Source organism: Oricola nitratireducens, from assembly GCF_014904745.1.
GTDB lineage: Bacteria > Pseudomonadota > Alphaproteobacteria > Rhizobiales > Rhizobiaceae > Oricola > Oricola nitratireducens.
Genome location: NZ_JACZCS010000032.1, coordinates 1 through 97,995, shown reverse-complemented (window position 1 = coordinate 97,995; position 97,995 = coordinate 1). Strand labels below are relative to the sequence as shown.

Below are 97,995 nucleotides of genomic sequence, written 5' to 3'. Positions count from 1 at the left end.
GCGCGGCCAGGGCACCGGCTATTCCGGCATCGAGAACCCGCTCTTCTACAAGGAGAACACCCGCATGTTCTTCGGCGACGCCAAGAACTCGGTCAACACCTTGTTGCCGATGGTCAACTGACGCGGTGCCGCGCTGTATTTGAACGGACCGGGGGCTTCGCGCCCCCGGTTTTCGTTTGTGCTACTGCGCCGTCCAGCCGCCGTCGATCGGGATCGAGGTGCCGGTGATGTTGTGCGCGACCGGGGAACACAGCCACAGTGCCAGCGCACCGATTTCCGACGGATCGGAGGTGCGCCGTGATGGCTGCTTTTCCGCAAGCAGGTCCGCGATGCCGGCATCCCTGTCGCCGCCATGTTCGGCGGCGCGCGCGCGGATCTGCGGCTCGATGATCGCGGTCTCGGTCCAGCCCGGGCAGATGCAATTGACCGTCACGCCGCCCTTCGCCTTGTCGCCGGACGCCGCATATTCCAGCGCCGCGACTTTCGACAGGCCAACCAGGCCGTGCTTGGCGGCGACATAGGGCGCCTTGTCCTTCGAGGCGACGAGGCCGTGCACGGATGCAATATTGACGACGCGGCCGTAGCCGCGTTCCGCCATCACCGGCATCGCCGCCTGCATCGTGTGAAAGGCGGCCGACAGGTTCACCGCCAGGATCGCGTCCCACTTTTCGCGCGGCATGTCCTTCAGCGGCGAGGTGTGCTGAATGCCGGCATTGTTGACGAGGATGTCGGCCCCGCCCCAGGCGGCGACCGCATCCATCATCCGGTCGATCTGGTCCGCACCGCGCAGGTCGCCGTCGAAGAACTCCGCCTCCGGCGCGCCGAGATCCTTCAGCCGGGTGCAGACCTCGTGGATTTGCGCGTCCCCCGCCAGCCCGTGCACCGCGATGCGCGCGCCGGCGCCTGCCAGCGCCTCCGCGATCGAGAGCCCGATGCCCTGCACCGAACCGGTAACAAGCGCGGTCTTTCCGCTCAGGTCGCTCATGTCGTTTCCTCCAGTCTCTTGCGCAGCTCGGTCTTGAGAACCTTGCCGTAATTGTTCTTCGGCAGTTCGGCGATCTCGAAATAGGCCTTCGGCCGCTTGAACCGGGCGATCTCCGAGAGGCAGTGCGCGTCGAGCGCCACCGGATCGAATGATTTGCCCGGCGCGGCAACGACAAAGGCGACGACGTCCTCGCCCCACTCCGCCGACGGCCGTCCGACGACCGAGACCTCGTGCACGCTGGCATGCGTCAGCAGCGCTTCCTCGACTTCGCGCGGATAGATATTGGTGCCGCCCGAGATGATGACGTCCTTGGAGCGGTCCTGCAATGTGAGATAACCGTCATCATCCAGCACGCCGACATCGCCGGTCATCAGCCAGCCGTCGCGCAACGCCTTCGCCGACGCCTCCGGGTTCTCCCAATATCCCGGCATGACCGGCAGGCCCCGGACCATGATCTCGCCGATCTCTCCGGGACCGAGCGGCTGCCCGTCGGCGTCGCCGATCCGGACTTCGACAACCGATTGCGCCCGGCCGACCGAGACAAGGCGTTCGCGCCAACGCGGATGCGTGCGGTCGGCGACGTCGTCACGCGACAGCGCCGAGATCGCCATCGGGCATTCGCCCTGGCCGTAGATCTGCACGAATTTCGGTCCGAACCAGTCGACTGCTTCCTCGATGTCGGCGCGGTACATCGGTCCGCCGCCATAGACGATCGTCTTGATGCCGTCGCCGTGCCGGCCTGCCGCCTTCGCCCGGTCGGTCAGGCGGCGCACCATGGTCGGCGCCATGAACATCGAGATCGGCCCGTATTGTTGCGAAAGGTCGAGCACCTCGTCGGCGTCGAAGCCGCCGGATGCCGGGCAGATATGCCGCGCGCCCTTCAGCACGTGGATCGGCGCGTAGATACCCGCGCCATGGCTCATCGGCGCCGCGTAGAGCGCCGCGTCTTCGCGCGAGACGGCATCGACATCGACCGGATAGGCGAGCGACGTCGCCATCAGCATGCCGTGCGTGATCCGCACGCCCTTCGGCCGCCCCGTCGTGCCCGAGGTGTAGAATAGCCAGGCGAGGTCGTCCTTGTCCTTCGGCGCGGCCGCGCGGCCTTCGCCCGATGTCATCCCGGCAAATCGGTCCGATGTGACGTCGATCAGCAGCACGTCCGTGGCCTCGGCCAGCGCCGGGCCGAGATCGGGCGTCACGAAGGCGACGGCCGCGCCGGCATTGCCGATGATGAAGGCGGCTTCCTTGGCATGCAGCTTGGCGTTGATCGGCACCGCCACGGCGCCGGCGATCCAGATCCCGTACAGGACGACGAGATAGTCCGGGCAGTTCTTCATGAAGAGCGCCACGCGGTCGCCGGAGGCGATGTCCCGCGCGCCCAGCGCCTTCGCCAGCGCGGCCGCGCGGGCATGGAATGTCGAGTAGTCGGCGACGACCGTCTCGCCATGCATCAGGGCGGGACGGTCGCCTGAAACAGCCGCCGTCCGCTCCAGCCAGAGCGCCAGATTCATCGCGATATACCCCGTCAGGCCTTTACCGCTTCCAGGATGGAGCAGTAATTGGCGACGCCCGAGCCGCCCATGTTGAAGACAAGGCCGGTTTCGGCGCCCGGCGCCTGCATCTCGCCGGCATCGCCGGTCACCTGGCGCGATACCATCACATGCATCGAGACGCCGGTCGCGCCGACGGGATGGCCCTTGGCCTTCAGCCCGCCCGACAGGTTCACCGGCAGCGCGCCGCCGGGATAGACCGTGCCGTCCTTCAGCGCCTTGATGCCCTCTCCGGGCGCGGCGAGGCCCATCGCCTCGTAGATCAGCAGTTCGGCGATGGTGAAGCAGTCATGCACCTCGGCGAGATCGAGGTCCGCGAGTTCGACGCCGGCCGCCCGCATCGCCCGCCGGATCGCTTCGCGCGGTCCCTCGAAGGCGATCGGGTCGCGCGCCGACATCGGCAGGAAGTCGTTGACCTGCTCGGCGGCGCGCATGTTTACGGCACGCTGCATCGACGCGACGAGATCGTCGGCGACCAGCACGATCGCGGCGGCGCCGTCGGAGACCAGCGAACAGTCGGTCTTTTTCAGGGGCGGCGCGATCATCGGATTGCGCTCGCTTTCCGTAGCGCAGAATTCGACATCGAGCGGCTTGCGCAATTGCGCCAGCGGGTTTTTTGCGCCGTTGGTGTGGTTCTTCGAGGCGATCATCGCCAGCGCCTCTGTCGCGTCGCCGTAACGCTCGAAATAGGCCTTGGCGAATTCCGCGAACACCTGCGGAAACGAAAGGCCGGCCTCTTCCTTCTGGTAGGAGGCGTGGCCGAGCGCGGCGGCGACGTCGGCCGTCGGCAGATGTGTCATCTTCTCGACGCCGATCACCAGCGCGATCCGCGCCTCGCCGGCAAGAATCGCGTTGCGCGCCGCGAAAACCGCCGCCGAGCCCGAGGCGCAGGCGTTCTCCAGACGCGTCGCCGGGCAGAACCGCAGCGCCGGATCGATGGAAAGCGCCAGCGACGCCGGAAAGCCGTCCGGCACCATGCCGCCGTTGAAATGGCCGACCCAGATGCCGTCGATGTCCTCGGCGGCGACGCCGGCATGCGCCAGCGCTTCCGAACCTGCTTCGCGAATGAGATCTTCCAGTGACTGGCCGGACAGCTTTCCGAACGGGGTGTGACCCCAGCCTGCGATATGGACCAAGGCGTTTCTCCTCCATGTTTTGTGGTTCGAGTATGCATCGCGCTTCGCAACGATCAACTCGGTAGAAATACGAATGGCTTGGCCTGCCGCGGCGAATGCGGCACACAGGAACAATGTCGACAGACGATATCGCTTTCCGCAACGCGCCCGTCGGGCTCGCCCTGACCGAGGACAGGGTGGTCCGCCGCTGCAATCTGCGCTTTTGCGAGATATTCGCCGGCGGCGAGGGCGCTTTCGACGATACTTCGCTGTCGCGCCTGTATCCCAGTGAAGAGGACTTCGAGCGCATCGGCGAGCGCGGGCTGGCCGTCATGCGCGCGTCCGGCCGTTACGATGACGAGCGCATCATGCGCCGCCTGACGGGTGAATTGTTCTGGTGCCGCGTGCGCGGGCAATCGCTGACGCCCGACGATCCCTTCCGCCGCGCCGTGTGGTCCTTTTCCGATTTGTCCGAGGCGCGCCCGGTGGTCGCGCTGACGCCGCGCGAGCGCGAAGTCGCGATGCTGACCTGCCAGGGCCTGACCTCCAAGGAGATCGGCAGGGAACTCGCTCTCTCCTATCGCACGGTCGAACTCTACCGGGCGCGGCTGCTGGAGAAATTCGCCGCCCGCAACATCGCCGAGCTGGTCGTGAAGTTTTCCGGCATCCCGGTCTGAGCCGAACGAAAAAGGCCCGCGCGGCGGCGGGCCTTCAAATCTTGCGTCCTGTTGGCGGTCAGATCGCCAGGTAGTCGTGGCGCAACTGTTCGTTTTCCAGCACTTCCTTGGCCGTGCCGTCATAGACGACCTCGCCGGTGTCGAGGATCACGGCCCGGTCGGCGAGCTTCAGCGCGCGAACCGCGTTCTGCTCGACCAGGATCGTCGTGATGCCCTGCTCCTTGATGATGTTCAGGGTCTTCTCGATCTCGTCGACGATAACCGGCGCAAGGCCTTCGTAAGGCTCGTCGAGAAGAAGCACCTTGATGTCCCGCGCCAGCGCGCGGCCGATGGCCAGCATCTGCTGTTCGCCGCCCGAAAGCGTCACGCCTTCCTGTTTGCGCCGCTCGCCCAGACGCGGGAAAAGTTCGTAGATCCGTTCCGCGGACCAGCCGATCGGCGGCGCGATCTGGGCCAGGAAGATGTTTTCCTCGACCGTCAGGCCCGGAATGATCCGGCGATCCTCGGGAACGAGGGCGAGCCCGGCGCGCGATGCTTCGTAGGAGCTCATGCGATGCAGCGGCTGGTGATCGAGCCACACTTCGCCATGCGTCATCTGCGGCGAGCCGATCTGCGCGATCGCGCGCAGCGTCGAGGTCTTGCCCGCGCCGTTGCGGCCGAGCAGGGCGAGGATCTCGGCCTCGTGGACATTGAAGCTCACGCCCTGGACGATGTAGCTCTCGCCATAATAGGCATGGATGTCATGCACCGCGAGGAAAGCCGGGGCCGTCTCCGCCTGGTTGGCGTTTTTCGAAAAATCCGGACGTTCGTACCGGCCGCCGCTCTTGTCGATGTCGAGGTGGCTCATGCGGCCTCTCCCAGATAGGCTTCTTTCACTTTCGGATGGCCCTTGATGTTTTCGGGCGTGTCCTCGACGAGCGGCGTGCCCTGCGCAAGCACGGTAATCCGCTTTGCCAGCGAGAACACCACATGCATGTCGTGCTCGATGATGACCATCGTGATCTCGCGGCTGGCGTGGATTTCCTTCAGCAGTTCGATCGTGTTGTTGGTGTCCGCGCGCGCCATGCCTGCGGTCGGCTCGTCGAGCAGGAGAAGTTTCGGTTCCTGGACGAGGCACATCGCCATTTCCAGCCGGCGCTTGTCGCCGCGCGACAGGGAACTGGCCACCATGTTACGTTTGTCGATCATGTTCACATCGGAAAGCATGTGCTCCGCCTTCCCGATGATGTCCTTTTCGCGCGCCATGGATTCGAGTGCATGCATGCGGAACGAGCCGTCGCGTTTCGCAAAGCAGGGGATCAGCATGTTTTCGAACACGGTCAGGTCGCTGAAGATTTCCGGGGTCTGGAAGACCCGCGATATCCCCATCTGGTTGATCTCGTACGGCTTGCGCCCAAGCACCGGCTTACCGTCGAACATGACCGTGCCGGTGTCCGGGATCAGCTTTCCGACCAGGACGTTGAGAAGCGTCGACTTGCCGGCTCCGTTCGGTCCGATGATCGCGTGAACCGTACCGGCGGGGATATCGAGATTGACGTCGCCGAGTGCCTGAAGGCCCCCGAACCGCTTGTTGACGTTTGTGACTTCTAGAATGCCCATAATCTGTTTCTCCGGAAGTCAGGCCACGTGTGGTGCCGGTTTCGGATGATGTTCCGGATCCTTGGCCGGCGTCGTCGGCTTCCGGCTCTTGCCCGTGAACAGGTTTCCGAGCCGGCGTCCGCCTTCGATCAGCCCGCCCGGCAGGAAGATGACCACCAGCATGAACAACAGGCCGAGCGTCAGCGACCAGCCCTTGCCGATGAACGGATGGAAAATGAACACCAGGAACTCTTCCACCCCGTCCGGAAGCGCGGAGAACCAGTGGTGCAGGATGCCGTCGTTGATCTTCGAGAAGATGTTCTCGAAATATTTGATGAACCCTGCGCCCAGAACCGGTCCCATCAGCGTTCCGGCGCCGCCGAGAATGGTCATCAGGACGACCTCGCCCGATGCGGTCCACTGCATGCGCTCGGCGCCGGCGAGCGGGTCCATGGCGGCCAGCAGGCCGCCCGCGAGGCCGGCATACATGCCGGAGATGACGAAGGCCGCCAGCGTGTAGGGCCTCGGATTGAGGCCGGTGTAGTTCATGCGCGTCTGGTTGGTCTTGATCGCCCGCAACATGGTGCCGAAGGGCGAGCGGAAGATCCTGAGCGACAGGTAGAACGCGATGACCGCGATAATGGCGCAGAAATAATAGCCGTTGTTGAATGTCCACTGCCATCCGCCAACGTTGATTTTCGCGCTGTCCTGCATGACGATGCCGAAGAAATGCGGACCAAGCGGGTGATTGGCGCCCAGGAGGATTTGCGGATCGTCATTATAGACCTGCAGGCCGGTTTCGCCGTTGGTCAGCGGCGTCAGCACGGAATAGGCGAGGTTGAACGACATCTGTGCGAATGCCAGCGTCAGGATCGAGAAATAGATGCCCGACCGGCGCAGCGAGATGTAGCCGATGAGCAGGGCGAACAACCCCGACGTGATGATCGCGAGGACAAGCCCGGGCACGACATTGTAGTTCAGCAGCTTGTACATCCACACGACCGAGTACGAACCGACCCCCAGAAAGGCCGCATGGCCGAAGGAGAGGTAGCCGGTCAGGCCGAACAGGATGTTGAAGCCGATCGCGAAGATGCCGTAGATCGCGAAACGCTGCATCAGGTCGGGATAGCCCGCATTGAACTGCGCCAGCGCGGACCCCTCGGGGAAGGGCTGCAATATGATCGGCGTTGCCATTGTCAGGAAAACGACGAAGAGAAAAAAGAATGTGTCTTTCTTGCTCAGACCAAGCATTGATTATTCCTCCATCACGCCTTTGCGACCCATGAGCCCGCGCGGGCGGGTCAGAAGGATGATGATTGCAACGAGATAGATGATGATCTGGTCGATGCCGGGGAGCAGCGATTTGACTTCGTTCATCGATGCGAAGCTCTCCAGAACGCCGAGCAGGAAACCCGCCAGAACGGCGCCCGGCAGCGAACCCATGCCGCCGACGACGACCACGACGAAGGACAAGACGAGGAAGTCCATGCCCATGTGATAATTGGGCGAGTTGATCGGCGCATACATGACGCCGGCAAGGCCGGCGACGGCCGCCGCGATGCCGAACATGATGGTGAAGCGCTTGTCGATATTGATGCCGAGCAGCCCGACGGTCTCGCGGTCGGCCATGCCGGCCCGCACGACCATCCCGAATGTGGTGAACTGAAGAAAGGCGAAGACCGCGCCGATGATGACCGTGGCGAACAGGAAATACACCAGCCGCCAGGCGGGATAGATGATGGCGTTCGCCGCGAAACCGATCATCACGCCGAAATCGATGGAACCCTTGAAGGCATCGGGGGCGGGCGTCGGAATGGGGTTGGCGCCGTAGAACAGCTTGATGATTTCCTGAAGCACGATCGCAAGGCCGAACGTGACGAGGATCTGGTCTGCATGCGGGCGCTTGTAGAAATGCTTGATAAGGCCGCGTTCCATCGCATAGCCGAGAAGCAGCATGACCGGGATCGCGAACAGGATCGCGAGCGGCACGGCCCACTCGATGATGCCATGGCCGATCGAATCGCCGAACCAGTGGACCACATATGGCGTGTCCACCTTCAGGGGATTGCCGAGAAAGTCTGTCCGCGTCGGGTCCTCGACGGTGTACGACAGCGTCAGGATGCGCTGCAAGGTCACCGCGCAGAAGGCGCCGATCATGAACAGCGCCCCATGCGCGAAGTTCACGACGCCGAGCGTGCCGAAAATCAGTGTCAGACCCAGGGCGATAAGCGCATAGGCGCTGCCCTTGTCCAGACCGTTCAGAATTTGGAGTATTAAGGCGTCCATCTCGAATCCCGCATGAACGAAAACCGCGCACGACAGGGGCGGTTCGTTCTATCCCTCAACTCTGGTCGATTGCCGCGCCGCCAACAGGCGGCGCGGACTTTTTGGCAGACGGGATTATGCGCCCGGATTGCACTTGCCGAGGTCGCCACCGGCGAACATTTCGTTGTCCGGTGCATATTCGACCTGGGCGCGCGGGGTGACTTCCACGACTTCCAGGGTGTCGTACTGGCTGGACGGCTCTTCCTTGCCCTTCACGACCAGAACGTCCTTGAAGCACTGGTGGTCGGCGGCGCGGTAATGCGTCGGTCCATTGCCCAGGCCGTCGAAATCGAAGCCCTCGAGAGCGCCTACGATGCCGCACGGATTGAAGGTGCCTGCGCGTTCGGCCGCATCTGCATAGAGAAGCGTCTGGGCGTAGGCGGTCTGTGCCGCGTTGGACGGCGGACGGCCGTATTTTTCACCGAAGGACTTGACGAAGACCTTGGTGCCTTCGTCCGGCAGCGTCCAGTTCCAGTTCATCGAACCGTAAACGCCCTTGATGTTGTCGCCGGCGCCCTTGGCCATCAGTTCCGAGTAGAGCGGAACGATGATCTCGAACTGCTTGCCGTTGACCATCTTGTCGCGCAGTCCGAACTGCACGGCCTGGGTCAGCGAGTTCACCATGTTGCCGCCGTAGTGGTTCAGCACCAGCACGTCGGCGCCGGAGTTCAGAACCGGTGCGATGTAGGACGAGAAGTCCGTCGCGGCGAGCGGCGTCAGGACGTTGTTGACCGTTTCCCAGCCGATTTCCTCGGTGAACTTCTGGATCGAAGCCTGCTGCGTCCAGCCCCAGGTGTAGTCTGCGGTCAGGTGGTAGGCGCGGCGGTCCTTGCCATAAGCCTTCTCGAGCACCGGTGCCAGCGCGGCGCCGGACATGTAGGCGTTGAAGAAGTGACGGAAACCGTTGGCCTTCTTGTCTTTGCCGGTGGTGTCGTTGGAGTGGGTCAGAGCGGCCATGAAGATGACGCCGGCTTCCTGGCAGAGACCCTGCACGGCAACAGCCACGCCGGACGACGAACCGCCGGTGATCATGACGGCGCCGTCCTTTTCGATCATCGACTTGGCCGATGCGCGAGCGGCGTCGGACTTGGTCTGCGTGTCGCCGGTGACGTATGCGACCTTCTTGCCGAGGACGCCGTTGCCCTTGAGAACCTTCGAGGAGAAGGTGCTCAGGCAGCCGCCGTCGCCTTCGCCGTTGAGATGGTCGACGGCCAGCTTGTAGGCATCGAGTTCGTCAGCGCCTTCGTCGGCATACGGACCGGTCTGCGGTACGTTGAAGCCGAAGGTGACGGTGTCGCCCTTCGGTGCGTTGAGATAGTTCTCGCCTTCGGCCAATGCGCCGCGGGTGAAGAAATAAGGTGTGGCAAGTGCCGTCACCGCTCCCGCGCTGCCGTATTTCAATACGGAACGACGGTTCAAAATGAATTTCTTGCTCATAGGGCTCCTCCCAAAGAGTAAACAGATTTCCGGAATGACACGGGTTTCCCCGGCCGGAACTTGCGTGGTAACGGATCGGGACGGCTCCCTCAATTATCCATTGTGCTAAAAGGAACCGGAAAAAACTGCCACATATCCGTGTTTTGCCCATTATTGAGGCATTTCATACACTTCATCGCCGGGCGTTGGACTCTGGATATTGTGGCATTTTGCAAGGTTACGCGAGGTCCGGGAATCCGGCCCGGCCGGGATGGGGGCCGGCGCGGAGCGGCCGGCCGCCCCGCGCCTGGTGGCGTCTATCCGTAGACCAGTCCGGGCAGCCAGGTGATGATCTCCGGGAAGACCATGCACAGGACCAGGCCGATCAGCTGGATCATCAGGAAGGGAATCGCGGCAAGGAAAATCCGTCCCATCGGGATTTCCGGCGGTGCGACTCCGCGCAGGTAGAACAGCGCATAGCCGAAGGGCGGCGACAGGAAGCTCATCTGCATATTGACGAGATAGAGCACGCCGAACCACAAGACGAGGTCGTCCGGGGTGTCGAGGCCGAACGAAGCCGCGCCGAGCCCCTTGATGATCGGCACGAAGATCGGCACGCAGAGCAGCAGGATGCCGACCCAGTCGAGGAACATCCCGAGGAAGATCAGGATGATCTGCATGAAGATCAGGATGCCCCAGGGGCCGAGGCCGAGCCCGGTCATCGCGTCGGCGACGAATTGCTGGCCGCCTTCGAGCACGTAAAGGCCGACGAAGATCGTCGCGCCGAACATGATCCAGATCACCATCGCCGAGGCTTTTAGTGTCGTGACGCAGGCGCCGCGAACCGTGGGCCAGTCCAGCTTGCGGTGGATGGCGGCGACGATGAAGGCGCCGAACGTGCCGATGCCGGCGGCCTCGACCGGCGTCGCGACGCCGGAAAAGATGACGCCGAGAACGACCACGATCAGTGCGATCGGAGCCGACATCTTCGACAGGATGCGGATCTTCTCGCCGAAGCTGATGCGCTCCTCGATGGGGGCTGCCGGCCCGAGCTCCGGATTGATGTAGCAGCGCACCGTGACGTAGAGCACGTAAAGACCGGAGAGCAGCAGGCCGGGAAAGACCGCGCCGATGAACAGTTCGCCGACGGATTGTTCGGCGACCACCGCATAGATGATCGCCAGGATCGATGGCGGAATCAGGATGCCGAGCGTGCCGCCGGCCATGATCGATCCCATGGCGATTTCGGGATTGTATTTCTTCTTCAGCATCGCCGGCAGCGCGATGATGCCCATCGTCACCACGGCCGCGCCGATAACGCCGACCATTGCGGCGAGGATCGTCGAGGCGATGATGGTCGCCGCCGCGAGGCCGCCGCGCACGCCGCCGAGCACCTTGTAGATGACGTCGAACATGTCGTTGATGATGCCCGCTCGCTCCAGCATCGCCGCCATGAAGATGAACAGCGGGATCGCCGACAGCTGGTAGTTGGTCATCAGCGGGAATATGCGGCTTGGCACGATGTTGAGCACCTGCCAGCTGTCGCCGAGGATGAAGAGGAACACGCAGGCCAGCCCGCCGGTGACGAAGGCGAGCGGCAGGCCGGCCATCAGCAGCACGATCAGGCTGCCGAACATGATGAGCGTCAGCCACTCGATGGAAATTTCGAGCCCCATGGATCAGGCCTCCTGCGCGTTCGAGAACAGGACGCGGAAATCCTGCGTCAGTTTGGAAATGCCCTGCAGGATCAGCAGCACGCCGCCGATCACGATGGCCCATTTGAACGGCCAGTAGGCGATCGCCCATTCGGTGAACGAGATCTCGTGCACCGCGGTCGCCTGGAAGGCGAAGATCCAGCCGGTGGCCAGCAGCACGCCTGCGAAAATGAAGAAGAAGACCGACGTCAGGATATCGACAAGCGCCTTCCGCCGCCGCGACATCGGCGCGTACAGGACATCGACGCGCACATGGCTTTCGCACAGCATCGCATAGGCGCCCGAGATCAGGTACTGCATGCCGAACATCAGGAACATGCCCTCATGCGCCCAGTTGGTGGGCGAGTTGAAGACGTAGCGGGCGATGACTTCGTAATAGTAGACGAACACCGCGATGACGGCCCAGTAGGACACGAACTCGCCGGTATAGAGGGAAAGCCGGTCGATGGCGCCGGTCCAGCCCGTCGAGACATGCCGGATATCGTCCTTGACCTCCTCTTCCTCGAACAGCTCGATGGCCATTTCGACCTCCGACTCCGCCTCGCGCGCCACCTTTTCTTCCGCCTTTCGCTTCAGCGCCGGCAGGCGGATCGCATCGAACAGCAACAGCGCCAGGATGAGCATGAAGGCGTAGAAGGCGGTGCTGTTCCACAGCGTTCGGCGGTCGCTCGCCGATTGGGCGACCGGGGCGGCCTTGGCTAGGTCCTCTTCCGAGCGCGCGATGCGGTCGCGCGACGTGGCTATGCCTTTTTCGGCGCGCTCCAGCTTGCGCTCCGCCGAGCGGCGCGAAAGCGAGCCTTCCTCCGTGGCATCGACATTGGCGCGTAATTCGGCGAGGCCGCTTTCGGCCTGTTCCAGCCGCGGTTTTTCGCGCGCCAGCGTGTCTTCGGCGACTTTCACCAGGTTGGCGGCGTCCGAATAGTCAGCCCGCGCGTCGCGCTGCTGGGCGTTGGCGAACAGGATGGCCAGGAAGATCGGCAGATAGACCAGCCCGAGCAGGCTTTTCAGGTAGAACCTGTGCAGGCCGATGATGCCGCCGGTCACGAGGATCATGTAGCCGAGCGGCAGGGAATAGCCCCGCCGTGCCTCCGCTGCGGCTGGCCGCCGGGCCATGTACATGGCGAGCAGCGGGAACACGATGAGTCCGGACCAGTAGAGCCAGTGCGGCAAGACGAACGTCAAGCTCGGCATGATGAGAATCCCTGTAGCGAGAGAGACGGATACGACGGCAAAGCGCCCGCGCCGGCGAAACCGGCGCGGGCATTGTCAAGGCGGAGCGGCACGCTCAGAGGTCCAGTGTCAGGCCTTCGATCATGTCCGGCGTGACGTAGCCGAGCGAGCCCGACATCATGTAGTCGAGCTGGACCTTGAAGACGCGCGCGGCGTTCTTGTCCTTGTTGGCGTATTTGAACCAGATCGGCACCGCGACTTCGGTCATGATGTCCACGTCGTCCTGGCTCAGGCGCGTGACCTCTGTGCCGTCGGCCTCGAACTTCTTCCAGGCTTCCTGGTTCGCTTCCTGGATCTTGGCGTGGTGCTCGATCGAATAGGACTTGGTCTCCATCTCGACGAACTGCTTCATCCCGTCGGACAAGGCGTTCCAGGCGTCCATGCCGACCGTGATGTCCATGATGTCGACCGGCTGGTACAGCGACATGAAGCCGGGCGGTCCCATGGAGATGTACTTGGTCACCTGGCTGAAGCCGAGTGCGTAGTTGACCGCCGGACCCGTATAGTCGGCCACGTCGATCGTGCCCTTTTCCAGCGCCGGGAAGATTTCCGACCCCGGAAGCACGGTGGTTTTGGCGCCGAGGCCCTGGAACACTTCGGCGACCATGCCGCCGGGAAGGCGCATCTTGCGGCCGCGGAAATCCTCCACCGAGCGGATCGGCACCTTGGAGTGGATGATGTTGGCGTCGTGGTGCACCGGACCGACCCAGTGCATGCCCTGTGCGGCGTAGAGCTCGCGCGTCATCTCCAGGCCGCCGAGGCCGTAGTAGAACGTGTCGTACTCGCTCGGATGCCGCAGGCCCAGCGGATAGGACGACAGGAACACGCCCGCCGGGATGATGCCCTGCACGTAGATGGTGAACGGGTTGACCGCCTGTAGCACGCCGTTCTTCACCGCGTCGTAAAGCTGGAAGTCGCCGACGACGTCATTGGCGCCGAACGGCTGGAAGGCGAGTTCGCCGCCGGTTTTCTCGACGATCGTGGCGCACCAGTCCTTGAAGATCTGCAGGCCGATGCCGCCCGGCCACGATGTCTGGATCTTCCAGGTGGTTCCTGCCGCCTGTGCGCTCGCGATATGCGGCGCGGCGAGAACGCTGCCCGCGGCGGCGCCGCCCGCGATGGCGCTCGTTTTCAGGAATGAACGGCGCGAAACGTCGCGCTTGGATTCGTTTGTCATCGATTTCCTCCCAATTGTCCCGTCGGCCTCCACCGCGGGAACGGCCGAGTATAGCTACGCCACGGAAACTGGCAAGTTTACCCGCCAAGAATCTCACCAAGAGGGAATTTCATCCGATTGAATTCACAGGATCCGGCGCCGGCAGGCTCAACGGCCGCGCGGAACCGGCGCCGTCAGGGCGCGGAGATACGGATTTTGGGTCTGGCCGGAGAAGAAGTGGTGCCGCTTGCGTGACTCGAACACGCGACCCCATCATTACGAATGATGTGCTCTACCAACTGAGCTAAAGCGGCGGGTGGCGTTCGACCTTGGCGGAAAAACGCTAACGCGCGCTTTATCGGGATCGGCGCGTGAATTCAAGACCAAAGAAATTCTACCACATGCGAAATTTTCGAGAACTGGCATATGGACAAACTGCGGCCAGAGTTCCAGATTTCAAATCTATCCGCGGTTGGCTGCCGCGAGCATCGATTACAACCGGGAGGAGATAAATGGCCAAGATCGAAATGACTGTGAACGGACGCTCGGTATCGGGAGATGTCGAGGACCGGACGCTGCTGGTTCATTTTCTGCGCGAAAACCTGAATTTGACCGGAACGCATGTCGGCTGCGACACGTCGCAATGCGGCGCCTGCGTCGTGCATGTCGACGGCAAGGCCGTGAAATCCTGCACCATGCTCGCGGCGCAGGCATCCGGCTCCACCGTGATGACCATCGAGGGGCTTTCCGCCGGTGGCGAACTGCACCCTGTCCAGGCCGCGTTCAAGGAGCACCATGGCCTGCAATGCGGCTTCTGCACGCCGGGCATGATCATGGCGGCGACCGACATGATCAACCGCTATGGCGGCAAGCTGGACGAAGCGACCGTGCGCGCCGAGCTCGACGGCAATATCTGCCGCTGCACCGGCTACCACAACATCGTCAAGGCGATCCTCGCCGCCGCAGCCGAGATGAGCGGTTCGGCGAAGGTGGCGGCGGAATAGGGCTCGGGCAACCGAACGGAGTGAGGCAAGGCCGACCGGCCGTCGCATCTGATGATGCGCCCCCGCGGAGGCCAGTGCGAAACACGGCACGGCCGTGAGCGCAATGGAAATTGGGAGGAATATTCATGGGAATCGAAGGCATCGGCGCCCGCGTGGCGCGCAAGGAAGACAAGCGGTTCATCACCGGCAAGGGCCGCTATACCGACGACATGGTCGTCGCCGGCATGAAGCATGCGGCATTCGTGCGCTCGCCGCACGCCCACGCCGCCATCAAGGGCATCAACACCGACGCCGCGGCCAAGATGCCGGGCGTGATCGCGGTTCTGACCGGCGACGAGCTTGCCGCCGACGGTATCGGCAGCCTCATCTGCGGCTGGATGATCCATTCCAAGGACGGCTCGCCGATGAACATGGGCGACTGGCGTCCGCTGGCCCAGACCAAGGTGCGTTACGTCGGCGATGCGGTCGCGATCGTGGTTGCCGAGACGAAGAACCAGGCCCGCGACGCCGCCGAGGCCGTCGAGGTCGATTACGAACAGCTGCCGGCGGTCACCGAGGCGGTTGCTGCGCTGAAGGACGGCGCGCCGCAGATCCACGACAACGCGCCGGGCAACCTGATCTATGACTGGGAGATCGGTGACGGTGCGGCGGCCGACGAGGCGATCAGCAACGCCGCTCACGTCACCAGGGTGGAAATCCTCAACAACCGTCTCGTGCCCAACGCGATGGAACCGCGCGCCACGCTCGGTCAGTATGACGAAGCCGAGGATCACTACACCTGCTGGACGACGTCGCAGAACCCGCATGTCGCGCGCCTTGTGATGAGCGCCTTCTACAGCGTCGCTCCGGAAAACAAGCTGCGCGTCATCGCGCCGGATGTCGGCGGCGGCTTTGGATCGAAGATCTACATCTATCCTGAGGAAATCGTCTGCCTGTGGGCGTCGAAGAAGACCGGCGTGCCGGTCAAGTGGGTTGCCGACCGCACCGAGTCCTTCCTGACCGACGCGCATGGCCGCGACCATGTCACGACGGTCGAGATGGCCTTCGACGCCGATAACAGGATGACCGGGCTGAAGGTCGACACCATCGCCAATCTGGGCGCCTACATGTCGCTGTTCTCGTCTGCGGTGCCGACCTATCTCTATGCCACGCTGCTTTCCGGCCAGTACACCATCCCGGCGATCCACTGCAATGTGCGCACCGTCTACACCAACACCGCGCCGGTCGACGCCTATCGCGGGGCGGGCCGCCCCGAAGCGACCTACCTGCTGGAGCGCACCGTCGAGACGGCGGCGCGCGAATTGGGCGTTTCGCCGGCCGAACTGCGCCGCAAGAACTTCATCCGCGAGTTCCCCTACCAGACGCCGGTCATCATGAATTACGACGCCGGCGACTACGAGGCCTCGCTCAACGCCGCGATGAAGACGGCCGACTATGCCGGCTTCCCGGCGCGCAAGGCGGAAGCCGAAAAGCGCGGCAAGAAACGCGGCATCGGCATGAGCTGCTACATCGAGGCCTGCGGCATCGCGCCGTCCCAGGCTGTCGGCTCGCTCGGCGCCGGCGTCGGCCTGTGGGAATCGGCGGAAGTGCGCGTCAACGCGGTCGGAACGGTGGAAGTGCTGACCGGCTCGCACAGCCACGGCCAGGGCCATGAGACGACCTTCGCGCAGCTGGTTGCCGACCGCTTCGGCGTGCCGCTCGATTCGGTCTCCATCGTCCATGGCGACACCGACAAGGTGCAGATGGGCATGGGCACCTATGGCTCGCGCTCCGGCGCGGTCGGCATGAGCGCCATCGTCAAGGCGCTCGACAAGGTCGAGAAGAAGGCGAAGATGATCGCGGCCCATCTGCTCGAGGCCGACGAGACCGACATCGTCATCGAGAACGGCCAGGTGAAGGTCGCCGGCACCGACAAGGCGCTCGGCTGGCACGAGGTCGCGCTCAACGCCTACACGGCCCACAACCTGCCCGCGGGCATGGAGCCGGGCCTGAAGGAAGGCGCGTTCTACGACCCGTCGAACTTCACCTTCCCGGCCGGCTGCTACATCTGCGAGGTCGAGGTCGATCCGGATACCGGCAAGACCGAGATCGTCCAGTTCGTCGCCGCCGACGACTTCGGCAACATCATCAACCCGATGATCGTCGAGGGCCAAGTCCATGGCGGTATCGGCCAGGGTATCGGTCAGGCGCTTCTGGAAGGCACCAGCTACGACCCCGAGACCGGGCAGCTGCTGACGGCGAGCTACATGGACTACACCATGCCGCGCGCCGACGATGTGCCGTCCTACAAGGTGTCGCACACGGTGACGCCGTGCCCGTCCAATCCGCTCGGCATCAAGGGCTGCGGCGAGGCCGGCGCCATCGGGTCGCCGCCGGCGGTGATCAACGCCATCACCGACGCGATCGGAAACAACAACCTGACCATGCCCGCCACGCCGCAGAAGGTGTGGAAGGCGATGCACGGTTGATTGAAGGACAGGAAGAAACCATGAGCGGGTTGCGTCATCCGAGCGAAGCGAGGCAAGGCCGACCGGCCGTCGCCGCCTTCGCGGCGGGCCCGCGCAGGGCCAGCGCCAGGGGCGCGACACGGCCCGTGATCGAAAATGAAACCATGAGCGGGTTGCGTCATCCGAGTGAAGCGAGGCAAGGCCAACCGGCCGTCGCCGCCTTCGCGGCGCGCCCGCGCAGGGCCAGCGCCAGGGGCGCGATACGGCCCGTGAGCGAAAGGAAATAACCATGTATGAGACCAACTATCATCGCGCGGGCTCCGTCGACGAGGCGGCAAAGCTGATGGACTCGGCCGAAAGCGGCAAATTCGTCGCCGGCGGCCAGACCCTGATCCCGACCATGAAGCAGCGCCTCGCCGCGCCCGATTCGCTGATCGATCTGCGCCATATCGCCGATCTGAAGGGGATTTCGGTCAACGGCAAGGATGTACGCATCGGCGCCGGGACGACCCACTACGAAGTCGCCAGCTCGGCCGATCTTGCGGCCGTGTGCCCGGGCATCACGTCGCTTGCCGGCCATATCGGCGATCCCCATGTCCGTCACATGGGCACCATCGGCGGCTCCATCGCCAACAACGATCCGGCGGCGGACTATCCGTCGGCGATGCTGGCGCTCGGCGCGACGATCCACACCAGCAAGCGCGACATCGCGGCGGCCGACTTCTTCACCGGCATGTTCGAGACGGCGCTCGAGGACGACGAGATCGTCACCGCGGTCTCCTTCACCGCGCCTGACGCCTGCGCCTATTCCAAGTTCCCCAACCCGGCCTCGCGTTATGCGATGGCGGGCGTCTTCGTGGCCAAGGGCGGCGACGGCGTGCGCGTCGCCGTCACCGGCGCGGGCATGGACGGCGTCTTCCGCTGGGAGGCAGCCGAACAGGCGCTCGGCTCGAACTTCTCCGCCGGCGCACTCGACGGTCTCTCCGTCGATGCCGGCGACATGCTGTCGGATATCCACGGCACGGCCGAATACCGCGCCAACCTCGTCAAGGTGATGGCCAAGCGCGCGGTCGCCGCAGCCTGACGCCACGCGGCAATCCGTTTCGACAGGGCGGCCTCCGGGCCGCCCTTTTTTTGCCAGCGCCCCTGACTCCGCCCTTTCTTTTCCCCGTGGGGGGTCCGAAGGGCGGGTCCCGGAAGCACTGCGTTACCCCCACCCTTCATCCCTCCCCGCAAGGGGAGGGAAGATATCCGCACCACGGTTCCCCCCCCCCGCACCACCGGGCCAGGCTCAGGTGCGATGCCGGTGGCCTCCCTCCCCCTTGAGGGGAGGATGAAGGGTGGGGGTCGTCGCGAAGCGACCAGAAAGCAACTCTTCGAAAATCCTTATGTTCTAGCCTTCGACGCCGGATCCTCCCGCACCGGTTTATCCACCATTCTCCGGCTTCCCTTATTCTTCTCCCGCCATCAACGCGCGAGCAAAGGGCATGATGAACTGGGACAGGGCAATCGAACGCAACCGCGACGCGCTCCTGCGCGTCGTCGCGATGCTGTTCGCGCTTGCCGGGCTGGACGAGAACGCCGCTACAGCGACCCTGCCGCGCCGCCTGCGCTCCCGTCTGATCCGCATCCTGCGCCCCGCCGAATCCGCCACCCGCCGTCTGATCGTCATCGCCTCGCGCGGTCTGGCCGTTGAAATCCCCCGATCGGCATCGCGGGCCGGCAGGAAATTCGCCTGGGCGGACAGCAAGCGCTGCGCCACCGGCTGGGTCATCATCGGCCCGCCGGGCGATCCCGTGGAAAACCCCGGACCCCCTTCCGCGAAAACGACAGCCGCGATCCCGGCCTTTCCGCTCCTCGATCCCCGCAAGCGCTTCGACGTCACCCGCAGGCGCTACGCTACGACGATCCCGCGCGTGCGCTCGCTCTGCGACGACTGGTCGGTGCCGGTCTATATGCGGCGGCCCGAACCGTCGGCGAAGCCCGTGCCGACGCCCGACGACGAGATCGACGCCACGCGCCTCTGCCGCCGCCTGATATCGCTGAAGCGCGCGCTGGACGATCTCGACGGCCAGGCGAAACGGCTTGCGCGCTGGAAAGCGAAGCGCGATCTCCCGTCATCCTCGGGCCTGACCCGAGGACCAAACCGCTCGCCCCGCTTCAATCCCATGCGCCCCGGCCGCCCGCCGGGCTACCGCAAGCGGGTGTTTCATGAGGTCGACGAGATTCTCCGCGAGTGCCATGCGCTGGCGTTTGACGCGGAGCGACTGGATACGTCGTGAGCCGCCGGGGACCCGGCAGCGACGGGCAACGGATAGCGGCTCGCCGCTTACGAACGGGCAACGGATAGCGGCTTGCCGCTTACGAACAGGAAACCGACAGCGGCTTGCCGCTTGCGAACGGGCAACCGATAGCGTCTCGCCGCTTGCGAACAGGAAACCGATAGCGGCTTGCCGATTGCGAACGGGAAACCGAATAGCAACTCGGCCGCACCGCCCGGTGGTCTGGTTCGGGCCGTGCTCACGATTGTTTGATCGGTTGTCCATAGAATGCCCGGATTTGCAGACGTATGAAAGCGGCATGAGGAAATTGTTCATTGCCTTCATGATGTTGGCGCTCACGGTGAGCCAGGTTGCGGCGCAGGCCGGCGTGGTTGTGCCGACGGCCGCGTCCGGTGATATAGCCGCCATGCTGTCGGTCAGGCCCGGCACGGTGGTGGCGCAATCCGCCGGAAAGCGCCTGTGCTGGCGCAAGCTGGTCCTTGCGGCCTCGGGCAAATATTCCCGTCCTGCCGTGATTTCCTCCTGCGGAACCGATCACAAGCTGCATCGCGCGATCTTTGTTCCTGCAACGCCCGGCAATGGCCAGCTATACGAGGCGGCGCGGGTCTCGCGCTTGTCCGGCAATGACGGAACCGACCTGTTGAGGCCACCGATCGCCTGAACGTCCAGCCGCCGCGCGGGCTTCCCGCCGGCCGATCGCAAGACAATCAGGAGATTTGAAGTGAGTAATAAAAATACGTCGAATGAAACCGGCGGACCGTTCGCGCGTTCATGTGACATGAGCGCCGATTCCCCCACCATGTCCAAGCGGACTTTCCTCGCGGGCGCAGCGGGACTGTCCAGTCTGGCACTCGCCGGCTGCCAGACGGCCCGGCCGCAGGTCGCGGCTCCCGTCGAGCAATTGCAGCCTTCCGTCTCGCCGTCCGACCTGACGGCCTACCGTGCCATGCCCGGTGAGCGCTTTCCGATACCCGCCGTCGATCCGTCCAAGGTGCCAGAGCAGTTCCGCCGCCAGCTCGTGTCGTACCCGACGAGCGAGAATGTCGGCACGATCATCGTCAACACCAACACCTTCTTCCTGCACCTGGTCCAGGAGAACGGGATGGCGATGCGCTACGGTGTCGGTCTTGGCCGGGCCGGTTTCGAATGGTCGGGCAGGGCGCATGTCGGCTGGAAGCAGGAATGGCCGAAATGGACTCCGCCCGACGAGATGATCGCGCGCCAGCCGGAACTCGAACAATACAGCGCCCTAAATGGCGGCATGCCGCCGGGGCTGATGAACCCGCTCGGCGCGCGCGCCCTTTATATCTTCCAGGGCGGCAGGGACACGCTCTACCGCATCCACGGATCGCCGGAATACTGGTCGATCGGCAAGGCCGTCTCCAGCGGCTGCGTCCGGCTTATCCAGCAGGACGTGATCGATCTCTATGGCCGCGTCACGACGGGCGCTCCGATCCTCGTCGTCTGACGGCATGAAAACCGCGCCCGGCCAGCCTCATGGCCGGGTGTTTCGGTGACTGGCTTCAGCCGCACAGCGCGGTCTTCGCCTCGGCATATTCGCGCTTCAGGCGTCCGACGAGATCGGCGACGGGCGCGATCTCCTTGACCGCGCCGATGCCCTGGCCGGAACCCCAGATGTCCTTCCAGGCCTTGGCGCCGGGCTGCGCCGCCTTGGAAAAATCCATCTTGGACGGGTCCGCTTCGGGCAGATGGTCCGGGTCCATCCCCGCCTTGGCGATCGACGGTTTCAGGTAGTTGCCGTGAATGCCGGTGAAATAGTTGGAATAGACGATGTCTTTCGCCGTCGAGTCGGCGATCATCTGCTTGTACTCGTCCACGGCGCGCGCTTCCGGCGTCGCGATGAAGGGGGAGCCGATATAGGCCATATCGGCGCCCATCGCCTGCGCGGCGAGGATCGCGCCGCCATTGGCGATCGCGCCGGACAGCAGAAGCGGGCCGTCGAACCATTCGCGGATTTCCTGTACCAGCGCGAAGGGCGACAGCGGGCCGGCATGGCCGCCGGCGCCGGCGGCGACCGCGATCAGCCCGTCCGCGCCCTTACGGATGGCGGAATTGGCGTGGCGGTTGTTGATGACGTCGTGCAGCACGATGCCGCCATAGGAGTGGATCGCGTCATTGACCTCCGGCACTGCGCCGAGCGAGGAGATGACGATCGGCACCTTGTATTTCACGCACATCGTCAGGTCGTGCTCGAGGCGCGTGTTCGACATGTGCACGATCTGGTTGACGGCAAAGGGGGCGGCCGGCTTGTCGGGGTTCTTCGCGTTGTAGGCGGCGAGATCCTCGGTGATCTCGGCCAGCCACTCGTCGAGCTGGCTTTCCGGACGCGCGTTCAGCGCTGGAAACGAGCCGACGACGCCCGCCTTGCATTGTTCCAGCACCAGCGGCGGATGCGAGATGATGAACAGCGGCGCTGCGACGACCGGCAGTTGAAGATTGTCTTTCAGGATGGGCGGCAGCGCCATCGTTTTCTCCCCGGTTTTGACCTTTTCGTAAACGTAAGACCTATCAGAACAGGCCGGTGAGGCAAGCATGGAAAGGCCCGCATGGTCCCATTCCCGCCCATCTTTCGGGGGAGAGCGGATCGTGCGCTTTCCATGTCCGGGCAATTGTGCGAAATCCGGACAGGACAACAACTTGAGAGATCGGCGGTTTTTCACCGCGCGGACCGGAAAAGATGGCAGTAAGCGAGCTGGAAACCGCCTTGAGGAATGCGCTGGCGAAGGGCGACGCGTCGAATCCGGCGTTCCGCCAGCGCGTCTACCGCGCCGCCGCCGACGCGCTCCAGCGCACGCTCAAGGCTCAGCCCGATATCGATCCCGACCGCGCCGCCAACCAGAAGCAGCGGCTCGCCGACGCGATCCGCGCCGCCGAGGCGGTCTATACGCCCCCCGCTCCGGAGCCGGCGCCCGCCGTATCGCCGGATGTGCGCGCCGAGCCACGTTTCGAACAACCGGAACCGCAGCCGAAAGCGGAAAGGCCCGCGCCTGAAGCGGCCATCACCGGTCTTCGCGCCGAGCCGCGCTTCGACACGGGCGAAGAGAATGCCGCGCCGCCCGCCGTCACGGATGACGGCGCGGTGGGCCCGGTCGGCGAACAGCGGCAACGTCCGCGGCGCCGGGCGCCCTTCGCCTGGCTCCTTTCGTCCGCCGTTGCGGTGGGATTGATCGGTACCGGCATCTGGTGGATCGTCACGACCGGCGCGCTGCAGACGGCGGAACAGCGCGACACCTCCGTCCCCAATCCGCCGCTCGAACTTCAAGACGAGAGTTTCCAGAGCTCCCGCGATCCGGGAACGGCGACGGCGCCGGCCCGCCTGCCGTCCGGCATGAGCCACGACGACAGCTGGGTCACGCTGTTCCAGCCGGCGGATCCGACGACGATATCCCTGAACGGCACTGCGACGGCGACTGTCGAGAGCGATGCCATCGGCCAGTTCGCCCGCATCGTTTCGCCGGACGCCCAGAGCGCGGTCACCATCGATATCCCGCTGGGCACGCTGAATTCGCTGGCCGGCAAGACCGCTCAATTCTCCATCGTCGCGCGGTCCGACGACAATGCGCCGACCCAGATGTCGGTGACCTGCAATCTCGCCGGCTTCGGTGACTGCGGCAGATTGCGTTTCAACGTGACGCAGAACGACAACGAATTCCTGTTCCGTGTCGACTTCCCGGCCGGCGCCAGCGCCGGCGGCCCCGGCAGCCTCGCGATCGTCACCGACATCGACAATGGCGGCCGCGCGGTCAAGCTTATCGGCGTGCGCCTGCGCGAATTGGGGTCGTAAGGCGTCCGGTCAGTCGCGGTCGAGGGCGTCGGGTCCGGTGCCGATGATAAGCGGATCCGGACTGCCGATGACGTCGCGGTCCTTGCCCTTGTAGTCGACGTTGAGCAGGATGTGACGCAACACTTCCAGCCGTCCGCGCCGCTTGTCGTTCATGCGGATGACGGTCCACGGCGCATGCGCTGAATGCGTCGTGGAGATCATCGTGTCGCGCGCCGCGGTGTAGTCGTCCCACTTCTGCATGCCGATAATGTCGATATCCGACAGTTTCCAGTATTTCACCGGGCTGTGGCGGCGGTCGTGAAACCGTTTCAACTGCGTCTCGCGGGCGATGTTGAGCCAGAACTTGAAGAAGATGATGCCTTCCTCGACGATCATCTTCTCGAATTCCGGCACGTCGTGCAGGAAGGCGCGGTGCTGTTCCGGCGTACAGAAGCCCATCACCGGCTCCACGCCGCCGCGGTTGTACCAGGACCGGTCGAAACTCACGAGTTCGCCGGTTGTCGGGAAGTGCTCGATATAGCGCTGGAAATACCACTGGCCGCGCTCGACGTCCGATGGCTTGGACAGCGCGACGTTGCGGGCGGTGCGCGGATTGAGGAATTCGTGCAGCACGCTGATCGATCCGCCCTTGCCGGCAGCGTCTCGTCCCTCGAAGACCGCGATCACGCGCCGGCCGGTATCCTGCATGTGGGTGTTCATGTTGACGATCTGGATCTGCAGCGCTTCCAGCGTCTTTTCGTAGTCGTCCTTGTCCATCCGCTTCTTGTAGGGATAGCCGCCGGCGGCTATGTCATTGTCGTCCACCCAGTCCGGCAGTTTGGGGTCGTCTATATCGAAAACCCTTTTCTTCCCGCCGATATTGAGCTCAAGCGCGCGTGATTCCTTCGCCATGTTCGATCGCCGTTCCCATGATCATTCTGTTTCCGGTCGGGCCACCGTATGGCCTCGCGTGATGGCCGTCCAGACGCGGCATGCGGCAATGACGGCGCCCCTTTCTCGCCGGCGAATGTGCCATGACTGAGACGCATCCCCGTCGTGACGATGCCGCCGGGCCGGCCGCATCGCCGGTCGAGGAAACTTTCGCCCGGGGACTGAGACGCAGGCTGTTTTCCAACCGTTTTCCGTTGGCGGCGGCACTGCTTCTTTTCGGCGTATTTTTCGTCGCCGGTTACCTTCCCGGTCCTGTCGCGGTTGCCTCTATGGCCGCGATGGCGGCGATCAGCGCCTTTGCGCCAGTGCGAAGCGCGCTGGAACGCCGAAGCGCCGAGGCGGCGCGCGCATCGACCCCGCGCGGCGTGGTGCGCGCCGAAACCGTGATGGACAATCTGCCCAATCCGCTGATGCTGCTCGATGCGCGCGGGACCATCCAGACGGTCAACAAGGCGTGCCGTCGCTTTTTCGGCGACTCGATCGAGCCGGGCTCTTCGGTACTCCTGCGCTTTCGCAGCCCGGAACTTCTCTCCATGGTCAACGAGGCGTTGGCCGGCGGCACGCCCGGTCCTGCCGAGGTGCTCGAGCGCTATCCGATCGAGCGATGGTTCGAGGCGACGATCGTGCGCCTGCCGGCCGACGCGTCCGACGCGCCGTTCCTGCTGCATTTCCGGGATCTGAGCGAAGTCCGGCGCATCGACCGCATGCGCTCGGACTTCATTGCCAATGCGAGCCACGAATTGCGCACGCCGCTGGCCTCGCTCAACGGTTTCATCGAGACGCTCAGCGGCCCGGCTCGCGACGACGCCGCGGCCCGCGACCGCTTCCTGGCGATCATGAAGGAACAGGCGGACCGCATGTCGCGGCTGATCGACGATCTCCTGTCCCTCAGCCGGCTGGAGACGGCGTTCGGCCGGACCGATTTCGAGCCGGTCGATGTTGCCGACGTGCTGCGCGCCGTCAGCACGGCGCTCGCGCCGACCGCCGCCGAAGCCAGCGTGACGATCAGTGAGGATGTGGAGGCGATCGACACGCCGGACTGCCGCGTCTGGGGTAGCCGCGACGAATTGATCCAGGTTTTCACCAACTTGATGGAAAACGCCATTCGCTACGGCGCGATTGGCGGCAGGATCGACATTGTTGCCGAGCGGACGCCGGTTTCCGGTGTCGACAGCGTTCGCGTCACCGTACGCGACTACGGGCCGGGAATCGCCGAGGAACATATCCCCCGCCTGACGGAACGCTTCTATCGGGTCGATGTCGAATCCAGTCGCTCCAAGAAGGGCACCGGCCTCGGTCTCGCGATCGTCAAGCACATCCTGACCCGTCACACCGGACGCCTGTCGGTCACCTCACAGGTGGGCGAGGGCGCTTCCTTTGTTGTCACAATTCCCGTCTGGGCTGAGAAGGCTTCTGCGGAAAACGAAGAAAATACATAAAAAACATATAGTTGAATTGTCACACAACTGTTTTGTAACTGTCATAAAACGTCTTCCCGAAGGCTATAGAACGCCCCTGTCCGGCGAGCGCCGGTCACAGCTCACACATGCCCAAACGGGAGAATTCCATGAAAACCCTCAAGATTGCACTCGCTGCCGCTCTTGCCGCGTCGGCGCTGACGACCGCCGCTGAAGCGCGCGACCAGATTCAGATCAAAGGCTCCTCGACGGTGCTGCCCTATGCCTCGATCGTCGCCGAAGCGTTCGGCGAGAATTTCGAATATCCGACTCCGGTCGTCGAGGGCGGCGGTTCGGGTGCCGGCCGCAAGGCGCTCTGCGAAGGCGTGGGCGAGAACACCATCGACATCGCTGACTCTTCCTCGCGCATCAAGCAGTCGGATATCGACAACTGCAAGGCCAATGGCGTTGACGAGATCCAGGAAGTCCGGATCGGCTATGACGGCATCGTTTTCGCTTCCGACATCAACGGTTCGAGCTTCGCTTTCACCCCGGCTGACTGGTTCAAGGCTCTGGCCGCCAAAGTTGTCGTGGACGGCAAGGTTGTCGACAACCCCTACAAGTCCTGGCACGACGTGAATGCCGATCTGCCGGACCAGGAAATCCTGGCCTTCATCCCGGGCACCAAGCACGGCACCCGCGAAGTCTTCGACATCAAGGTTCTCGAAGATGGCTGCAAGGAATCGGGCGCTCTGGAAGCCTTCGTGGCGGCTATGGGTGAAAAGGACGGCGAGAAGGCCTGCCTCGCTCTGCGCACCGACGGCGCATCGGTCGACATCGACGGCGACTACACCGAGACGCTCGCCCGCCTCGACGCCAACAAGCAGGCGATCGGCGTCTTCGGCCTGTCGTTCTATGAGAACAACACCGACAAGTTGCAGGTCGCGACCATGAACGGCGTCACCCCGTCGGTCGACACCGTCGCCAAGGGCGAATATCCGGTTTCGCGTCCGCTTTACTTCTATGTGAAGAACGCTCACCTCGACGTCATTCCGGGTCTCCAGGAATACATCGAGTTCTTCGTCTCCGACGAAATGGCCGGCCCGGACGGCCCGCTTGCCGCCTACGGCCTGGTTCCCGATCCGGAACTCGCCAAGACCCAGGAAATGGTCAAGAACCGTACCCCGATGGGTCCGCTGAACTGATCGTCTGAAAATATGCGGGGCGGTGCTTCGGCGCCGTCCCGTTGCTACCCCAGTAACCCCAGGGCGGATGCGACATGACCACCAGTGTAAGTGCAATTGTAATCATCGTGCTCGCCTTGACGGCTCTCGGCTATATCCTTGGACGTCAGCGCGCGCTGGCCGTCTCCGACCGGGAAAAGACCAAACTTCACTCTCTCCCGGGCTATTACGGGCAGACCGTCGCCCTCTACGTGGCAGTGCCGGCATTTCTCCTTTTGGGTGTATGGCTCTTTGTCCAGCCCATTGCGATCGAAAGCCAGATCAGCTCCGATATTCCCCAGAGCATCGTTGACCAGAGCGGGGCCAAGAGCCTTGTGATGGCCGATGTCCGCCGTATCGCCAATGGTCTTGACCTTCTCGTTGGATCGGGCGGTTTTACTGAAACCGATCTCGCAAACATGCGTGCCGACTTCTCCAATGTCCGTTCACGGCTTGCCAGCGTCGGCGTGGCGCTCGGTTCCGACGTGCAGCCGGCGGTCTTCGAGGCGGCAAAATCCTACCGCAACATCGGCAAGGCCGGTTCGCTTATTCGCAACATTGCGGTCCTCGTCACGGCGCTGGCGCTCGGCGCCTGGTCCTGGTTCCGGATCACGCCGAGGATGCGGGCCCGCAACACAAGCGAAACCTTCATAAAATCACTGCTGATGGGCTCATCGCTCATCGCCATCCTGACCACACTGGGTATTATCGGCTCGCTGCTCTTCGAATCGATCCATTTCTTCCGGATTTACCCGGCCCGGGACTTCTTCTTCTCGGCGACCTGGAATCCGCAGTTCCGAGGCGGTTCGGATCTCGGCATCCTGCCGCTCCTGTGGGGCACGCTTTATGTCTCGTTCGTCGCCCTGGCCCTCGCGGTTCCTTTGGGTCTGATGATCGCGATCTATCTGGCCGAATATGCCGGCAGCTCGCTGCGCAGCTTTGCGAAGCCGGCCATCGAAATGCTCGCGGGCATCCCGACGATCGTCTATGGCCTCTTCGCCCTGATCACCGTAGGCCCCTTCATTCGCGACTGGATCGCCCAGCCGACCGGACTGGGCAGCTCCTCGTCATCGGTCATGACCGCGGGCCTCGTGATGGGAATCATGCTGATCCCGTTCATTTCCTCGCTTTCCGACGACATCATCAATGCGGTTCCGCAATCCATGCGCGACGGCTCCTACGGTCTCGGCGCGACCCAGTCGGAAACGATCCGCAAGGTCATCATGCCGGCGGCTCTGCCCGGAATCGTCGGTGCCTTCCTGCTCGCGGCCAGCCGCGCCATCGGCGAAACCATGATCGTCGTCATGGGCGCCGGCGCTTCCGCCCGGCTCTCGGTCAATCCCTTCGAGGCGATGACCACGGTCACCGTGAAAATCGTCAGCCAGCTGACCGGTGACACCGAATTCGCCAGTCCCGAGACGCTCGTGGCTTTCGCGCTCGGGCTGACGCTCTTCGTCTTCACCCTCGGGCTCAACATCATCGCGCTCTACATCGTTCGCAAATACCGGGAGCAGTACGAATGACCGACGTCTCCGCCGACCTGGCAACCCAGGCCGTCCGTCCGAATGACCGTTCGCTGTTCGTCCGCGATGAGCGGACCACGCGTCGGCACCGCGCGGAAATGCGCTTCCGGATGATGGGGCTCGCGGCCGTCACCTTCGGTATCATTGCGCTGCTCGGCCTGATGGCGTCGATCCTGAACAACGGCGTTTCCTCGTTCAGCCAGACCTATGTGAAGCTCGCCATCAATCTCGACGCATCCAAGCTCGACAAGAGCGGCAAGCGCGACCCCGCCGAACTGCAGAAGGTGACGACCTTCGCTTACCAGCCGCTGATCAAGGCGGCGCTGGTGAAGACCATGGCCGAACACGGCATCAGCGTCGATGGTGTGAACGCCAAGCAGGCCGCCGAACTCATTTCCAAGGAAGCGCCGGCGCAATTGCGTCGCTATGTGCTCGCTCATCCCGACAAGATCGGCGAAACCATCACCTTCGAGCTGCTCGCGGCCGGACGTATCGACGGCTACTACAAGGGCCGGGTGACGATGGAATCGGCCGCGCTCGACCGGAACGTGTCGCCCGAGCAACTGCGGCTGGCCGACCAGATGCGCGAAGCCGGCATCCTCGAGAAGAGGTTCAATTGGAGCTTCTTTACGGCGCCGGATGCATCCGACACCCGTCCGGAAGCCGCCGGCCTCGGCGTCGCCATCCTTGGTTCGGCCTACATGATGCTGGTTGTTCTTGTGCTCTCGCTTCCGATTGGCGTCGCCGCCTCGATCTATCTCGAGGAATTCGCGCCGCAGAACCGGTTCACGGACATCATCGAGGTCAATATTTCCAACCTTGCCGCCGTGCCATCGATTGTTTTCGGTATTCTTGGCCTGGCGATCTTCATCAACATTGCAGGTCTGCCGCAGTCCGCGCCGCTTGTCGGCGGTCTCGTGCTCACGCTGATGACCCTGCCGACCATCATCATCGCCACGCGCTCCGCGTTGAAGGCGGTGCCGCCGTCGATCCGCGATGCTGCTCTCGGCGTCGGCGCCTCCAAGTTGCAGTCGATTTTCCATCACGTCTTGCCGCTGGCGGCCCCGGGCATTCTGACCGGCACCATCATCGGCCTGGCTCAGGCGCTTGGCGAAACCGCGCCGTTGCTGCTGATTGGCATGGTGGCCTTCGTCCGCGAATATCCGGGCGCGCCGCCGGAGGGCTTTTTCGATCCGGCCTCCGCGCTGCCGGTTCAGGTCTACAACTGGACCACGCGCGGCGACCCTGCATTCGTCGAACGTGCGTCCGGCGCAATCATTGTCCTGCTCATTTTCCTCGCCATCATGAACATCACGGCGATTATCCTGCGCAGGCGTTTCGAGCGGCGGTGGTAAAGTTATGGAGAACAGTGAAATGAAGGTAGAGGCCGATCAGGTTTTCGCGAACAATCAGGCGGCGGCCGCTGTCGGCGCCACCGGCGCCGTCATCAAGATGAAGGGCGACAAGGTCGGTGTCTTCTACGGTTCCAAGCAGGCGCTGTTCGATGTCGATCTCGACATTTACGAACGTCAGGTGACGGCGCTCATTGGCCCGTCGGGCTGTGGCAAGTCGACCTTCCTGCGTTGCCTCAACCGCATGAACGACACGATCGATATCTGCCGTGTTACCGGCAAGATCACCCTCGACAGCGAGGATATCTACGATCCCGCGATCGACGTCGTCGAACTGCGCGCCCGTGTCGGCATGGTGTTCCAGAAGCCGAACCCGTTCCCGAAATCGATCTACGAGAACGTTGCCTACGGCCCCCGCATTCACGGCCTGGTGAAGTCGAAAGCCGACCTCGACAATCTCGTCGAGCAGAGCCTTCGCGGAGCCGGCCTTTGGGAAGAGGCGAAGGACCGCCTGCAGGAGCCCGGCACCGGCCTCTCCGGCGGCCAGCAGCAGCGTCTTTGCATCGCCCGCGCCATCGCCGTCGCGCCGGAAGTGATCCTGATGGACGAACCCTGTTCGGCGCTCGACCCGATCGCGACCGCGAAAGTCGAGGAACTGATCGACGAACTGCGCGAAAACTACACCATCGTTATTGTGACGCACTCGATGCAGCAGGCGGCCCGCGTGTCGCAGCGCACCGCAATGTTCCATCTCGGCGAACTCGTCGAGGTCGATGACACCAAAACGATCTTCACCAATCCGTCCGAGAAACGCACCCAGGACTACATCACCGGCCGTTTCGGCTGATGCGGACCCGGACAACGGCACTCGGACAGCAAATCAAACTCCAGGGAAGGAGAGACCGATGGTACCAACCAGCCATACGGTGACCGCATTCGACGAGGACATGAAGTTCGTTGCGCACAAGATCGCCGAAATGGGCGGCCTTGCGGAACGCATGGTGGAAAATTCGATCCGCGCCCTCATCAAGTCGGACCTGCAGCTTGCCCAGAAGGTGATCTCCGACGATCTCATGCTGGACGAGGCGCAGGCCACACTCGACGACAAGGTCATTCTCATCATCGCGCAGCGCCAGCCCGTGGCGAGCGATCTGCGCGAAGTGTTTTCCGCGATCCGCATCGCCAGCGACCTCGAGCGTGTCGGCGATCTGGCGAAGAACATCGCGAAACGGGTCGTGGCCATTTCCGAGCGCGGCCATTCAGTCAATCTGGTGCGCGGCATCGATCATCTCGGCGATCTGGCGCTTGCCCAGTTGAAGGAAGTGCTCGATGCATTTGGCTCGCGTTCGGTGACGCGGATCAACATGATCCGCGACCGCGATGACGAGATCGATGCGATGTACACGTCGCTTTTCCGGGAACTCCTGACCTACATGATGGAGGATCCGCGCAACATCACCACCTGCACGCATCTTCTCTTCTGCGCCAAGAATATCGAGCGCATCGGAGATCATGCCACCAACATTGCCGAGTCGGTCTACTATATCGTCACAGGCGAACACCTGTCGGCCTACAGACCCAAGGAAGACAAGACGCACCGTATCGTGGCTGACGATACGGACGCTTGATGCACGGGAGCATGCGCATGGCCAACCAGCCAAAGGTCATGGTTGTCGAGGACGAGGAAGCGTTAAGCGTTCTGCTGAAGTACAATCTGGAATCGGAAGGCTATCGCGTCGATACCGAGTTGCGCGGCGACGAGGCGGAGATCGCGCTACGCGAATCCGTTCCCGATCTTTTGATCCTCGACTGGATGCTGCCGGGCCTCAGCGGAATCGAACTGTGCCGCCGCTTGCGCACGCGGCCCGAGACGCAGCGACTGCCGATCATCATGCTGACCGCGCGCGGCGAAGAAAGCGAGCGCATCAGGGGCCTGTCCACCGGCGCCGACGACTATGTCGTCAAACCCTTTTCGACGCCCGAGCTGATGGCGCGCGTCAAGGCGATGCTGCGCCGGGCGCGGCCGGAAATCGTCGCCAGTGTTCTCAAGGTCGGCGAACTGGAACTCGACCGCGAAACCCACCGGGTCTATCGCAACGGCCGTGAAATCAAGCTGGGTCCGACGGAATTCAGGCTTCTGGAGTTCTTCCTGCAGGCGCCCGGCCGCGTGTTCTCCCGCGCCCAGCTGCTCGACGGCGTTTGGGGCGAGGATATCTATGTCGATGACCGCACCGTCGACGTCCATATCGGCCGGCTGCGCAAGTCCATCAATATCGGCAAGATGCGCGACCCGATCCGCACGGTGCGCGGCGCCGGGTATTCGCTGGAATCGGTCTGACCGGCAGAATGGCGGACATGAAAAAGGGCGGCTGTTTGCCGCCCTTGTCTGTTTCCGGCCGTATTTTCGTTCAACGGGAGCGCTTGCGGTCCGATGACGGCTGGAAGGCCAGCCGCGCGTGGTATTTGCAGTAGGGCGAGGACTCTTCCGACTCGTGCCCGCAGAAATGGAAATCCTCGGAAAGCGGGTCGCCCTGCGGCCACTTGCAGGTGTTTTCGTTCAGGTCGACGAGCTTCAGGTTCCTGGAGATCGGAACCACGATGTCTTCGATCGGACGCCGGTCCGGATAGGCGAGCGCATTGACCTCGCTCTTCATGACCGTGGCGCCGACAGCATGGGTGACGGTGGTCATGGTGCGGCCACCGCCACCACCGCCGCCACCGCTGTAACCGCCGCCGCGCGGCGAGGAGGAGCTGCGCGGCGCATTGGCGCGCTTCGTCTTCGGTGCGCCCGATGAAACCGACTTCGCCCGTCCCGACAGCTTCAGGCGGTGGACCTTGCCGATAACGGCATTGCGGCTGACGCCGCCGAGCTGCGCGGCAATCTGGCTGGCGCTCAAGCCGTCGGCCCAGAGTTTTTTCAACAGTTCCACGCGTTCGTCTGTCCAGCTCACTTGGCTCTCCATCTCTTGTCGTCTGCGCAGAATCCTCCTCCGTGGCTCGGTTTAATGAAAAAAAACCGGCACCGAACGCGATACTTGGGAGTTTACTCTGCGAGGTTGTCCCGCCTCGGCCGCAAACTACTATGGCCGCTGACTCGCTGACAAGAGTCGCCGCCAAATCGTGAATCTGATTTCACGGTTTTCAACAACTTGCGCTTTTGGCCCGATCGCGTTCGATCGGATTGCTTGGCCCGTCCTTGTGATTGACTGGAACGCGGTCAACTCCTAAAAACATGGGGCCGCCGGACCGGGCGGCTTTTTTCGTTTCAAACCCTTGGCAGGGACGCCACGATGACCGAACCATCACCGCTATTCGAGACCTATGCGCGCGCCGATATCGCGTTTGACCATGGCGAAGGCTCATGGATCGTCGATACGCGCGGCGAGCGATATCTCGATTTCGGCGGCGGCATTGCCGTCAGCGCACTCGGCCATGCCCATCCGCATCTCGTCGAAACGCTGCGCGAACAGGCCGGAAAGCTCTGGCACACGTCCAATCTCTATGAGGTTCCGGAACAACGCCGCCTTGCCAGGCGTCTCGTCGAGGCGACTTTCGCCGACAAGGTGTTCTTCACCAATTCCGGTGCGGAGGCGATGGAATGCGCGATCAAGACCGCGCGGCGTTACCATTATGCCGACGGCCATCCGGAGCGCTTCCGCATCATCACCTTCGAGGGCGCGTTCCACGGTCGTACGCTGGCGACCATCGCCGCCGGCGGGCAGCCGAAATATATCGAGGGCTTCGGGCCGAAGGTCGAGGGTTTCGACCAGGTGCCCTTCGACGACCTTGATGCGCTGAAGGCGGCGATCACCGGCGAGACCGCTGCGATCCTGATCGAGCCGATCCAGGGCGAAGGCGGCATCCGTCCGGTGCCGCTGCAGTTCCTGCGTGATCTGCGCACGGTCTGCGACGAAGAGGGACTGCTCCTGATCTTCGACGAGATCCAGTGCGGCATGGGCCGCACCGGCAAGCTTTTCGCGCATGAATGGGCGGGTATCGAACCCGATATCATGGCGGTCGCCAAGGCGATCGGCGGCGGTTTTCCGATGGGCGCCTGCCTCGCCACCGAGGAAGCCGCCAAGGGCATGATCCCGGGCGTTCACGGAACGACCTATGGCGGCAATCCGCTGGCCATGGCCGTCGGCAACGCCGTTCTCGATGTAATGCTTGCGGACGGTTTCCTCGAAGGTGTCCGCGACAAGGCGCTGCGGCTGAAGCAGGGGCTGGCCTCGATCGCCGACCGTCATCCCTACGTGATCGAGGAGGTGCGCGGCGAGGGGCTGATGCTGGGCCTCAAATGCGTGGTTCCCAACACCGCTCTTGTGAAAGAGCTTTACGCCAACCATATGCTGACCGTGCCGGCCGGCGATAACGTCGTGCGCATCCTGCCGCCGCTGACCTCGACCGACGAGGATATCCGCATCGCCCTGGAGCGCATCGAAAAGGCCGCCGCAAGCCTGTCCAGCGGACATGGCGGCCGTTGACCGCATTCCATCCCTTGATGAAAAGCAGATTTGGAACTGAGTTATGAGTGTTCGTCATTTTCTCGATATTGCCGCCGTTTCGGCCGGTGACCTGCGGGCCATTCTCGACAACGCCAAAACCCGCAAGAGCGCGCAGAAGGGCGGCACTGCCGGCTCGCCGCTTGCCGGCAAGGTGCTTGCGATGATTTTCGAGAAGCCGTCGACGCGGACCCGCGTCTCCTTCGATGTCGCCATGCGCCAGCTCGGCGGCGAGACGATCATGCTGACCGGCGCGGAAATGCAGCTTGGCCGCGACGAGACGATCGCCGACACCGCGCGGGTGCTGTCGCGCTATGTCGACATCATCATGATCCGCACCAAGGAACATGACCGCCTGCTCGAACTCGCTGACGCGGCGACGGTTCCCGTCATCAACGCGCTGACCGACGATACGCACCCCTGCCAGATCATGGCCGACGTGATGACCTACGAGGAACATCGCGGGCCGGTCGAGGGGCGGCGGATCGCGTGGTCGGGCGACGGCAACAACGTGCTCCATTCCTTCATCGAGGCGGCGCCGCAATTCGGCTTCGACCTGTCGGTCGCCGTGCCGGAGGGCAACGAGCCCCAGAGCCGCTACACCGACTGGGCGCGCTCGAAGGGCGCGAATGTGACGATCGGCCACGATCCGGAGGCCGCGGTCGACGGCGCCGATGCCGTCGTCACCGACACATGGGTGTCCATGGGACAGGAAGAAAAGGCCCGCGGCCACAACATCTTCATGCCCTATCAGGTCAACGAGCGGCTGATGGCGCATGCCAAGAATGACGCGCTGTTCATGCACTGCCTGCCCGCACACCGCGGCGAGGAGGTGACGGACGGCGTTATCGACGGTCCGCAATCCGTCGTCTTCGACGAGGCGGAGAACCGCCTGCATGCGCAAAAGGCGATCATTGCCTGGTGTCTCGGGTTGGAGGCGTCCCAATCGTGAGCGGACACTCTGCATTTGCCGGCATGAATGAAACCGACCCGATGGACGCGGTCGTTCCGTTCCGCGTCGACGCCCTCGATGCGCGCGGCCGCGCCGTGATGATCGGCCCGATGCTGGACGCCATTCTCGACCGGCACGACTATCCCGAACCCGTCGCCCGCCTGCTCGCAGAGATGATCGTGCTGACGGTGTTGCTCGGCACGTCGCTGAAATTCGAGGGCAAGTTCATCGCCCAGTGCCAGACGGACGGCCCGGTGTCGTTTCTCGTCGTCGATTTCGCGACGCCCGATGGCGTGCGCGCCTACGCCCGCTGGGATGAGGACGCGGTCAACGCGGCCGTGGAATCCGGATCGGCCGATCCCGCCGGTCTGCTCGGCAAGGGCGTTCTGGCGCTGACCGTCGATCAGGGCGAATACATGCAGCGCTACCAGGGCATCGTGGCGCTTGACGGGACCTCGCTGGAGGAGGTTGCGCGCAACTATTTCCGCCAGTCCGAACAGATCCCGACCGAGCTGCGTCTCGCGGTCGGCCGCCTGATCGTGCGCGGCGATGACGGCCAGAGCCACAATCACTGGCGCGCCGGCGGCATACTCGCCCAGTTCCTGCCCGACTCGCCGGAGCGCATGCGCCAGCCCGACCTGCATCCCGGCGAAGCGCCGGAAGGCACGGAACTGCACGACATCGAGGAGGATGACGCCTGGCTAGAGGTCAAGGCGTTGCTCGACACCGTCGCCGCCGACGAACTCGTCGACGACGCGGTGGGCGTTCATACGCTGCTCTACCGGCTTTTCCACGAGCGCGGCGTGACGGCGAACGAGCCGAGCCCCGTCCACGACCGCTGCACCTGTTCGCGTGAAAAGGTGGAGAACGTGCTGCGCTCCCTGTCTCCGGAAGAGCGCGCGGAATCCGTCGAGGACGGCAAGATCACCGTGAAGTGCGAGTTCTGCTCCACGGTCTACCGCTTTTCGCCGTCGGATTTCGACACCACCCACTGACGATTCTCAGCTCCTCCAGAAGCGTGGCAGGAACAGCACCAGGACGGTGAACAGTTCCAGCCGCCCGAGCAGCATGCCGAACGACAGGAGCCATTTGGCCGTGTCGTTCAGCGACTGGTAGGTGCTTGCCGGTCCGATGCGGTGACCGAGCCCCGGTCCGACATTCGAGATCGCCGACCCTGCCCCCGAAATCGCGGTCAGGAGATCGAGGCCGGTCAGCTGCAACGCGATCGACAACACGGCGAAGGCGGCGAGATAGAGGAAGATGAAGGTCGTCACCGCGAGCGGCACGCGGTTGTCGAGCGGCCTGCCGTTGAAGCGCTTGACGAACACGCCATGCGGATACAGCACCTTCACCAGCCGTTCGCGCACTTCCGCGAAAAGCACCTGGAACCGGAAGATCTTGATGCCGCAGGAGGTGGATCCGGCGCATCCGCCGATGAACATGATGATGAAGAAGAAGGCGATCGACTGCGCCCCCCACAGGCCGTAATCGGCCGAGGCGTAGCCGGTTCCGGTCATCACCGAGACCGTGTTGAACGCGGCCGCCCGGAAGGAGTCCGCTTCGCTCCGGAATCCCGCCTGCGAATGGTCGGCGACGATCCAGCCGGCAAGGATCATCAGCCCGATGACGGCGATGAATGCGCGCACCTGCTGGTCGCGCCACAATGCGACCGGACGGCCCTGCAGCACCTGCACATAGAGCAGGAACGGGATCGAACCGGCGATCATGAAGAGGATCGCGATCCATTCGATTGCCGGATCCTGATAGAAGCCGATCGACGCGTCGCGGGTCGAAAACCCGCCCGTCGCCACCGTTGTCATCGCGTGAATCAAGGCATCGTTCGGCCGCATTCCGGCGACGAGATAGGCGCCCGCGCAAAGCGCCGTGAAGGCGACGAAGACGAGCGTCATCGAGCCGGAGATCTGTGTCGCGCGCGGCAGGATCTTTTCCGGTGTCTCGAAGGCTTCCGCCTTGAACACCTGCATGCCGCCGATCTGCAGCATCGGCAGCACGGCAACGGCCATCACGATGATGCCGAGACCGCCCAGCCATTGCAGGATGGCGCGCCACAACAGGATGCCGGGCGGCGCATGATCGAGCCCGGTGATCACCGTCGCTCCCGTCGTCGTCAGCCCCGACATCGCCTCGAAAAAGGCATCCGTGTAGCTCGGCACGATCCCCGACCAGCGAAACGGCAGCGCGCCCGCCGTGACCAGCGCCAGCCAGACGACGACCGTCATCAGCATCGCCTGTCGCGTCGACAGGCTGCGCGGCATGCCGCGCGTCGCCGCATAGAAGGTGATGCCGACCAGGATGGTCGCCGCCGAAGATCCGGCGAAGACCTGCCAGTCCGGATTGCCGGCAACGGCGTCGACCAGTGCCGGGATCAGCATCGCCGCGCCAAGCGTCGTCAGCAGAATGCCCGTGACAAGGATGACCGGCCGCAGGTCGAGGACGGCGCTCAATTCAGTGTCCGTGCCGCGTCGGGCCTGTCGAGCGAGAAGGCCGGGATATGCGCCTCGAATCGCGTTCCGTCGTCGCGCCGCATGACGTAATGGCCGACCATTGTCCCCGACGGCGTGTTGAGCGGACAACCAGACGTGTACTGGTAGCTGTCGCCGGGCGTCAGCGTCGGAAATTCGCCGACCACGCCCGGTCCCTCGACCTCCTCGATCTGGCCGAGCGCATTGGTGATGCGCCAGTAGCGCGTTTCCAGCTGAACCGTGTGATCGGAGTTGTTGGCGATAACCACCGTATAGGCCCAGATATAGCGGTGCGCCTCCGGCTCGGACTGGTCATGCAGGTATTGCGGCTCGACAATGATCTCGATGCCGTCTGTCGTTTCACGGTACATGCGAGGAGATTTAGAGCGTTTCGGGCCGAAAGGGAATCGTTCCGGCGAAGGATAATTCTGCGAATCCGGGAAGGGATGCGCGGTCGGCTTTGCCGCGCGCACGCAGCCGTGAACGGGAAATGATCGTTTGTGGCATGACAGGACGCGCAGGCCGGCCTAAGCGTGGGAAAATCCGCAAGAGGGGAGATGGACATGCTTGACGGCGCCGTGCGCGCGAGGATCGAACCGGCGATAAACGGCTTGGCCCGCGCCATTGCGCGGACGGGCGTCTCGGCGAACGCGATCACCGTGCTTGCATGGGTGCTCGGTGTCGCGGCGGCCGGACTGATCGCCTGGCACGTCTATTTGGCGGGCATGATCGTCCTTCTGGCGAGCCGGCTCGCCGACGGTCTCGACGGCGCGGTCGCGCGCATCAACGGCAAGACCGATTTCGGCGGCTATCTCGACATCGTGCTCGATTTCGCGATCTACGGCGCTATTCCCGTCGGCTTCGCACTCGCCGATCCGGCTGCAAATGCGGTCGCTGCGGTGGTTCTCGTTTTTTCGTTCTACGTCAATGGCGCGAGCTTCCTTGCCTTCGCGATCATGGCCGAGAAGCACGGACTGTCGACCGACCAGCGCGGCGAGAAATCCTTCTTTTTCACCACCGGGCTCGCTGAAGCCACCGAGACGATCGCCGTCTTCGTTCTCGCCTGTTTGTTTCCCGGCTGGTTTCCCGTTCTGGCCTGTGTTTTTGCGGCGATTTGCCTTTATACGGCTCTGTCGCGCATTGTGGCGACCGCGCGCATTCTGCGCTGAACCGGACGGAAATGGACTGCGTTTTGGACGACAACGAGACCCTTATCGCGGAATTGACCGCGCTGCGGCGCAACCTGCATTGTGCGCCGGAAATATCCGGCGAGGAGGAGGAAACGGCGGCGCGCATGGCGCAGTGGCTGCACGACTGCGATGCGGACGACATTGTCACCGGATTGGGCGGCCACGGCGTCGTCGGCATATTCGACAGCGGCGAAGCTGGCCCGGCGATCCTGTTTCGCTGCGAGCTCGACGCACTTCCGATCCACGAAACCGGATCGCCCGCGTGGCGTTCCGGGATTGCAGGAAAGGGGCACATGTGCGGTCATGACGGCCACATGGCGGTCATCTGCGGTCTCGCCAGGCGGCTGCAGGCCCGGCGCCCTGCCAGGGGCCGCGTGGTTCTGCTCTTCCAGCCCGCCGAGGAAACCGGCGCCGGCGCGCGCGGGGTCGTCGAGGATGAGCGGTTCGCGTCCATCCGTCCCGACTTCGCCTTCGGTCTGCACAACCTGCCCGGCATGAAGCTTGGACAGGCGGCCATCCGCGAAGGGTCTTTGTGCTTCGCCTCGGAAGGCATGACGATCCACCTGACCGGGTGGACGTCGCATGCCGCCCATCCCGAGGACGGCAGAAGCCCGGCGGCCGCGATGACGGACCTCGTTACCCGGCTCCCGCGACTGCCCGAGACGCTCGGTATCGAGCCCGGCGATGCGCTGGTGACGCTGTCGCATGCGCGTCTGGGCGAACCGGCTTTCGGCATCTCGCCCGGAGAGGCCCGGGTCATGGCGACGTTGCGATCGCGAACGGACGCGCTTCAGGAAAAGCTGATGACGGCGGCGCGCGACATGGCGGTCGCCGCAGCAGAGGCGGCCGGACTGGGTATCGACATCGAGACGTCGGAGCGCTTCGCCGCCTGTTTCAACGATGCCGGCGCGACAGCGATGGTGCGCGACGCCTGCGCGCAGGCCGGTATCGCCTGCGCCGATATAGACGGCCCGTTCCGCTGGTCGGAGGATTTCGGTGTCTTCGGCAGCGTCTGCCCGTCCGCCTTCTTCGTGCTCGGCGCGGGCGAGGGCCACCCGCAACTGCACAATCCGGACTACGACTTTCCCGACGAGATCATCCCGGCCGGCCTTGCGATCTTCGAACAGATCGCAAGGGGGCAATGCGGCTAGTCAGCCCGCCTTCGCCAGCGCCCGGTCGAAATCGTCGAGCAGGTCGTCCGCGTCTTCCAGTCCGACCGAGAGGCGCAGCGTGCCGTCGGTGATGCCGAGTTCGGCACGCGCTTCCGGGGTGAGGTTCTTGTGCGTTGTCGTCGCCGGATGGGTGATCAGGCTCTTGGCGTCGCCGAGATTGTTGGAAATCTTGACGATATTCAGCGCGTTCTCGAAGGCGAAGGCTTCGGACTTGCCGCCCTTCAGTTCGAAACACACCAGCGTCGAGCCGCCCTTCATCTGCTTCGGGATGATGTTGGCCTGCGGGTGGTCCGGCCGGCCCGGATAGATCACGTGCTTGACCTCCGACCGCGTCGCCAGGAAATCGGCGATGCGCCCGGCATTCGCGGTCTGCGCGTGCACGCGCAGCGGCAGCGTCTCCAGCCCCTTCAGCATGACCCATGCGTTGAACGGGCTCATCGACGGGCCGGTATGGCGGTAATAGTCATGCAGGTTTTCGTCGATCCATTCCTCGCTTGCCAGCACCACGCCGCCGAGACAGCGCCCCTGTCCGTCGATATGCTTGGTGGTCGAATAGACGACGATGTCGACGCCGAGTTCCATCGGCTTCTGCAGGATCGGCGTCGCGAAGACATTGTCGATCACCACCTTGGCGCCGACGCTCCGCGCCACCGCGACGACATGCTCGATGTCGATCACTTCCAGCGTCGGATTGGTCGGGCTTTCGAAGAACAGGACCTTGGTGTTCTTTTTCACCGCCTGTTCCCAGGCGGCCGGGTCCGTGCCGTCGACCAGCGTCGTCTCCACGCCGTAGCGCGGCAGCAGGGTCTCGACGATCCAGCGGCAGGAGCCGAACAGCGCGCGCGCCGCCACGACATGGTCGCCGGCCTTCACCTGGCAGAGGATCGCCGCGGCGACGGCGGCCATGCCCGAGGCCGTGGAGCGCGCGGCCTCGGCGCCTTCCAGCATGCACATGCGCTGCTCGAACATCTCGTTGGTGGGATTGGCGTAGCGCGAATAGATAAAACCGCCCTCGTCACCCTTGAAGCGGGCTTCTGCGGCTTCCGCCGTGTCGTAGACGAAGCCCTGCGTCAGGAACATGGCTTCCGATGTCTCGCCGAACTGCGACCGCAACGTTCCGCCATGCACCATCTGCGTGGCGGCGCCGAATTTCGACCAATCAGAACCCATGAGCTGTCTCCAAATAAAAAACCGGTTCCGCGTCGCCGCAAAACCGGTTGACCCACGTCCCTTGACGTGTCGCGCGGCCTTTTAGCGAGTTGTTTTACGTGGCTGCAAGCCGACCGGCCAAATCACCACGAACGAAAGCTGTCCATAAGGCTTCGGGGCGCTTGCGTCAATAATCCTGCTCGGGAATGGTGCCGCTCGACAGTAAAGGGAGCGACACGTGACAACAGGGGGCATCCTGCCCGACAGCGCCATTGCCGCCTTGTTCGAGGCGAAAGCGCTCCGCGCCGAGCGCCCGCTCGATGCCGACCAGATTCAGCCGGCAAGCCTCGACCTGCGGCTTGGCGCCAAAGCCTATCGTGTGCGCGCCAGCTTCATGCCCGGCAAGGGCTGCACCGTGGTCGACAAGCTCGAGCAGTTGAAGCTGCACGAGATCGATCTCGCGCCGGGCGCGGTGCTCGAAACCGGCTGCGTCTACATCGTGCCGCTGCTGGAATCGCTGGCGCTGCCCGCCGGAATCGCGGCCTCGGCCAATCCGAAAAGTTCGACCGGCCGGCTCGACATCTTCACGCGCGTCATGACCGATCACGGTATCGAGTTCGACAAGATCCCGGCCGGCTACCATGGCCCGCTCTATCTGGAAGTGAGCCCGCGCACCTTCCCGATTGTCGTGCGCACCGGGTCGCGGCTGTCGCAGGTCCGCTTCCGCTCCGCCGACACGATCCTCGGCGCCGACGATCTTGCCGCGCTGCACGCCTCTGCAACGCTGGTCGCCGGCGACGATCCGATCATCACTCATGCCGGCATCGCCGTATCCGTCGACCTGTCCGGCGACGAGAATGGCCTGGTCGGTTATCGCGGCAAGCATCACACGGCGGTCGTCGATGTCGACAAGCGCGCCGCCCTTGAGGTGCTCGATTTCTGGGAGCCGCTGCATGTGCGCGGCCGCAAGGAACTGATCCTCGATCCCGACGAGTTCTATATCCTCGTCTCGCGCGAGGCGGTGCATGTGCCGCCGGACTATGCCGCCGAGATGACGCCGTTCGATCCGCTCGTCGGCGAGTTCCGCGTCCATTATGCCGGTTTCTTTGATCCCGGCTTCGGCCATACGGCCGCCGGTGGTTCGGGCAGCCGCGCGGTCCTCGAGGTGCGCAGCCACGAGGTGCCTTTCGTGCTCGAAGACGGTCAGACGGTCGGCCGCCTCGTCTATGAGCGCATGGAAAAGCGCCCCGACCGGCTCTATGGCGCCGATCTCAAGTCGAACTACCAAGCCCAGGGCCTGAAGCTTTCCAAGCATTTCCGGTCGTAGCAAGCCTCGATGATCGCTGCTCAGACGTGATGCATCTCGCCCGACGGGTCATGCGGCCTGTGCGGTGTCTTTTCCCACAGGAACGGCTCGGAGAAATACTGCCGGACCGCCCGCCAGCCGGCGAGTGCTCCGAGGAGCCAGTAGACAGGCATCAGCGGCAGCGTTTTCAGCGCCAGCGGCCGCAGGGGTCGGTCGATCGTGCGCAGGCCGAGTGCGGCATGCGCGGCAAAGGCGAGAAGAATGTTCGACCAGTCGAGCACGGCAAGCGCCGACCATGCGGCAGGCAGCGTTCCGCTGTAAAGGCTCCAGCCGCCGAGAACGGCGACGGTCAGCACCGTGAAGGGATAGAACAATGCGCAGGCGACGGTGCCCGCGAGCAGCAGGTGCATGATCGCCGCGCCGGGAAAACGCTTGACGGCCGGCCATGCGGCTGATCGGCGCGAATGCACGACCCAGGTCTGGATCCAGCCCTTGATCCATCGCGTCCGCTGGCGCAGCCACACCGCTGCCGCGTCCGGTGCGTCTTCCAGTGTCGGCCGGCTGATCAGCCCGACGCGATAGCCCTTGCGCCACAGCCGGAAGCCGAGATCGGCATCCTCGGTGACGTTGTACGGATCCCAGCTGCCGCAGTCCTCGATCGCCGCACGCCGGAAATGTGTCGACGTGCCGCCGAGCGGGACGGGCAGGCCATGCCGCGTCAGCAATTGCAGGATGCCGCGGAACAGCGCGGCATATTCGAGGTGGAAATGTGTTGTCAGCCAGTTGCGGCGCGGATTGGCGATGATCAGCGGCGCCTGCAATGCCCCGAGCGTCGCGTCGGACTGCCGGAAGACCTGCCAGGCTTCCTCGAGCTGGTCGGGATGCGGCCGGTCCTCGGCGTCGTAAAGCGTGATGAGCGAGCCGGTCGAAAACGGCAGGGCGAAATTCAGCGCCTTCGGCTTGGTTTGCGGGCCGATCAGCGGCACGGTGACGATCTCGAAGCGCCGGTCGAGCCGTTCCCTGGCCAGCGCGGCCAATGTCTCGCGGTCGCCTTCCTCACAGACCAGCTTGATTTCCAGCTTCGCGCGCGGCCATCGCAGCGCCTTCAGCGCCGTGATCAAATCCGCGACGACGGGCGCTTCCCTGTGCAGCGCGACGACGACCGAATAGAGCGGCCGCTCGCTATTGGCGAAGCGCATCAGCGGGGTCGGCGGCAGAAAACGATATGTTGCCGCTGCGAAAAGCCGCAGCGTGACGGTCGCCAGGAAAAACAGCGTCACCGCACCATGCAGCGCCAGCAGCGTTGCGGCGGGCGCGACGGCAAGTCCTCCGGCGAGCCCGGTGACGACGCCGGCGGTCATGAAACCGTGCCACGCGCCCGCGCCGTGCTTGGCCGAAAACCACGGATTTTCAGTTGCAAGCCGGTTGCAGGCGTCATGGCCGAGTTTGCGGCGGATTTGCCGGGCGAGCGCGGCGCGGAGCCCCGACGGCGCGGTGATCGCGATGTCCGGAGATTTCCCGATTCTGGCGCGGAAAAGGTCGGTCCCGATGCCCGGCCGGTCGGGTGTCGGCGCGAAAAGCGGTCGAACGCTGCCGTCGTGCAACCGGCACCAGGCGGCTTGTCGTGAAAGTGCTTCTCCACCGGCCTCGTTTTCGCCGGTCAACACTTCGGCGATCGATGTCGGTTCGACGAAGGCCACGCCGGCGTGGTTGGCGAGCGAACGGTAATAGGCGTCCTCGCTGACGAGGCCGTGGGCAAGCAGTTCGGCTGCGCCGCTTGTCCCGTTGCGGATCGCATGGCGGCTCGCCCTGGAAAGGAACAGGCGCGGAAAGGCGTCGGCGGCAAGAAAAGCGATCGACGGGCAGATCCGGTTCTCGTTGGCCGCATCGGCCGGTGCGTCCCGGATCGTTCGCGAAAGCGCGCGTGCCCGGTCGAGCCGTGTCGTCACCGGCTCGTGGCGCGGCATAGCGCCGGGGCGCGGCCCCGCGGAAATGGGCTCCTGAACCGGAATGACTGCCCCCATAACTCGTCAACATACAGACAAACAAGTTCCCACAAGCAATAGTATTGCGAATCGGCAGTATTGCAAGCATTCGTTGTATCGGCGGCCGGGCGCTTCATTTCGTTCTGGAACCGGAACGGCGCATCGGCTAATCGGAAACATGGTTTTTCTGAACACATCCGGATCGAAGGCGGGCATCCTTTTCACGCTTGCCGCCCTGTTGATTGCCGCCGCTCCGTGCCGGGCGGGCGACGCGCCGCGCCTGTCGGATCCCAGCGACCGCATCGCGCGTCCCGACCTGTCCGGTCTGGTTCGGATGCGCTTTCTGACGTCGCTCGATTTCCCGCCTTTCAACTTCGCCGATCCGGACCGCAAGCCGGCCGGGTTCAATGTCGAGATCACGCGCGCGCTGTGCGACGAACTCGGTATCGAGTCCAAATGCGAAATCCAGGCGATGCCCTGGGAGGAACTCGATCCCGCGCTTGACGGGTTGCGTGGCGAGGCGATCATCGCGGGTCACGGCATCACCGCGAAACTGCGCGAGGCACGCGCGGTCAGTCTGCCCTATTTCCGCTTTCCGGCCCGGTTCGTGGCGAAGCGCGACTTTGCCGTCGACACCACGGACATGACCGCGCTCGCCAAGGGAAAGAATGTCGCCGTCGTCAGCGGCAGCGCCCACGAGGCGATGCTGAAAGCCTGGTTCCCCGACGCCGTTCCGGTCGAACGCGCCGATGCCGCCGAAACCTATGCCGCCCTGACGGACGGGGATGCCGATCTCATCTTCGGCGATGGAGTCGCGCTTTCCTTCTGGCTCGCTTCACCCGATGCGGCGTCCTGCTGCGGTTTCATCTCCGGGCCCTTTTTCTCCGATCATTTTCTCGGGGCCGGCATGGTCATCGTGATGCGCAAGGACGGGCACCGCGTCATCACGGCGATCGATGCCGCGCTCGGCGCGCTGGAGGAAAAGGGCGTTTATCAGGAAATCTTCGAGCGCTACTTCCCGCTCGATCCCTTCGCGGAGGGGCCGGGGTCTCCGGCGTCAAAGCCGGGTGAAGGGAAGGCGGAGCGCCCAGAGCAGTCCGGCTGATTTCGGGCCGCGAAATTCCTTCAGGCCGATTTCCATCCCGTCATGGCCGAGTTTCGGCTGGGCGTTGTAGGTCTGGAAGAGCCGATCCCAGAACGGGAAGTTGAAGCCGTAGTTGGAATTCGTTTCGCGCGGCGTCGACGAATGGTGCACGCGGTGCATGTCGGGTGTCACGATCACCATGCGCAACAACCGGTCTACCGATTGCGGCAGGTTGATGTTGGAATGGTTGAACATCGCGGTGCCGTTGAGCACGATCTCGAAGACGAGCACGGAGGCCACCGGCGCGCCCAGCGCGATGATGATGCCCGCCTTCCAGAACATCGACAGCACGATCTCGATCGGATGGAACCGCAACGCCGTCGTCACGTCGAAGCCGTTGTCGGCATGGTGCATGCGGTGGATGCGCCACAGCAGCGGGATCTTGTGGCTGACGACATGCTCCAGCCACACTGCGAAATCGAGGATGACGAAGGAAGCGATGCCGGCGACGACCGGCGCAATGCCGAGCGCCGGAAACAATCCGAGGCCCTGATCTTGCGCATAGATCGCCGTGCCGACTGCGGCCGCCGGAAAGATGATCCGAAGGCAGATCGACGACAGCACAACCATCGACAGATTGGTGAACCAGCGCTTCGATTTCATCGCGCCGCGCATTTCGTCTCGTTCGAGGCGCGGCGACCACAATTCGTAACCGGCCATCGCGGCGAAGATGATCAGAAAGGCGGCGAGCCTTATTGTCGCTTCGGAGATTTCCATTGTGCCTCAGCGCATGACGATTGTGCACTGGCCCGTTACATGCCGGGCCAGGCGCGTCACTGGCAATTCACTTTCATGTCAGGGCAGGCGGAAACGCGCCCGCGCCGATCGCTCGATCGCCGCGGAGACGAGGTTGTCGAGTTCGAGTTCGTCGCGCAGGATCTGCAGGAAGCGCAGTTCCTCCTGCGAGGCATGCAGGTCGGCGGACGCGATCTCGATCGCCACGGCATAGGCCGTGTCGTAGAGCCGGTCGGGCAGGCTCGCCTTGACCATGCCGAGGATCTGGTCGATGCCCGACGGCTCGTTGAGGATCTCCGTGCAGCGGTTTGCCGTCTCGACGAGATGGTCGCGCGAATAACCTTCGAAGACCGGCAGCGTGTCGACCACGTTTCCGATCCGGGAGAGTTCGCGCTCGGAAAGGGCGGAGTCGGCGGCCGCCATCGTTACCATGATGAAGACCAGTGCTTCTTGTTGTGAAATCGCGCTCATGAAAGCCCTCTTGCCGTGTTCGCAGCGAACGTAGTGTTGCGCGCTTGGCTTCGCAAGCGCGAGACGGTAAAGGCTGGCGGACAAATGGCGCGCCGATGCGACGGCGGGCCGCCTTCCGCAATATCCGACGACCAGGACCTGAAGAAATGAGCGCCAATCCGGCCTTGCCCGCCCTCGATCTGACACCCGATCTGCTGGAGGCCGCCGCGAAAACGAAAGCCTGGCCGTTCGAGGAAGCGCGCAAGATCGTCAAGCGCTACGAGAAGACTGGTTTTCCGGACGTCGTCCTGTTCGAGACCGGCTACGGCCCGTCCGGCCTGCCGCATATCGGCACCTTCGGCGAAGTGGCCCGCACGACCATGGTGCGCACCGCTTTCCGCGTGCTGACCGGGGACAAGGTCGCGACCAAGCTGCTGTGCTTCTCCGACGACATGGACGGCATGCGCAAGATCCCGGACAACGTGCCGGACAGGTCCTTCCTCGAGCCGCATCTGCACAAACCGCTGACCGTCGTGCCGAACCCGTTCGGCGGCGACTTCGAGAGCTTCGGCCATCACAACAATGCGATGCTGCGCCGCTTCCTCGACACGTTCGGTTTCGACTACGAATTCGCCAGCGCCACCGATTACTACAAGTCCGGCCGCTTCGACGAGATTCTGCTGCGCGTCGCCGAGCGCTATGACGACGTCATGGCGATCATGCTGCCGACACTGGGCGAGGAGCGCCGCGCCACCTATTCGGCATTCCTGCCGATCTCGCCGAAGACCGGCCGCGTCCTCTACGTGCCGATGAAGGCCGTCGACGCCAAGGCGGGCACGGTGACCTATGTCGACGAGGACGGCGAGGACGTGACGCAGTCGATCACCGGCGGCCAGGTCAAGCTCCAGTGGAAGCCGGATTTCGGCGCCCGCTGGGCGGCGCTCGGCGTCGATTTCGAGATGTTCGGCAAGGATCATGGCCCCAACATGCCGGTCTATGACCGCATCTGTTCGGCGCTCGGCGGCCGTCCGCCGGAGCATTACGTCTACGAACTTTTCCTCGACCAGAACGGCGAGAAGATCTCCAAGTCGAAGGGCAACGGCCTGACCATCGACGAATGGCTGACCTACGCCCCGACCGAAAGCCTCGCGCTCTACATGTTCCAGAAGCCGCGTACCGCCAAGCGGCTCTATTTCGACGTCATCCCGAAGGCCGTCGACGAGTATTTCACCTTCCTTGCCGCCTTCGAGCGTCAGGACTGGGCGTCGCGGCTGAACAATCCCGTCTGGCACATCCATTCCGGCAAGCCGCCGGCGGCCGACATGCCGGTGCCGTTCGCGATGCTGCTCAATCTCGTCAGCGCGTCCAATGCGCATGACAAGGCGGTGCTGTGGGGTTTCATCTCGCGCTATGCCCCGGGCGTCACCGCCGGGACCCATCCCAAGCTCGACGAGCTGGTCGGCTATGCGATCCGCTATTTCGACGACTTCGTGAAGCCGAACAAGAAATTCCGCGCCCCCGACGATGTCGAGCGCGAGGCGCTGGCGAAACTTGCCGCCTCTCTCGACATATTGCCGGACGATGCCGACGGCGCGGCGATCCAGGATGCCGCGCTCGACGTGGCGCGCGGCTTCGAGCGTTACCAGGATCCGTCGAAGACCGGCCCGGACGGCGGCCCGGCGGTCACCGGCGACTGGTTCCAGATGCTCTACCAGGTGCTGCTCGGCCAGGAACGCGGCCCGCGCTTCGGTTCCTTCGTCGCGCTCTACGGCCTGAACGAGACGGTCGCGCTCATCAACAAGGCGCTCGCCGGCGAACTCGCCTGATCCGGATTACTGGCTGGCCCACACGATGCGGGCCATCCACTCGATCTCGCCCGCCGGGAAGGTCCTCGGCGGGTGGGCCGGATTGGCCGATTCCAGCTCGACGACCAGCGAGGTCATGCGCAAAAGCGTCTTCGCCATCACCTCACCGTCGCGTGTCTTGACGACGACCCGGTCGCCGCGCCGCACCTGCGCGGTCGGCGAGACGATGACGATGTCGCCTTCGCGATAGAGCGGCAGCATCGAGTCGCCGGTGATCTCCAGCGCGTAGGCGCCTTCGTCGAGATCGGTTCCCGGAAAGGCGACCGTGTCCCAGCCCTGTCCGGCCGGAAAGCCGGCATCGTCGAAATAGCCGCCGGCGCCTGCCTGCGCCATGCCGATCAGCGGCACTTCGCGCAAGGGCACCGTGCTCATGCGGGAGAGCGGCACCACCTTGTCGCTGACGGCAGGTGCCTCGCCCTGCACCAGCGCCATGAACGCGTCGAGCGAGGAGCCTGTCGCTTCCATGATCTTCGCCAGCGATTCCGTCGACGGCCAGCGCGGCCGTCCGTCGGCGGCAAACCGCTTCGACTTGTTGAAGGTCGTCGAATCGAGTCCGGCGCGTTTGGCCAGGCCCGATGCCGACAGGTCATTGCGTTCGGCGAGCGCGTCGATGGCGGCCCAGATGCGTTTGTGGGAGAGCATGGCGCTTCCTGATGATATTCAGGAATAAATACCTCTGGTCGCCGCTTCCCACAAGGGCACAATGCGCGAACGCGCCGTTAATCCGCAGATGCAGCGAAGGGTTTGCGCCCGGTTGCAAGCGCCCGGTCGAGATATTCGGCGCGGTTTCGCGCTATAATCACCGAACCCTGGGTTCGAGGAGCGGTTTGCCCATCATGTCCAAGCCCCCGATATTGGAAGAGGTCGATCTGTCCCTGGCGCTGGCCGGGTCGGAAGGCCACGACATCAACCATGCCAGCCGGGCGCGCATCCAGTATCTGTGCAATCAGCATCAGGCGCTGCTGACGCAGATCCAGTTCGCCGACGCCAAGGCGGTCGCGCTGATGACGCTGCTCGGCCTGATCGCCCTGCGCGGGCCGATCGAGATGCATTCCACCGGCGAGGATCCGGTCTTGCGCTACGTATTTCTCGTGCTCAGCGCGACAGCGGTGTTCTGCTGCTTCTGGGCGGTGTTCCCGCGCTATCCGTCCGCGCGGATGCGACGCGACATGATCGGTTTCGACCGCTGGTCATGGCCGTCGCTTGCCGCCGATACGCTCGATCCTGCCGCCTACGCGAAATTCATGCAGACCGCGGAAATCTCGCAACTCGTCCAGTCGCTGTCCGTCAGCAATGCCGCGGTCGCCCGCGTGTTGCTGCGCAAATACACGGCGCTGCGCGTCGCCTTCGTCTTCTCGATCGCGGTGCTGGCGATCGTCTGCGTCCGGCTTGCCGGCATGGCGTGACCATCAGCCGATTGTCTCTGCGAGCTTCTCCAGGATCGCCGTCCAGCCGCCCTTGTGGTTGTCGCGCGATTCCTCGGTCGCGAATTTCACATGCGTCAGTTCCACCTCCGTTGCGCCGCCGTCGACGGGCTTGAAGGCGAGGGTCACGGTGGAGCCATCGACCGAATAGGGCGATTCCCAGGTGAAGACGATGCGGTGATGCGGCTTCACTTCGAGATAGGTGCCGGCATGGGGAATTTCGGTGTCCCCGGCCGCCATCACGATCGAGAACCGGCCGCCCTCGCGTCCGTCGGTTTCCGCCTTCGGCACGGTCATGTCGGGTCCGGGCGCCATGAACTTCGCCAGCATCCGGGCATCCAGCCATGCGTTGAACACGGCTTCAACCGGGGCCGGGATCGTCTTTGTTACCGTCAGGGACAGGTCGCTCATCACGCGTAACTCCTTTTGCAATCACTTCGCCAAGGCGCTCCAATCGCAGGTCCCAGATCGAACGCAGTTGTCCGAACCAGGCGTCGACAGCGCGCACCGGATCGAGATCGGCCTCGATCAGGTGGACCCTGCCGATGGTTCTGCGCGTGACGAGATGCGCTGACTCCAGCACCTTGATGTGCTTGGAGATCGCGTTCAGCGACATGTCGTAGCGCCCGGCCAGTTCGGTCACCCGAAGCGGTCCTTCCTGCACCAGCGTGGTCAGGATCGACCGTCGGGTTGCATCGCTGACCGCTTTCAGAACCTCAGAAAGCCGTTGTTCCTGCAATTGTTCACCCATTTGGTTGAATATCGTTTTGCGCTCTAATTGTCAACTGCTTGGTTGAATATTGGATTCGCGCCGCGGCGGCAAGCGCGCCATATGATCGCTTGACATTGCAGCGCACAACGCCGATATGCGCAGTGTGAAAGCGATCTGGCTGCCGCGTGAGCAGCCCGCACCATCCAAAGCGAAATGTTGTTCGCCCGGTGCAAAGCGCGTTTCCTCCCGGCTGCGATCCTCGCGCCGGTATTCTCCCACAAGTTCCCATTTCACGCGGGGTGCTGACGATCCGCTGATCCGCAGGACAATTCAGTCCCGGAGAGCAGTCGGGTCGCAAACCTCATGACGCGCCGATCCGCATATGGCGGAGGGGACGCGTATGTTTTCGCATGCATGCGGGCTATTCCCGTGCGCCAATGCCACGAAAGGCATGACTATTGACTGATTTTTCCACCCTCGGTCTTTCCGACCGTATTCTCCAGTCCGTTGCTGCGTCCGGTTATGACACGCCGACGCCGATCCAGAAGGCCGCGATTCCCGCGGTGCTGGAAGGACATGACATCATGGGCCTCGCCCAGACCGGCACCGGCAAGACGGCCGCTTTCGGCCTGCCGCTGATCGAAAAGCTTCTCGCCAATCCGCAGCGGCCCTATCCCAAGAGCTGCCGCGTTCTGATTCTTGCGCCGACGCGTGAACTGGCCAACCAGATTACGACCAGCCTGCGCGGCTTCATGAAGAAGACCCCGCTCAAGATCGCGACCGTCGTCGGCGGCCAGTCGATCAATGTCCAGATCCGTGATCTTGGCCAGGGCAAGGACATCCTTGTCGCGACGCCCGGCCGTCTCCTCGACCTGATGGAACGCCGCGCCGTCATTCTGGCGCAGACCCATTTCCTCGTCCTCGACGAGGCCGACCAGATGCTCGATCTCGGCTTCATCCATTCGCTGCGCAAGATCGCGAAGGCTATTCCCGCCGAGCGCCAGACGCTGCTCTTCTCGGCCACCATGCCGAAGGAGATCGCCGATCTCTCCAGGACATTCCTGAAAGACCCGGTTCGCATCGAGGTTTCGCCGCCCGGCAAGGCGGCCGACAAGGTCGCGCAGTCGGTGCATTTCATCGGCCAGCGCGCCAAGGCGGACCTGCTCAAGAAATGCCTCGGCGAGCGCCCCGGGGATCTGTCGCTTGTCTTCGCGCGCACCAAGCACGGCGCCGAGAAGCTGATGCATCACCTCGTGGCCAGCGGCTTTTCCGCCGCCTCGATCCACGGCAACAAGAGCCAGGGCCAGCGCGACCGCGCCATCCGCGATTTTCGCAGCGGTGCGACCCGCGTCCTCGTGGCGACTGATGTCGCCGCGCGCGGCATCGACATTCCGGGCGTCAGCCATGTCTACAATTTCGACATGCCGCAGGTTGCCGAAAGCTATGTCCACCGGATCGGCCGCACCGCGCGCGCCGGCGCCGAGGGGCTTGCCGTTTCCTTCTGCTCGCCGGAGGAAACCAAGATGCTGCGCGACATCGAACGCCTGACCAACGTGCCAATCGAGGTGGCAAGCGGCGAACATCCGGGCTTCGGCCACGGCGTGCGCAAGGATGCCAAGCCCAATCGCGGACCGCGTGGAAACCGTAATGGCCAGGGCGGAAAGCCGCGTGAAGAACGGAGTGCGGATAACGAGAACCGTGGCCGTCCCAATCGCGGCAAGCGTCCCCAGGGCCAGCAGGCCGAACAGGGTGCCGGAACGCCGTCGCGTCCCGCCAGCCGTCCGAGCTGGCGCAGGAACCGCAAGAGCCGCGCCGCCTGATCCTTACGATCGCGCGTCGGCGATCACAGCCAGACAATCCCCGGCCTTTACCAGGCCGGGGAAATGCCGTGCCGTCATCAGGCCGCCGCGTTTCGCGCGGTACTGCGTCGGCGCCACGCCGGTCCTGTCGACCGACCATATCCTCGCAAGGCAATCGCCCTTTTTGACCGTATCGCCGAGATCGGCGCACGGCTCGATCATGCCGTCATGCGTCGCGAAGACGAAACAGTCGTCGTCCGGCATGTCCAGATAGACGCTTTTGCCGATCTCCGGCTTGCCTTTCAGAATTCCGGCATGGATCAGCACGTTGCGCAGCCCCTTGCGTGCGATCGCGATGCTCTTCGCCGTCGCCGAGCCGCCGCCGCCGAGTTCGGTTGTGACGAACACCTTGCCCTGCTCCTCGACCGCCGTGTCGTACATCCCGACATTGTCGATCTCTCGCATCATCATCGAATAGGGCGCGTTGAACGCCTCCATGGCGGCGACGCAGGCATGTTGCTGCATCGAGTCATCGAGAATATGCGCCGCGGCGAAAGGCAGGAAATCGAGCGTCTTGCCGCCGGAATGGAAGTCGAGAACGATGTCGGCATGCGGCACCAGCACCGTGTTGAAATAGTCGGCGATCTTCTGCGTCACCGTGCCGTCCGGCTTGCCCGGGAAGATCCGGTTGAGATTGCCCTTGTCGATCGGCGAGGTGCGCGTCCCGGCGCGGAAAGCCGGATAGTTGAAGAACGGGACGATGATCACCCGGCCCGTGACGTCGCCGGCATTCAGCGTCGCCGCCAGTTCCTGCAGCGCCACCGGCCCCTCATATTCGTCGCCGTGATTGGCGCCGGTCGCAAGCGCCGTCGGCCCGTCGCCGTTCTTGATGACGGTAATCGGGATCATCACCGATCCCCAGGCGGAATCGTCGCGGCTGTAGGGCAGGCGCAGAAAGCCGTGATGCACGCCGTCGTCGTCGAACGGGATGGTCGGCCGAATCGGATTGGTCGTCACGGTCTCAGTCCTTCACGAACAGTTTGCGCGGCGTGTTGCAGAAACACTCGACGCCGGTCTCTGTGATCAGGATCGGTTCGGTGATCTCCAGCCCTCCGTCGTCGAGCCAGATCGCCGGCATGAAGTGGAAGGTCATGCCGGGCCTCAGTTCGGTCTTGTCGCCGCGCCGGAACGACATGGTGCGCTCGCCCCAGTCGGGCGGGTAGGACAGGCCGATGGAATAGCCGCAGCGATTGTCCTTGACGAAACCGAACTTGTTCAGCGTCGCGTTGAAGGCATTGGCGATGTCCTCGCAGCGGTTTCCCGGCTTGGCCTGCTCCAAACCGGCCTCGACGGATTCCAGCACGGCCTTTTCCGCATCGAGATATTTCTGCGGCGGCTTGCCGATGAACAGCGTGCGCGATTGCGGGCAGTGGTAGCGCCGGTGCACCCCGGCGATCTCGAAGAAGGTGCTTTCGTTGTCCTGCAACGGATAATCGTCCCAGGTCAGGTGCGGCGCGGTCGCGTCCATGCCCGACGGCGCCATCGGCACGATCGCCGGATAGTCGCCCCAATGGCCGTCCGCTCCGGTGATCGCGGTGTGGTAGATTTCCGCGACCAGCTTGTTCTTTGGCAGGCCGGGCTCGGCCTTTTCCACCACGGTCAGGTGCATCTGTTCGACGATCCGCGCGGCGCGGCGCATATATTCGATCTCGGTCGGGCTTTTCACCGCGCGCTGCCAGTTCACCAGGCCCGTCACGTCGACGATCTCGGCTTCCGGCAGGCCCCTGGTCAGCGACAGGTGGGCGGCGGCGGAATAATAGTAGTTGTCGAGTTCGACACCGACCCGCGACGTATCCCAGCCGCGCTGCTTGATCAGGCCGGCAAGTGTCTCCATCGGGTGCATTGCCGGGTTCTGGACGTAGATGTCGTCGTAACCGACGATGTTCTCGTCGGCCATGGTCACCGTGCGCCGTGCGCCGAGCGCATCGATGCCGCGGCCCCACCAGACCGGCTCGCCCTCCATGCCGAGCAGCACCGCCTGGTGCGTGTAGAACGACCAGCCGTCATAGCCGGTCAGCCAGCCCATGTTGGAAGGATCGGAAACGACCAGGAGATCGAGGCCCTTGTCGGCCATGGCGCTGCGCGTTCGCCGGATGCGCAACTGGTATTCCTCCGGCGTGAAATCGCGTCTCGGTTCGGCCATGCCCCACTCCTTGGACGGCGGTAAAGGTTCCGCAAGCAAACAGGCGACAGCGCGCGCAACTCGTCAAGATAATTTTCCGCGCCGCAACTTGCCGCGATTATTGACGAATTTCGCGCCCGCGCTTGTCGCCCGGCGGCATCGGAGCGTATGAATCCCGACGAAACCATGTGCCGGTAGCGGCAGGCGAGGCGGGACAAATCATGCTCAAGCTCGACGACAGGGACATCAGCATCCTCTCGATCCTGTCGCGCGAGGGGCGGATTTCGAAGACCGATCTCGCGCGCCGCATCAATCTCTCTCCGACGCCCTGCTGGGAGCGCCTCAAGCGCCTCGAGGATGCCGGCGTCATCCAGGGCTATCGCGCCGAGATTTCCCTGAAATCCGTTGCGTCTCATGTGGTTGTGTTCGTTGTCGTCGAACTCGAGAACCACCGCGCCGAGGCGTTCCAGGCCTTCGAAAAGGCGGTCGCCCATTATGACGAGATCGTCGCCTGCTGGGCGCTTGGCGGCGGTTACGACTACCTGATGCAGGTCGTCGCCCGCGACATCGATTCCTACCAGCGGCTGATGGACACGCTGCTCGAACGCAAGGCCGCCATGGCGCGCTACTTCACCTATATCGTCACCAAGGACATCAAGTCCGGCGGCCTCCCGCTCGCCGCGCTTCTGGGAAGCGCGGAGTAAGATCCGCTGTTTTGCGGCCGATAAAAAGAAAGATCCTCTCCCTGTATCAGGACCTTCGGAGGCATCCTCGCCGGAGCCCCTGCTAGCCTCGCAGTATTCGCCCCCTGCCAGAGGAGATGCGCCATGGTCCGCGCCGCCATACGCCACGACGCCCGCCAGGATACGCCGGTCGGTCTCGCCGACCGCCGCCTGATGCGGTCGCTCGCCTATGTCGGCGGGCGCTGGACCGCAGCCGATGACGCCGCTTTCCTGCCGGTCACCGATCCGGCCGATGGCACATGGATCGGCGAAGTCGCGCGGATCGGTCGTCAAGGCAGTATCGCCGCCGTCGATGCCGCCGACGCGGCGTTTCACGCCTGGGCCCGGATGCTGCCGCAGGAGCGGTCGGCGATCCTCAGGCGCTGGTACGACTTGATGCTTGCCAACCGCGAGGACCTCGCCGTCATCATGACGCGCGAGCAGGGCAAGCCGATTTCGGAATCGCGCGGCGAAATCGACTACGCAGCCTCCTTCATCGAGTTCTATGCCGAGGAGGCGAAACGCCCGAACATCGAGAGCGTGACCTCGCATCTGCACGACGCCGAGGTGGAGGTCTGGCGCGAGCCCGTCGGCGTCGCCGCGCTCGTCACGCCGTGGAACTTCCCCTGCGCCATGATTACCCGCAAGGCGGGCGCGGCGCTCGCCGCCGGCTGCACCGTCGTCGTGCATCCTTCCATCACGACGCCGTTCTCCGCGCTCGCGCTGGCGGAACTCGGCGAACGCGCCGGCCTGCCCGCCGGCGTGTTCAATGTCGTCACCGGCGACGCGCCCGAGATCGTCGGCGCATGGATGGCCGACAAGCGCGTGCGCGCGCTGTCCTTCACCGGCTCGACCGAGGTCGGCAAGCTCCTCTACCGCCAGGGTGCCGACACCGTGAAACGGCTGGTGCTGGAGCTCGGCGGCCACGCGCCCTTCATCGTCTTCGCCGATGCCGATCTCGACCAGGCGGTCGACGAGGCGATCAAGGCGAAATTCGCCACCTCCGGGCAGGACTGCCTGGGCGCCAACCGCTTCTTCGTCGAGCGCCCCGTCTATGACGCCTTCTGCAAGGCGTTCGCCGAGCGCACGGCCAGGCTTTCCGTCGGCTTCGGCATGGACGATCCCGATATCGGCCCGCTGATGAACGAAGGCGCCGTCGCCAAGCAGGAAGACCACGTCACCGACGCGCTGAAGAAAGGCGCGAAGCGTCTCGTCGGCGGCAAGCGCCATCCCGCCGGCGACCTGTTCTTCCAGCCGACCGTGTTGGCGGATGTGCCCGCCGACGCGTTGATCATGCGCGAGGAGACCTTCGGCCCCGTCGCGGCCATCGCGCCGTTCGACACCGAGGAGGAGGCGCTCACCCGCGCCAACGATACCGAATACGGTCTCGTCGCCTATCTGCACACGCTGGATCCGCGCCGCATCTACCGCGCCTCGCGCGCGCTTGCCTTCGGCATGGTCGCCGTCAACCGCACCAAGGTCACCGGTGCGCCGATTCCCTTCGGCGGCATGAAACAGTCCGGGCTGGAGCGCGAGGGGTCGCGTTTGGGTCTCGAGGCCTTTACGGACGTCAAATATCTGTGCCGCGACTGGGCCTGAAAACTCGAACCTGAAAGGAAAATCCGCCAATGTTGAGAAACGATCCGCTCGAGCAGTGGGACCGCGAGCACTTCTTCCACCCGTCCACCCATCTCGCCCAGTTCGCGCGCGGCGAGTTGCCGGAGCGCATCGTCACCGGCGGCAAGGGGGTCTTTATCGAGGACCGCGACGGCAACCGCCTGCTCGACGGCTTCGCCGGGCTCTATTGCGTCAATATCGGCTACGGCCGCCAGGAGGTCGCCGAGGCGATCGCCAAACAGGCGAAGGAACTCGCCTATTACCACGCCTATGTCGGCCACGGCACGGAAGCCTCGATCACGCTGTCGAAAATGGTCATCGACCGCGCGCCGTCGAACATGTCCCGCATCTATTACGGCCTCGGCGGCTCCGACGCCAACGAGACCAATGTCAAGCTGGTCTGGTATTACAACAACGTCCTCGGCCGGCCGGAGAAGAAGAAGATCATCTCGCGCTGGCGCGGCTATCACGGCTCCGGCCTGATGACCGGCTCGCTGACCGGCCTCGGCCTGTTCCACAAGCAGTTCGACCTGCCGCTGCCGCAGGTGCTGCACACCGAGGCGCCCTATTATTTCCGCCGCAAGGACGCCGGCCAGAGCGAGGAGGAATTCTCCGCCCATTGCGCCGCCGAGCTGGAAGCCCTGATCGAGCGCGAGGGCGCCGACACGATCGCCGCCTTCATCGGCGAGCCGGTGCTCGGCACCGGCGGCATCGTGCCGCCGCCGGCCGGTTACTGGGAAAAGATCCAGGCGGTGCTGAAGAAGCACGACATCCTGCTGATCGCCGACGAGGTCGTCACCGGCTTCGGCCGTCTCGGCACGATGTTCGGCTCCGTCCATTGCGGCATCGAACCGGATATCATCACCATCGCCAAGGGGCTGACCTCGGCTTACGCGCCGCTGTCCGGCTCGATCATTTCCGAGAAGGTCTGGAAGGTGCTGGAGGACGGCACCGACAAGTTCGGCGCCATCGGCCATGGCTGGACCTATTCCGCCCACCCGATCGGCGCGGCCGCCGCCGTCGCCAATCTCAAGGTCATCGACGACCTCGGCCTCGTGGAGAACGCCGGCACGGTCGGCGCCTATCTCAACGCGAAGATGGCGGAAGCGCTCGCCGGCCACCGCAATGTCGGCGACGTGCGCGGCGAGGGCATGCTCTGCGCCGTCGAGCTGGTCGAGGACAAGGCGTCGCGGACCTTCTTCGATCCGGGCAAGACTGTCGCCGCGAAAGCCGTCGCCGCCATGCTGAAACGCGGCGTCATCGCCCGCGCCATGCCGGAAGGTGACATCATCGGCTTCGCCCCGCCGCTCTGCCTGAGCCAGGACGAGGCGGACGTGATCGTCAAGGCGACGAAGGAAGCCGTGGAAGAAGTCTGCGCCGCGCTCTAGAGCCGGCGTTCGGGGAGGCGCGTCAGCGCCTCTCCGCGATGGCGAACCAGGCCAGCGCCGCCAGCGGCACGAGGCCGCCGAGAAGGCAGATCCCCGTCCAGCCGAAACGCTCCAGCACCGGGCTCGTCAGCGCCGAACCGATCGCGCCGCCGATAAAGAAGGTGGTCATGTAGGCGGAGTTGAGCCGGCTGCGGATCGCTTCGTCGAGCTGGAAGATCTCGCGCTGGCTCAGCACCATGTTGCCCTGGACGCCGAGGTCGATGACGATACCGGCCAGCACCAGCATCCAGAACGTGTTTTCACCGAACCATGCGAGCACGAAGCACAGGACGCCGAGACCGATCGACAGGATCGTTCCCGGCCGGATGTAGTTCCGGTCGGCAAGCCGCCCGGCGATCGGCGCGGCGAAGACGCCGGCGACGCCGGCAAGCGCGAACAGCGCGACCTGGCTCGACGAATAGCCCTGGCGCAGCAGGATGATCGGCGCGGCGGTCCAGAAGATCGAGAACGAACTGAACATGGCGGCCTGGTAGAGGCTGCGCCGGCGCAGCACCGGCTGCTCGACCATCAGCTTGCCGAGCGATCCGATCAGCGCATGATATTTGTGCTGCCCGCCCGGTTCGCGGCGCGGGATGATGAACAGCCCGGCGACGAGGACGGCCGCGACGACCGCCGCCGACAGGCCGAAGACGCCGCGCCAGCCGACGTAATCGGCCAGGAAGCTCGAGACCGGCCGCGCCAGCATGATGCCGGTGATCAGGCCCGTCATGACATTGCCCACCACCGTGCCGCGCCGGGCGGCGGGCGCAAGGCTGGCGGCGAGCGGAACGATCACTTGCGCGGCGGTCGATGTCAGCCCGACGATCAGCAACATGGCAAACAGCGCCGTCAGGCCCTGTGCGAATGCGAGCCCGGCCAGCGCGACGACGTTGAGCGCCATGGTCGCGACGATCAGCCCGCGGTTCTCGACGATGTCGCCGAGCGGCACGAGAAAGACGAGACCGATGACATAGCCGAGCTGCGCCGCCGTGAAGATCGTGCTTTCCGCCGAAACGGACAGCCCCATGCTGTCGCCGATCAGCGCGACCAGCGGCTGGGCGTAATAGAGATTGGCGGCAAGCGCGCCGCAGGCGACGGCGAAAAGCATCGTCGCGGCGAAGCCGATCGACGCGGGGGCGGCGGCGCGCGGCGCTGCGCCGGGAGTGGAATTGTCTGGTGTCGTGCGCATGTCGGTTGAGTGGAGCCCCGTGGAGAAGAAATCGGCCTCCCGCATCGCAACATAAGCGATGGCCGCGGAAAGGGAAGGGCGCGTGTAATCGGCCCGGTGCTTCATTGCCGAAGCCGGTTTTGACGATATCCAGTGACGATTTCCCCTCACGATGTGTTCCACGCGTCCCGGGCGAGGGCATGGCAGTCCTTCAGCAATTCCCCGATTGGCGTTTTCGGCCGCTTCCGGATGCCGTGCGGCCGGCCCGGGCGAAGCGGCGACCAGCGCCGGGGCCGCGCGGACTCCATGTGACGCCGCGCCCGCCACCGCGCCAGCCGCAGCGCCTGCCCCTCCAGATCGGAGAGCGCATTGGCGAGCGCGCGGATCCGCCGGCACAGCGTTTTCGCGTCGACCGGCTCGTCCGGGGGCAGCGCGGGCGGGAAATCTTTGTCCTCGTCGGCCGCGGTCCCGTCCGGCTCCAGCCACGGATGGCCGGTGCGCTTGAACGGGTCGAACAGCTGGAAGGCGGGGAGGGGGGCGCCCGGCGCTGTATCGGCGGCTCGCCGCAGGGTCTCGCACAGGCCGAGGATGACGGAGTTTGGTGGTCGCCTTCTGCGCCCTTCGGTCGTAGGCATGGTGATTGTCACGAGCTTGCAGGCGGCCATGACGATCAGCCGGCGCGCCGCATATTCGGCGTGGCGAAGCAGGCTGAGGATGCGCCAGTAGAGACGGCGCGGCAGGGTCGGCGCCGTTCGCCCGGCTTGTATCCCGGCCATGACGATCAGCCGCGCGGCGATGGCGCACAGGTCCTCGCTGTAGCGGTCTATCGCCCTGCGCCAGTCGAATTCCATGCCCTGCCTCCTTTGAAACGTGCTGGCGGATTGTGCTGGAGGGTTTGGGGGCGGTGGATAGAGAGCGAGTGGCGAATCGCGAATAGCGGGCGGAAACAAGGAGTTGGGCGAAAGGTGGCGGGGCAGTTATCCGATTTGGACACCACTCCGTCCCGGTATTTCACTTCGATTTTGTGGGAAAGAACAGAAAGCACGCTGGTGACGAGAGGGGATCGCCACCAGCGCCTTGGGACGGCATCCGGGGGGAGGGATGCCGGCTCCTGGAGGCCGCGAGCGAAAAAGGGGACGGTTTTCGCGAGGCCTGCCTCCAGGATCTTCAGATGCGGGTGGTGCGAACCGGTCAGGTCGCATCACGCATCAAAGGCCGTTCACATCCTCCACGGTGCGGTGTTCCATGCCCGGCCAGTTGGCTTCGGCCTTGGCGATCGTGCCGGCCTTGTCCTTCTTGTAGGCCTCGAAGACATCGGCGTTGAGGAAGAGGTAGAGCTTGCCGTCGACGACGTCGGCGAAGCGCGGGCTGCCGTCCAGCTTCAGGCCCTTGGCGACGCCGAAGGCGCAGAAGCCGCCATATTGCGGAATGAAGGCTGCCGGATCGGCCGAGAACTGCTTCATCGTCTCTTTGGACGAGAAGTAATAGGCGACATTGTCATGCACGACGGTGAACTTGGCGTGGCCGGGGGTGACGTCCAGTCCGGTGAACAGGGCAACGGAATCGTTGCCGCGGAGAGCGACGCCCTGGCCGTCGACGGTGGTGCCGGTCGAGACGTTGTATTCGTCGGCCGCGAAGGCGGACGAGACGCCGGAGATCGTGCCGATGACACAGGCAATCGCCATGATGGTGTTCAGGTTCTTCATGTCAGTCTTCCTTTCGGTTTGCGCCACGCGGGCGTCTGGGATGAAGCCGCCGGCGACATGCCGTCGGCATGATCCGCCGGACGTCCGGCGGCTCCGGCGCGCAATCGGGTGTCTTAAATGGCGATTGCCGCGCCGAACTGGCTGGATCGGCCGTAGTCCGGCATGATCGATCCGTCGACCGCGAGGAGGTCCTCGCCGGCCGCACCGGCCCGAGCGGGCCGGCGGAGACAGGTGGTGCTTGCGCGGCCCTAGAGGCCGAGGTCGCTGAGGCCCGGATGAGTTTCCGGACGCGGCCCGAGCGGCCAGTGGAACTTCCGGTCGGCACCGCCGATCAACGCGTCGTTGATGCTGGCGATGCGGCGGCGCATCAGGCCGCACTCGTCGAACTCCCACAGTTCGTTGCCGTGGGAGCGGAACCAGTTCCCGCTGTCGTCACGCCATTCGTAGGCGAACCGGACCGCGATGCGGTTTTCGCGGAAGCCCCAAAGCTCCTTGATCAGGCGATAATCGAGCTCGCGGTCCCATTTCCGGATGAGGAAGGCGACGATACTGTCGCGGCCTTCGAAGAACTCGGCGCGATTGCGCCAATGGCTGTCCGGCGTGTAGGCCAGCGCGACGCGTTTCGGATCGCGCGTGTTCCACGCATTCTCGGCGAGGCGGACCTTGCTGACGGCGTCCTCGACCCTGGTGAATGGCGGCAGTGGCGGGCGTTCGGTTTCCATTGTCAGTCTCCTTCCCTGCTGGCGAGCCTGGCCCGCAGCTGTTCGTTTTCGGCTTCAAGTGAGGTCAGGCGGTCATGCAACGGCGCCATCGCCGCGGTGACTTCCGCTTCGGTGAAACGGGGGGTGATGTGCTGCGGGCAATTCCAGTCGAATGCCGCGAGGCGGAGCACAAGGACGCGCTCCGGTTTTGCGCTGTAGTCCGGCTCGGCAACGAGCGCCGCAAGATCATCGTCGATCGGAACCGCCTCGATATGGGCATAGATCTTGAGGCGGGCGCGGGCCGCATAATCGACAAGGATCAGTGCGGCGCGGGCCTCGGCGGCGAGGTTGCCGACGCTGATATATTGGCGATTGCCGCGATAGTCGGCGAAGGCCATTGTCTTCTCGTCCACGACCTTCAGGAAACCTTGAGGCCCGCCGCGGTGCTGGACATAGGGCCAGCCGGTCTCGGAGACAGTGGCCATGTAGAAGCTGTCGCGCGCCGCGATGAAGGCAGCTTCGTTCGGTGTGAACCTGTCGAAGCTGCGGTCGCCCTTGAAGTTCCCGTAGACACGGTCGCTGCCCATGGCCCGCTGCGCTGCGCGGACGCTGGGTGTCGTTGCTATGTCGAGGAATCCGTAGGGCATGGCGGTGTTTCCTGGTTGAGGACGGGCGGGCCAGAGGAACCCGCCCGCTTCTCGCGTCAGGCAGCTTCGGCGGCCTGGACGACGGGGAAGTCGATATCGGTCCCGGCGACCACGTTGAGCAGGTTCGTAAAGATGTTCTCGGCGACCACCGCGATGATCTCGACGATCTGGCCGTCGGAAAAACCCGCTTTGCGAACGGCTTCGATATCGGCGTCACCGACGCGGCCACGGTCGCGAACGACATTGGTCGCGAAGCGGACGGCGGCGTCGGCCTTGGGATCGCCCGACCGGCCCATGCGGTTGAGCGCGATCTCCTCGTTTGAGATCTTCGCCATGTTCATGCCGAGATAGCTATGCGCGGACAGGCAGTAGTCGCAGCCGTTCACCTGGGCGACGGCGAGCGCGATGCGCTCGCGCGTCTTGACGTCCAGCGTCTTGGCGAGCGCGGCGTTGTTGGCGGTGTAGCCCTGCAGCGCGGCGGGGCTTGAGGCGATCAGCCGAAACATGTTCGGGACGACGCCAAGCTGCTTTTGGACGGCGTCGAGGATCGGTCTGGAATCGGCGGGGACATCGTCGCGCGCGGGAATGGTCAGGCGGGACATGGTTGTTTCTCCTTTTGCGGGTCTGGAACCCGGGCGGGTTCTTGCACAAGGAGGATTACCGCATTCCATTTAAAGGAATAATCATGTAGTATTGGAAATTAGTATCCCGAATAATGGAATAATCATGGACCGGCTCGAAGCCATGCGACTGCTGCTCAGGGTCGCCGACAGGGGCAGTTTCTCGGCCGCCAGCCGCGACCTGGGCGTGCCGCTCGCGACCGTCAGCCGCAAGGTGAACGAGCTCGAGACGCATCTGGGCGCCAAGCTCCTGGTCCGCACGACGCGCAAGGTCGCGCTGACCGACACCGGCGCGGCCTACCTGGCCTCGGCCAGGCGTATCCTCGAGGATATCGAAGAAACGGAAAGGATCGCCTCTGGCGAGTTTCATGCGCCGCGCGGCGAATTGACCCTGACGGCTCCGGTATTCTTCGGCCGGCTGCACATTCTGCCGATCGTCGCCGATTTTCTCGCCGCCTATCCGGAGATCAATGTCCGGCTGCTGCTGTCGGACCGGAACCTCCATCTGCTCGACGAACATGTCGACATGGCGGTGCGGATCGGCCGGCTGCCCGACAGCACCATGATCGCCACCAATATCGGCTCGATGCGGACCGTCGTTTGCGCGAGCCCGAAACTGATCGATGCTTGCGGCCTGCCCGCGAGGCCGGAGGATGTGGCCGCGCTGCCATGCGTCAACTTCGAGTTCCTGTCGCCGGCTTCAAGCTGGCCGTTCCGGTCGGCCGAAGACGGAAGGGCCATCGAGGTGGAATTCTCGCCGCGTCTTTCGGTGTCGACCGCGGAAGCCGCAGTCGATGCCGCCGCGCAAGGTGTCGGCGCAACACGCGTCCTCCACTATCAGTGCGTCGAAAAGGTCCATCAGGGCGCGCTGCGGCTTGTGCTGGAGGACTTCGAAGTGGAACCGATCCCGGTTCATCTGATTCATGCGGCGCGCGGAACGCTTCCTTCGAAAATGCGGATATTCCTCGATTTCGCTGTTCCCGTCCTGAGGGCGAGGCTCAGGGCGCTGTAGTCTCCAGCCGGAGGCCGTCGTCCGTCTGGCCACCAGGCGGCGTGATCCCGCCAAACAATCGCTGCCCAAAGCGCACGCAACATGATATTCCGCGCCTTTCAGAGAAAGTGACCATGACGTTGAGTGCCGACTCAGACCGTATATCCCCGTTCGCCGCCATACATCCGGCCCTTGCCTCCGCGCTGACGACGAAGGGCTACAGTCAGCTGACTCCGGTTCAGTTGGCGATGACGAACGCAGATCATGGCGAGGCCGACCTGCTGGTCTCGGCGCAGACCGGGTCGGGAAAGACGGTCGCCTTCGGCATCGCGATCGCGTCGACGCTGCTGGGGACCGGCGAGAGCTTCGACGCGGCCGCCGCGCCACTGGGCCTGATCATCGCCCCGACGCGCGAACTTGCAATCCAGGTCCAGCGGGAACTCGATTGGCTCTACGCGGCGGCGCAGGTCCGGATCGCGACCTGCGTTGGCGGCATGGACATGCGCACCCAACGCCGCGCGCTTCAACGCGGCGCGCATCTCGTCGTCGGCACGCCCGGACGCCTGCGCGACCACATCACGCGGGGCGCGTTGGACCTGAGCGCCATTCGCGCCGTGGTGCTCGACGAAGCCGACGAGATGCTGGACCTTGGTTTTCGTGACGACCTGGAATTCATCCTCGCCGCGGCGCCGCAGGAGCGCCGGACGCTGCTGTTTTCGGCGACGGTACGGCGCGGCATAGCCGAACTTGCCAGGACCGTGCAGACGGATGCGGTGCGTGTCGAGACGACCGCGTCGACCGAACAGCATGCCGACATCGAATACCAGCTGATGCTGGTGCGGCGCGACGAGCGCGAACACGCCATCATCAATGCGCTGTTGGATTCCGACTCGACGAGCGCCCTGGTGTTCTGCCACACGCGTGAAGCGGTTCGCCATCTGACGGCGCGCCTTGCCAATCGCGGCTTCTCGGTGGTTTCGCTTTCGGGCGAGATGGCGCAATCGGAGCGGTCGAATGCGCTGCAATCCATGCGCGACGGACGCGCGCATGTCTGCGTGGCGACCGATGTCGCAGCGCGCGGCATCGACCTTCCCAACCTCGACCTCGTGGTCCACGCCGACGTGCCGAGCAACCCCGAGACCCTGCTGCACCGCTCCGGGCGGACCGGCCGCGCCGGCCGAAAGGGCGTCTGCGTGCTCATCGTTCCCGAACACAGGCGTGGCGCGGCCCAGCGCGTGCTCGCATTGGCGAAGCTGACAGCGACCATGCGCGCGGCGCCCGGGATTGCCGATATCGAGGCGCGCTACCGCCGTCAGATCCTCGATGCCGCCGTCTCGGCTGCCGAGCCCGGCGAGACGGAGGCCGATTTTGTCACCGAGTTGCTGGAACGGGCGGGGCCGCAGCGCATTGCGGCGGCGTTCCTTCGCCAGCAACTGGCGGCCAATCCCGTTCCCGAGGAACTCCTGCCGCTTCCTGTCGAGGCCTTGCAGAACAAGCGTTTCGGTCGGGACCGCCGGCCCGTCGACGAACAGGCGCGGGTGCGCGAGCCGCGCCCGGACATGCAGGGCGGTGTCTGGTTCACCATCTCGCTCGGGCGCAAGCAGCGCGCCGATCCGAAATTCCTGCTGCCGATGATCTGCAACGCCGGCGGCGTGACGAAACGCGACGTCGGCGCGATCAGGATCGACGACACCGAAACCCGTTTCGAGATTTCCGCCGACAAGGCCGCCGGCTATGCCGAGCAGATCAGGCAGCCCGGCAGCCTTGAGAAAGGCATCATGATCGCACCGGCCGGTGAGGCGGGTGGAAGGCCGGGGCACGAAAAACCGAGGCAGGAGAAACCGAAATTCAAGGACGGTGGCAAGCCGGGTCGCAAGCACAAGGGCCCGCCGCCGGATCGTGGCCAGAAGCCGAAGCCGAAGGGGCGCAAGCCGAAGCGGCCTGCCTGAACGGACGAGAAAACCCCGGAGAGCTCTCCATGCGTTTTCAACTCGAGTAAGCTCTCGCTTACGCTTCTTCGTCCATCTTCGCCTACGGATCGAACCGCTCGCAGAAGGTCTCGGTGACGATGCCTTCCTCCATCACGCGGGCGGCCTGCCGGGGCCGGCGATAAAGCCGGCAAACTTCTTCGTGACGAACGGGGCGACGACGAGCGAGATGCTTGCGACCATCAGCGGCGTAAAGATCAACGACCGTTCCCAGACGGGCAGGCCGGCGGTCATCGGACCAAGCACATATTGCAGGGCGGTGATGGTCGGATAGACCCCCAACTACATGGCGAATACGAGACGCAATTTGCGCATGAAAAATCTCCGCTAACAGACGGGTAATGACACGTCGGACAGACCTGCGGCGAACTGAACCAGCGCTTTTCGGACCATGGCCGGCTGTTCGATCTGGGGAAGATGACCGCATTCGGCGATGATCCGGAATGTGGCGCCGGGAATGGCATCGGCAAAGGCGCGGCCATAGGCCGGGCGAACGATGCGGTCGCTTTCGCCCCAAAGCACGAGGGTCGGAACGTCCACTCCGCCGAGCCGGCCGGCGAGAGCCGGATCCTGCATGTAGTGATCAGCGGCGTAGTGAGCCAGCGTGGCGAAATTCGCCTGCATTGCAGCACGCATTTCCGCGCTGAGCGCCGAAGGATCGACCCGGAACCTTTCGGGGCGATGATAGCTGTAGCCTGCAATCTCGGCGGGCGGTATGGCGTTGACGTTCATGACCTCCTGCCCCTCGACCTCGATGCCGACCGGGTCCAGGAGGATCAGACCGGACAGCAGATGAGGGAAGGAGATTGCAAGCTCGGCGGCAATCCAGCCGCCCATGGACGATCCAACGACGATGATGTCGGTGAGACCTGCCTCGGCAAGGACGGCGGCATAGGCGTTGGCAATATCGCGCACCGTTTCAATGCCGCCAGGTCGCTGCGTGCCGTCGAAACCCGGATGGGCCGGCAGAAGGACGGTGAAGCTGTCAGCCGCGCTTTCTGCGAACGCGCGGCACGTCGCTGGGCCGCCCCCGCCGTGAAGAAGCAGCAGCGGCCTGCCATGGCCGAACTGTTCCATCCTGATCCCGTGCCTGCCGGAAACGGTGGCGACCTGCTTCAAATCTGTGCTCATCTTGACACCTCGATGATAGATGTTCATTCTGTATAAAGATATTTATATAAGGATATTTATACGATGTCAATCCCTCTCGAGGATCTGGGACGCGCGGTCAAGCAGCTGCAATCGCGGCACCACCGGGCGATAGATGCGCAGCTGGTGGAGACCGGTTCGTCCCTGGCCCAGTGGGATGCATTGCGGGCGATCCACCGCAATCCCGGAGCGACCTCGCACGCCCTTGCGGAATACACGTTTCAGACCGACCAGTCCTTTGGCGCGCTGGCAGGCAGGATGCTCGACAAGGGACTGGTCAGCCGTGTCGCGGGCAAGGGCCGCGCAATCCATTACGAACTGACCGACAAGGGCCGGGATGCCCTGCAGCAGGGCACCCGGCTATCGCATGACGTTCTGGCGAAGTCTTTCGCTCCGCTGAGCGAGGAGGAACGCGAAATCTTTTATTCGCTTCTTGCGCGCCTGCTGGGTGCGGGCGAATAGCTCGTCGATCTCAAAACAAAAAACCCCGGAGATCGCTCCCCGGGGTTTTCCGAGTCAGTCGGGTAACTGAACTACGCCGCTTCGTCCATCTTGGCATAGGGGTCGAAGCGGCCGTAGAAGGTCTCGCCATTGGCGGCCATGTCCTTGAGCAGCTTCGGCACCTTGAACTGCGCGCCGTATTTCTTGCGCAGGGTGTCGGCCAGCGCGACGAAATTGGCCACGCCCATGCCGTCGATATAGGACAGCGTCCCGCCGGTATAGGGCGCGAAGCCGAAGGCGAGGATCGAGCCGACATCCGCCTCGCGCGGGTCGGTGACGATGCCTTCCTCCATGACGCGCGCCGCTTCCAGGGCGATGGTGACGAGGAGGCGCTGCTTCAGCTCCTCGAAGTCGACCGTATCGGCGTCCTGCTGCGGGTAGAGCGTCTTCAGGTCAGGCCAGAGATGCTTCTTGGCCGGCTTTGCCGGATAGTCGTAGAAGCCCTTGCCGTTCTTGCGGCCGTGCCGGCCATGGGTGTCGACCATCGTGTTGATCAGGTCCATGTGGCGCGGATCGACGGCCTTGTCGCCGAGATCGCGGATCGTCTGCTTCATGATCTTCTGGGCGAGGTCGATGGCCGTCTCGTCGGTCAGCGACAGCGGACCGACCGGCATGCCGGCCATCTTCGCCGCGTTCTCGATCATCGCCGGCGGCACGCCCTCGATCAGCATCGAGAAGGCTTCCTGCATGTAGCGCAGCACGCAGCGGTTGACGTAAAAGCCGCGGGTGTCGTTGACGACGATCGGCGTCTTCTTGATCGCGCGGACATAGTCCATCGCGACCGCCAGCGCCTTGTCGCCGGTGCGCTTGCCCATGATGATCTCGACCAGCATCATCCGGTCGACCGGCGAGAAGAAGTGGATGCCGATGAAGTTCTTCGGCCGCTTCGAGTTCTTCGCAAGCGAGGTGATCGGAATGGTCGAGGTGTTGGACGCGAAGACCGCCGAGGGCTTCAGCACGGCTTCGCCCTGTTCGGTGGCGCTTTTCTTGACTTCCGAATCCTCGAACACCGCCTCGATGATCAGGTCGCAGCCTTCCATGTCGGCATAATCCGCGGTCGGCGTGATCAGCGACAGGAGCTTTTCCTTGTCTTCCGCGGTGGCGCGGCCCTTCTGCATCGCCTTGGTGACGAGGCCGTCGGAATGCGCCTTGCCTTTGTTCGCCGATTCCATGTCGCGGTCGAGCAGGACCACGGGGATGCCGGCTTTCGCCGTCACATAGGCGATGCCGGCGCCCATGAAGCCGGCGCCGAGCACGCCGATCTTCTTGAATTTCGTCGGCTTGACGCCGTCCGGACGGCGCGCGCCCTTGTTGAGTTCCTGCAGCGAGACGAACAGCGAGCGGATCATCGATCCGGCTTCGGTCGTCTGCAGCACATTGGCGAAATAGCGCTGCTCGATCTTAAGCGCCGTGTCGAACGGCACCTGCAGCCCCTCATAGACGCATTTCAGGATCGCGGCGGCGCCGGGATAGTTCATGTGCGTCTCGCGGCGCAGGATCGCCGAGGCCGCCGGCCACAGATTGGCTCCGGCCGGCGTGTAGATCTTGCCGCCGGGCAGCTTGAAGCCCTTCTCGTCCCAGGGCTGGACCGGCTTGAGGCCGGCCGCGATCATCGCCTTGGCCGCCTCGATCAGCTTCTTCGGCGGCACGACCTCGTGGATCAGGCCCATCGCCTTGGCGCGCGACGGCGTCAGGCTGGAGCCCTGCGTCATCATCTGCAGCGCGTCCTGCTGGTTGGTCAGCCGCGGCACCCGCTGGGTGCCGCCGGCGCCCGGGAAGATGCCGATCTTGACCTCGGGCAGCGCCATCTTGACGGCGGGGCTGTCGGCGGCGACGCGGCCGTGGCAGGCAAGCGACAATTCGAAGGCGCCGCCCATGCAGGTGCCGTTGATCGCCGAGACCCAGGGCTTGCCGCAGGTCTCCAGCTTGCGCCAGAGCCAGCTCATCCGGCCGGCGCCGTCGAACAGCATCTGCACCGCCTTTTGCGGATCCTTCGCCTTCTCGGTCTGGATGATGTCGAACATCTTTTTCAGCATGGTGATGTCGGCGCCGCCGGAGAAGGAATCCTTCTTGCCCGACGTGAAGACCGCGCCCTTGATCGCGTCGTCGGCGACCACCTGGTCGATGATCGCGTCGATCTCGTCCATCACCTCTTCGGTGAAGACGTTCATCGACTTGTCGGGCATGTCCCAGGTGACCAGCGCGATGCCGTCGGCGTCGGTTTCGACTGTGAAGTTCTTGTAGGTCATTTCATCTCTCCGAATTGCCCCTCATCCGGCCCTTCGGGCCACCTTCTCCCCGCAAGCGGGGAGAAGGGAGGGTGCTTGCTTCTGTTTCCTGCGCACCCTCGCCCCGCTTGCGGGGAGAGGGCCGGGGTGAGGGGCGTTCCAGCGTCACACCCGTTCGATGATGGTGGCCGAACCCATGCCGGCGCCGATGCACAGCGTCACCAGTGCGGTGTTGAGGTCGCGGCGCTCCAGTTCGTCGAGCACCGTGCCGAGGATCATCGCCCCGGTTGCACCGAGCGGATGGCCCATGGCGATCGCGCCGCCGGCGACGTTCATCTTCGAATGGTCGATGTCGAAGGCCTGCATGTAGCGCAGCACGACGGCGGCGAAGGCCTCGTTCAGCTCGAACAGGTCGATGTCCTCGATCTTCATCTTCGCCCGCTTCAGGAGCTTCTCGGTCACGTCGACCGGGCCGGTCAGCATCAGCGCCGGGTCGGAGCCGATATTGGCGAAGGCCTTGATCCGGGCGCGCGGGGTCAGGCCCATCGTCTTGCCGCCCCGCTTCGAGCCGAGCAGCACGCCGGCCGCGCCGTCGACGATGCCCGACGAATTGCCGGCATGATGGACATAGTTGATCGCCTCGACTTCCGGATGGGCGGCGATGCCGACGGCCTCGAAGCCGCCCATCTGGCCGGGCATCACGAAGGACGGGTTGAGGCTCGCCAGCGACTGCATGTCGGTGCCGGGCCGCATGTGCTCGTCACGGTCGAGAATGGTCAGGCCGTTCTGGTCCTTCACCGGGATGACTGACTTGGCGAAGTGGCCCTTTTCCCAGCTTTCGGCGGTGCGGCGCTGGCTTTCGACCGCATAGGCGTCGACGTCGTCTCGGCTGAAGCCGTATTTGGTGGCGATCAGGTCGGCCGACACGCCCTGCGGCATGAAATAGGCCGGGATGTTGACCGACGGGTCCATGTACCAGGCGCCGCCGGACGCGCCCATGCCGACGCGCGACATCGATTCGACGCCGCCGGCGATGACGATGTCGTCGGCGCCCTGGGCGATCTTCGCCGCGCCGAGATTGACCGCGTCGAGGCCGGAGGCGCAGAAGCGGTTGATCTGCATGCCCGGCGCCTGCGTCGCGTAGCCCGCCTCGAAGACGGCGGCACGCGCGATGTCGCCGCCGGCCTCGTAGACCGGATCGACATTGCCGAGGATCACGTCGTCGACTTTGGAGGTGTCGAGCCCGTTGCGCTCGCGCAGCGCCTCGAGAACCCTGGCGGCGAGGCGCGGCGTCGGCACTTCGTGCAGGCTCCCGTCCTTCTTGCCGCGCCCGCGCGGTGTTCGCACCGCGTCATAGATGAATGCGTCAGCCATGTTCGTCTCCTTGTTGTCTGTCTCGACGGCTCACGCCGTCGCTGTCTCGGGTTCGCGTCCGGAGGGCATCAGGTCCTCGGCGCGCTTGTAGCCGGGCAGCGCCCTGATCCGCTCCAGCCAGGCCGTCACGTTGGGCAGGCCCTCGTAGTCGATGCCGATCTGGTCCGGCCAGAACAGGTAGCCGCAGAGCGCGAGATCGGCGATGGTCGGCCGGTCGGCGGCGACCCAGTCGCGTCCGTCGAGGCGTGCGTTGAGCACCTTCAGCGCGCTCATCAGCCGGGCATGCAGATATTGCACCTCGCCGGTTTCGCCCTTCTTCATGAAATAGCGCAGGAAGCGCAGCGGTCCGGCATAGCCGGACATTTTCTGGCTGTCGAAGAGCAGCCAGCGTATCACCTCGAACTCCTCGGCCTCCGTTTGCGGGCCGAACTTGCCGAGCTTGCGGGCGAGATAGGTCAGGATCGCGCCGGACTGGGTGACGGTGAAATCGCCGTCGGCGCGGTGATGCACCAGCACCGGCACTTCGCCCATCACGTTCATGTCGCGGAATTCGGGCCCGCGGGTCTCGCCGGTGAAGAAGGCCACGCGGCGCACCTCCCAGTCGGCGTCGCAGAGCTGCAGCAGCAGCGCCGCCTTGTAGGCGTTGCCGGATTCCCAGAAGCAGTAAAGCGTGTATTCGGTCATCTCATAGCCCCCGTGCGATGAGCAGTTTCATGATCTCGTTGGTGCCGCCGTAGATGCGCTGCACGCGCGCGTCGCGGAACATCCGCGCGATCGGATATTCGTTCATGTAACCGTAACCGCCATGCAGCTGCAGGCATTCGTCGACGATCTTGCCCTGCAGGTCCGACAGCCAGTACTTCGCCATCGAGGCGAGTTCGGGCGTCAGCCGGCCTTCGAGATGTTCGCCGACGCAGAAATTGTAGAAGGTGCGCCCGACGGTCGCCTCGGTCTTCAGTTCGGCGAGCCTGAACTGGGTGTTCTGGAACTCGATCACCGCCTTGCCGAAGGCCTTGCGCTCCTTGACGTAGTCGATGGTCACCGCCAGCGCCCGCTCGCACATGGCGATCGCGCTGCCGCCGATCTGGAGGCGCTCCTGCGGCAATTGCTGCATCAGCTGGACGAAGCCGAGGCCTTCCTCGTGGCCGAGCAGGTTGGCGGTCGGCACGCGGACATTGTTGAAGAACAGTTCCGATGTGTCGTTCGATTTCAACCCGATCTTGTCGAGGTTGCGGCCGCGCTCGAAGCCCTCGACCTCGTCGGTCTCGACGACGATCAGCGAGGTGCCTTTCGCGCCCGCGGCCGGGTCCGTCTTGGTGACGACGATGACCAGATTGGCGAGCTGGCCGTTGGTGATGAAGGTCTTCGATCCGTTGAGGACGTAGTGGTTGCCGTCCTTCTTGGCCGAGGTCTTGACGCCCTGCAGGTCCGAGCCCGCGCCGGGTTCGGTCATCGCGATCGCGCCGATCAGTTCGCCTGTCGCCAGTTTCGGCAGCCATTTGCGCTTCTGCTCCTCCGACCCGTAATGCAGGATGTAGGGCGCGACGATCGAGTTGTGCAGCGGGATGCCGAAGCCGTCGACGCCGACATGGCTGATCGCTTCGAGGATCGCGGTTTCATGCGCGTAAGTGCCGCCCGAGCCGCCATATTCCTCCGGCATCGAGGCGCAGAGCAGGCCGTTCGCGCCGGCCTTCTCCCAGCTCTCGCGGTCGAAGATCTCGGCTTTCTCGAACTCCTCGTAGCGCGGCAGGATCTCGTCGGTCATGAACCGCGCCGCCATGTCCTGCAGCATGACGACGTCTTCGCTCGCCCAGGACGGTTTCGGGACGCCAAGGATTTCCGCCGGATTGCTGGCCATTCATTCCTCCCTAAACACCGCAGTCTTGCAGATTGGATCAGGCCGGTCGCATCACGATTGGATGAACCGGCCGAACCGTTGATCAGAACGCCTCTTCGGCCAGCGCCATCATCGAATCGGCGCCCGCGGAGATCCGCGCCAGATGCGCGCCGGTCTCCGGCATGATGCGCTCCATGAAATAGCGCGCCGTCGTCAGTTTCGCTTCCAGGAACTGCGCCCGGTCGCCGGCGCCGTCCGCGAGCTTTTCCTGCGCCGTCTTCGCCTGCAGCGCCCACATGTAGCCAAGCGTGACGAGGCCGAACAGATGCATGTAGTCGTGGCTGCCGGCGCCCGCATTGTCGGGCTTGGCCATGGCGTTCTGCACGAACCACATCGTTGCCGCCTGCAAATCGTTCAGGCCCTTCTTCAGGTGCTTGGTGAAGAAGCTCATGTTTTCGTCGGCGCGGTTGTCCTCGCAGAAATCGCCGACCTCCTTGAAGAAGGCCTGGATCGCGCGGCCGCCATTCATCGGCAGCTTGCGGCCGACGAGGTCGAGCGCCTGGATGCCGTTGGCGCCCTCGTAAATCATGGCGATGCGGGCATCGCGCACATACTGGCTCATCCCGTGTTCTTCGATATAGCCGTGGCCGCCGAAGACCTGCTGCGCCATCACCGCGTGCTCGAAGCCCTTGTCGGTCAAGACGCCCTTGATGACCGGGGTCAGCAGACCCATCATCTCCTCCGACAATTCGCGGTCGCTCGCGTCTTCCGAGCGGTGCGCGACGTCGGATTTCAGCGCCGCCCACAGCAGGAAGGCGCGTCCCGCCTCGTTGAACGCGCGGATGGTCATCAGGTTCCGGCGCACGTCCGGATGGACGATGATCGGGTCGGCCTTCCTGTCCGGCGCAGCCGGGCCTGTCAGCGCGCGGCCCTGGATACGGTCCTTGGCGTAGGCGACGGCGTTCTGGTAGGCGACTTCGGAAATCGACAGGCCCTGCAACCCGACGCCGAGCCGTGCCTCGTTCATCATCGTGAACATGGCCTTGAGGCCCTTGTTCTCTTCGCCGATCAGGTAACCCGTCGCGTCGTCATAGTTCATGACGCAGGTCGAGTTGGCGTGGATGCCCATCTTCTCCTCGATCGAGCCGCAGACCACACCGTTGCGTGTCCCCGGCGAACCGTCCGCATCGAGCACGAATTTCGGCACGATGAACAGCGAGATGCCCTTGGTGCCCTCCGGCGCGCCCTCGATACGGGCGAGCACCAGATGGATGATGTTCTCCGACATGTCGTGTTCGCCGGCCGAGATGAAGATCTTCTGGCCGGAAATCCTGTAGGAGCCGTCGCCCTGCGGAACCGCCTTGGTGCGCAGCAGCCCGAGATCGGTGCCGCAATGCGGTTCGGTCAGGTTCATGGTGCCGGTCCAGGTGCCCTCGACCATCTTCGGCAGATACGTCGCCTTCTGCTCGTCGTCGCCGTGAACGAGGATCGCCGCCATCGCGCCCTGGGTCAGGCCCGGATACATGGCGAAGGCCATGTTGGCCGACGAGAAATATTCGCCGATCGCCGAATGCAGCGTGTAGGGCAGGCCCTGGCCGCCATAGTTCGGATCGAAGGCGAGCCCCATCCAGCCGGCTTCCTTGTACTGCTCGAAGGCTTCCCTGAAGCCTTTCGGCGTCGTCACCGATCCGTCCTCGTTGCGAATGCAGCCTTCCTGGTCGCCGGACTGGTTGAGCGGGAAGAACACTTCTTCCGCCATCCGGCCTGCTTCGCGCAGAACCGCCTCGACGATATCCGGCGAGGCGTCGGCGAAGCCGGGCAGGTTGTTGTAGCGTTCGTATTTGAGGACGTCGTTGAGCACGAAAAGCGTGTCTTCGACGGGAGCGCGGTAAGCGGGCATGACATCCTCCGGAAGGGCGTTGCGGGGCACGGGCCATGCCGTGCTGGAACAATTGGAGTGTCGCTAGCAAACTTTGACGTTTGCGTAAACGTCAAAATTTTGAAATTTCACCGGATGACGCGGGGAATCGCCATCGCGGAGTCCGAAAACATCCGAAAAATGCGTTTTTCGTGTGTTTTTTTGGCGCGCCGGACAAAAATAAACCCCGGCAGCCACTGTGGATGCCGGGGTATCGAAAGCGGAATTGCGGTCCTGATGGGCAGAACTGCGGAAAAACGCGCCGCCGCGAAGGCGATGTAACGCGATGTAACCTATTCGCCCGTTTTGGCGATCTGGTCGCGAAGCGACAAAATGGTCTGGTCCAGTTCGCCGATCGCCTCTTCGATGTCCTTGCGCTGCTGCTGCAGGATCTGCATCTGCTCTTCGCCCTTTTCCAGGGCGACGGTCAGCTGACGGAGATTGTCTCCCGAGGCGTTGTAGAGATCCAGGATCTCCTTGACGTCGAGGAGCGACAGCCCGACCCGTTTGCCAAGCAGGATCAGTTTGAGGCGAGCGCGGTCGGCACGCGAATAAAGCCGCGTGTTACCGATCCGCCGCGGCGAAAGAAGGCCCTTGTCTTCGTAGAAGCGAAGGGTACGCAACGTCACATCGAATTCGCTCGACAGCTCGCCGATCCGGTAGGTGATCTCGTGGCTGGTTAGCGAATCGGTGTCAGTGGCCGTGTTCATATCCTTTTCCATTCCTGTTCCCGTTATCGGGCTTATTGTTCTTGGGCGCCTAGATGGAATTCAAACATCTCTCCCCGGTCCAATGCTGACATTGGCCGACCAAGACAAGAGTCCCATCCCTTACGTAAGCTATTGAACCTGCACCGTGCGGGATTGTTAAGGTTTCCTCACGTTACCCCGCTGTTACAAAAAGTTGCCTTTGCGGCGTTCATTTCGCGTCCGGCGGCATCTCACAGGAATATGGCGTGTTTCGGGAGCCCGGAGAATTTCCTGGAATCCGGAAAAGGTTAACCGCTTGTTTACCAGGATTTGAAAAACGTTAACCATTGAAGGTCGCAGCGTGGTTGTGTCCAGGGTGCGCGCTCGGATCTCAGGAAACAATCAGGTCAAGCGCCTGTTGCCGCGACGGCTGTCAGCCCTCCCGGTAACCGTGCCGGCGCCGACAGGAATGGGCGAGTTATGCACAATAAGCCATCGCAGTCCGATCACGATACCGCATCCCGGCGTTCCGCCAACACCACGCTGGAGATGCTCGATGATGCGCTGTCCAAGCTGGAGCAGCGAATTGGCATCGGATCTGCCGCGCCGCGCCCGTCGCGAGACGAAGACATTTCCGCCATTCGCGCGCGCCAGGAAGCGCTTGCCCGCCGCGGCCAGACCGCGCCGGCTCCTCGTGCCGCGCCGCAGCCATCATCTCCCGTCACCGGCGCACAACCTTCGCTGCATGCCGAAATCGCCCGGATGCGCGAGGAACTGAACCGGGAAATGTCGTCAACGATCGCGCGCCAGTTCGGCGCCATCCGCGACGAGTTGAAGACGCTGATGGGGCAGGGGGCCGGCATGTCGTCGGCCGATCTCGCCGACGGGTTCAATCGCCTGACGCGCGAACTGGGCGTCGTCGCCTCGCGCGTCGAGAACGGCGAGACGGGATCCTTGCGGGCGGAGGTGGAAGAACTGAAAGGCCACGTCGCCGCGCTGGCGCGCGAGGACACGCTGCGCGACATGGCCGAGCGCTGGACCGTCATCGAGCGCGAGATCGGCGCCCTGCCGCAAACGCTCGGCTCGCGTGAAGATCTGCTGACGATCGCCAACCGGATCAACGAGATCAACGATGCGCTGCATGGCCTGGCGGATGCCGGGACGATCGGCGCGATGGAAGAACAGATGCGCGCTCTGGCCGGGGCGGTCGAGACGCTCGCGTCGCAAAACGCGGCCGTGTCGCCCGACCACCTCGTCACCATCGAGGAGCGGCTCGACGAGATCAGCCGCGCGCTTGTCGCCATATCCGTATCGAGCGCGCCGCCCGAACTCGACACGACCCCCTTCGAGCGCATCGAGGCACGGTTGTCTTCGCTGGCACGCCAGGTCGAGGAAAGCGCGACCGCGGCCCAGTCCGGCAATGTCGACCAGCGCTTGCTGGAGATCGCCGAGCGGCTTGGCGCCGTGCATGAATCCGTGTCGAACGCCCCGGCGGCCAACGATGCATTCGAAAACGTCGCCCTGCGCCTGGAAGAACTCGCCCGCCGCATCGACAGCGACACGCGCGGCGCGGAACCCGCTTCCGACAAGATGATCGAGAGCCTGAACGCGCGCTTCGAGGAGATCGCGAAGCGGCTCGATACCAATCGTCTTTCCGCCGAGGAGACCGGCGAACGGATGTTCCAGTCGCTCGATGCCCGCATGGAGGAACTGGCGCGCCGCATCGAGGAGAACGAGCGCGATTCGACGCATGTTCCGACATTCGATCACATGGAGCGCCGCATCGAGGAAATCGCCCAGATGCTGACGTCGGGCGACGCCTTCTCGCCAGGCGCTGCCGCGCAGGCGGATTCGCGCGCGCTCGAGAGCCTCGAAGCCCAGATCGCCGCGCTCAGCGAAAAACTCTCCGGGGCCCTGCCCGCGGCCGACAACGCGGCACTCGCCGACCTTGCGCCTCGCCTGCTCGCCATCACCGATCAGCTGGCCGGCGGCCGCGACGACATCATCGCCGCTGCCCGCGAAGCCGCCGAGGAAGCCGTCGGCCGCTACTCTCCGGAAGCGTCGGAAGCCGAACGCGGCATGCTCGCGCAACTGGCCGATGATCTGCGCGGTCTCGAGGACCTCGCCCGCAATTCCGACGACCGCAATGCCCGCACCTTCGAGGCCATCCACGACACGCTGGTGAAGGTGGCCGACCGGATCGCGGGACTGGAATCGAGCCTGCGCGGCGGCGAAGTCCACGATGCGCCCGCAAGAGACGAGTTTCAGTTCTCGCACCCGCAGGAACCGGCCGTACCCGAACCGGTCACTCATATCGAGGACGCGCCGTCGATCGATTTTGCCGCCGGTGAAGAATTCGAGGAACAGCCGCCGAGGAGCAAGCCGCCGAGGAACAAGGCGCGTGGTGGCCAGCAGGCAATGTCTCCGGCCGAAGCGGCGGCCCTCGCCGCACGCGCCGCGATGGACGAAGATCCCGGCATCGGCGACGTGCTGGTCGAGGACGCGGGCAAGCGCGCGGCGATCGTAAAAAACCAGAAGGGGCTCCTGGGCGGACTGCGCAAAGCCATCTCGCGCGGCGGCAGCACGCCCGACGAAATCGCCGACGATATCGCCCTCGATGAAGACGAGCCGGTCGTCTTCGGCAAGGCGGACGCGGCCCGCAAGGATCCGGATCTCGCCGATGAGCCGCTGGAACCGGGGACCGGCGGTCCTGATCTCGCCGCGATCATGAAACGCGTTCGCGCCGAACGCGCCGGCCCGGCCGCCGAGGCCGGGACGCAGGACGCCGAGGACGATGCCGGCAAATCCGATTTCATCGCGGCGGCGCGCCGCGCCGCGCGTGCCGCGGCCGCCGAGGCCTCCGTCCTCGACCTCGGGGCGCACGAAGGCGGCAAGCAGAAATCGAAGGGCCGCGGCATCCTGTCGTCGAACCGCCGCCCGCTGGTTTTGGGCGCCGGCGCGATCCTGCTTGCCCTGCTCGCATTCCCGCTGGTGCGCGGCTATCTGTCGGGAGGCGACGCGCCAGGCGGCGTATCGCGGGTCGAACAGGCCGTACCCGCCGAAGAACCCGCGCCGGCAGCCGCGGAAGCCTTGCCCACCGATCAGCCCTCCTTGGAGCCGCGCGTCGTCGACGCAGCGCCCGCGGAGCCGGAGACGGCCGCCCCGCAAATGGCCGCCGAGGAACCGGCGCCCGCACCTGAGCAGCCGGCGCCCGTCACCGCGGAACCCGCCGCCGTCGCCGAAGCGCCCGCCGACACCATGGCCGGCGACATGGCGCCGACCGAAACCGCGTCGGCCGCGGATGCCGGCGACGCCGCTCCGGCCACGACCGAACAGACCGCTGCCGGCGATGCATCCGGCTACACGGCGGTCTCGATGTCCGACATTCCCGGGCAGATCGGGCCGGTGGCATTGCGCGAGGCTGCGGCCCAAGGCGATCCGAAGGCGTTGTTTCTGATCGGCGACCGGCTGATGGGCAAGGGTCCGGGAACGCCGGGAAGCGACATGAAGGCAGCCGCCCACTGGTACGAACTGGCGGCCGAACAGGGCTTCGCTCCCGCGCAGTACCGGATAGGCAATGCTTACGAGAAGGGTTTCGGCGTCGACCGCAATCTCGACACCGCAAGGACCTGGTATCAGCTCGCCGCCGAACAGGGCAATGTCAGCGCCATGCACAATCTGGCCGTCCTGTACGCCACGGAAGTGAACGGCAAGCGTGACATGAAGACGGCCGCGAACTGGTTCCTCAAGGCAGCCGAACTCGGCGTCAAGGACAGCCAGGTCAATCTCGGCATCCTGTCCGCGCGCGGCGAGGGCGTGAAGCAGGATCTCGCGGAAGCCTACAAATGGCTGTCGCTCGCCGCCAATGCCGGCGACAAGGACGCCGCCGCCAAGCGTGACGAAGTGGCCAAATACATGCGTCCCGACCAGCTCGAGATGGCGCGCGGCGCCGTCGAGCTCTGGAAACCGCATCAGGTCGATGTCGCCGCGAACTCGCTGGACGTTCCCGATGCCTGGAACACGGGCAAGGAAATGACCGCGTCCAATCCGAAGCCGGACGTCGACATGAAGAAGGCGATCCGCAACATCCAGGCGATCCTGAACAACGCCGGTTACGACGCCGGCGACGCGGACGGTGTCATGGGCACCAAAACCCGCAGCGCGATCACGCAGTTCCAGAAGGATAACGGCTTGCTCCCGACCGGCGAGGTCGACCGCGCGCTGGTCGACAAGTTGCTGGAAATCAACAAGCAATCATAGGCGCGCCGCTTCTGCGGACGGGAAAATGGCGGGGTGGCGCGAAAGTGCCGCCCCGCTTCGTTTCGTCGCTGCCGATTCGCCGTTCGCGGGGTTTGACTCTGCGGTTTTGCGGGCGCATGAAACGGATATATGCTGTTTTGTGAATAACAGGAGATTCAGGTGGCGCTCTATTTGCCGATTGCGGAAATGTCAGTGAACATTTTCGTTGTGCTCGGCATGGGGGCAGCTGTCGGCTTTTTGTCGGGAATGTTCGGCGTCGGCGGCGGATTTCTGATCACGCCGCTTCTTATTTTCTACAACATCCCCCCGGCTGTCGCGGTCGCCACCGGCGCCAATCAGGTTGTCGCCGCCTCGGTTTCCGGCGTGTTCTCGCATTTCAAGCGCCGGACCGTCGACATCAAGCTCGGTATGATGCTTCTCGTCGGCGGCCTTGTCGGCTCGACGATCGGCGTCTGGATCTTCGCGGTCCTGCGCCAACTCGGCCAGGCCGATCTGATAGTCTCCCTTCTCTATGTCGGCTTCCTCGGCGTCGTCGGCGGGCTGATGATGGTCGAGAGCCTGAACGCGATGCGCCGCGCGCGCCAGGGCGCGCCCGTCTCCATGCGCCGGCCGGGCGCCCACAACTGGGTGCACAGGCTGCCCTTCAAGATGCGTTTCAAGGCGTCCAAGCTTTATGTCAGCGTCATACCGGTTCTTGCGCTCGGCGTGATGATCGGCGGCCTTTCCGCGATCATGGGCGTCGGCGGCGGCTTCATCATGGTCCCGGCGATGATCTACCTCCTGAAGGTGCCGACCAATGTCGTCATCGGCACGTCGCTGTTCCAGATCATCTTCGTCAGCGCCTATACGACCGTCGTCCATGCGACGGCCAACCACACGGTCGACGCCGTTCTCGCCGTTCTGCTGATGGTGGGCAGCGTCATCGGGGCGCAATATGGCGCGCGCGTCGGCCAGCGCCTGCGCGGCGACCAGTTGCGCGCCATGCTTGCCGCTCTCGTTCTGCTCGTCGCGCTGCGCCTGGCCTACACGCTCTTCGTCGCCCCGGACGACATCTTCACGATCACGCTCGGCGGTGCCCTGTGAGATCGTTCGCCGTCGCCGTCGCCGTCGCCGCCCTGATCCTGGCCGCCACGTGCGCGGCAAACGCCCAGACGCCCGCGCCCGCGGCGGAAAGCCGGCCGGTCGTGCCCGCCGCCGAAGGCCCTGCAGCCGCGTCGGGGGAGGTCACGCAGGGCGAGCGTATCGAGATCGGCCTGTCGACCGAGACGGTCGCCATCACCGCCGACTTCTCCGGCGCCGACCTGACGATTTTCGGTGCGGTCGACAATGTCGATCCGCTGGTCCAGCGCCAGAGCCGATACGATGTCTTCGTCATCCTGGAAGGCCCGACCGCCGACATGATGGCGCGGCGCAAGGGGCGCGTCTTCGGCATCTGGATGAATGTGGATTCGCAGAAGTTCGACGGTGTCCCGCAATCCTACCTGATCGCCTCGACGCGGCCGTCCCAGGATATCGCCGACGCCGAGACGCTGGCGCGCCTGTCGCTGAACATCGGCGACATCCGGCTGCGCCCGGACCAAACCAGCGGCAACAGCGCCGCCGACGTGCAGACATTTGCCGATGCGCTGCGCGGCCTGAGGGAGAAGGCCGAGCTCTATCAGGAGTTCCCCTCCGGCGTCCGCTTCATCTCGCAGTCGCTGTTCCGCGCGCGATTGCGCCTTCCGGCAAGCGTTCCGCTTGGCCACCACATCGCCCGGGCTTATCTTTTCCGCCAAGGCGCACTCGTGGCGCAGACCCAGGCGTCGCTCGATATCCGCAAGGCCGGCCTCGAATACCAGCTCTACCGCTTCGCGCAGAACCAGGCTTTTCTCTACGGCCTCACCGCCGTCGCGCTTGCTTTTCTCGTCGGATGGCTCGCCCGTGTCCTGATGCGCAAGGATTGAGCGGGCCGGCTCAATCCGACCGGAGATCGCCGGCGCCGACCGGATAGACGCGATTCTGGCCGAGCATGTAGGCGCGGAACCGCGACGCGTCGAACAATCCCGCATAGGCCTCGTCACGCACGTTCAGACCGCCGGTGAAAACGCCGAAAGACGGCATGACGAGACGCGCGCCGTCGCTGGCGAAACAGGCCCGCCGCACCGCCTTGCCGCGCCGCACCAGCCGCGCGCAGGGATGCAGGTGGCCGCAAATCTCGTGGCCGGTTTCCGCCGGCTCGGGAATGTGGCGGAAGACGATGCGTCCCGTCGCCAGCATCTCCACCGACTGGCCCGGCACGCCGTCGGGCGGCGACGGATCGTGATTGCCCGTTACCCAGATCATCTCGCGCCCTCGCGCGACGGCGCCGATCGCCGCGATCGCGTCCTCGCCCAGCCGGGCGGATGCCTCGTCGTCATGGAAGCTGTCGCCGAGGCTGATGATCGTCGTCGGATCGTATTTCGCGGTCATGGCTGACAGGCGCGCCAGCGTCGCCGCCGTATCGTAGGGCGGCAGATAGACGCGCCGGCACGCGAACGACGATCCCTTCTCCAGATGCATGTCGGAGACGACGAGCATCCGTTCGGCGGGGAAATAGGCCACGCCCGCCGGGTCGAGCAGCAGCTCCGATCCCGCAAAATCGACCGCCAGTGCCTCGCCTGCCGTCACTTGGTCCACCGTTTTCAGCGCCGCGCGCATGGGTCTATCCGATATCCTGTCCAAGCGCGTCGCGGATCAGGTCTTCCGCCGCTTCCGCCATCAGCGCCTCGCTCGCATCGCCGCCATGCACCGTTTCCTTGCCGATTTCGAGCATCACTGGAACGGCGAGCGGCGAGATCATCTCCAGATCCTTATGCACGATTCGTCCCTCGATACGCGAGAGCATGTCGCCGAGCCGGCCGACGTCGAGCAGGCCGGTGCGCGCGTCGTTGCGCGTCGCCTGCAGCAGGATGTGGTCCGGCTCGTGACTGCGCAGCACGTCATAGACGAGATCGGCCGAGACCGTCATCTGCCGCCCGGACTTCTCCTTGCCCGGATGGCGCTTCTCGATCAGCCCGGCGATCGTGGCACAGGCGCGGAAAGTGCGTTTTAAAAGGTAGGATTCGTCGAGCCACGCCTCGAGGTCGTCGCCGAGCATGTCCTCGTCGAACAGGCCGGAAAGCGACAATTCGCCTTTTGCCAGCATCCGGCCCATGTCGCGCAGGCCCCAGATCGCGACGGCGTAGTCCGAGGCGACGAAACCGAGCGGCCGCGCCTTCGCCCGTTCCAGCCGCCGCGTCAAAAGCATGCACAGTGTCTGGTGGGCGAGCCGCCCCTCGAACGGATAGGCGACCATGTAGAAGCGCGGGCCGCGCGGGAAGGTCTCGACCAGCAACTGGTCCGGGCCGGGCACGACGGACTTCGCCTTCTGGATCGCCAGCCAGTCGGAGACCTGGCGCGGCAGCCGGTCCCATTCGGCCGGATTCGACAGCATCTTGCGCACCTGTTCCGACAGATAGGTCGTCGTCGGAAACTTGCCGCCCGCATAGGCCGGAACCTTGGCGTTGAGATCGCTTGCCTTGGAGACGATGCAGTCGTTCTCGTGGATGCCCTCGAAGGCCAGCACCTTGCCGGCAAACAGGAACGTGTCGCCCGGCACCAGCGACTCGATGAAGCCCTCCTCGATCTTGCCGAGTACCGGTCCGCCGCGTAGCGGCCCGCCCTTGCGCTGGCGGGTGAGGCGGATGTTGAGCATCGGCGCCTCGATGATCGTGCCGCAATTGAGCCGGTATTGCTGCGCCACGGAAGGATGTGAGACGCGCCATGTCCCGTCCTTCGTCAGCCGGATGCGCGCATAGCGTTCGTAGGACTGCAGCGCGTAGCCGCCATGGGCGACGAACTGCACCGCGCGGTCGAAGGTCTCGCGCGGCAGACTGGCGTAGGGCGCCGCCGTCGTGATCTCGGCATAGAGATCGTCGGCGAAAAACGGCTCCGCGCAGGCGGTGCCGAGGATGTGCTGGCACAGCACGTCGAGCGCGCCGTCGACCAGCGGCGGCGTGTCCTGCGCGCCGAGATAGTTGGCGTCGAGCGCCGCCTGGCACTCCATCACCTCGAAGCGGTTCGCCGGAACGAGGATCGCCTTCGACGCCTCGTCCATGCGGTGGTTGGCGCGCCCGATGCGCTGCGCCAGCCGGCTGGCGCCCTTCGGCGAGCCGATATGGACGACGAGATCGACATCGCCCCAGTCGATGCCGAGATCGAGCGTCGAGGTGGCGACGATGGCGCGCAGCGCGTTTTCCTGCATCGCCTGTTCGACCCTGCGCCGCTGGCTGACGTCGAGCGACCCGTGATGCAGCGCGATCGGCAGGCTGTCCTCGTTGATGCGCCACAATTCCTGGAACAGCATCTCGGCCTGGCTGCGCGTGTTGACGAACAGCAGCGTCGTCTTGTGCTGCCGGATCGCCTCATAGACTTCCGGCATGGCGTAGCGCGCCGAATGGCCGCTCCACGGCACCCGCTCCTTCGATTTCAGGATCGCGATGTCGGGCTTGGCGCCGCCGGAGACGGTGATGATTTCGGCCATCGCGGTCTTTTCGCGCTGCGGCACAAGCCACTGGCGCAGCAGGTCCGGCTCCGACACCGTCGCCGAAAGCCCGATTGCCTTCAGGCCGGGACAGAGCCGGTGCAGCCGCGCCAGCCCGAGCGACAGCATGTGGCCGCGCTTCGACGTCACCAGCGAATGCAATTCGTCGAGCACGACATGGCGCAGGTCGCCAAAGAACCGTTCCGCATCCTTGTGCGACAGCAGCAGCGCCAGCTGTTCCGGCGTCGTCAGCAGGATGTCCGGCGGGTTGAGCTTCTGGCGTTGGCGGCGCGATTGCGGCGTGTCGCCGGTGCGGGTCTCGATCTCCACCGGCAGCCCCATTTCCTCCACCGGCGTCGACAGGTTGCGGTGGATGTCGACCGCCAGCGCCTTGAGCGGCGAGATGTAGAGCGTGTGGACGCCGGGCTTGCGCGTGCCGGGCTTCGGCCTGCCGCGCCGCGCGAGATCGACAAGCGTCGGCAGGAAGCCGGCAAGCGTCTTGCCCGCGCCCGTCGGCGCGATCAGCAGCGCGGATTGCCCGGCCTCGGCCTTCGCCAGCAATTCGAGCTGGTGCGCGCGCGGTTGCCAGCCCTTCGAAGCGAACCATTCGAGAAAGGGTTTCGGCAGGTCGATACCGCCCGATGACGGTTTTGGGGGAGGCGTCGCGATGCTCACGCGCCAAGACTAGTGCCGCAAGGGGGCCTCGCCAAGCGCAATGTTCTCGTTTTCTTCCATTTCGCCGGCAAGCGGCTTTACAAGCTCGATTTTTCCGCCGGCCTTCCGGGCCACGACGATATAGCCCTCGATCCGCGCCGCGCCGTCCTTGCGCAGGAAGGATTTCTCCAGCGACACGATCCCGAATCCGGCTGCCGCGAGAGCGCGGCGCAGATAGGCCTGCGAATGCGCGTAGCGCAGCGACGGCCGAAGCGCGTAATCCTCCGGCCCCTCATGTGCCTCGACCGTGAAGGCGAACATCCCGCCCGCTTCCAGCAGCCGGTCGGCCAGCGCGAAGGCCGCCGCCAGGTCGCCGAGATAGATGTAGACGTCGGCGGCGACCGTGAGGTCGGCCCGTCCCGGCTCCTGGTCCGCGATGAGGGGAGAGGCGATGTCGCCCTTTTCCAGCCGGTCGTAGATGCGTTTCGCCCCGGCGCGCTTCAGCATGCCGGCCGACAGGTCGACGCCTTCGAGGAAACTGACCGTCTTGCGCAGGTGCTCGCCCATCAATCCGGTGCCGCAGCCGAGATCGACAGCATGGCGGAACGTTGCGCCATCCGGGCCGCGCGCGGTGAAGATCGCTTCGGCGAGGCTTTTCGGCGCGTGATAGTCGAGGCGTTCGACCAGCGACCGTTCGAAGCGCGGCGCGAAATCGTCGAACAGGCTTTCGACATAGGCCGAAGGCGGCGCATCGGGCGTATCGGTGATGCCGAGACTGGCGAGCTTCAGTTGCGCGCCGAAGCGGTCCCGCGCGTCCAGCCGCAGGAGCTGGCGCCAGATGTCCGCCGCGTCGGCCACGCGTCCGGCCTTTTCCAGCCATTCGCCCTGAAGGCTGAGAAACGGCAGATGGTCGGGCGCGAGTTCCAGCGCCTGCGCGATCAGGTCGGCCGCCGCTGCATGATCGCCGGCTCCCGCATATTGGCGGGCAAATTCGGCGCGCCGGTCGGCGGTCAGGTTGCCCGAAGACTGATTTGTCATTGTCGTGAAAAGCTCAACGAGAAGTCGATGCCGGCATATGTTGCGCATGGCGCGAAATTGCAATCGGAATCTGAGGCCTTTTCGCCGCAATCGAATGGCTTATCTTGCGCCCATGCGTTTCGAGGACCTGCTTCGCCCGACCGAGAAGGGCCTGTACTGCCCGCCGGGCGATTTCCACATCGACCCGGTGCGGCCGGTGGAGCGCGCGTTGGTGACCCACGGCCATGCCGATCACGCGCGCCCGGGCCATGCCCATGTCATGGCGACGCGCGAGACGCTCGACATCATGGGGATACGCTACGGCGAAGGCTTTGCCGGACAGACGCAGGCGGCGGCCTATGGCGAAGTCATGTCGCTGAACGGGGTGACGGTGAGCTGGCATCCCGCCGGTCACGTGCTCGGCGCGGCGCAGATCGCGGTCGAAAAGGACGGTGTCCGCATCGTCGCTTCGGGCGACTACAAGCGCCGCCGCGACCCGACATGCGCTGCTTTCGAGCCGGTCGAATGCGATGTCTTCATCACCGAAGCCACTTTCGGCCTGCCGGTCTTTCGCCATCCCGACGACCGCGAGGAGATCGCAAGGCTGCTTAAAAGCGTCGAGCAGTTTCCGCAAAGCGCCCATCTCGTCGGCGCCTATGCGCTCGGCAAGGCGCAGCGCGTCATAGCGCTGTTGCGAGAAGCGGGCTATGACCGCGTCATCTACATTCACGGCGCGATGCAAAAACTCTGCGACTATTACATCTCCCGCGGCGTCGATCTCGGCCCGCTCGCCCCGGCGACCATCGATCGCGCGGCGAGGGACCAGTTCGCCGGCGCCATCGTCATCGGCCCGCCGGCGGCCTTCGTCGACCGCTGGGCGCGGCGCTTTCCCGATCCGGTATCCTGTTTCGCCTCCGGCTGGATGCGAGTACGCCAGCGCGCAAAGCAGCGCGGCGTCGAACTGCCGCTGATCCTGTCCGATCATTGCGACTGGGACGAACTGACCGAAACGATCCTGGAACTCCGCCCGCAGGAAGTCTGGGTCACGCATGGACGCGAGGAGGCGCTGGTGCGCTGGTGCGAACTGAACCAGATCCGCGCCAAACCGCTCAATATTGTCGGCTACGAGGACGAGACGGAATGATCGCACGCACTCGCATCGTACACGGCCTGTCGGTCCTGGCCCTCTCCCTGTTCGCGATATCCGGCTCGCATGCGGTCGGCTCGACCAGCGAGGCCTGGAAGGAATTTGGCCATACCGTCGAGACGGCGTGCCGCGCCGCCGCGGCGAGGCAGATGAAGGTCGGCGCCGTCCGCATCGATCCCTTCGGCACGCAAAGCTATGGCGTCGCCGTCCTGACCGAAGCGGGTGACGGCGGCGCGGACCATGTCTGCGTCTACGACAAGTCGAAGGGGACGGCCGAAATCGGCGGCCCGCTGCAACTGGTCGGCGATCCCGCCCTGCCGTTCTCGCCGGACGACCAGGCGCAGCTTTCCGCCTTGCGCGATCAGGTCCGCGCCACCCTTGCCGACATCGCTGCGAAGCGGCTGCCGTCGAACGGCCAGGCCGCGACCGTCAAGGCCATGCTCGACGGCAGGGTGAAGACCGACGATATCGCATCGGCCCTGCCCGGCCCCTACCGGTGTACGGTCTACTGGTACGGATTTCTCGATGAGGGCGCGCGCCGGGTCGGCGCCCACCGCTGCGTGGTGTCGGCGGGCGGCAACGGCGCGCTCTACATCACCAAGAACACCGGCGAGGGCTTCTACGCCGAGACCGTGCCGTGGGTCGACCGTTTGACCGCCTTCGCGGGACGCTCCTACCTGCCGGGCCACGGCCAGACGCGTTACGATCCGGACCAGCCGGAAAACAGCGAAAACGGCAATTTCGGCAACAAGGTCGGGCTGGTGCTGCGCAGCGGCGAGCGGCTGTTCCTGGTCTCCATCGACGAACGCGGCATGTCGCCGAAGGACCCGACCTTCTTCGAGATCACGGAGCTGGTGCCGCAGCTTTGAAGCGGTTCGCCTAGGGGTATTTTTTCCGCGCCGTGGCCACGGCGAGTGTCTTGCCCTTGCCGTCCAGCGCGGTTGCCGTCCATTCATAGGTGTGGCGGCCACCTGGAGGACACGGGCTTTTGTATTTGAAGGCGCCGGGCGCGATGGTGGAGGCGCCGCTATATTTCGCCTTGCCGCCGCCGTGGTGGTAGGTCGGAACGTTGATGTCCTTCATGTGGAACCGGATCGCGGCGGTCCCCTGCGGGACGTTCTTCAGTTTGAATATCGGATTGGGGGCCCTGCCCGGATGTCCGCTGGTACATGTCTTGATGTTGCCCCAGTCGAAGCTGAAGCCGAAATCGGCGGCATAACTCGGCGTGGCAAGCAGAATGGTGAAAATCGCCGTGACGGAAATCAGGAATTGGCGCATGCAGTATGTCCTCCGGTGCAAATTGTCCTGCCATGGAGAGCAGCGGCGGCAAGCCGTGTCCAGTTAAAATGAAAGCCTTCGCCGAACTTCTCGACCGCCTGGTGCTGACGCCGTCGCGCAATGCGAAACTCAAGCTCCTGGCCGACTATGTCGCCGAGACGCCCGACCCGGACCGCGGCTACGCCATCGCCGCCATCACCCGCGATCTCGACATCATGTCGGTCAAGCCGGCGATGATCCGCGCCCTCGTCGCCGAGCGCGTCGACGAGATCCTGTTCGGCTATTCCTACGATTTCGTCGGCGATCTCGCCGAGACCGTCTCGCTGATCTGGCCGGGGCCGGTCGAGGAGAGCGGGAACGTGGATCCGCGCCTCTCGGCCATCGTCGAGGCGCTGCAGCAGGCGTCGCGCTCCGACGGGCCGAAGCTGGTCGAAAACTGGCTCGACGCGCTCGATCCCTCCGGCCGCTACGCGCTGCTGAAACTGATCACCGGCGGCATGCGCATCGGCGTCTCCTCGCGGCTGATGAAACAGGCGCTCTCCGATTATGGCGGCAAGGACGTCACCGAGATCGAGGAACTCTGGCACGGCCTGACCCCGCCCTACCTGCCGCTGTTTCAATGGCTCGACGGCAAGGCGGAAAAGCCGGAAAATCTCGCCGCCGCGCCGTTCCGGCCGGTCATGCTGGCGACGCCGACCGACGCCGAAGACCTCGCCCGCCACGATCCCGCCGACTATCTCGCCGAGTGGAAATGGGACGGCATCCGCGTCCAGGTCACGGCGGAAAAGGATCAGCGCCGGATCTATTCGCGCACCGGCGACGACATCTCCGCCGCCTTTCCCGATCTGCTTGCCGCGATGGACTTCGCGGGCGCGCTCGACGGCGAACTTCTCGTCGGACACGGAGAGGGCGACGCGATCGTCACCGGCACCTTTTCCGACCTGCAGCAGCGGCTCAACCGCAAGACCGTGCCGGCGAAGCTGCAGGCGAAATACCCGGTCATCCTGCGCGCCTACGATCTCCTGCAGGCGGGACCGGACGATTTGCGTTCGCTCGTGTTCGAGGCCCGGCGCGAGCGGCTGGAACGCTTTGTCGAAAGCCTTCCCGGCGACCGCTTCGATCTTTCGCCGCTGGTCCCCTTCGACACCTGGGAGGATGTTGCCGAAAAGCGCAACAACCCGCCCGATCCGGTGATCGAGGGGGTGATGCTGAAGCGCCGCGACTCGATCTACGTCCCCGGCCGCCCGAAAGGCCCCTGGTTCAAGTGGAAGCGCGATCCCTATCTGGTCGACGCGGTGCTGATGTATGCCCAGCGCGGCCACGGCAAGCGCTCGAGCTTCTATTCCGACTATACCTTCGGCGTCTGGACCGGCCCCGCCGACGATTCCGTCCTGGTGCCCGTCGGCAAGGCCTATTTCGGCTTCACCGACGAGGAACTGAAGCTGATCGACAAGTTCGTCCGCGACAACACCGTCGAGCGTTTCGGGCCGGTGCGTTCCGTGCGCGCCGAGCCGGACCACGGGCTGGTGCTGGAAGTGGCATTCGAGGGCCTCAACCGCTCGACCCGCCACAAGTCCGGCGTCGCCATGCGCTTCCCGCGCATCGCCCGGCTCAGATGGGACAAGCCGCCGCACGAAGCCGACCGGCTGGAGACGCTGGAGGCGATGCTGGATTGACGCCGCCCTTGCACCCGCCCCAATTTCCACCTAGCTGACAGCCGAAACCCATGCGGGAGCGCGAAACATGCAGGTCAACCGGCTTCTTGGCGACTCAGTCGGCCGAACCATCGTCAAGCTCGTCGTCGTCTCGATCCTCGTCGGGATGGTGATGAATGTCTTCGGTCTCTATCCGCTGGACATCTTCTACGCGTTTCGCGATTTCATCGTGAACCTGTGGGAAAAGGGCTGGGCCGCGCTCGGCCGTTTCGGCGACTGGCTGATCCTCGGCGGCATGGTCGTCGTGCCTGTCTTCATCATCCTGCGGTTGCTCAACTACAGGCGCGGCTGATGATCGCACGGCGCCAATTCATCGCGGGCGGCGCCGCTTTCATGCTTCTGCCGGCGCTGCCGGCACAGGCCGCTTCCGGCTCCGTCGTCACGGGCGAGGCGCTTTCGCTGGTCAACGCCTATCGCAAGTCGAAGGGCAGGAGCCCGCTGGTCGCCGATAGTGCCCTGTCGCGCGCCGCGCTCGATCAGGCCAGGCGCCTTGCCGCCAGCGGCAGGCTCAGCCACGCCAGTTTCCGCCAGCGCATGGTCGCAAACGGCGTGCCTTTTCCGGCCGCCGAGAACATCGCCTCCGGCCAGCCGACCGTTGCGTCGGTCGTCCAGGCCTGGATCGGCTCGCGCGGCCACCGGCGCAACATGCTGGGCAAATACAACCGCCTCGGCGTCGCGGTCGCCCGCGACCCCAAATCCGGCAACCGGCCCTACTGGGCGATGGTTTTATCCGCCTAGAAGCAGGTCCGGGAAAGCTGGACACCGGTTTTCCGTCCGGACTTGCGACCACAGGTCAGAACACGAACTCGCTCGCCACCCGGTGCAGGATGACGTGGCGCAGCGCCAGGGCTTCGACGTCCTTCGAATAGCCGCCGCCGATCACGCCGCAGACCGGGATGCCGCGCTGCCGGAAATGCGAAAACACCATGCGTTCGCGCTGTTCTATGCCCCGGTCGGTCAGCGCCAGGCGGCCGAGCCGGTCCTCGGCGTGGACGTCGACGCCGGCATTGTAGAAGACGATGTCGGGCGCGACGCGGTCGCGCAACTCCTCCAGCACCAGCGCCAGCGTTTTCAGATAGGCAAGATCCTCGATGCCGTCGGGCAGGGCGAGGTCGTAGTCGGAGGTCTGCTTGACGTGCGGATAGTTTTTCTCCGCATGCACGGACGCCGTGAAGACGCGGCCGTCGCCTGAAAAGATCTCCGCCGTGCCGTCGCCCTGGTGCACGTCGAGATCGAGCACGAGCGCGTTCGAAATCTCGCCGTCGGCAAGCAGCACATGCGCGGCGACGGCGGCGTCGTTGAAGGTGCAGAACCCCGCGCCCTGCGCCCGTCCGGCATGATGGCTGCCGCCCGCCGTGTTGCAGGCGACGCCGTGCTCCAGCGCCAGCCGCGCCGCCATCACCGTGCCGGCGACCGCGCATCGCGCGCGCAACGCCGTGCGCTCGGTGACCGGAAAACCGATTTCCTTCTCGATCCGCTCCGGAACAGCGAAGCCGTAGACCTGGTCGACATAGGCCGGATCGTGCGCGAGCTTCACCCAGGCGGCGGGGGCGGGTGCCGGAATGTGGAAATCGCCGGGTCCCGCCAGTCCCTCGGCCATGATCGCGTCGGCCAGCAGCCGGTACTTCGACATCGGAAAGCGGTGATCCGGCGAGAACTTCGCGTCATAGGCGGGATTGTGGACGATCGGCAGGCGCATGGCGGTATTGACCTATTGCCTTCGCGCCAAAAAGCAATCAAGCCTCTCTGGTTCGCCCTGCCGGAATCGCCCGCCGAAGAGATCATGACAGCCGCCGTCAAGCCCGCATCGCGCCCCTTCGAGGTGACCAACCGCATGGTTTTTTCCATCGCGGCGCCGATGACTTTGGCCTTCCTGACGACGCCGATCCTCGGCATTGTCGACACCACGGTGATCGGCCAGTTCGGCGACGCCAGGTTGATCGGCGGCCTCGCCGTCGGCGCGATCATCTTCGACATCGTCTTCACGACGCTGAATTTCCTGCGTTCCGGCACGACCGGTTTCGTCGCCCAGGCCTTCGGCCGCGACGACGGCGCCGAGCAGCAGGCGGTGTTCTGGCGCGCGATCATCCTCGCCTCCGGCCTCGGGCTGGCGCTTCTCGTCCTGGCCTGGCCGATCCGCGAGATCGGCGTCTGGCTGATGGCCCCGGGCGAGGGCGTGGCCGACGCGACGCGCACCTATGTCACGATCCGCATGCTCGCCGCGCCGTTTTCGCTGATCAACTACGCGCTGCTCGGCCTCCTGCTCGGACAGGGCAGGGCGATGACGAGCCTTGCCCTGCAGACGCTGCTGAACGGCATCAACATCGCCGGCTCGATCTGGTTCGGCCTCGTGCTCGGCTGGGCGATCGAGGGTGTCGCGCTCGGCACGGTGCTCGGCGAGGCGACGGCGGCGATCGCCGGTTTCTGGTGGATCCGGCGCGGCTTCGACCATGCGCATGCGCCGACATGGGATCATATTTTCGAACGCGTCGAGTTCCTCCGCCTGATCTCCGTCAACCGCGACATCATGATCCGCTCCTTCGCGCTGCTGGCGGGCTTTTCGCTGTTCACGCGCACCGGCGCGCAGTTCGGCGCGGTGACGCTGGCCGCCAACGCCATCCTGATGAACTTCTTCATGATCGCCGGCTATTATCTCGACGGTTTCGCGACCGCCGCCGAACAGATCGTCGGCCGCGCCATCGGCGCCAACCACAAACCCGCTTTCTGGCGCGCGGTGAAACTGACCTGCCTGTGGGGCTTCGCCCTCGCCGGCTTCACGACGGTGATCGTGTTTTTCGCGGGCGGGCCGGTGATCGACTTCATGACGACGGCCGAGGGCGTGCGCGAGATCGCCAAAACCTATCTGCCATGGGCCGCGGTGACGGCGGTGATGGGCGTGCTCGCCTTCCAGATGGACGGCGTCTATATCGGCGCGACCTGGTCGCGCGACATGCGCAACATGATGCTCGCCTCGCTCGCGCTGCTCTTCGCGCTGGTCTACGTGCTGGTTCCGGTCTACGGCAATCACGGCCTGTGGTTCGCGCTCAACGCCTTCCTCGGCGCGCGCGGCCTGACGCTGCTGGCGAATTTGCCGAGGCGGGCGCGGACGGTGTTCGCCTGATCGGGTGGGCGGGCCTTCTCTAGGACGCCGACAAATGGCAGCTCTGCGGGACAAACCAGCCATAGGTGCATAAAATATGACACCCGTCTCTATCACGGTCAGGAGTCTCTATGGGTTCACCGCACCTGCCCAAGCTGACAACTACACTTCTGCATTCGTACAGCGAAGCTGCGCTCCGCAACGCGGGTGAACTGCTGGTTGAAGCCTCGCTCTTACGTGACCATGACCACATGGCACGGGCCTTTTTCTTAGCTGTCGCTTCTATTGAAGAAGCGGGTAAGGCGTTGCTCGCTTTCGATGCCCAGGGCCGCAACCTGTCCGATCCGGCAGTTTGCACGAAGCTGAAAACGTTGATGGAAAGCCATGGGCATAAGATCAACTACGCGTTGAGCATGTGGGCCTTGAGTAGCCCGGATCAACACGAAGCGCTGAAGGTGGCGCTGGATCTGATCTTCCACATTAAACAGGGCCGTGAACCGTCAATGTATAGCGATCTACGCACCGACCCGGATCGAGTACAAACGCCGCGTGAGATCGTTCGCGCCACCGCTGCGCGGGACTGTGTAAGGCTTGCCGAGAACTGTCTTGCACACGCACATCGACACGTCAGTGAGAAAATACCTGCCAAGTTCACGGCCGCTCAAAATAGACTCTTCACAATGAAGACCGCCAAATTTCAGGAGATGCTGAACGTGGAAGACTTCTGGTGGTACTACATCTCGCGCATGGAAGCAGGTCAGCAAGACATCGCGGAAGCGGTACTTGGATACGAGCGGGATCATATCAAGACTGGCAAGCCGTTCCGTACTGCGGAGTAAACGAGTGTTGTGGTTCGTGACGACCGTCCTAAACGGCAGCTAAGGGATCGAAGCAAACACAGGCCGTCCGAGCGTACGGCGAATCGACTTACGCGCTAACGCATGCGATCACGCCGGGATCGACTTCGCCGCCCATTCTTTCGCTTTCGTGCCCTTCAGATCCGAAATCGAGGCCGCGCCGCGCGCGTCGAGCAGGGCGGCGAGTTCGCGGTTGATCGCATTGGCGATGCCCGGACCGCGATAGATCATCCCGGTATAGAGCTGCACCAAGTCCGCCCCGGCCTCGATCTTGGCGAGCGCGGTTGCGCCCGAGTCGACGCCGCCGACGCCGATCAGCGTCTTGAGCGGCCCGATCCGTTCGCGCGTCTTGGCGAGCACGATGGTCGAGCGCTCGAACAGCGGCTTTCCCGAAAGGCCGCCCGCTTCGCCGGGATCGGCGGAAATCCCCGTCCGCGACAGCGTCGTGTTGGAGACGATCATGCCGTCGAGGCCCTTGTCCATGACCTCGGCGACGATGTCGTCGAGCCCTTCCTCGGTGATGTCGGGCGCGATCTTCAGGAACACCGGCACGACCCGTTTGTGGATTTCCTCTTCCGCGGCCCGCGCCTCGCCGATCCGGCTTAGAAGGTCCGCCAGTTGCGCGCGGCCCTGCAGGTCGCGAAGGCCCGGCGTGTTCGGCGAGGAGATGTTGATCGTGAAATAGCTGGCGAGCGTATAGAAGCGCCTGAGCCCGGTCACATAGTCGGCGATGCGGTCGTCGGCATCCTTGTTGGCGCCGATATTGACGCCGACGACGCCGCGTCCGCGCCGCGCGGCAAGCCGGCCGAAGGCCGCGTCATGGCCCTGATTGTTGAAGCCGAGCCGGTTGATGACGGCGTGGTCGCGCGTCAGCCGGAAGATGCGCGGGCGCGGATTGCCGGGCTGCGGCCTCGGCGTCGTCGTGCCCACTTCGGCGAAACCGAAGCCGATGCCGAGCAACTCGTCCGGCACCTCGGCGTCCTTGTCGAAACCGGCCGCCATGCCGAGCGGGTTCGCAAATGTCAGGCCCGCCGTCGTCACCGCGAGCCGCGGATCCGGCGTTGCCGCGCGGACGGGCAGGGCGCCGCTCTTCAATCCGGCGATCGCCATGCGATGCGCCGTCTCCGGCTCGAACCTGAAGGTCAGCCAGCGCCCGGCGCATTCCCACAGGCCGCCGGCCGTCATCCGCCGATCTCCGGAAATTCATGCGCGCCGTCGGGCCCGAGCGGCAGGTCCTTCACCCAGACGACCGCCGACAGCTCCAGCGGCGCGTAGAGATGCGGGAACAGGGCGCCGCCGCGCGACACCTCGTATTTCACCGCCGCTCCGAGCTTTGCCGTGTCGACGGCGATGAGCTTGAGGTCGGTCTGGCCGGCGAAATGCTTTGCCGCCGTTTCCTTCGCCTGTGCCGCTGTCGAGAAATGGATGAAACCGTCGGCGAGGTCGATCGGCGCGCCCTCGAACACGCCCGCCGCCTCGGCGTCGGCCCATTGCGCCCGCGGCGCGATCTTGTAGATGATCCGGTCCATGCGGGTTCCTTAGTCCGCGCCCGCCGGACGCGAAAGACCAAAGCCGGCGATACGGACAGTTTTGTTGCGGCCCTGTCGCAATTCTCGCGGAATTTGCCGATAGTCTCTCGTCCGGACCGCAATATGAGGGAAATCGAGACGCCATGAAGAAAATCAGCCGGGAAATCCTGATCGCCGCGATCGCTGTCGCCGCCTCGGCGGCTTCGGCCCTTCCCGCCGGCGCCGATACGGGCCGCTACGTGATGGAGAAGACCGAAGACGGATTCATCCGCATGGATACCGACACCGGCGAAATGTCGATCTGCACCGAAAAGAGCGGCCAGATCGTCTGCAAGCTCGCCGCCGACGAGCGCGCCGCCTTCCAGGATGCGCTCGACCGGCTGGAGGAGCGCGTGACGGCGCTGGAAGAGCGCGTCGACCGCACGCTTGCCGTCCCCAGCGAGGAGGAGTTCGACCGCGGCCTCGACAACATGGAGAAATTCTTCCGCCGCTTCCTTGGCATCGTCGAGGAATACGACAAGGAAAAGAAGGCGCCGCCCGCGCCGGAAACGCCGCCCGACCGGACCTGATCCCGGCGGCGATTGCGTTGCGTCGGAATCGGGAATTTGCCGCTGGACAGGCGCAAATCACATGCTATAAACCGCGCACTTTCCGGCGGCGCCGCCCCGGAAGGCGCCTTCGCGAGATGTTGTGAAGCGTATGCCCGGGTAGCTCAGGGGTAGAGCAGCGGATTGAAAATCCGCGTGTCGGTGGTTCAAATCCGCCCCCGGGCACCATCTGCCCGTTTTCCCTCCGATGAACGAAGTCGCCGGTTCGAAGGTGCGCCGCCTGTCGCTTTGCGCTAAAAGGCCCCGAACGGGACCAATCCGGATTGGGCCGCAATGAATTCTGAAAGACAGGCGCGGGGCAGGCGGCGAGGGCCATGATCGACAAGCTCGAACATTTCCTGGTGCTCGTGCGCGAGAAGCATTTCGGCAAGGCGGCCGAGGCCTGCAACATTTCCCAGCCGACGTTGTCGGCCTCCATAAAGCACCTCGAGGACCAGCTCGGCGTCATGCTCGTGCAGCGCGGTTCGCGCTACCAGGGCCTGACGGCGGAGGGCGAGCGCGTGCTCGAATGGGCGCGCCGCATTGTCGGCGACGCGCGCTCCATGCGCATGGAAATCCAGACCGCGAAACAGGGGCTGAGCGGCCGGGTGCGCATCGCCGCGATCCCCACCGCGCTGCCGATGGTGCGCGAACTGACCGCCGCCTTTCAGGCCCGCCACCCGAACGTGACCTTCGTCGTCCTGTCGCGGACCTCGATCGAGATCCTTGAACTGATCGACAATCTCGAGATCGATATCGGCATATCCTACATGGCGAACGAACCGCTCGGCCGTGTCTCGGCGGTGCCGCTTTATGCGGAGCGCTATGTTTTCGTGACCGCCGACGAGGCGCTGTTTCCCGGCCGCAAGGCGGTCACCTGGGCCGAGGTCAGCCGCACGCCGCTCTGCCTGCTCACCCCCGACATGCAGAACCGGCGCATCGTCAACGGCTATCTCGCCCAGGCGGGCGCCGAGGCCAGGCCGGTGCTGGAATCCGATTCCATGATCGCGATCGTCTCGCATGTGCTCGCCGGAAACATGGCCGGCATCCTGCCGGAAAAGCTCGTCAGGATTTTCGAGGCGGCCGGCGCCATCCGCGCCATCCCGCTGATCGAGCCCGTCGCCAGCCAGATGATCGGCGCGATCGCCGCCGAACGCGAGCCGCGCACGCCGATGATCGACGCGCTGCTGAAATGCGCGGCCGGCGTGGCGAAACAGCTGCAGGAAGAGGCCGGGGAAACGGCCTAGAGCTTTTCAGGGACAGATAGA

General features: G+C 64.4%; 90 protein-coding genes, 2 tRNA genes and 1 riboswitch. Of the genes, 45 read left to right on the top strand and 47 right to left on the bottom strand.

Annotated features, from left to right (window positions below; all coding sequences use genetic code 11):
- Window positions 1–121, top strand: a 121-nt coding sequence (locus IG169_RS16445; RefSeq protein ID WP_193177321.1) for an NAD(P)(+) transhydrogenase (Re/Si-specific) subunit beta, incomplete at its 5' end; no start/stop codon positions are given.
- Between the two features lie 60 nt (window positions 122–181).
- Here IG169_RS16445 and IG169_RS16440 read toward each other — a convergent pair.
- Genes IG169_RS16440 through IG169_RS16430 form a run of 3 tightly spaced genes read right to left on the bottom strand, consistent with a single transcriptional unit; the run spans window position 182 to window position 3,671 of the window.
- On the bottom strand, window positions 182–985 hold the full coding sequence (locus tag IG169_RS16440) for a 3-hydroxybutyrate dehydrogenase (protein WP_193177320.1): 804 nt from the start codon (window positions 983–985) through the stop codon (window positions 182–184).
- Entirely contained in the window at window positions 982–2,496 is a 1,515-nt protein-coding gene (locus IG169_RS16435; protein ID WP_193177319.1) for an AMP-binding protein, read from the bottom strand. Before IG169_RS16435 ends, IG169_RS16440 begins: the two co-directional genes overlap by 4 nt.
- Window positions 2,497–2,510: 14 nt before the next feature.
- The gene (locus IG169_RS16430) at window positions 2,511–3,671 is read right to left on the bottom strand and encodes an acetyl-CoA acetyltransferase (protein WP_193177318.1); all 1,161 of its coding nucleotides are present in this window, start codon (window positions 3,669–3,671) and stop codon (window positions 2,511–2,513) included.
- Between the two features lie 113 nt (window positions 3,672–3,784).
- Between IG169_RS16430 and IG169_RS16425 the strand changes: the two genes are divergently transcribed.
- Window positions 3,785–4,327, top strand: coding sequence for a PAS and helix-turn-helix domain-containing protein (locus IG169_RS16425; protein WP_193177317.1), 543 nt, complete (start codon window positions 3,785–3,787; stop codon window positions 4,325–4,327).
- A gap of 58 nt (window positions 4,328–4,385) precedes the next feature.
- Here the strand turns inward: IG169_RS16425 and IG169_RS16420 are convergent, their stop codons facing one another.
- The 9 genes from IG169_RS16420 to IG169_RS16380 all read right to left on the bottom strand — a co-directional run bounded on the left by IG169_RS16420 (window position 4,386) and on the right by IG169_RS16380 (window position 14,061).
- On the bottom strand, window positions 4,386–5,174 hold the full coding sequence (locus tag IG169_RS16420; protein ID WP_193177316.1) for an ABC transporter ATP-binding protein: 789 nt from the start codon (window positions 5,172–5,174) through the stop codon (window positions 4,386–4,388).
- On the bottom strand, window positions 5,171–5,926 hold the full coding sequence (locus tag IG169_RS16415) for an ABC transporter ATP-binding protein (RefSeq protein ID WP_193177315.1): 756 nt from the start codon (window positions 5,924–5,926) through the stop codon (window positions 5,171–5,173). Before IG169_RS16415 ends, IG169_RS16420 begins: the two co-directional genes overlap by 4 nt.
- A gap of 18 nt (window positions 5,927–5,944) precedes the next feature.
- Window positions 5,945–7,156: a branched-chain amino acid ABC transporter permease gene (locus IG169_RS16410; RefSeq protein ID WP_193177314.1), complete on the bottom strand. Its 1,212-nt coding sequence runs from the start codon at window positions 7,154–7,156 to the stop codon at window positions 5,945–5,947.
- Between the two features lie 3 nt (window positions 7,157–7,159).
- Window positions 7,160–8,191, bottom strand: coding sequence for a branched-chain amino acid ABC transporter permease (locus IG169_RS16405; RefSeq protein ID WP_193177313.1), 1,032 nt, complete (start codon window positions 8,189–8,191; stop codon window positions 7,160–7,162).
- 114 nt (window positions 8,192–8,305) lie between these two features.
- Window positions 8,306–9,667 (bottom strand): substrate-binding protein, encoded by a 1,362-nt coding sequence (locus tag IG169_RS16400; protein ID WP_193177312.1) that lies wholly within the window; start codon window positions 9,665–9,667, stop codon window positions 8,306–8,308.
- Between the two features lie 296 nt (window positions 9,668–9,963).
- Window positions 9,964–11,322, bottom strand: a complete 1,359-nt coding sequence (locus IG169_RS16395) for a TRAP transporter large permease (RefSeq protein WP_193177311.1) — start codon at window positions 11,320–11,322, stop codon at window positions 9,964–9,966.
- Window positions 11,323–11,325: 3 nt separating this feature from the next.
- Window positions 11,326–12,552, bottom strand: coding sequence for a TRAP transporter small permease subunit (locus IG169_RS16390; RefSeq protein WP_193177310.1), 1,227 nt, complete (start codon window positions 12,550–12,552; stop codon window positions 11,326–11,328).
- 94 nt (window positions 12,553–12,646) lie between these two features.
- Window positions 12,647–13,768: a TRAP transporter substrate-binding protein DctP gene (dctP, locus tag IG169_RS16385; protein ID WP_193177309.1), complete on the bottom strand. Its 1,122-nt coding sequence runs from the start codon at window positions 13,766–13,768 to the stop codon at window positions 12,647–12,649.
- A gap of 217 nt (window positions 13,769–13,985) precedes the next feature.
- Window positions 13,986–14,061: transfer RNA gene (locus IG169_RS16380), tRNA-Thr, on the bottom strand.
- Window positions 14,062–14,259: 198 nt separating this feature from the next.
- On the opposite strand from IG169_RS16380, the gene IG169_RS16375 reads away from it, so the two are divergent.
- From IG169_RS16375 to IG169_RS16350, 6 genes are all read left to right on the top strand, one after another.
- Entirely contained in the window at window positions 14,260–14,751 is a 492-nt protein-coding gene (locus IG169_RS16375; protein ID WP_193177308.1) for a (2Fe-2S)-binding protein, read from the top strand.
- 125 nt (window positions 14,752–14,876) lie between these two features.
- Window positions 14,877–17,219, top strand: a complete 2,343-nt coding sequence (locus IG169_RS16370) for a xanthine dehydrogenase family protein molybdopterin-binding subunit (protein ID WP_193177307.1) — start codon at window positions 14,877–14,879, stop codon at window positions 17,217–17,219.
- Between the two features lie 268 nt (window positions 17,220–17,487).
- Window positions 17,488–18,282, top strand: coding sequence for an FAD binding domain-containing protein (locus tag IG169_RS16365; RefSeq protein WP_193177306.1), 795 nt, complete (start codon window positions 17,488–17,490; stop codon window positions 18,280–18,282).
- A gap of 403 nt (window positions 18,283–18,685) precedes the next feature.
- Entirely contained in the window at window positions 18,686–19,480 is a 795-nt protein-coding gene (locus tag IG169_RS16360; protein WP_210326066.1) for a hypothetical protein, read from the top strand.
- 298 nt (window positions 19,481–19,778) lie between these two features.
- Window positions 19,779–20,141, top strand: coding sequence for a hypothetical protein (locus tag IG169_RS16355; protein WP_193177305.1), 363 nt, complete (start codon window positions 19,779–19,781; stop codon window positions 20,139–20,141).
- A gap of 138 nt (window positions 20,142–20,279) precedes the next feature.
- Complete coding sequence (locus IG169_RS16350; RefSeq protein WP_246717422.1) at window positions 20,280–20,948, top strand: L,D-transpeptidase; 669 nt, start codon at window positions 20,280–20,282, stop codon at window positions 20,946–20,948.
- 55 nt (window positions 20,949–21,003) lie between these two features.
- Here IG169_RS16350 and IG169_RS16345 read toward each other — a convergent pair whose 3' ends face one another.
- Window positions 21,004–21,966 (bottom strand): NAD(P)H-dependent flavin oxidoreductase, encoded by a 963-nt coding sequence (locus IG169_RS16345; protein ID WP_193177303.1) that lies wholly within the window; start codon window positions 21,964–21,966, stop codon window positions 21,004–21,006.
- Between the two features lie 212 nt (window positions 21,967–22,178).
- On the opposite strand from IG169_RS16345, the gene IG169_RS16340 reads away from it, so the two are divergent.
- Window positions 22,179–23,285 (top strand): hypothetical protein, encoded by a 1,107-nt coding sequence (locus IG169_RS16340; protein WP_193177302.1) that lies wholly within the window; start codon window positions 22,179–22,181, stop codon window positions 23,283–23,285.
- A gap of 9 nt (window positions 23,286–23,294) precedes the next feature.
- On the opposite strand, the gene ppk2 is transcribed toward IG169_RS16340, so the two are convergent.
- Complete coding sequence (ppk2, locus tag IG169_RS16335) at window positions 23,295–24,176, bottom strand: polyphosphate kinase 2 (protein WP_193177301.1); 882 nt, start codon at window positions 24,174–24,176, stop codon at window positions 23,295–23,297.
- Between the two features lie 122 nt (window positions 24,177–24,298).
- Between ppk2 and IG169_RS16330 the strand changes: the two genes are divergently transcribed.
- The 7 genes from IG169_RS16330 to phoB all read left to right on the top strand — a co-directional run bounded on the left by IG169_RS16330 (window position 24,299) and on the right by phoB (window position 32,048).
- On the top strand, window positions 24,299–25,654 hold the full coding sequence (locus IG169_RS16330) for an ATP-binding protein (RefSeq protein WP_193177300.1): 1,356 nt from the start codon (window positions 24,299–24,301) through the stop codon (window positions 25,652–25,654).
- A 128-nt stretch (window positions 25,655–25,782) separates the two neighbouring features.
- A complete protein-coding gene (locus tag IG169_RS16325; protein ID WP_193177299.1) occupies window positions 25,783–26,817 on the top strand; it encodes a substrate-binding domain-containing protein in 1,035 nt (344 codons plus the stop codon).
- A 74-nt stretch (window positions 26,818–26,891) separates the two neighbouring features.
- Entirely contained in the window at window positions 26,892–28,358 is a 1,467-nt protein-coding gene (gene pstC, locus IG169_RS16320) for a phosphate ABC transporter permease subunit PstC (protein WP_193177298.1), read from the top strand.
- Entirely contained in the window at window positions 28,355–29,713 is a 1,359-nt protein-coding gene (gene pstA / locus IG169_RS16315; protein ID WP_193177297.1) for a phosphate ABC transporter permease PstA, read from the top strand. Before pstC ends, pstA begins: the two co-directional genes overlap by 4 nt.
- A 97-nt stretch (window positions 29,714–29,810) precedes the next feature.
- Window positions 29,811–30,557: a phosphate ABC transporter ATP-binding protein PstB gene (gene pstB, locus IG169_RS16310; protein ID WP_246717423.1), complete on the top strand. Its 747-nt coding sequence runs from the start codon at window positions 29,811–29,813 to the stop codon at window positions 30,555–30,557.
- A gap of 58 nt (window positions 30,558–30,615) precedes the next feature.
- Window positions 30,616–31,338, top strand: a complete 723-nt coding sequence (gene phoU, locus IG169_RS16305; protein WP_193177295.1) for a phosphate signaling complex protein PhoU — start codon at window positions 30,616–30,618, stop codon at window positions 31,336–31,338.
- Between the two features lie 17 nt (window positions 31,339–31,355).
- A complete protein-coding gene (phoB, locus tag IG169_RS16300; RefSeq protein WP_193177294.1) occupies window positions 31,356–32,048 on the top strand; it encodes a phosphate regulon transcriptional regulator PhoB in 693 nt (230 codons plus the stop codon).
- Window positions 32,049–32,118: 70 nt separating this feature from the next.
- Here phoB and IG169_RS16295 read toward each other — a convergent pair whose 3' ends face one another.
- Window positions 32,119–32,661, bottom strand: a complete 543-nt coding sequence (locus IG169_RS16295) for a GcrA family cell cycle regulator (protein WP_193177293.1) — start codon at window positions 32,659–32,661, stop codon at window positions 32,119–32,121.
- Window positions 32,662–33,000: 339 nt separating this feature from the next.
- Here IG169_RS16295 and IG169_RS16290 point away from each other — a divergent pair, with 339 nt between their 5' ends.
- From IG169_RS16290 to IG169_RS16280, 3 genes are read left to right on the top strand one after another with little or no spacing between them, the layout of a single operon-like run.
- On the top strand, window positions 33,001–34,194 hold the full coding sequence (locus IG169_RS16290) for an aspartate aminotransferase family protein (protein WP_193177292.1): 1,194 nt from the start codon (window positions 33,001–33,003) through the stop codon (window positions 34,192–34,194).
- Between the two features lie 43 nt (window positions 34,195–34,237).
- Window positions 34,238–35,164, top strand: a complete 927-nt coding sequence (gene argF / locus IG169_RS16285; RefSeq protein ID WP_193177291.1) for an ornithine carbamoyltransferase — start codon at window positions 34,238–34,240, stop codon at window positions 35,162–35,164.
- Between the two features lie 23 nt (window positions 35,165–35,187).
- Window positions 35,188–36,159, top strand: a complete 972-nt coding sequence (locus IG169_RS16280) for an Hsp33 family molecular chaperone (RefSeq protein WP_193177327.1) — start codon at window positions 35,188–35,190, stop codon at window positions 36,157–36,159.
- A gap of 6 nt (window positions 36,160–36,165) precedes the next feature.
- Here the strand turns inward: IG169_RS16280 and IG169_RS16275 are convergent, their stop codons facing one another.
- Entirely contained in the window at window positions 36,166–37,629 is a 1,464-nt protein-coding gene (locus IG169_RS16275) for a TrkH family potassium uptake protein (RefSeq protein WP_246717421.1), read from the bottom strand.
- Window positions 37,626–38,018 carry a Co2+/Mg2+ efflux protein ApaG gene (gene apaG, locus IG169_RS16270; RefSeq protein WP_193177290.1) on the bottom strand — a complete coding sequence of 131 codons (393 nt, stop codon included), beginning with the start codon at window positions 38,016–38,018 and terminating at the stop codon, window positions 37,626–37,628. Before apaG ends, IG169_RS16275 begins: the two co-directional genes overlap by 4 nt.
- Before the next feature lie 192 nt (window positions 38,019–38,210).
- Between apaG and IG169_RS16265 the strand changes: the two genes are divergently transcribed.
- Together IG169_RS16265 and IG169_RS16260 are read left to right on the top strand one after the other, a co-directional pair.
- Entirely contained in the window at window positions 38,211–38,816 is a 606-nt protein-coding gene (locus IG169_RS16265) for a CDP-alcohol phosphatidyltransferase family protein (protein WP_193177289.1), read from the top strand.
- An 11-nt stretch (window positions 38,817–38,827) separates the two neighbouring features.
- A complete protein-coding gene (locus IG169_RS16260) occupies window positions 38,828–39,988 on the top strand; it encodes an amidohydrolase (RefSeq protein WP_193177288.1) in 1,161 nt (386 codons plus the stop codon).
- Here IG169_RS16260 and IG169_RS16255 read toward each other — a convergent pair whose 3' ends face one another.
- Window positions 39,989–41,179, bottom strand: a complete 1,191-nt coding sequence (locus IG169_RS16255; RefSeq protein ID WP_193177287.1) for an O-succinylhomoserine sulfhydrylase — start codon at window positions 41,177–41,179, stop codon at window positions 39,989–39,991.
- A gap of 61 nt (window positions 41,180–41,240) precedes the next feature.
- Window positions 41,241–41,318, bottom strand: a riboswitch (SAM riboswitch).
- Between the two features lie 78 nt (window positions 41,319–41,396).
- Between IG169_RS16255 and IG169_RS16250 the strand changes: the two genes are divergently transcribed.
- The gene (locus IG169_RS16250; RefSeq protein WP_193177286.1) at window positions 41,397–42,485 is read left to right on the top strand and encodes a 2'-deoxycytidine 5'-triphosphate deaminase; all 1,089 of its coding nucleotides are present in this window, start codon (window positions 41,397–41,399) and stop codon (window positions 42,483–42,485) included.
- Between the two features lie 20 nt (window positions 42,486–42,505).
- Here the strand turns inward: IG169_RS16250 and IG169_RS16245 are convergent, their stop codons facing one another.
- Window positions 42,506–44,431, bottom strand: coding sequence for a glycosyltransferase family 2 protein (locus IG169_RS16245; RefSeq protein ID WP_193177285.1), 1,926 nt, complete (start codon window positions 44,429–44,431; stop codon window positions 42,506–42,508).
- Between the two features lie 196 nt (window positions 44,432–44,627).
- On the opposite strand from IG169_RS16245, the gene IG169_RS16240 reads away from it, so the two are divergent.
- Window positions 44,628–45,554: a transporter substrate-binding domain-containing protein gene (locus IG169_RS16240; RefSeq protein ID WP_193177284.1), complete on the top strand. Its 927-nt coding sequence runs from the start codon at window positions 44,628–44,630 to the stop codon at window positions 45,552–45,554.
- On the opposite strand, the gene IG169_RS16235 is transcribed toward IG169_RS16240, so the two are convergent.
- Window positions 45,507–46,310 (bottom strand): sterol desaturase family protein, encoded by an 804-nt coding sequence (locus tag IG169_RS16235; RefSeq protein WP_193177283.1) that lies wholly within the window; start codon window positions 46,308–46,310, stop codon window positions 45,507–45,509. The genes IG169_RS16240 and IG169_RS16235 overlap by 48 nt on opposite strands.
- A gap of 78 nt (window positions 46,311–46,388) precedes the next feature.
- Complete coding sequence (locus tag IG169_RS16230) at window positions 46,389–46,799, bottom strand: tellurite resistance TerB family protein (protein ID WP_193177282.1); 411 nt, start codon at window positions 46,797–46,799, stop codon at window positions 46,389–46,391.
- 146 nt (window positions 46,800–46,945) lie between these two features.
- Here IG169_RS16230 and IG169_RS16225 point away from each other — a divergent pair, with 146 nt between their 5' ends.
- Window positions 46,946–48,604, top strand: a complete 1,659-nt coding sequence (locus IG169_RS16225; protein ID WP_193177281.1) for a lysine--tRNA ligase — start codon at window positions 46,946–46,948, stop codon at window positions 48,602–48,604.
- A 6-nt stretch (window positions 48,605–48,610) separates the two neighbouring features.
- On the opposite strand, the gene IG169_RS16220 is transcribed toward IG169_RS16225, so the two are convergent.
- Window positions 48,611–49,285, bottom strand: coding sequence for a S24 family peptidase (locus tag IG169_RS16220; RefSeq protein WP_193177280.1), 675 nt, complete (start codon window positions 49,283–49,285; stop codon window positions 48,611–48,613).
- Window positions 49,286–49,479: 194 nt separating this feature from the next.
- On the opposite strand from IG169_RS16220, the gene IG169_RS16215 reads away from it, so the two are divergent.
- Window positions 49,480–50,049: a Pycsar system effector family protein gene (locus tag IG169_RS16215; protein ID WP_193177279.1), complete on the top strand. Its 570-nt coding sequence runs from the start codon at window positions 49,480–49,482 to the stop codon at window positions 50,047–50,049.
- Window positions 50,050–50,052: 3 nt separating this feature from the next.
- On the opposite strand, the gene IG169_RS16210 is transcribed toward IG169_RS16215, so the two are convergent.
- Window positions 50,053–50,478 (bottom strand): SRPBCC family protein, encoded by a 426-nt coding sequence (locus IG169_RS16210; protein ID WP_193177278.1) that lies wholly within the window; start codon window positions 50,476–50,478, stop codon window positions 50,053–50,055.
- Window positions 50,429–50,818, bottom strand: coding sequence for an ArsR/SmtB family transcription factor (locus tag IG169_RS16205; RefSeq protein WP_193177277.1), 390 nt, complete (start codon window positions 50,816–50,818; stop codon window positions 50,429–50,431). The genes IG169_RS16210 and IG169_RS16205 overlap by 50 nt, the downstream gene beginning before the upstream one ends.
- 419 nt (window positions 50,819–51,237) lie before the next feature.
- On the opposite strand from IG169_RS16205, the gene IG169_RS16200 reads away from it, so the two are divergent.
- Window positions 51,238–52,599, top strand: coding sequence for a DEAD/DEAH box helicase (locus tag IG169_RS16200; protein ID WP_193177276.1), 1,362 nt, complete (start codon window positions 51,238–51,240; stop codon window positions 52,597–52,599).
- A 3-nt stretch (window positions 52,600–52,602) separates the two neighbouring features.
- Here the strand turns inward: IG169_RS16200 and doeB are convergent, their stop codons facing one another.
- Together doeB and doeA are read right to left on the bottom strand one after the other, a co-directional pair.
- Window positions 52,603–53,595, bottom strand: coding sequence for a N(2)-acetyl-L-2,4-diaminobutanoate deacetylase DoeB (gene doeB, locus IG169_RS16195; RefSeq protein ID WP_193177275.1), 993 nt, complete (start codon window positions 53,593–53,595; stop codon window positions 52,603–52,605).
- A gap of 4 nt (window positions 53,596–53,599) precedes the next feature.
- A complete protein-coding gene (gene doeA / locus IG169_RS16190) occupies window positions 53,600–54,781 on the bottom strand; it encodes an ectoine hydrolase DoeA (protein WP_193177274.1) in 1,182 nt (393 codons plus the stop codon).
- Between the two features lie 200 nt (window positions 54,782–54,981).
- Between doeA and IG169_RS16185 the strand changes: the two genes are divergently transcribed.
- The 3 genes from IG169_RS16185 (at window position 54,982) to IG169_RS16175 (ending at window position 58,487) form a co-directional block, all read left to right on the top strand.
- Window positions 54,982–55,464 (top strand): Lrp/AsnC family transcriptional regulator, encoded by a 483-nt coding sequence (locus tag IG169_RS16185; RefSeq protein ID WP_193177273.1) that lies wholly within the window; start codon window positions 54,982–54,984, stop codon window positions 55,462–55,464.
- 123 nt (window positions 55,465–55,587) lie between these two features.
- A complete protein-coding gene (locus IG169_RS16180) occupies window positions 55,588–57,081 on the top strand; it encodes an NAD-dependent succinate-semialdehyde dehydrogenase (RefSeq protein ID WP_193177272.1) in 1,494 nt (497 codons plus the stop codon).
- A gap of 29 nt (window positions 57,082–57,110) precedes the next feature.
- On the top strand, window positions 57,111–58,487 hold the full coding sequence (locus IG169_RS16175; RefSeq protein WP_193177271.1) for an aspartate aminotransferase family protein: 1,377 nt from the start codon (window positions 57,111–57,113) through the stop codon (window positions 58,485–58,487).
- Window positions 58,488–58,509: 22 nt separating this feature from the next.
- Here the strand turns inward: IG169_RS16175 and IG169_RS16170 are convergent, their stop codons facing one another.
- The 6 genes from IG169_RS16170 to IG169_RS16145 all read right to left on the bottom strand — a co-directional run bounded on the left by IG169_RS16170 (window position 58,510) and on the right by IG169_RS16145 (window position 63,350).
- The gene (locus tag IG169_RS16170) at window positions 58,510–59,715 is read right to left on the bottom strand and encodes an MFS transporter (RefSeq protein ID WP_193177270.1); all 1,206 of its coding nucleotides are present in this window, start codon (window positions 59,713–59,715) and stop codon (window positions 58,510–58,512) included.
- Window positions 59,716–59,861: 146 nt separating this feature from the next.
- Entirely contained in the window at window positions 59,862–60,545 is a 684-nt protein-coding gene (locus IG169_RS16165) for a hypothetical protein (RefSeq protein ID WP_193177269.1), read from the bottom strand.
- A gap of 357 nt (window positions 60,546–60,902) precedes the next feature.
- Window positions 60,903–61,400: a YHS domain-containing (seleno)protein gene (locus IG169_RS16160; RefSeq protein ID WP_210326064.1), complete on the bottom strand. Its 498-nt coding sequence runs from the start codon at window positions 61,398–61,400 to the stop codon at window positions 60,903–60,905.
- A 248-nt stretch (window positions 61,401–61,648) separates the two neighbouring features.
- Window positions 61,649–62,122, bottom strand: coding sequence for a nuclear transport factor 2 family protein (locus tag IG169_RS16155; protein ID WP_193177268.1), 474 nt, complete (start codon window positions 62,120–62,122; stop codon window positions 61,649–61,651).
- Window positions 62,123–62,124: 2 nt separating this feature from the next.
- Complete coding sequence (locus IG169_RS16150; protein WP_193177267.1) at window positions 62,125–62,748, bottom strand: pyridoxamine 5'-phosphate oxidase family protein; 624 nt, start codon at window positions 62,746–62,748, stop codon at window positions 62,125–62,127.
- 56 nt (window positions 62,749–62,804) lie between these two features.
- Window positions 62,805–63,350, bottom strand: a complete 546-nt coding sequence (locus IG169_RS16145) for a carboxymuconolactone decarboxylase family protein (RefSeq protein WP_193177266.1) — start codon at window positions 63,348–63,350, stop codon at window positions 62,805–62,807.
- Between the two features lie 124 nt (window positions 63,351–63,474).
- On the opposite strand from IG169_RS16145, the gene IG169_RS16140 reads away from it, so the two are divergent.
- Both IG169_RS16140 and IG169_RS16135 read left to right on the top strand, forming a co-directional pair.
- Window positions 63,475–64,380 carry a LysR family transcriptional regulator gene (locus IG169_RS16140; protein WP_193177265.1) on the top strand — a complete coding sequence of 302 codons (906 nt, stop codon included), beginning with the start codon at window positions 63,475–63,477 and terminating at the stop codon, window positions 64,378–64,380.
- Window positions 64,381–64,493: 113 nt separating this feature from the next.
- Window positions 64,494–66,308 (top strand): DEAD/DEAH box helicase, encoded by a 1,815-nt coding sequence (locus IG169_RS16135; protein WP_193177264.1) that lies wholly within the window; start codon window positions 64,494–64,496, stop codon window positions 66,306–66,308.
- A gap of 132 nt (window positions 66,309–66,440) precedes the next feature.
- Here the strand turns inward: IG169_RS16135 and IG169_RS16130 are convergent, their stop codons facing one another.
- A complete protein-coding gene (locus IG169_RS16130) occupies window positions 66,441–66,629 on the bottom strand; it encodes a putative antibiotic biosynthesis monooxygenase (protein ID WP_193177263.1) in 189 nt (62 codons plus the stop codon).
- Window positions 66,630–66,674: 45 nt separating this feature from the next.
- On the bottom strand, window positions 66,675–67,478 hold the full coding sequence (locus tag IG169_RS16125) for an alpha/beta fold hydrolase (protein ID WP_210326063.1): 804 nt from the start codon (window positions 67,476–67,478) through the stop codon (window positions 66,675–66,677).
- Window positions 67,479–67,541: 63 nt separating this feature from the next.
- On the opposite strand from IG169_RS16125, the gene IG169_RS16120 reads away from it, so the two are divergent.
- Window positions 67,542–67,958: a MarR family winged helix-turn-helix transcriptional regulator gene (locus tag IG169_RS16120; RefSeq protein WP_193177262.1), complete on the top strand. Its 417-nt coding sequence runs from the start codon at window positions 67,542–67,544 to the stop codon at window positions 67,956–67,958.
- Window positions 67,959–68,029: 71 nt separating this feature from the next.
- Here IG169_RS16120 and IG169_RS16115 read toward each other — a convergent pair whose 3' ends face one another.
- From IG169_RS16115 to IG169_RS16090, 6 genes are all read right to left on the bottom strand, one after another.
- A complete protein-coding gene (locus tag IG169_RS16115) occupies window positions 68,030–70,246 on the bottom strand; it encodes a 3-hydroxyacyl-CoA dehydrogenase NAD-binding domain-containing protein (protein ID WP_193177261.1) in 2,217 nt (738 codons plus the stop codon).
- A 144-nt stretch (window positions 70,247–70,390) separates the two neighbouring features.
- The gene (locus IG169_RS16110; protein WP_193177260.1) at window positions 70,391–71,599 is read right to left on the bottom strand and encodes an acetyl-CoA C-acetyltransferase; all 1,209 of its coding nucleotides are present in this window, start codon (window positions 71,597–71,599) and stop codon (window positions 70,391–70,393) included.
- 30 nt (window positions 71,600–71,629) lie between these two features.
- Window positions 71,630–72,283 (bottom strand): glutathione S-transferase family protein, encoded by a 654-nt coding sequence (locus IG169_RS16105; RefSeq protein WP_193177259.1) that lies wholly within the window; start codon window positions 72,281–72,283, stop codon window positions 71,630–71,632.
- Between the two features lies 1 nt (window position 72,284).
- Entirely contained in the window at window positions 72,285–73,457 is a 1,173-nt protein-coding gene (locus IG169_RS16100) for an acyl-CoA dehydrogenase family protein (RefSeq protein WP_193177258.1), read from the bottom strand.
- A gap of 82 nt (window positions 73,458–73,539) precedes the next feature.
- Window positions 73,540–75,336 (bottom strand): acyl-CoA dehydrogenase C-terminal domain-containing protein, encoded by a 1,797-nt coding sequence (locus IG169_RS16095; protein ID WP_193177257.1) that lies wholly within the window; start codon window positions 75,334–75,336, stop codon window positions 73,540–73,542.
- Window positions 75,337–75,647: 311 nt separating this feature from the next.
- Window positions 75,648–76,064, bottom strand: a complete 417-nt coding sequence (locus tag IG169_RS16090; RefSeq protein WP_246717420.1) for a MerR family transcriptional regulator — start codon at window positions 76,062–76,064, stop codon at window positions 75,648–75,650.
- Between the two features lie 459 nt (window positions 76,065–76,523).
- Between IG169_RS16090 and IG169_RS16085 the strand changes: the two genes are divergently transcribed.
- The 3 genes from IG169_RS16085 (at window position 76,524) to IG169_RS16075 (ending at window position 82,246) form a co-directional block, all read left to right on the top strand.
- On the top strand, window positions 76,524–80,303 hold the full coding sequence (locus tag IG169_RS16085; RefSeq protein WP_193177255.1) for a peptidoglycan-binding protein: 3,780 nt from the start codon (window positions 76,524–76,526) through the stop codon (window positions 80,301–80,303).
- A gap of 159 nt (window positions 80,304–80,462) precedes the next feature.
- Window positions 80,463–81,386 (top strand): TSUP family transporter, encoded by a 924-nt coding sequence (locus IG169_RS16080; protein WP_193177254.1) that lies wholly within the window; start codon window positions 80,463–80,465, stop codon window positions 81,384–81,386.
- Window positions 81,383–82,246, top strand: coding sequence for a TIGR02186 family protein (locus IG169_RS16075; protein WP_193177253.1), 864 nt, complete (start codon window positions 81,383–81,385; stop codon window positions 82,244–82,246). The genes IG169_RS16080 and IG169_RS16075 overlap by 4 nt, the downstream gene beginning before the upstream one ends.
- A 10-nt stretch (window positions 82,247–82,256) precedes the next feature.
- Here IG169_RS16075 and pdeM read toward each other — a convergent pair whose 3' ends face one another.
- Genes pdeM through IG169_RS16060 form a run of 3 tightly spaced genes read right to left on the bottom strand, consistent with a single transcriptional unit; the run spans window position 82,257 to window position 86,535 of the window.
- Window positions 82,257–82,979 carry a ligase-associated DNA damage response endonuclease PdeM gene (pdeM, locus tag IG169_RS16070; protein WP_193177252.1) on the bottom strand — a complete coding sequence of 241 codons (723 nt, stop codon included), beginning with the start codon at window positions 82,977–82,979 and terminating at the stop codon, window positions 82,257–82,259.
- Window positions 82,980–82,983: 4 nt separating this feature from the next.
- Window positions 82,984–85,512, bottom strand: a complete 2,529-nt coding sequence (locus tag IG169_RS16065; RefSeq protein ID WP_193177323.1) for a ligase-associated DNA damage response DEXH box helicase — start codon at window positions 85,510–85,512, stop codon at window positions 82,984–82,986.
- A 15-nt stretch (window positions 85,513–85,527) separates the two neighbouring features.
- Window positions 85,528–86,535 carry a class I SAM-dependent DNA methyltransferase gene (locus IG169_RS16060; protein ID WP_193177251.1) on the bottom strand — a complete coding sequence of 336 codons (1,008 nt, stop codon included), beginning with the start codon at window positions 86,533–86,535 and terminating at the stop codon, window positions 85,528–85,530.
- Between the two features lie 112 nt (window positions 86,536–86,647).
- On the opposite strand from IG169_RS16060, the gene IG169_RS16055 reads away from it, so the two are divergent.
- Window positions 86,648–87,658: a ligase-associated DNA damage response exonuclease gene (locus tag IG169_RS16055; RefSeq protein WP_193177322.1), complete on the top strand. Its 1,011-nt coding sequence runs from the start codon at window positions 86,648–86,650 to the stop codon at window positions 87,656–87,658.
- Window positions 87,655–88,530 carry a hypothetical protein gene (locus IG169_RS16050; protein ID WP_193177250.1) on the top strand — a complete coding sequence of 292 codons (876 nt, stop codon included), beginning with the start codon at window positions 87,655–87,657 and terminating at the stop codon, window positions 88,528–88,530. Before IG169_RS16055 ends, IG169_RS16050 begins: the two co-directional genes overlap by 4 nt.
- Before the next feature lie 10 nt (window positions 88,531–88,540).
- Here IG169_RS16050 and IG169_RS16045 read toward each other — a convergent pair whose 3' ends face one another.
- Window positions 88,541–88,939 (bottom strand): phospholipid-binding protein, encoded by a 399-nt coding sequence (locus tag IG169_RS16045; RefSeq protein WP_193177249.1) that lies wholly within the window; start codon window positions 88,937–88,939, stop codon window positions 88,541–88,543.
- A 68-nt stretch (window positions 88,940–89,007) separates the two neighbouring features.
- Here IG169_RS16045 and IG169_RS16040 point away from each other — a divergent pair, with 68 nt between their 5' ends.
- The 3 genes from IG169_RS16040 to IG169_RS16030 all read left to right on the top strand — a co-directional run bounded on the left by IG169_RS16040 (window position 89,008) and on the right by IG169_RS16030 (window position 91,392).
- Window positions 89,008–90,615: a cisplatin damage response ATP-dependent DNA ligase gene (locus IG169_RS16040; RefSeq protein WP_193177248.1), complete on the top strand. Its 1,608-nt coding sequence runs from the start codon at window positions 89,008–89,010 to the stop codon at window positions 90,613–90,615.
- A 67-nt stretch (window positions 90,616–90,682) separates the two neighbouring features.
- Complete coding sequence (locus IG169_RS16035; RefSeq protein ID WP_193177247.1) at window positions 90,683–90,946, top strand: DUF6460 domain-containing protein; 264 nt, start codon at window positions 90,683–90,685, stop codon at window positions 90,944–90,946.
- A complete protein-coding gene (locus tag IG169_RS16030; protein ID WP_193177246.1) occupies window positions 90,946–91,392 on the top strand; it encodes a CAP domain-containing protein in 447 nt (148 codons plus the stop codon). The genes IG169_RS16035 and IG169_RS16030 overlap by 1 nt, the downstream gene beginning before the upstream one ends.
- 55 nt (window positions 91,393–91,447) lie before the next feature.
- Here IG169_RS16030 and IG169_RS16025 read toward each other — a convergent pair whose 3' ends face one another.
- Entirely contained in the window at window positions 91,448–92,353 is a 906-nt protein-coding gene (locus IG169_RS16025) for a histone deacetylase family protein (protein ID WP_193177245.1), read from the bottom strand.
- An 84-nt stretch (window positions 92,354–92,437) separates the two neighbouring features.
- On the opposite strand from IG169_RS16025, the gene IG169_RS16020 reads away from it, so the two are divergent.
- Complete coding sequence (locus IG169_RS16020; RefSeq protein ID WP_193177244.1) at window positions 92,438–93,775, top strand: MATE family efflux transporter; 1,338 nt, start codon at window positions 92,438–92,440, stop codon at window positions 93,773–93,775.
- A gap of 110 nt (window positions 93,776–93,885) precedes the next feature.
- A complete protein-coding gene (locus IG169_RS16015; protein ID WP_193177243.1) occupies window positions 93,886–94,593 on the top strand; it encodes an AbiV family abortive infection protein in 708 nt (235 codons plus the stop codon).
- A 108-nt stretch (window positions 94,594–94,701) separates the two neighbouring features.
- Here IG169_RS16015 and IG169_RS16010 read toward each other — a convergent pair whose 3' ends face one another.
- Window positions 94,702–95,796 carry a quinone-dependent dihydroorotate dehydrogenase gene (locus IG169_RS16010; RefSeq protein WP_193177242.1) on the bottom strand — a complete coding sequence of 365 codons (1,095 nt, stop codon included), beginning with the start codon at window positions 95,794–95,796 and terminating at the stop codon, window positions 94,702–94,704.
- Window positions 95,793–96,140, bottom strand: coding sequence for a DUF952 domain-containing protein (locus IG169_RS16005; protein ID WP_193177241.1), 348 nt, complete (start codon window positions 96,138–96,140; stop codon window positions 95,793–95,795). The genes IG169_RS16010 and IG169_RS16005 overlap by 4 nt, the downstream gene beginning before the upstream one ends.
- Window positions 96,141–96,283: 143 nt before the next feature.
- Between IG169_RS16005 and IG169_RS16000 the strand changes: the two genes are divergently transcribed.
- From IG169_RS16000 to IG169_RS15990, 3 genes are all read left to right on the top strand, one after another.
- Complete coding sequence (locus IG169_RS16000) at window positions 96,284–96,709, top strand: hypothetical protein (RefSeq protein WP_193177240.1); 426 nt, start codon at window positions 96,284–96,286, stop codon at window positions 96,707–96,709.
- A gap of 132 nt (window positions 96,710–96,841) precedes the next feature.
- A tRNA-Phe gene (locus IG169_RS15995) sits at window positions 96,842–96,916 on the top strand.
- A gap of 146 nt (window positions 96,917–97,062) precedes the next feature.
- A complete protein-coding gene (locus tag IG169_RS15990) occupies window positions 97,063–97,974 on the top strand; it encodes a LysR family transcriptional regulator (RefSeq protein ID WP_193177239.1) in 912 nt (303 codons plus the stop codon).
- Window positions 97,975–97,995: the final 21 nt, after the last annotated feature.

What these genes read in the sequence shown, in the direction of transcription:
- IG169_RS16440 (WP_193177320.1), bottom strand. Translation starts at nt 985, where the DNA reads ATGAGCGACCTGAGCGGAAAGACCGCGCTTGTTACCGGTTCGGTGCAG.
- IG169_RS16435 (WP_193177319.1), bottom strand. Translation starts at nt 2,496, where the DNA reads ATGAATCTGGCGCTCTGGCTGGAGCGGACGGCGGCTGTTTCAGGCGAC.
- IG169_RS16425 (WP_193177317.1), top strand. Translation starts at nt 3,785, where the DNA reads ATGTCGACAGACGATATCGCTTTCCGCAACGCGCCCGTCGGGCTCGCC.
- IG169_RS16420 (WP_193177316.1), bottom strand. Translation starts at nt 5,174, where the DNA reads ATGAGCCACCTCGACATCGACAAGAGCGGCGGCCGGTACGAACGTCCG.
- IG169_RS16415 (WP_193177315.1), bottom strand. Translation starts at nt 5,926, where the DNA reads ATGGGCATTCTAGAAGTCACAAACGTCAACAAGCGGTTCGGGGGCCTT.
- IG169_RS16410 (WP_193177314.1), bottom strand. Translation starts at nt 7,156, where the DNA reads ATGCTTGGTCTGAGCAAGAAAGACACATTCTTTTTTCTCTTCGTCGTT.
- IG169_RS16405 (WP_193177313.1), bottom strand. Translation starts at nt 8,191, where the DNA reads ATGGACGCCTTAATACTCCAAATTCTGAACGGTCTGGACAAGGGCAGC.
- IG169_RS16400 (WP_193177312.1), bottom strand. Translation starts at nt 9,667, where the DNA reads ATGAGCAAGAAATTCATTTTGAACCGTCGTTCCGTATTGAAATACGGC.
- IG169_RS16395 (WP_193177311.1), bottom strand. Translation starts at nt 11,322, where the DNA reads ATGGGGCTCGAAATTTCCATCGAGTGGCTGACGCTCATCATGTTCGGC.
- IG169_RS16390 (WP_193177310.1), bottom strand. Translation starts at nt 12,552, where the DNA reads ATGCCGAGCTTGACGTTCGTCTTGCCGCACTGGCTCTACTGGTCCGGA.
- dctP (WP_193177309.1), bottom strand. Translation starts at nt 13,768, where the DNA reads ATGACAAACGAATCCAAGCGCGACGTTTCGCGCCGTTCATTCCTGAAA.
- IG169_RS16375 (WP_193177308.1), top strand. Translation starts at nt 14,260, where the DNA reads ATGGCCAAGATCGAAATGACTGTGAACGGACGCTCGGTATCGGGAGAT.
- IG169_RS16370 (WP_193177307.1), top strand. Translation starts at nt 14,877, where the DNA reads ATGGGAATCGAAGGCATCGGCGCCCGCGTGGCGCGCAAGGAAGACAAG.
- IG169_RS16365 (WP_193177306.1), top strand. Translation starts at nt 17,488, where the DNA reads ATGTATGAGACCAACTATCATCGCGCGGGCTCCGTCGACGAGGCGGCA.
- IG169_RS16360 (WP_210326066.1), top strand. Translation starts at nt 18,686, where the DNA reads ATGATGAACTGGGACAGGGCAATCGAACGCAACCGCGACGCGCTCCTG.
- IG169_RS16355 (WP_193177305.1), top strand. Translation starts at nt 19,779, where the DNA reads ATGAGGAAATTGTTCATTGCCTTCATGATGTTGGCGCTCACGGTGAGC.
- IG169_RS16350 (WP_246717422.1), top strand. Translation starts at nt 20,280, where the DNA reads ATGTCCAAGCGGACTTTCCTCGCGGGCGCAGCGGGACTGTCCAGTCTG.
- IG169_RS16345 (WP_193177303.1), bottom strand. Translation starts at nt 21,966, where the DNA reads ATGGCGCTGCCGCCCATCCTGAAAGACAATCTTCAACTGCCGGTCGTC.
- IG169_RS16340 (WP_193177302.1), top strand. Translation starts at nt 22,179, where the DNA reads ATGGCAGTAAGCGAGCTGGAAACCGCCTTGAGGAATGCGCTGGCGAAG.
- ppk2 (WP_193177301.1), bottom strand. Translation starts at nt 24,176, where the DNA reads ATGGCGAAGGAATCACGCGCGCTTGAGCTCAATATCGGCGGGAAGAAA.
- IG169_RS16330 (WP_193177300.1), top strand. Translation starts at nt 24,299, where the DNA reads ATGACTGAGACGCATCCCCGTCGTGACGATGCCGCCGGGCCGGCCGCA.
- IG169_RS16325 (WP_193177299.1), top strand. Translation starts at nt 25,783, where the DNA reads ATGAAAACCCTCAAGATTGCACTCGCTGCCGCTCTTGCCGCGTCGGCG.
- pstC (WP_193177298.1), top strand. Translation starts at nt 26,892, where the DNA reads ATGACCACCAGTGTAAGTGCAATTGTAATCATCGTGCTCGCCTTGACG.
- pstA (WP_193177297.1), top strand. Translation starts at nt 28,355, where the DNA reads ATGACCGACGTCTCCGCCGACCTGGCAACCCAGGCCGTCCGTCCGAAT.
- pstB (WP_246717423.1), top strand. Translation starts at nt 29,811, where the DNA reads ATGAAGGGCGACAAGGTCGGTGTCTTCTACGGTTCCAAGCAGGCGCTG.
- phoU (WP_193177295.1), top strand. Translation starts at nt 30,616, where the DNA reads ATGGTACCAACCAGCCATACGGTGACCGCATTCGACGAGGACATGAAG.
- phoB (WP_193177294.1), top strand. Translation starts at nt 31,356, where the DNA reads ATGGCCAACCAGCCAAAGGTCATGGTTGTCGAGGACGAGGAAGCGTTA.
- IG169_RS16290 (WP_193177292.1), top strand. Translation starts at nt 33,001, where the DNA reads ATGACCGAACCATCACCGCTATTCGAGACCTATGCGCGCGCCGATATC.
- argF (WP_193177291.1), top strand. Translation starts at nt 34,238, where the DNA reads ATGAGTGTTCGTCATTTTCTCGATATTGCCGCCGTTTCGGCCGGTGAC.
- IG169_RS16280 (WP_193177327.1), top strand. Translation starts at nt 35,188, where the DNA reads ATGAATGAAACCGACCCGATGGACGCGGTCGTTCCGTTCCGCGTCGAC.
- apaG (WP_193177290.1), bottom strand. Translation starts at nt 38,018, where the DNA reads ATGTACCGTGAAACGACAGACGGCATCGAGATCATTGTCGAGCCGCAA.
- IG169_RS16265 (WP_193177289.1), top strand. Translation starts at nt 38,211, where the DNA reads ATGCTTGACGGCGCCGTGCGCGCGAGGATCGAACCGGCGATAAACGGC.
- IG169_RS16260 (WP_193177288.1), top strand. Translation starts at nt 38,828, where the DNA reads ATGGACTGCGTTTTGGACGACAACGAGACCCTTATCGCGGAATTGACC.
- IG169_RS16255 (WP_193177287.1), bottom strand. Translation starts at nt 41,179, where the DNA reads ATGGGTTCTGATTGGTCGAAATTCGGCGCCGCCACGCAGATGGTGCAT.
- IG169_RS16245 (WP_193177285.1), bottom strand. Translation starts at nt 44,431, where the DNA reads ATGCCGCGCCACGAGCCGGTGACGACACGGCTCGACCGGGCACGCGCG.
- IG169_RS16240 (WP_193177284.1), top strand. Translation starts at nt 44,628, where the DNA reads ATGGTTTTTCTGAACACATCCGGATCGAAGGCGGGCATCCTTTTCACG.
- IG169_RS16235 (WP_193177283.1), bottom strand. Translation starts at nt 46,310, where the DNA reads ATGGAAATCTCCGAAGCGACAATAAGGCTCGCCGCCTTTCTGATCATC.
- IG169_RS16230 (WP_193177282.1), bottom strand. Translation starts at nt 46,799, where the DNA reads ATGAGCGCGATTTCACAACAAGAAGCACTGGTCTTCATCATGGTAACG.
- IG169_RS16225 (WP_193177281.1), top strand. Translation starts at nt 46,946, where the DNA reads ATGAGCGCCAATCCGGCCTTGCCCGCCCTCGATCTGACACCCGATCTG.
- IG169_RS16220 (WP_193177280.1), bottom strand. Translation starts at nt 49,285, where the DNA reads ATGCTCTCCCACAAACGCATCTGGGCCGCCATCGACGCGCTCGCCGAA.
- IG169_RS16215 (WP_193177279.1), top strand. Translation starts at nt 49,480, where the DNA reads ATGTCCAAGCCCCCGATATTGGAAGAGGTCGATCTGTCCCTGGCGCTG.
- IG169_RS16210 (WP_193177278.1), bottom strand. Translation starts at nt 50,478, where the DNA reads ATGAGCGACCTGTCCCTGACGGTAACAAAGACGATCCCGGCCCCGGTT.
- IG169_RS16205 (WP_193177277.1), bottom strand. Translation starts at nt 50,818, where the DNA reads ATGGGTGAACAATTGCAGGAACAACGGCTTTCTGAGGTTCTGAAAGCG.
- doeA (WP_193177274.1), bottom strand. Translation starts at nt 54,781, where the DNA reads ATGGCCGAACCGAGACGCGATTTCACGCCGGAGGAATACCAGTTGCGC.
- IG169_RS16185 (WP_193177273.1), top strand. Translation starts at nt 54,982, where the DNA reads ATGCTCAAGCTCGACGACAGGGACATCAGCATCCTCTCGATCCTGTCG.
- IG169_RS16180 (WP_193177272.1), top strand. Translation starts at nt 55,588, where the DNA reads ATGGTCCGCGCCGCCATACGCCACGACGCCCGCCAGGATACGCCGGTC.
- IG169_RS16175 (WP_193177271.1), top strand. Translation starts at nt 57,111, where the DNA reads ATGTTGAGAAACGATCCGCTCGAGCAGTGGGACCGCGAGCACTTCTTC.
- IG169_RS16170 (WP_193177270.1), bottom strand. Translation starts at nt 59,715, where the DNA reads ATGCGCACGACACCAGACAATTCCACTCCCGGCGCAGCGCCGCGCGCC.
- IG169_RS16165 (WP_193177269.1), bottom strand. Translation starts at nt 60,545, where the DNA reads ATGGAATTCGACTGGCGCAGGGCGATAGACCGCTACAGCGAGGACCTG.
- IG169_RS16160 (WP_210326064.1), bottom strand. Translation starts at nt 61,400, where the DNA reads ATGAAGAACCTGAACACCATCATGGCGATTGCCTGTGTCATCGGCACG.
- IG169_RS16155 (WP_193177268.1), bottom strand. Translation starts at nt 62,122, where the DNA reads ATGGAAACCGAACGCCCGCCACTGCCGCCATTCACCAGGGTCGAGGAC.
- IG169_RS16150 (WP_193177267.1), bottom strand. Translation starts at nt 62,748, where the DNA reads ATGCCCTACGGATTCCTCGACATAGCAACGACACCCAGCGTCCGCGCA.
- IG169_RS16145 (WP_193177266.1), bottom strand. Translation starts at nt 63,350, where the DNA reads ATGTCCCGCCTGACCATTCCCGCGCGCGACGATGTCCCCGCCGATTCC.
- IG169_RS16140 (WP_193177265.1), top strand. Translation starts at nt 63,475, where the DNA reads ATGGACCGGCTCGAAGCCATGCGACTGCTGCTCAGGGTCGCCGACAGG.
- IG169_RS16135 (WP_193177264.1), top strand. Translation starts at nt 64,494, where the DNA reads ATGACGTTGAGTGCCGACTCAGACCGTATATCCCCGTTCGCCGCCATA.
- IG169_RS16125 (WP_210326063.1), bottom strand. Translation starts at nt 67,478, where the DNA reads ATGAGCACAGATTTGAAGCAGGTCGCCACCGTTTCCGGCAGGCACGGG.
- IG169_RS16120 (WP_193177262.1), top strand. Translation starts at nt 67,542, where the DNA reads ATGTCAATCCCTCTCGAGGATCTGGGACGCGCGGTCAAGCAGCTGCAA.
- IG169_RS16115 (WP_193177261.1), bottom strand. Translation starts at nt 70,246, where the DNA reads ATGACCTACAAGAACTTCACAGTCGAAACCGACGCCGACGGCATCGCG.
- IG169_RS16110 (WP_193177260.1), bottom strand. Translation starts at nt 71,599, where the DNA reads ATGGCTGACGCATTCATCTATGACGCGGTGCGAACACCGCGCGGGCGC.
- IG169_RS16105 (WP_193177259.1), bottom strand. Translation starts at nt 72,283, where the DNA reads ATGACCGAATACACGCTTTACTGCTTCTGGGAATCCGGCAACGCCTAC.
- IG169_RS16100 (WP_193177258.1), bottom strand. Translation starts at nt 73,457, where the DNA reads ATGGCCAGCAATCCGGCGGAAATCCTTGGCGTCCCGAAACCGTCCTGG.
- IG169_RS16095 (WP_193177257.1), bottom strand. Translation starts at nt 75,336, where the DNA reads ATGCCCGCTTACCGCGCTCCCGTCGAAGACACGCTTTTCGTGCTCAAC.
- IG169_RS16090 (WP_246717420.1), bottom strand. Translation starts at nt 76,064, where the DNA reads ATGAACACGGCCACTGACACCGATTCGCTAACCAGCCACGAGATCACC.
- IG169_RS16085 (WP_193177255.1), top strand. Translation starts at nt 76,524, where the DNA reads ATGCACAATAAGCCATCGCAGTCCGATCACGATACCGCATCCCGGCGT.
- pdeM (WP_193177252.1), bottom strand. Translation starts at nt 82,979, where the DNA reads ATGCGCGCGGCGCTGAAAACGGTGGACCAAGTGACGGCAGGCGAGGCA.
- IG169_RS16060 (WP_193177251.1), bottom strand. Translation starts at nt 86,535, where the DNA reads ATGACAAATCAGTCTTCGGGCAACCTGACCGCCGACCGGCGCGCCGAA.
- IG169_RS16055 (WP_193177322.1), top strand. Translation starts at nt 86,648, where the DNA reads ATGCGTTTCGAGGACCTGCTTCGCCCGACCGAGAAGGGCCTGTACTGC.
- IG169_RS16050 (WP_193177250.1), top strand. Translation starts at nt 87,655, where the DNA reads ATGATCGCACGCACTCGCATCGTACACGGCCTGTCGGTCCTGGCCCTC.
- IG169_RS16045 (WP_193177249.1), bottom strand. Translation starts at nt 88,939, where the DNA reads ATGCGCCAATTCCTGATTTCCGTCACGGCGATTTTCACCATTCTGCTT.
- IG169_RS16040 (WP_193177248.1), top strand. Translation starts at nt 89,008, where the DNA reads ATGAAAGCCTTCGCCGAACTTCTCGACCGCCTGGTGCTGACGCCGTCG.
- IG169_RS16035 (WP_193177247.1), top strand. Translation starts at nt 90,683, where the DNA reads ATGCAGGTCAACCGGCTTCTTGGCGACTCAGTCGGCCGAACCATCGTC.
- IG169_RS16030 (WP_193177246.1), top strand. Translation starts at nt 90,946, where the DNA reads ATGATCGCACGGCGCCAATTCATCGCGGGCGGCGCCGCTTTCATGCTT.
- IG169_RS16025 (WP_193177245.1), bottom strand. Translation starts at nt 92,353, where the DNA reads ATGCGCCTGCCGATCGTCCACAATCCCGCCTATGACGCGAAGTTCTCG.
- IG169_RS16020 (WP_193177244.1), top strand. Translation starts at nt 92,438, where the DNA reads ATGACAGCCGCCGTCAAGCCCGCATCGCGCCCCTTCGAGGTGACCAAC.
- IG169_RS16015 (WP_193177243.1), top strand. Translation starts at nt 93,886, where the DNA reads ATGGGTTCACCGCACCTGCCCAAGCTGACAACTACACTTCTGCATTCG.
- IG169_RS16010 (WP_193177242.1), bottom strand. Translation starts at nt 95,796, where the DNA reads ATGACGGCCGGCGGCCTGTGGGAATGCGCCGGGCGCTGGCTGACCTTC.
- IG169_RS16005 (WP_193177241.1), bottom strand. Translation starts at nt 96,140, where the DNA reads ATGGACCGGATCATCTACAAGATCGCGCCGCGGGCGCAATGGGCCGAC.
- IG169_RS16000 (WP_193177240.1), top strand. Translation starts at nt 96,284, where the DNA reads ATGAAGAAAATCAGCCGGGAAATCCTGATCGCCGCGATCGCTGTCGCC.
- IG169_RS15990 (WP_193177239.1), top strand. Translation starts at nt 97,063, where the DNA reads ATGATCGACAAGCTCGAACATTTCCTGGTGCTCGTGCGCGAGAAGCAT.